At 61.5% G+C, this 112,568-nt stretch carries 109 protein-coding genes and 6 pseudogenes (2 of these 115 cut by a window edge); 59 read left to right on the forward strand and 56 right to left on the reverse strand.

Going from position 1 to position 112,568, the window contains the following annotated elements; genetic code table 11:
* Positions 1-1,404, forward strand: the end of a protein-coding gene (locus tag H620_RS0103070; RefSeq protein ID WP_023380870.1) for an NEL-type E3 ubiquitin ligase domain-containing protein. The gene continues 3,474 nt to the left of window position 1, outside the view; the window shows 1,404 of its 4,878 coding nt (coding positions 3,475-4,878); the start codon falls outside the window, past its left edge; it ends in the stop codon at positions 1,402-1,404.
* A 7-nt stretch (positions 1,405-1,411) separates the two neighbouring features.
* On the opposite strand, the gene H620_RS0103075 is transcribed toward H620_RS0103070, so the two are convergent.
* On the reverse strand, positions 1,412-3,916 hold the full coding sequence (locus H620_RS0103075; RefSeq protein WP_027906697.1) for a UvrD-helicase domain-containing protein: 2,505 nt from the start codon (positions 3,914-3,916) through the stop codon (positions 1,412-1,414).
* A gap of 175 nt (positions 3,917-4,091) precedes the next feature.
* On the opposite strand from H620_RS0103075, the gene H620_RS0103080 reads away from it, so the two are divergent.
* Positions 4,092-4,790, forward strand: coding sequence for a pirin family protein (locus tag H620_RS0103080; RefSeq protein ID WP_023380872.1), 699 nt, complete (start codon positions 4,092-4,094; stop codon positions 4,788-4,790).
* Between the two features lie 106 nt (positions 4,791-4,896).
* Here the strand turns inward: H620_RS0103080 and pgm are convergent, their stop codons facing one another.
* The 6 genes from pgm to H620_RS0103110 all read right to left on the reverse strand — a co-directional run bounded on the left by pgm (position 4,897) and on the right by H620_RS0103110 (position 14,836).
* The gene (gene pgm / locus H620_RS0103085) at positions 4,897-6,534 is read right to left on the reverse strand and encodes a phosphoglucomutase (alpha-D-glucose-1,6-bisphosphate-dependent) (RefSeq protein ID WP_023380873.1); all 1,638 of its coding nucleotides are present in this window, start codon (positions 6,532-6,534) and stop codon (positions 4,897-4,899) included.
* Between the two features lie 86 nt (positions 6,535-6,620).
* Positions 6,621-8,882, reverse strand: a complete 2,262-nt coding sequence (locus tag H620_RS0103090; RefSeq protein WP_027906698.1) for an ATP-dependent DNA helicase — start codon at positions 8,880-8,882, stop codon at positions 6,621-6,623.
* Positions 8,879-10,528, reverse strand: coding sequence for a VRR-NUC domain-containing protein (locus H620_RS0103095; RefSeq protein WP_027906699.1), 1,650 nt, complete (start codon positions 10,526-10,528; stop codon positions 8,879-8,881). Before H620_RS0103095 ends, H620_RS0103090 begins: the two co-directional genes overlap by 4 nt.
* Before the next feature lie 79 nt (positions 10,529-10,607).
* Positions 10,608-11,963 carry an aminotransferase class I/II-fold pyridoxal phosphate-dependent enzyme gene (locus H620_RS25465; protein ID WP_023380876.1) on the reverse strand — a complete coding sequence of 452 codons (1,356 nt, stop codon included), beginning with the start codon at positions 11,961-11,963 and terminating at the stop codon, positions 10,608-10,610.
* Positions 11,963-13,345, reverse strand: coding sequence for a hypothetical protein (locus H620_RS0103105; RefSeq protein ID WP_027906700.1), 1,383 nt, complete (start codon positions 13,343-13,345; stop codon positions 11,963-11,965). Before H620_RS0103105 ends, H620_RS25465 begins: the two co-directional genes overlap by 1 nt.
* Before the next feature lie 468 nt (positions 13,346-13,813).
* Entirely contained in the window at positions 13,814-14,836 is a 1,023-nt protein-coding gene (locus tag H620_RS0103110; protein WP_027906701.1) for a zinc-dependent alcohol dehydrogenase family protein, read from the reverse strand.
* Between the two features lie 205 nt (positions 14,837-15,041).
* Here H620_RS0103110 and H620_RS0103115 point away from each other — a divergent pair, with 205 nt between their 5' ends.
* The 10 genes and pseudogenes from H620_RS0103115 to H620_RS25470 all read left to right on the forward strand — a co-directional run.
* A complete protein-coding gene (locus H620_RS0103115; protein WP_023380879.1) occupies positions 15,042-15,956 on the forward strand; it encodes a LysR family transcriptional regulator in 915 nt (304 codons plus the stop codon).
* Positions 15,957-16,166: 210 nt separating this feature from the next.
* The gene (hxsD, locus tag H620_RS0103120) at positions 16,167-16,466 is read left to right on the forward strand and encodes a His-Xaa-Ser system protein HxsD (RefSeq protein ID WP_027906702.1); all 300 of its coding nucleotides are present in this window, start codon (positions 16,167-16,169) and stop codon (positions 16,464-16,466) included.
* Positions 16,463-17,950 carry a His-Xaa-Ser system radical SAM maturase HxsB gene (gene hxsB / locus H620_RS0103125; protein ID WP_023380881.1) on the forward strand — a complete coding sequence of 496 codons (1,488 nt, stop codon included), beginning with the start codon at positions 16,463-16,465 and terminating at the stop codon, positions 17,948-17,950. Before hxsD ends, hxsB begins: the two co-directional genes overlap by 4 nt.
* A 5-nt stretch (positions 17,951-17,955) precedes the next feature.
* Positions 17,956-19,185: a His-Xaa-Ser system radical SAM maturase HxsC gene (hxsC, locus tag H620_RS0103130; RefSeq protein ID WP_023380882.1), complete on the forward strand. Its 1,230-nt coding sequence runs from the start codon at positions 17,956-17,958 to the stop codon at positions 19,183-19,185.
* Positions 19,182-19,790, forward strand: a complete 609-nt coding sequence (hxsA, locus tag H620_RS0103135) for a His-Xaa-Ser repeat protein HxsA (RefSeq protein WP_023380883.1) — start codon at positions 19,182-19,184, stop codon at positions 19,788-19,790. The genes hxsC and hxsA overlap by 4 nt, the downstream gene beginning before the upstream one ends.
* 47 nt (positions 19,791-19,837) lie before the next feature.
* Positions 19,838-20,251 (forward strand): hypothetical protein, encoded by a 414-nt coding sequence (locus H620_RS0103140; RefSeq protein WP_023380884.1) that lies wholly within the window; start codon positions 19,838-19,840, stop codon positions 20,249-20,251.
* A 32-nt stretch (positions 20,252-20,283) separates the two neighbouring features.
* Complete coding sequence (locus H620_RS0103145) at positions 20,284-20,589, forward strand: hypothetical protein (RefSeq protein WP_023380885.1); 306 nt, start codon at positions 20,284-20,286, stop codon at positions 20,587-20,589.
* Positions 20,590-21,189: 600 nt separating this feature from the next.
* Positions 21,190-21,507 (forward strand): type II toxin-antitoxin system PrlF family antitoxin, encoded by a 318-nt coding sequence (locus H620_RS0103150; RefSeq protein ID WP_023380886.1) that lies wholly within the window; start codon positions 21,190-21,192, stop codon positions 21,505-21,507.
* Complete coding sequence (locus tag H620_RS0103155; RefSeq protein ID WP_023380887.1) at positions 21,507-21,968, forward strand: type II toxin-antitoxin system YhaV family toxin; 462 nt, start codon at positions 21,507-21,509, stop codon at positions 21,966-21,968. The genes H620_RS0103150 and H620_RS0103155 overlap by 1 nt, the downstream gene beginning before the upstream one ends.
* Positions 21,969-22,337: 369 nt before the next feature.
* A pseudogene (locus H620_RS25470) lies at positions 22,338-22,469 on the forward strand (AbrB/MazE/SpoVT family DNA-binding domain-containing protein); the annotation flags it as partial.
* Positions 22,470-22,777: 308 nt separating this feature from the next.
* Here the strand turns inward: H620_RS25470 and cynR are convergent.
* Complete coding sequence (gene cynR / locus H620_RS25475) at positions 22,778-23,725, reverse strand: transcriptional regulator CynR (RefSeq protein ID WP_023380890.1); 948 nt, start codon at positions 23,723-23,725, stop codon at positions 22,778-22,780.
* Between the two features lie 110 nt (positions 23,726-23,835).
* On the opposite strand from cynR, the gene H620_RS0103175 reads away from it, so the two are divergent.
* The 3 genes from H620_RS0103175 (at position 23,836) to H620_RS26205 (ending at position 25,319) form a co-directional block, all read left to right on the forward strand.
* Positions 23,836-24,495 carry a carbonic anhydrase gene (locus H620_RS0103175; RefSeq protein ID WP_023380891.1) on the forward strand — a complete coding sequence of 220 codons (660 nt, stop codon included), beginning with the start codon at positions 23,836-23,838 and terminating at the stop codon, positions 24,493-24,495.
* A 30-nt stretch (positions 24,496-24,525) separates the two neighbouring features.
* Positions 24,526-24,996, forward strand: a complete 471-nt coding sequence (cynS, locus tag H620_RS0103180; protein WP_023380892.1) for a cyanase — start codon at positions 24,526-24,528, stop codon at positions 24,994-24,996.
* A 65-nt stretch (positions 24,997-25,061) separates the two neighbouring features.
* The gene (locus H620_RS26205; protein ID WP_081669618.1) at positions 25,062-25,319 is read left to right on the forward strand and encodes a DUF2790 domain-containing protein; all 258 of its coding nucleotides are present in this window, start codon (positions 25,062-25,064) and stop codon (positions 25,317-25,319) included.
* Positions 25,320-25,435: 116 nt separating this feature from the next.
* Here H620_RS26205 and H620_RS0103190 read toward each other — a convergent pair whose 3' ends face one another.
* Positions 25,436-25,960: a hypothetical protein gene (locus H620_RS0103190; RefSeq protein WP_027906704.1), complete on the reverse strand. Its 525-nt coding sequence runs from the start codon at positions 25,958-25,960 to the stop codon at positions 25,436-25,438.
* Positions 25,961-26,174: 214 nt separating this feature from the next.
* Between H620_RS0103190 and H620_RS0103200 the strand changes: the two genes are divergently transcribed.
* Positions 26,175-26,639: a PA2171 family ribosome-binding persister protein gene (locus H620_RS0103200; protein WP_023380895.1), complete on the forward strand. Its 465-nt coding sequence runs from the start codon at positions 26,175-26,177 to the stop codon at positions 26,637-26,639.
* Between the two features lie 162 nt (positions 26,640-26,801).
* Entirely contained in the window at positions 26,802-27,152 is a 351-nt protein-coding gene (locus H620_RS0103205; RefSeq protein WP_023380896.1) for a hypothetical protein, read from the forward strand.
* A gap of 497 nt (positions 27,153-27,649) precedes the next feature.
* On the opposite strand, the gene H620_RS0103210 is transcribed toward H620_RS0103205, so the two are convergent.
* From H620_RS0103210 to H620_RS0103225, 4 genes are all read right to left on the reverse strand, one after another.
* Positions 27,650-28,903 (reverse strand): OprD family porin, encoded by a 1,254-nt coding sequence (locus H620_RS0103210; protein ID WP_027906705.1) that lies wholly within the window; start codon positions 28,901-28,903, stop codon positions 27,650-27,652.
* 59 nt (positions 28,904-28,962) lie between these two features.
* Positions 28,963-30,267 (reverse strand): CitMHS family transporter, encoded by a 1,305-nt coding sequence (locus tag H620_RS0103215; protein WP_023380898.1) that lies wholly within the window; start codon positions 30,265-30,267, stop codon positions 28,963-28,965.
* Between the two features lie 123 nt (positions 30,268-30,390).
* Complete coding sequence (gene dctA, locus H620_RS0103220; RefSeq protein WP_023380899.1) at positions 30,391-31,704, reverse strand: C4-dicarboxylate transporter DctA; 1,314 nt, start codon at positions 31,702-31,704, stop codon at positions 30,391-30,393.
* 63 nt (positions 31,705-31,767) lie between these two features.
* Entirely contained in the window at positions 31,768-32,847 is a 1,080-nt protein-coding gene (locus H620_RS0103225; protein ID WP_023380900.1) for a 4-oxalomesaconate tautomerase, read from the reverse strand.
* 147 nt (positions 32,848-32,994) lie between these two features.
* On the opposite strand from H620_RS0103225, the gene H620_RS0103230 reads away from it, so the two are divergent.
* A complete protein-coding gene (locus tag H620_RS0103230; RefSeq protein ID WP_023380901.1) occupies positions 32,995-33,888 on the forward strand; it encodes a LysR family transcriptional regulator in 894 nt (297 codons plus the stop codon).
* Between the two features lie 60 nt (positions 33,889-33,948).
* On the opposite strand, the gene tcuB is transcribed toward H620_RS0103230, so the two are convergent.
* From tcuB to pdxR, 4 genes are all read right to left on the reverse strand, one after another.
* Positions 33,949-35,130 (reverse strand): tricarballylate utilization 4Fe-4S protein TcuB, encoded by a 1,182-nt coding sequence (tcuB, locus tag H620_RS0103235; protein WP_023380902.1) that lies wholly within the window; start codon positions 35,128-35,130, stop codon positions 33,949-33,951.
* The gene (tcuA, locus tag H620_RS0103240; protein WP_023380903.1) at positions 35,111-36,565 is read right to left on the reverse strand and encodes an FAD-dependent tricarballylate dehydrogenase TcuA; all 1,455 of its coding nucleotides are present in this window, start codon (positions 36,563-36,565) and stop codon (positions 35,111-35,113) included. The genes tcuB and tcuA overlap by 20 nt, the downstream gene beginning before the upstream one ends.
* 148 nt (positions 36,566-36,713) lie before the next feature.
* Entirely contained in the window at positions 36,714-37,634 is a 921-nt protein-coding gene (locus H620_RS0103245; RefSeq protein ID WP_027906706.1) for a LysR family transcriptional regulator, read from the reverse strand.
* 298 nt (positions 37,635-37,932) lie between these two features.
* On the reverse strand, positions 37,933-39,447 hold the full coding sequence (gene pdxR / locus H620_RS0103250) for a MocR-like pyridoxine biosynthesis transcription factor PdxR (RefSeq protein ID WP_027906707.1): 1,515 nt from the start codon (positions 39,445-39,447) through the stop codon (positions 37,933-37,935).
* Positions 39,448-39,630: 183 nt separating this feature from the next.
* On the opposite strand from pdxR, the gene H620_RS0103255 reads away from it, so the two are divergent.
* Positions 39,631-40,080, forward strand: coding sequence for a carboxymuconolactone decarboxylase family protein (locus H620_RS0103255; protein ID WP_023380906.1), 450 nt, complete (start codon positions 39,631-39,633; stop codon positions 40,078-40,080).
* A 168-nt stretch (positions 40,081-40,248) separates the two neighbouring features.
* On the opposite strand, the gene H620_RS0103260 is transcribed toward H620_RS0103255, so the two are convergent.
* Positions 40,249-40,764 carry a cupin domain-containing protein gene (locus H620_RS0103260; protein WP_023380907.1) on the reverse strand — a complete coding sequence of 172 codons (516 nt, stop codon included), beginning with the start codon at positions 40,762-40,764 and terminating at the stop codon, positions 40,249-40,251.
* A 257-nt stretch (positions 40,765-41,021) separates the two neighbouring features.
* Between H620_RS0103260 and H620_RS27135 the strand changes: the two are divergent.
* Positions 41,022-41,195, forward strand: a pseudogene (locus H620_RS27135) (hypothetical protein); the annotation flags it as partial.
* A gap of 98 nt (positions 41,196-41,293) precedes the next feature.
* A pseudogene (locus H620_RS27685) lies at positions 41,294-41,377 on the forward strand (hypothetical protein); the annotation flags it as partial.
* A gap of 15 nt (positions 41,378-41,392) precedes the next feature.
* On the opposite strand, the gene xth reads toward H620_RS27685, so the two are convergent.
* Together xth and H620_RS0103285 are read right to left on the reverse strand one after the other, a co-directional pair.
* Positions 41,393-42,181, reverse strand: a complete 789-nt coding sequence (gene xth, locus H620_RS0103275) for an exodeoxyribonuclease III (protein WP_023380908.1) — start codon at positions 42,179-42,181, stop codon at positions 41,393-41,395.
* Positions 42,182-42,426: 245 nt separating this feature from the next.
* A complete protein-coding gene (locus tag H620_RS0103285; protein WP_027906708.1) occupies positions 42,427-43,326 on the reverse strand; it encodes a LysR family transcriptional regulator in 900 nt (299 codons plus the stop codon).
* A gap of 106 nt (positions 43,327-43,432) precedes the next feature.
* Between H620_RS0103285 and H620_RS0103290 the strand changes: the two genes are divergently transcribed.
* Positions 43,433-44,434 (forward strand): zinc-dependent alcohol dehydrogenase family protein, encoded by a 1,002-nt coding sequence (locus H620_RS0103290; protein WP_027906709.1) that lies wholly within the window; start codon positions 43,433-43,435, stop codon positions 44,432-44,434.
* A gap of 160 nt (positions 44,435-44,594) precedes the next feature.
* Here H620_RS0103290 and H620_RS0103295 read toward each other — a convergent pair whose 3' ends face one another.
* Together H620_RS0103295 and H620_RS0103300 are read right to left on the reverse strand one after the other, a co-directional pair.
* Positions 44,595-45,377, reverse strand: a complete 783-nt coding sequence (locus H620_RS0103295; RefSeq protein WP_027906710.1) for an SDR family oxidoreductase — start codon at positions 45,375-45,377, stop codon at positions 44,595-44,597.
* A complete protein-coding gene (locus tag H620_RS0103300) occupies positions 45,374-45,700 on the reverse strand; it encodes a nuclear transport factor 2 family protein (RefSeq protein ID WP_027906711.1) in 327 nt (108 codons plus the stop codon). Before H620_RS0103300 ends, H620_RS0103295 begins: the two co-directional genes overlap by 4 nt.
* A 244-nt stretch (positions 45,701-45,944) precedes the next feature.
* Between H620_RS0103300 and H620_RS0103305 the strand changes: the two genes are divergently transcribed.
* Positions 45,945-46,874 (forward strand): LysR family transcriptional regulator, encoded by a 930-nt coding sequence (locus tag H620_RS0103305; protein ID WP_023380913.1) that lies wholly within the window; start codon positions 45,945-45,947, stop codon positions 46,872-46,874.
* Between the two features lie 92 nt (positions 46,875-46,966).
* Here the strand turns inward: H620_RS0103305 and H620_RS27330 are convergent.
* Both H620_RS27330 and H620_RS0103310 read right to left on the reverse strand, forming a co-directional pair.
* A pseudogene (locus H620_RS27330) lies at positions 46,967-47,182 on the reverse strand (IS5/IS1182 family transposase); the annotation flags it as partial.
* Positions 47,183-47,400: 218 nt separating this feature from the next.
* Positions 47,401-47,859, reverse strand: coding sequence for a hypothetical protein (locus H620_RS0103310; protein WP_027906712.1), 459 nt, complete (start codon positions 47,857-47,859; stop codon positions 47,401-47,403).
* Between the two features lie 566 nt (positions 47,860-48,425).
* On the opposite strand from H620_RS0103310, the gene H620_RS0103315 reads away from it, so the two are divergent.
* Positions 48,426-48,629: a hypothetical protein gene (locus H620_RS0103315; RefSeq protein ID WP_023380915.1), complete on the forward strand. Its 204-nt coding sequence runs from the start codon at positions 48,426-48,428 to the stop codon at positions 48,627-48,629.
* 312 nt (positions 48,630-48,941) lie between these two features.
* On the opposite strand, the pseudogene H620_RS0103320 reads toward H620_RS0103315, so the two are convergent.
* Positions 48,942-49,328: pseudogene (locus H620_RS0103320) on the reverse strand (cupin domain-containing protein).
* 73 nt (positions 49,329-49,401) lie between these two features.
* On the reverse strand, positions 49,402-50,226 hold the full coding sequence (locus H620_RS0103325; RefSeq protein WP_027906713.1) for an AraC family transcriptional regulator: 825 nt from the start codon (positions 50,224-50,226) through the stop codon (positions 49,402-49,404).
* Between the two features lie 241 nt (positions 50,227-50,467).
* Here H620_RS0103325 and H620_RS0103330 point away from each other — a divergent pair, with 241 nt between their 5' ends.
* The 5 genes from H620_RS0103330 to H620_RS0103350 all read left to right on the forward strand — a co-directional run bounded on the left by H620_RS0103330 (position 50,468) and on the right by H620_RS0103350 (position 56,039).
* Positions 50,468-50,974: a sigma-70 family RNA polymerase sigma factor gene (locus H620_RS0103330; protein ID WP_023380918.1), complete on the forward strand. Its 507-nt coding sequence runs from the start codon at positions 50,468-50,470 to the stop codon at positions 50,972-50,974.
* Positions 50,971-51,969 (forward strand): FecR domain-containing protein, encoded by a 999-nt coding sequence (locus tag H620_RS0103335; protein ID WP_049818689.1) that lies wholly within the window; start codon positions 50,971-50,973, stop codon positions 51,967-51,969. Before H620_RS0103330 ends, H620_RS0103335 begins: the two co-directional genes overlap by 4 nt.
* 80 nt (positions 51,970-52,049) lie before the next feature.
* Entirely contained in the window at positions 52,050-54,458 is a 2,409-nt protein-coding gene (locus H620_RS0103340; protein ID WP_027906715.1) for a TonB-dependent siderophore receptor, read from the forward strand.
* Positions 54,459-54,810: 352 nt separating this feature from the next.
* Entirely contained in the window at positions 54,811-55,413 is a 603-nt protein-coding gene (locus H620_RS0103345; RefSeq protein WP_023380921.1) for an NAD(P)H-dependent oxidoreductase, read from the forward strand.
* Between the two features lie 2 nt (positions 55,414-55,415).
* Positions 55,416-56,039 carry a TetR/AcrR family transcriptional regulator gene (locus H620_RS0103350; RefSeq protein ID WP_027906716.1) on the forward strand — a complete coding sequence of 208 codons (624 nt, stop codon included), beginning with the start codon at positions 55,416-55,418 and terminating at the stop codon, positions 56,037-56,039.
* Between the two features lie 345 nt (positions 56,040-56,384).
* Here the strand turns inward: H620_RS0103350 and H620_RS0103355 are convergent, their stop codons facing one another.
* Both H620_RS0103355 and H620_RS0103360 read right to left on the reverse strand, forming a co-directional pair.
* Positions 56,385-57,176 (reverse strand): substrate-binding domain-containing protein, encoded by a 792-nt coding sequence (locus H620_RS0103355; protein ID WP_023380923.1) that lies wholly within the window; start codon positions 57,174-57,176, stop codon positions 56,385-56,387.
* 222 nt (positions 57,177-57,398) lie between these two features.
* Positions 57,399-58,205: an outer membrane protein OmpK gene (locus H620_RS0103360; RefSeq protein WP_023380924.1), complete on the reverse strand. Its 807-nt coding sequence runs from the start codon at positions 58,203-58,205 to the stop codon at positions 57,399-57,401.
* A 636-nt stretch (positions 58,206-58,841) separates the two neighbouring features.
* On the opposite strand from H620_RS0103360, the gene H620_RS0103365 reads away from it, so the two are divergent.
* The 6 genes from H620_RS0103365 (at position 58,842) to H620_RS0103390 (ending at position 65,045) form a co-directional block, all read left to right on the forward strand.
* Positions 58,842-59,861 carry an ABC transporter substrate-binding protein gene (locus H620_RS0103365; protein ID WP_027906718.1) on the forward strand — a complete coding sequence of 340 codons (1,020 nt, stop codon included), beginning with the start codon at positions 58,842-58,844 and terminating at the stop codon, positions 59,859-59,861.
* 41 nt (positions 59,862-59,902) lie between these two features.
* Positions 59,903-60,928: an aromatic ring-hydroxylating dioxygenase subunit alpha gene (locus H620_RS0103370; protein WP_023380926.1), complete on the forward strand. Its 1,026-nt coding sequence runs from the start codon at positions 59,903-59,905 to the stop codon at positions 60,926-60,928.
* Between the two features lie 66 nt (positions 60,929-60,994).
* The gene (locus H620_RS0103375; protein ID WP_027906719.1) at positions 60,995-61,843 is read left to right on the forward strand and encodes an ABC transporter ATP-binding protein; all 849 of its coding nucleotides are present in this window, start codon (positions 60,995-60,997) and stop codon (positions 61,841-61,843) included.
* Positions 61,844-61,853: 10 nt separating this feature from the next.
* Entirely contained in the window at positions 61,854-62,657 is an 804-nt protein-coding gene (locus H620_RS0103380; RefSeq protein WP_023380928.1) for an ABC transporter permease, read from the forward strand.
* 16 nt (positions 62,658-62,673) lie between these two features.
* A complete protein-coding gene (locus H620_RS0103385; RefSeq protein WP_023380929.1) occupies positions 62,674-64,104 on the forward strand; it encodes an amidohydrolase family protein in 1,431 nt (476 codons plus the stop codon).
* Positions 64,101-65,045, forward strand: coding sequence for a PDR/VanB family oxidoreductase (locus tag H620_RS0103390; RefSeq protein WP_027906720.1), 945 nt, complete (start codon positions 64,101-64,103; stop codon positions 65,043-65,045). Before H620_RS0103385 ends, H620_RS0103390 begins: the two co-directional genes overlap by 4 nt.
* Before the next feature lie 120 nt (positions 65,046-65,165).
* On the opposite strand, the gene H620_RS25480 is transcribed toward H620_RS0103390, so the two are convergent.
* Genes H620_RS25480 through H620_RS0103405 form a run of 3 tightly spaced genes read right to left on the reverse strand, consistent with a single transcriptional unit; the run spans position 65,166 to position 67,422 of the window.
* Entirely contained in the window at positions 65,166-65,522 is a 357-nt protein-coding gene (locus H620_RS25480; protein WP_049818690.1) for a hydroxyisourate hydrolase, read from the reverse strand.
* Entirely contained in the window at positions 65,519-66,025 is a 507-nt protein-coding gene (locus H620_RS0103400) for a nucleoside deaminase (protein WP_023380932.1), read from the reverse strand. The genes H620_RS25480 and H620_RS0103400 overlap by 4 nt, the downstream gene beginning before the upstream one ends.
* 59 nt (positions 66,026-66,084) lie before the next feature.
* Positions 66,085-67,422, reverse strand: a complete 1,338-nt coding sequence (locus tag H620_RS0103405; protein ID WP_027906721.1) for a nucleobase:cation symporter-2 family protein — start codon at positions 67,420-67,422, stop codon at positions 66,085-66,087.
* Positions 67,423-67,604: 182 nt separating this feature from the next.
* Here H620_RS0103405 and H620_RS0103410 point away from each other — a divergent pair, with 182 nt between their 5' ends.
* The gene (locus H620_RS0103410) at positions 67,605-68,519 is read left to right on the forward strand and encodes a LysR family transcriptional regulator (protein WP_023380934.1); all 915 of its coding nucleotides are present in this window, start codon (positions 67,605-67,607) and stop codon (positions 68,517-68,519) included.
* A gap of 201 nt (positions 68,520-68,720) precedes the next feature.
* Here the strand turns inward: H620_RS0103410 and H620_RS0103415 are convergent, their stop codons facing one another.
* The 3 genes from H620_RS0103415 to H620_RS0103425 form a co-directional block, all read right to left on the reverse strand.
* Positions 68,721-68,939, reverse strand: a complete 219-nt coding sequence (locus tag H620_RS0103415) for a hypothetical protein (protein ID WP_023380935.1) — start codon at positions 68,937-68,939, stop codon at positions 68,721-68,723.
* Positions 68,940-69,161: 222 nt separating this feature from the next.
* Positions 69,162-69,458, reverse strand: a complete 297-nt coding sequence (locus tag H620_RS0103420; RefSeq protein ID WP_023380936.1) for a DUF6555 family protein — start codon at positions 69,456-69,458, stop codon at positions 69,162-69,164.
* 74 nt (positions 69,459-69,532) lie between these two features.
* Positions 69,533-69,847 (reverse strand): hypothetical protein, encoded by a 315-nt coding sequence (locus H620_RS0103425; protein WP_027906722.1) that lies wholly within the window; start codon positions 69,845-69,847, stop codon positions 69,533-69,535.
* A gap of 305 nt (positions 69,848-70,152) precedes the next feature.
* Here H620_RS0103425 and H620_RS0103430 point away from each other — a divergent pair, with 305 nt between their 5' ends.
* Positions 70,153-71,274 carry a mechanosensitive ion channel family protein gene (locus H620_RS0103430; protein WP_023380938.1) on the forward strand — a complete coding sequence of 374 codons (1,122 nt, stop codon included), beginning with the start codon at positions 70,153-70,155 and terminating at the stop codon, positions 71,272-71,274.
* 51 nt (positions 71,275-71,325) lie between these two features.
* Here H620_RS0103430 and H620_RS0103435 read toward each other — a convergent pair whose 3' ends face one another.
* Positions 71,326-72,213, reverse strand: a complete 888-nt coding sequence (locus H620_RS0103435) for a MerR family transcriptional regulator (RefSeq protein ID WP_023380939.1) — start codon at positions 72,211-72,213, stop codon at positions 71,326-71,328.
* 147 nt (positions 72,214-72,360) lie between these two features.
* Here H620_RS0103435 and H620_RS0103440 point away from each other — a divergent pair, with 147 nt between their 5' ends.
* From H620_RS0103440 to H620_RS0103470, 7 genes are all read left to right on the forward strand, one after another.
* Complete coding sequence (locus tag H620_RS0103440) at positions 72,361-72,807, forward strand: PAS domain S-box protein (RefSeq protein WP_023380940.1); 447 nt, start codon at positions 72,361-72,363, stop codon at positions 72,805-72,807.
* Positions 72,808-72,913: 106 nt separating this feature from the next.
* Positions 72,914-73,336 (forward strand): nuclear transport factor 2 family protein, encoded by a 423-nt coding sequence (locus H620_RS0103445; protein ID WP_023380941.1) that lies wholly within the window; start codon positions 72,914-72,916, stop codon positions 73,334-73,336.
* Complete coding sequence (locus tag H620_RS0103450; protein ID WP_027906723.1) at positions 73,333-74,085, forward strand: SDR family NAD(P)-dependent oxidoreductase; 753 nt, start codon at positions 73,333-73,335, stop codon at positions 74,083-74,085. Before H620_RS0103445 ends, H620_RS0103450 begins: the two co-directional genes overlap by 4 nt.
* Positions 74,086-74,091: 6 nt before the next feature.
* Positions 74,092-75,339 carry an NAD(P)/FAD-dependent oxidoreductase gene (locus H620_RS0103455; RefSeq protein ID WP_023380943.1) on the forward strand — a complete coding sequence of 416 codons (1,248 nt, stop codon included), beginning with the start codon at positions 74,092-74,094 and terminating at the stop codon, positions 75,337-75,339.
* Positions 75,336-76,145 (forward strand): DUF1365 domain-containing protein, encoded by an 810-nt coding sequence (locus tag H620_RS0103460; protein WP_023380944.1) that lies wholly within the window; start codon positions 75,336-75,338, stop codon positions 76,143-76,145. The genes H620_RS0103455 and H620_RS0103460 overlap by 4 nt, the downstream gene beginning before the upstream one ends.
* The gene (locus H620_RS0103465) at positions 76,120-77,382 is read left to right on the forward strand and encodes an SAM-dependent methyltransferase (protein WP_023380945.1); all 1,263 of its coding nucleotides are present in this window, start codon (positions 76,120-76,122) and stop codon (positions 77,380-77,382) included. Before H620_RS0103460 ends, H620_RS0103465 begins: the two co-directional genes overlap by 26 nt.
* Positions 77,382-77,870, forward strand: a complete 489-nt coding sequence (locus H620_RS0103470; protein ID WP_027906724.1) for a DUF2878 domain-containing protein — start codon at positions 77,382-77,384, stop codon at positions 77,868-77,870. Before H620_RS0103465 ends, H620_RS0103470 begins: the two co-directional genes overlap by 1 nt.
* Here the strand turns inward: H620_RS0103470 and H620_RS27625 are convergent.
* The 4 genes and pseudogenes from H620_RS27625 to H620_RS0103485 form a co-directional block, all read right to left on the reverse strand.
* A pseudogene (locus H620_RS27625) lies at positions 77,868-77,990 on the reverse strand (DUF2256 domain-containing protein); the annotation flags it as partial. The gene H620_RS0103470 and the pseudogene H620_RS27625 sit on opposite strands and share 3 nt — an antisense overlap.
* Entirely contained in the window at positions 77,987-79,513 is a 1,527-nt protein-coding gene (locus H620_RS0103475; protein ID WP_027906725.1) for a cryptochrome/photolyase family protein, read from the reverse strand. The gene H620_RS0103475 and the pseudogene H620_RS27625, both read right to left, overlap by 4 nt.
* Before the next feature lie 42 nt (positions 79,514-79,555).
* Positions 79,556-80,104, reverse strand: coding sequence for a DUF3833 domain-containing protein (locus tag H620_RS0103480; RefSeq protein WP_374375051.1), 549 nt, complete (start codon positions 80,102-80,104; stop codon positions 79,556-79,558).
* Positions 80,101-80,640 carry a chalcone isomerase family protein gene (locus H620_RS0103485; protein ID WP_027906727.1) on the reverse strand — a complete coding sequence of 180 codons (540 nt, stop codon included), beginning with the start codon at positions 80,638-80,640 and terminating at the stop codon, positions 80,101-80,103. The genes H620_RS0103480 and H620_RS0103485 overlap by 4 nt, the downstream gene beginning before the upstream one ends.
* Before the next feature lie 195 nt (positions 80,641-80,835).
* Here H620_RS0103485 and H620_RS0103495 point away from each other — a divergent pair, with 195 nt between their 5' ends.
* From H620_RS0103495 to arsJ, 3 genes are all read left to right on the forward strand, one after another.
* Positions 80,836-81,192: a metalloregulator ArsR/SmtB family transcription factor gene (locus H620_RS0103495; RefSeq protein ID WP_027906728.1), complete on the forward strand. Its 357-nt coding sequence runs from the start codon at positions 80,836-80,838 to the stop codon at positions 81,190-81,192.
* Between the two features lie 130 nt (positions 81,193-81,322).
* Positions 81,323-82,327, forward strand: a complete 1,005-nt coding sequence (locus tag H620_RS0103500) for an ArsJ-associated glyceraldehyde-3-phosphate dehydrogenase (protein WP_027906729.1) — start codon at positions 81,323-81,325, stop codon at positions 82,325-82,327.
* Positions 82,328-82,336: 9 nt separating this feature from the next.
* Positions 82,337-83,569 carry an organoarsenical effux MFS transporter ArsJ gene (arsJ, locus tag H620_RS0103505; RefSeq protein WP_023380954.1) on the forward strand — a complete coding sequence of 411 codons (1,233 nt, stop codon included), beginning with the start codon at positions 82,337-82,339 and terminating at the stop codon, positions 83,567-83,569.
* A 45-nt stretch (positions 83,570-83,614) separates the two neighbouring features.
* Here the strand turns inward: arsJ and H620_RS0103510 are convergent, their stop codons facing one another.
* Complete coding sequence (locus H620_RS0103510) at positions 83,615-84,037, reverse strand: DUF6691 family protein (RefSeq protein ID WP_023380956.1); 423 nt, start codon at positions 84,035-84,037, stop codon at positions 83,615-83,617.
* A 1-nt stretch (position 84,038) separates the two neighbouring features.
* Positions 84,039-84,476: a YeeE/YedE family protein gene (locus H620_RS0103515; protein ID WP_023380958.1), complete on the reverse strand. Its 438-nt coding sequence runs from the start codon at positions 84,474-84,476 to the stop codon at positions 84,039-84,041.
* 240 nt (positions 84,477-84,716) lie between these two features.
* On the opposite strand from H620_RS0103515, the gene H620_RS0103520 reads away from it, so the two are divergent.
* Complete coding sequence (locus H620_RS0103520) at positions 84,717-86,135, forward strand: DUF2252 domain-containing protein (protein ID WP_049818691.1); 1,419 nt, start codon at positions 84,717-84,719, stop codon at positions 86,133-86,135.
* 138 nt (positions 86,136-86,273) lie between these two features.
* Positions 86,274-87,305 carry a hypothetical protein gene (locus tag H620_RS0103525; protein WP_023380961.1) on the forward strand — a complete coding sequence of 344 codons (1,032 nt, stop codon included), beginning with the start codon at positions 86,274-86,276 and terminating at the stop codon, positions 87,303-87,305.
* Here H620_RS0103525 and H620_RS0103530 read toward each other — a convergent pair.
* The 3 genes from H620_RS0103530 to H620_RS0103540 are packed head-to-tail and all read right to left on the reverse strand — an operon-like array spanning position 87,302 to position 90,793.
* Positions 87,302-88,216 (reverse strand): transporter substrate-binding domain-containing protein, encoded by a 915-nt coding sequence (locus H620_RS0103530; protein ID WP_023380963.1) that lies wholly within the window; start codon positions 88,214-88,216, stop codon positions 87,302-87,304. The two genes, H620_RS0103525 and H620_RS0103530, sit on opposite strands and share 4 nt — an antisense overlap.
* Complete coding sequence (gene potE, locus H620_RS0103535) at positions 88,213-89,544, reverse strand: putrescine-ornithine antiporter (RefSeq protein ID WP_023380964.1); 1,332 nt, start codon at positions 89,542-89,544, stop codon at positions 88,213-88,215. Before potE ends, H620_RS0103530 begins: the two co-directional genes overlap by 4 nt.
* A 55-nt stretch (positions 89,545-89,599) precedes the next feature.
* Positions 89,600-90,793: a cation:proton antiporter gene (locus H620_RS0103540; protein ID WP_027906732.1), complete on the reverse strand. Its 1,194-nt coding sequence runs from the start codon at positions 90,791-90,793 to the stop codon at positions 89,600-89,602.
* Between the two features lie 271 nt (positions 90,794-91,064).
* On the opposite strand from H620_RS0103540, the gene H620_RS0103545 reads away from it, so the two are divergent.
* Complete coding sequence (locus H620_RS0103545; protein WP_023380966.1) at positions 91,065-91,637, forward strand: phosphoribosyltransferase family protein; 573 nt, start codon at positions 91,065-91,067, stop codon at positions 91,635-91,637.
* 1 nt (position 91,638) lies between these two features.
* Here the strand turns inward: H620_RS0103545 and H620_RS0103550 are convergent, their stop codons facing one another.
* Positions 91,639-92,529 (reverse strand): universal stress protein, encoded by an 891-nt coding sequence (locus H620_RS0103550; protein WP_023380968.1) that lies wholly within the window; start codon positions 92,527-92,529, stop codon positions 91,639-91,641.
* Between the two features lie 68 nt (positions 92,530-92,597).
* Between H620_RS0103550 and H620_RS0103555 the strand changes: the two genes are divergently transcribed.
* The gene (locus tag H620_RS0103555; protein WP_027906733.1) at positions 92,598-93,587 is read left to right on the forward strand and encodes a universal stress protein; all 990 of its coding nucleotides are present in this window, start codon (positions 92,598-92,600) and stop codon (positions 93,585-93,587) included.
* Between the two features lie 55 nt (positions 93,588-93,642).
* Here H620_RS0103555 and H620_RS0103560 read toward each other — a convergent pair whose 3' ends face one another.
* A complete protein-coding gene (locus tag H620_RS0103560; protein WP_027906734.1) occupies positions 93,643-94,134 on the reverse strand; it encodes a BCAM0308 family protein in 492 nt (163 codons plus the stop codon).
* Positions 94,135-94,289: 155 nt separating this feature from the next.
* Between H620_RS0103560 and H620_RS0103565 the strand changes: the two genes are divergently transcribed.
* Positions 94,290-95,249, forward strand: a complete 960-nt coding sequence (locus H620_RS0103565) for a ribose-phosphate diphosphokinase (RefSeq protein ID WP_027906735.1) — start codon at positions 94,290-94,292, stop codon at positions 95,247-95,249.
* Between the two features lie 15 nt (positions 95,250-95,264).
* Here the strand turns inward: H620_RS0103565 and H620_RS0103570 are convergent, their stop codons facing one another.
* The 4 genes from H620_RS0103570 to H620_RS0103585 form a co-directional block, all read right to left on the reverse strand.
* Positions 95,265-96,155, reverse strand: coding sequence for a universal stress protein (locus H620_RS0103570; protein WP_023380973.1), 891 nt, complete (start codon positions 96,153-96,155; stop codon positions 95,265-95,267).
* Between the two features lie 28 nt (positions 96,156-96,183).
* Positions 96,184-97,803 carry a chaperonin GroEL gene (groL, locus tag H620_RS0103575; RefSeq protein WP_023380974.1) on the reverse strand — a complete coding sequence of 540 codons (1,620 nt, stop codon included), beginning with the start codon at positions 97,801-97,803 and terminating at the stop codon, positions 96,184-96,186.
* A 110-nt stretch (positions 97,804-97,913) separates the two neighbouring features.
* Positions 97,914-100,196 (reverse strand): heavy metal translocating P-type ATPase, encoded by a 2,283-nt coding sequence (locus tag H620_RS0103580; RefSeq protein ID WP_027906736.1) that lies wholly within the window; start codon positions 100,194-100,196, stop codon positions 97,914-97,916.
* Between the two features lie 5 nt (positions 100,197-100,201).
* The gene (locus H620_RS0103585; RefSeq protein ID WP_027906737.1) at positions 100,202-100,456 is read right to left on the reverse strand and encodes an Lpp/OprI family alanine-zipper lipoprotein; all 255 of its coding nucleotides are present in this window, start codon (positions 100,454-100,456) and stop codon (positions 100,202-100,204) included.
* A gap of 197 nt (positions 100,457-100,653) precedes the next feature.
* Between H620_RS0103585 and H620_RS0103590 the strand changes: the two genes are divergently transcribed.
* Genes H620_RS0103590 through H620_RS0103600 form a run of 3 tightly spaced genes read left to right on the forward strand, consistent with a single transcriptional unit; the run spans position 100,654 to position 103,623 of the window.
* The gene (locus tag H620_RS0103590) at positions 100,654-101,301 is read left to right on the forward strand and encodes a BON domain-containing protein (protein ID WP_023380977.1); all 648 of its coding nucleotides are present in this window, start codon (positions 100,654-100,656) and stop codon (positions 101,299-101,301) included.
* A 27-nt stretch (positions 101,302-101,328) separates the two neighbouring features.
* Entirely contained in the window at positions 101,329-103,170 is a 1,842-nt protein-coding gene (ftsH, locus tag H620_RS0103595; RefSeq protein ID WP_027906738.1) for an ATP-dependent zinc metalloprotease FtsH, read from the forward strand.
* A 27-nt stretch (positions 103,171-103,197) separates the two neighbouring features.
* A complete protein-coding gene (locus H620_RS0103600) occupies positions 103,198-103,623 on the forward strand; it encodes a potassium channel family protein (RefSeq protein ID WP_023380979.1) in 426 nt (141 codons plus the stop codon).
* Positions 103,624-103,630: 7 nt separating this feature from the next.
* Here H620_RS0103600 and H620_RS0103605 read toward each other — a convergent pair whose 3' ends face one another.
* The 3 genes from H620_RS0103605 to H620_RS0103615 form a co-directional block, all read right to left on the reverse strand.
* Positions 103,631-106,006 (reverse strand): phosphoketolase family protein, encoded by a 2,376-nt coding sequence (locus H620_RS0103605; RefSeq protein ID WP_023380980.1) that lies wholly within the window; start codon positions 106,004-106,006, stop codon positions 103,631-103,633.
* A 40-nt stretch (positions 106,007-106,046) separates the two neighbouring features.
* Positions 106,047-106,511, reverse strand: a complete 465-nt coding sequence (locus tag H620_RS0103610; protein ID WP_027906739.1) for a CBS domain-containing protein — start codon at positions 106,509-106,511, stop codon at positions 106,047-106,049.
* Between the two features lie 62 nt (positions 106,512-106,573).
* Positions 106,574-107,134: an Hsp20/alpha crystallin family protein gene (locus tag H620_RS0103615; protein WP_027906740.1), complete on the reverse strand. Its 561-nt coding sequence runs from the start codon at positions 107,132-107,134 to the stop codon at positions 106,574-106,576.
* A gap of 194 nt (positions 107,135-107,328) precedes the next feature.
* On the opposite strand from H620_RS0103615, the gene H620_RS0103620 reads away from it, so the two are divergent.
* Positions 107,329-108,060 (forward strand): ferredoxin reductase domain-containing protein, encoded by a 732-nt coding sequence (locus tag H620_RS0103620; protein ID WP_023380983.1) that lies wholly within the window; start codon positions 107,329-107,331, stop codon positions 108,058-108,060.
* Here the strand turns inward: H620_RS0103620 and fnr are convergent.
* Positions 108,035-108,766 carry a fumarate/nitrate reduction transcriptional regulator Fnr gene (gene fnr, locus H620_RS0103625; protein WP_049818693.1) on the reverse strand — a complete coding sequence of 244 codons (732 nt, stop codon included), beginning with the start codon at positions 108,764-108,766 and terminating at the stop codon, positions 108,035-108,037. The genes H620_RS0103620 and fnr overlap by 26 nt on opposite strands.
* A gap of 120 nt (positions 108,767-108,886) precedes the next feature.
* Entirely contained in the window at positions 108,887-109,300 is a 414-nt protein-coding gene (locus H620_RS27065; RefSeq protein WP_158664635.1) for a hypothetical protein, read from the reverse strand.
* Here H620_RS27065 and H620_RS27070 point away from each other — a divergent pair.
* The 3 genes from H620_RS27070 (at position 109,271) to H620_RS0103640 (ending at position 112,010) form a co-directional block, all read left to right on the forward strand.
* The gene (locus tag H620_RS27070) at positions 109,271-109,867 is read left to right on the forward strand and encodes a universal stress protein (protein ID WP_158664634.1); all 597 of its coding nucleotides are present in this window, start codon (positions 109,271-109,273) and stop codon (positions 109,865-109,867) included. The genes H620_RS27065 and H620_RS27070 overlap by 30 nt on opposite strands.
* A gap of 110 nt (positions 109,868-109,977) precedes the next feature.
* Entirely contained in the window at positions 109,978-110,547 is a 570-nt protein-coding gene (locus H620_RS0103635; protein WP_023380986.1) for a GNAT family N-acetyltransferase, read from the forward strand.
* Positions 110,548-110,642: 95 nt separating this feature from the next.
* Positions 110,643-112,010: an erythromycin esterase family protein gene (locus H620_RS0103640; protein ID WP_027906743.1), complete on the forward strand. Its 1,368-nt coding sequence runs from the start codon at positions 110,643-110,645 to the stop codon at positions 112,008-112,010.
* Between the two features lie 18 nt (positions 112,011-112,028).
* Here the strand turns inward: H620_RS0103640 and H620_RS0103645 are convergent, their stop codons facing one another.
* On the reverse strand, positions 112,029-112,568 hold the 3' portion of the coding sequence (locus H620_RS0103645; RefSeq protein WP_023380988.1) for a dienelactone hydrolase family protein. The gene runs 120 nt beyond the window's last position; 540 of the gene's 660 nt are visible here — the last part of the coding sequence; the start codon falls outside the window, past its right edge; its stop codon occupies positions 112,029-112,031.

Consider the following 112,568-nt stretch of genomic DNA (forward strand, 5'->3'; position numbering starts at 1 on the left):
CAGGACCTGGTGCATCTCAAGGTGCTTCGACTGAGTGGCAATCCACTGCAATTGGCCCCCGACCTGCGTTACATGGCGCGGCTGAGGCAACTCGACCTGGACCGCTGCGACCTCAGCCAATGGCCCAACGGGCTGTCCACCCTAATGCGCCAGCCGCAGTACCAACTGCGCATCCTGGACCTTTCCCACAATCGCATCGGTACAGTCCCCGATCTGTCCGACGTGTTACAGACACCCTTCGCCCGCGATGTTGCCGCCCGTGTCGAAGGACGCAGCTGGCTGTTCAATTTCAACCCGCTCGAAGGCCCAACGCGTACTCGCCTGGCGAACGGTGGTGTCAACGTGACCGAGCGTACGCCACGACAAGGGGATCGGGGGATATGGCGTGACCAGGCCAGCAGTCACCAGCAACGACTCTGGAGCGACCTGTTCGAACACGGCGGGAACCGCCATCTGCTCAACGCTTTGGAGCGTTTGGCGCAATCGGCAGAAGCTCGCCAGGACGCACAAGGCGTTGCGACGCGCGTGTGGGCCATGCTCGAGAAAGCCGGACAGGACACCGGGCTACGAGAGCGCCTTGAACAAGTCGCCCAGGACTACCCACCCACCTGTGGGGATGCCGGTGCCGATGCTTTCAGCGCTCTGGAGATCGAGGTGCTGGCCCACGAGACGGCGGGTCGGCTCGGTGATCGCTCGCAAACGCTGCTGCACCTTTACCACCGGTTGTTCCGGCGCAGCAGAGTCAATGAACTGGCCGACCGCATCAGTCTGCGAAGAACGCTACGCAAGCAGGCCCTGCAAGATGATGTCTTTGACGAAGACTTGCCGCCATACGATGAGCTGGACGAGCCTTTGGCCTATCCGGATCTGTACCTGCAAACCGGCCTGGTCGACGATATCGAGGTACGACTGGCCTTGCGTCAATCGCTGGCCGCGCGCCTGGACTTCCCCGAGCCGAGCCGGGGCATGCTGTACCGTGACACCGCCAGAATCACCCAAGGCATCATCGACAAAGTGGCTGCCGAGGTGGAACGGCTCGATCGTGACCACCAGGCTCGGGAGCGCTGGTTGATCGAGCAACCAGGTTGGGTCATGCACATTAAGACCCGCTATGCCGAGCAGTTCATCCTGCTCACCGATTTCTGGCGATCAGGCCATGACTACCTGTTCTACTGCCTGGATCGAAGCAATGAGCCTGTCACGCGCCTAGATACCTCGGTCACCACCGCTCTGGCGAAAGTCATGCCGGCCAGTCCCCTGGACGAACAGCACCATCTGCGCCGCGTGCAGCTCAACGACGGGCAGTTCAAGCAAGCCATGGATGCCCTGAACGCCGAGCAACAGCAGGTCGAACATGGCCTGTTGCTCAGCCTCACCCACCAGGTGGCAACCCTCGGCGGCTAGGTCGCGCTCACTGTCCGCGCAGGTCTTCGAAGAAGGCCTGCCGGCCATCCACCTGGCTGGACGCACGCGGCGCACTCGCCGCCTCGCCATTGGCAGCCTCGACATGCCAATAGCAGTGCCGGACCGCCCGCGTCACCGCTACGTAGGCCAAGCGCTGTACCTCTTCTTTCTGCGCGGTATCGAAAGGCTGGGCATCGCCTGAACGGCCCAATTCGGCCAGTCGATAGACCTGGTTCTTGTACGGCGAACTGGTCAGGTACTGGCAGTCGCCCAACATGAACACCGCATCGGCCTGCAGGCCCTTGGCGCTGTGATAGGTCAACTGACGCAGCCGACGCTGCTCGGCGGGCAGTGCCGCTTCGGCTTGCAGTACCGTTTGCAGGTGCTCACTCATCAAGGCCCGGTCACTGCCCTTGCGGTACAGCATCATCACCGACTCACCGCGCTGGTAGTGCTCGATCAAGGTTTGGCCCAGTGCCGCCTCGTCACGGTCGAACACCCGGACCGGCGAGCCCGGCAATTCCGCAGCCGGCCCCGCGGCACGCGCCTTCTTGCCCGCGATGGCCGGGGTCCCCTTGACCAGATGCTCGGCGGCGTCGATCACCTGCTGCTGGCAGCGGTAATTGTCGACCAGCATCACCCGGGTATTGGCCGGTGACGGGAAGGTCTTGGTGAACTCCATGAAGTACTTGGGCGAGCTGCCACGCCAGCCGTAGATCGACTGCCAGTCGTCCCCCACGCACAGCAACGACGAGTGCTGGGCATTACGCCCAGTATGCATGGCTGTGCCACGCCGGCGAATTTCAGCGAGGCTGGCCCGGAGCCAACTGACGATCTGTGGTGAAACGTCCTGGAACTCGTCGATCATCAAATGGGCCAACGGGCGCAGCAATGGGTCGGGCAACAGCTGCAGGTTCTCGGGATTGTTTTCACCAAACAGGGCGAACATGCGGTTGTAGCTCATCACCGGCGGCGACTGGGCGAGCAAATGCGCCTCCAGCGCCTTCCAGTACAATGCCAGCGCTTCGAAGAACAACCCATCACTGTCGCCTGCGGGGAAGCTCATCGCTGCGACCGCTCTGCCGACCTCAAGGCCAAGGTTCTCGATGAAACTTGCCGCGCCGACGAAGGCATCGAGCAGCGGCGCCGCTGCCAGTTCGCCCTTGACCTTGTACTCGAAACCCGGTCCCGACACCGCATCCCCCGCCAACGACGCCGCCAGGCGCCGGGCCATCGCGTAGTTGTCGAGCCAGATCAGCGGCTTGTCACAGTAGGCCTGCAATAGCGTGCGCTTGACCGCCCATTCCGCACGCACCGCAAGCTTGGCGCCGGGGCGTTGGTACTGAGCACTTTCCGAGGGGTCGAAGCCCAGCACCACCCAGGTATCTAGCCCTTCTAGACGCCCGTGGACATGGAAGCGACTGCCGCGAATGTCTACCGTCTCGCGGCACGGCTCGATGCCCCTGATCGGCCAGGCGCCCGCCGCGAACCACAGGTCCTCGATCACATCGCACAGCTCTTCGTCACGCTGGGCGGCCAGCTGGGTCACCTGCACACGCTTTTGCACGTCCGGGTGGTCCGGGTCCAGGGGCTTGAGCTGCAGGGCCTCGCGACGCAAGGTCGCGATGATCTGGGCAAAGCGCGGGCTTTGATCGAGCAGCTGGCTGTAGCACAGGTTCAGCTGCTGACGCTGGGCGTCGTTCAGACGTAGATCGAACGGATTACTGTCAGCCTCAGCCTCTTGGCCGGCCGGCATCTCGCTGCCCAGTGTCTCGAATGCCCGTACCTGGCCAAAACCCGGCAGGCTGCGGACCAGCGGCAGAATGCGCGAATGGAAGGTCCGCACCATTTCCCGGGCACGGGCAGGCGACAGATCGATCTGCCAGCGTGCGAAGACCTGCACCAGGCGCTTGATGAAATCCTTGCGTGACTCGCGGGTGAAGGTGACCACGGTCATCGCGTCAAGCTCGTAGCCCAGGTAATGGCGTAGCAGCAATATCCGCAGCACCAGCGAGGTAGACTTACCCGCGCCGGCCCCCGCCACCACGCAGGTGGACGGTGTGTCGCTGAAAATCAGCTTCCACTGCGCGGCGCTGGGCTGGGCCTCGGCAGGCAGGCGCTGGGCGACATCGGCCTTGAAGCGCTTTTTCAACTCGGCGCTCAGCGGCAGACGCCAATCATCGAACAGTTTGTCGTCCTGGCCGGGAACCGCAGGCGCATCGGGGCGAGTGTCGCGAATCACCAGTACCTGGCGCCCGGCTTCGTAACCTTCCAGCCGTCCACGCTCGAAACCTTCTCGCAGGCCGTCAGCGTGGCCGCTGCGTTGGCCAGTGGCGTGCCCCAGGAACCAGGAGTCGCGGTGTTGCGCTTGCAGACGGCTCAGGCCACGCCCAAGCAGGCGTGCGGCCAGGCGACGAAACCAAGGCAGCTGGGCTGGAGGGGTAAGGTCGGCGGGCGCCTGGGTTTGCTCGTGGGCCACGATCACTCCGTTGAAAATCGAATCAGCAGCCATGTTCGCTGCATCTAAGAAAAATCGCCAGCGAATCAGTGCATTAGGCGACAAAGCGGTCAAATGCCATCTGCAATTCAATCTATTTTATAGATTGTTTTAAGCCGATATTTACGCTTTTTTTCGATCTTTAACCCACGCATCATGGCGTCATTCCACCGAATCAAGGAGCACGACCATGCTGCAACTGCGACCGTTCGAAAGCCTTGGCCACGCCAATCATGGCTGGCTCGATGCCCACCACCATTTCTCCTTCGCCGAATACTACGACCCGGCGCGCATGCACTGGGGCAACCTGAGGGTCTGGAACGACGACTTGATCGCGGCCGGCAGCGGGTTTCCACCGCACCCGCACCGCGACATGGAAATCATCACCTACGTCCGTGAAGGCGCCATCACCCACCAGGACAGCCTTGGCAACAAGGGCCGTACCGAGGCGGGCGATGTCCAGGTGATGAGCGCCGGGACCGGCATCGTTCATAGCGAGTACAACCTGGAAGACGTCGACACGCGGATCTTCCAAATCTGGATAGTGCCTGAGCGGGTTGGCGATGCGCCGTCCTGGGGAACCCGTCCCTTCCCCAAAGGCGAACGCGGTGAGGGCTTCGTCACCCTGGCCAGTGGCCGTGCCGGCGACGAAGACAGCTTGCAGATTCGCACCGATGCAAGACTCGTGGCAGCCACCCTGCGTGCAGGGGAAAGTGCCGAGTACCGCCTCGATGCAGGGCGCCGCGGTTACCTGGTGCCAGCCAAAGGACTGGTGGAAATCAATGGACTGCGAGCCAAGGCCCGCGACGGGGTGGCGATCGAGCAGGAAGAACTGCTGCAGGTGACCGCGATCGAAGACAGCGAGATCGTGCTGGTCGATGTAGCTTGAGTGAAGGGAACAACCGCCAGCAAGCTGGCTCCTACATCGCAATTTCTGTAGGGGCCGGCTGGCTGGCGATTGGGCTGCACGACAGCCCCTGTTTTAACCGTTTCGATCAGGCAATCGCCGCATCCACCAACACCTGGGCTTCTTGCACCAGACGCTGCAAATGCGCTTCGTCGATGAAGCTCTCGGCGTAGATCTTGTAGATATCCTCGGTACCCGAGGGCCGCGCGGCGAACCAGCCGTTGGCGGTCATCACCTTCAGCCCGCCAATGGCCTGGCCGTTGCCCGGTGCATGGCTGAGGATCTGCACGATTGGCTCGCCGGCAAGTTCCGTCGATGTCACCTGCTCTGGCGCCAATTTGCTCAGCAAGGCTTTCTGCCGTGCATCGGCCTTCGCCTCGACACGCGTGGCATACGGTTTACCCAGTGCTTTGGTCAGGTCGGCATAGGCCTGGCTTGGGTTGCGTCCGGTACGGGCGGTCATTTCCGCCGCCAACAACGCCGGGATCAAACCATCCTTGTCAGTCGCCCAGACCGTGCCGTCCTTGCGCAGGAACGAGGCACCGGCACTTTCCTCACCGCCAAAGCCCAACGAGCCGTCGAACAGGCCCTGGGCAAAGAACTTGAAGCCGACCGGCACTTCGTACAATGCACGCCCCAGATGCTGGGTAACCCGGTCGATCAGGCCACTGGACACCACGGTCTTGCCCACGGCGGCATCGCTGCGCCATTGCGGGCGGTGGCGGTACAGATAGTCGATGGCCACTGCCAGGTAGTTGTTCGGTTGCAGCAGGCCGTCGGGCGTGACGATACCGTGACGGTCGTGGTCCGGGTCGCAGGCAAACGCCACATCGAACCGCTCGCGCAGACCAATCAGTCCCTGCATCGCGTATGGCGAAGAGGGGTCCATGCGAATCTGGCCGTCCCAGTCGACGGTCATGAAGCGGAACGTCGGGTCAACCTCGGTGTTCACTACTTCCAGGTTCAGTTGGTAACGCTCGGCGATCGCCGACCAGTAGCGCACCCCTGCTCCGCCCAGCGGATCGACGCCCAGGCGCAGGTTGGCGCCACGGATGACATCGAAGTCGATGACGTTCTCAAGGTCTGCGACATAGCTGGAGACATAATCGTGACGCTGGGTGGTCGCTGCCTGCAGCGCCTGGGCGTGGTCCACGCGCTTGACGCCGGCAAGGCCCGCCGCCAGCAGTTCGTTGGCCTTGGCCTCGATCCACTTGGTCACATCACTGTCGGCAGGGCCGCCATTGGGCGGGTTGTACTTGAAACCGCCGCTCTGGGGTGGGTTGTGCGAAGGCGTGATGACGATGCCGTCGGCCAGGCCCTGGGTGCGGCCGCGGTTGTAGCAGAGGATGGCATGGGACACCGCGGGCGTCGGGGTGTACTCATCGTCCTTGGACAGCATCACCTGCACGCCGTTGGCGGCCAGTACCTCCAGAGCGCTGGCCGCTGCCGGGGCAGACAAGGCATGGGTATCGGCACCGATGAACAGGGGGCCGTCGATGCCCTGCTCCTGACGGTACAGGCAGATGGCCTGGGTAATGGCCAGGACATGATGCTCGTTGAAGCTCAGTTCAAGCGAACTGCCCCGGTGCCCCGAGGTGCCGAAGGCCACGCGCTGGGCCGCCACGGCGGCGTCGGGACGGCCGGTGTAATAGGCGGTGAGCAGGCGGGGAATATCGACCAGCACGCTGGCCGGAGCCGGCTTGCCTGCCAAAGGACTGAGCGTCATGCAAAAACCTCGAGTTCAACGGATGTTGGTGTTGGAACACGCAGTGTACTGGGAGTTGCAATACTGCGCGATGGGCCCGCCGAGGATTATTCGCCAGCCATGTGCCACCATCCCGGAAACATCTGCTGGACCCGCGCCTGGGCAAAGCGCTCGTCGATCAGCACCAGCACGCCACGGTCCTGATCGCCTCGTATGACCCGACCAGCGGCCTGAATGACCTTGCGCACACCTGGGTACAGATAGGCGTAGTCGAATCCGGCGCCGAACTGGCGACCCAGTCGCAACTTGAACTGTTCGTTGACCGGGTTGACTTGCGGCAGACCGAGGGTCGCGACAAAGGCGCCGACCAGGCGCGTACCCGGCAAGTCGACCCCTTCACCGAAGGCGCCACCAAGGACCGCGAAGCCAACCCCCTGGCCGTCGGCGACAAAGCGGTCGAGAAACGCCTGACGCGCCTGTTCGTCCATGCCCGGCGACTGCAGCCACAATGGGATCGTCGGGTGGCGACGGGCGAGCACGTCGGCGACCTGTTGCAGGTATTCGAAGCTGCTGAAAAACGCCAGATAGTTGCCCGGCATCCGCTGATACTGCTCGGCGATCAGGGTGGCAATAGGCTCCAGCGAGGCGTGCCGTTGGTGGTAACGGGTGGACACTTCGCTGGCGATACGCACTTGCAGCTGTTCACCCCGAAATGGCGCCGCCACCTCAAGCCATGCGGTATCCGAGGGCATGCCCAGGAGGTCGGCATAGAAATGCCTGGGGCTGAGCGTGGCCGAGAACAGCGTCACGCTCCGGGCAGCCTGCATGCGCGGGCCCAGCAGCCGCGCCGGCGTGACATTGCGCAGGCACAGGGTGGCCAGGCGCCGATTGCGCTGACCGCTGCGCAAGCTGATATCGAACAGGAAGTGCTCATCGAACAGCTCGGCCACCCGATTGAACTGCAAGGCCTGGAAGAAGAACTGCAGCACCTGCGGGTCCACTTCACCATTGGACTGGTCCAGGCGTTCCTGGATGACCCCGATGCATCCCTGCAGGGCTCGCAGAAAAGCCTCTGGTAGTTTGTCGCTGGCCTGATACGGCGCCTGTTGGGCCTTGAACACGGCATTCCACTGCCGGTTCAGACGGTCCAGCGCGCTGCCAAGGCCCACTGGTTTACTCTGGCGCAGCGCAAGCAACTGGCCCTGGTCGAGACTGGCGCTGTACATGCCGCGGCCGCGCTCGATCAGGTTGTGGGCTTCGTCCACCAGCACCGCGACCCGCCACTGGTTGGCCTGGGTCAGGCTGAACAGCAACGCATGGGCATCGAAGTAGTAGTTGTAGTCGGCCACCACCACATCCACCCAACGGGCCATTTCCTGGCCCAGGTAGTACGGACACACCTGGTGGGCCAAAGCCACCTCGCGAAGCAGTTGCCGATCGAGCATCGGCAGGCGTGCTGCTGCCTCTCGCGCCGCCGGCAGGCGATCATAAAAGCCCTGGGCCAAGGGACAGGACTCGCCATGGCACGCTTTGTCGGGGTGCTCACAGGCTTTGTCGCGAGCGATCAACTCCAGGGTCCTCAACGCCGGCTGCGCCGAGGCATCGTCGATCTGTCGCAGGGCGTCGAGGGCCAGTGCCCGGCCTGGGGTCTTGGCCGTCAGGAAGAACAGTTTATCGAGCTGTTGCGGTGCCATGGCCTTGAGCAACGGGAACAGCGTACCCAGGGTCTTGCCGATCCCCGTGCTGGCCTGGGCCATCAGGCAACGGCCAGTGCTGACCGCCTTGTACAGGGTCTCGGCCAACTGGCGCTGGCCCTGGCGAAACTGCGGGTATGGAAAGCCCAATACCTGCAAACCCTGGTTGCGCTCGACCAGGCGCTGCTCCTGATATTGGGCCCAGGCGAGAAATCGCTGGCACTGGGTTTCGTAGAAGGTTTGCAATTGGCCAGCCTGGTAGCGCTCGCTGATCAGCGTCTGGCCATCGTTGTCGACGTCCAGATACACCAGCGCGACGTCGATTGACGCCAGCTGCCGGGCCTGACACAGCAGCCAGGCATATACCTTCGCCTGCGCCCAGTGCAGTTGCCGATGGTTGGCCGGCTGGCGCGCCAGATCGCCACGATAGGTCTTGATCTCCTCCAGCCGATTGCAACTGGGGTCGTAGCCATCGGCACGCCCGCGCACCTGCAAACCCCGATACTGGCCTTCAAGGGTGATTTCCGACTCATAGTCGGCCGCGCGCCGGGCCACCACTCGCCGATGCCCCTCGATGCCTTCCAGCGCCGTGGGCGATGGCGTGAAGCGCAGGTCTAGGTCACCGACCTTGGCACTGAACTCACAAAGCGCACGTACTGCTACCGAGTAGGTCACGGCGCCTCGCTCCAGCGAACATGACACACCGCCACCGGCAAGTCATGCTCGGCGCAGAATGCCAACCAGCGCAACTGGTTGTCCTGCAGGCGATCTCCCGGCCCTTTGACCTCGACCATCTGGTAACGGCCTTGCTCAGGCCAGAACTGAATCAAGTCGGGCATGCCCGCGCGGTTGTTGCGAATGTCCTGCAACAGCCGCGTGAAGCAGTGTTTCAGGTGGGCGGCTGGCAAGCAGTCCAGTGCCTGGTCCAGCAACGCCTCGCTCAACTGCCCCCAGAACACGAACGGCGACTGCAGGCCGTGCTTGGCGATGTAGCATTCACGCATGGCCTGGCGATAGCTACCATCGTCGAGCCTTGCCAGGCAGGCGTCGAACAGGGCGGCACGACGCTGCTGAAAGTCGCTGTCGTGCAGGTCTTGAGGCCCGCTCTGGAACGGGTTGAAAAAAGCCCCCGGCACCGGAGCGAATATCGCATCCCAGCACAAGAGGCCGAACAGGCTGTTGAACAGGGTGTTTTCCACGTAGTGGACCACTGCGCCCTGCCCGGCCAGATGTTGCCGCACCGCTTGCTCGACGCCCAGCGCTGCCAGCTCGCGGGGCAGCTCCAGTTCGAGCAGGGTCAAGGGCGCCGTACGGCTGCGTTTTTGCGCTGGACCACCGAGTTTGCGCACCAGCCTGGGCAACATGCGCTCAAGGGCCTGGACCTCAAGGGCGTTGGCCGGTGCGGCGGCCAACTGCTGGGCCATTTCAAGGGCTTGCGGCCACCGTTCACTGCGCTCCAGCACCCGCACCTGGCGGATCCGTGCCTGCGCATGGTTGCTTTGGGCGTACACCGCCAGGGCCTGGTCCCAATCGCCGAGGCGCTCGCACTGCTGGCCAAGGGCAAACAGCAAACGCGAACGGCGTCGTGCCAGCCAGGGGTTGTCACAACTCAGGCCTTGCAAGGTAGTGAGGATGGCCACCGGTGACTCGCCCTGCTCCAGGCCCTCGGCGCACCGATGCAGCGTCATCGCCAGATCGACCTCGGCCCGTTCACGCAAGGCGCGGGAGTCGTGGCTGAACGGCACCGTTTCGAAGCGCAGCAAGCCCAGGTCGGCGAGCACGAACTCTGACCAGTCCTGGTACAGGTTGCCGAAGAACAGCAGACGAATACGGTCGCACAGCACCTGCCGGCGCCACTGAACGATGCGCATGGGGGCATCGACGTACCATTCGGCCAACGGCCGGGGTTCGAGCGCCAATGGCTGCAGTTGCGCAAACATATCGCTTTTCGATGCTCTAGGCCGGGTCAACTGGCCCGCGAAACATGCCGCCAGCTCGTCCTTGCGCAGCAGGGCGAACAGGTGCTCCAGGCTCAGCGACGCAGGCTCAGCGACCCAACCGAGCGCTTGCAACGGCTGTAGCGCCAGCATGGGGTCACCGATTTCGGCGTAGTCCAGCCGGTCGCTGCGAAACAGCTCGCCCTTGCGCATGACCATGCGCACCATCAATGCCTGTGCTGGCACTTCCAGCTGGGCGAAGGCCTGGATGAACGCCAGCTCGTGCGTATCCAGCAAGTCGGCGTAACGTTGCTCGACCCACAGCAATACCTGACGAAAGTTATGCAGGTAGTAGAGCGGGTCGTCGACGGAATGGGCAATCACGAGTAGGGTCGGGCCACGGTCACAAAACACTGTTTATACATACAGATCATAGCGACTGGCAAGCGTGACGGATCAGCGGTCAGACCCGATCGGCCTCAGGCCAGCCAGCACAGGACTCCAGAACACGGGCCAAGCGCTGCAGTGCTTCTGCCAGCGCGTGTGGTTGATCAGCCAGCCAGGTCAGCGCGATGTGCTGGCGATACTGCCCCGAGGCGCTGTAGCGCTGCCCGGGCATGACCTGCAATACAGGCCCGGACAAGGCACCGAGCGGCTGCGACCGATGCAGGCGGACCCACAAGGTTCGCCCGCCTTCGGGCATCTTGAACGCCACCAACGCACCCAAGTGCCGCTCGACCAGTTCGCAGAGCAGTTCCATGCGCTGGCGCCATTGCCCTTGCAACAGCGCCAGATTGGCATCGACCTCGCCCTTGGCCAACAGTTGGGCGAGCGCCAACTGGCGCAGTGGCGCCAACAGGAAGCCCCGTTGCGCAATGGCCGGGCAGAGCAACGGGTTGCGGCATAGCACATAGGCATAGGGCGCCTCGGCCCCGACACTGGCCTCCAATGATCCGAGCACCATCAACCAGCACGGGTCGACCCAGTCGCGCAGGCGCGCAGCCGGCGGTGCATCGAAGCAGTGTTCGCTATCGAGATCGTTCTCCAGCAACCACACGGGATGCTGATCGAGCAACTGGGCGATGCGCCGTTGATCGTGCTGTGGCATCAGACGCCCCAGCGGCATCCCCAGGCAGGACGGCATCACCAACATGCGCACCGACTCGCGACCGAGCAAACACGACAAACGCTCCACATCCAGGCTGCCACAGTCGCGCAGAGGCACCTCCAGCACCTGCATGTCGCAACGTTGCAAAACCTGCAGCAGACGCCAGCAGCACGGTGAAGCGACCACTACCGTGGCACCTCGCAGCGACAATGTCTCCAGTACGGTCTCCAACAGCCCCTGCACATCGGAACCCAGGTGAACATCCTCACCGCACCAGTATTGCTGGGAGGACCGGGTGTAACGCTCGGCCAAGGCGTTACGCAGCCGTATGTCGCCGGTGTTCTCCCAGGTGGACGCCGCCCGCTCCCTTTGCCGGGCCAAGCGCCGCTCGTGAGCCAGCAGCACCCGCTCCAATGCCGGGTGTGCAGGCACGGCAGGCCGGCCAAGCGTCATTCCTTGTGACACCTGAACGCCCCGCTGCGGATCGGACTGTACGAAGTACCCCGACTTGGGCACGGACACCACACGCCCTTCATGTTCCAACAAGCTGTAGGCGCTTTGCACGGTAGCCAGCGACACACGTAGCCGCCTGGAGAGATCGCGTAACGAAGGCAAGCGCCGCTCTCCGCTTTGCTGGGCATCGGCGATCAGGGCTTGGAGATAGTGATACACCGTCTGGTAGGCGAACTCGCCCCGTGGCGATCGCACCATCAGGGGGATGCCTTGCACGGCGCTGGAGTCGAATGGGGCTGGCGGCGCAGCAACCGCAATTGCACGTCGCGCCGAGCCAGGGACGTCAGTATCTGCCTGGCTGAGGGCGGTATGCGCCCCTCGTAGATCGCCCTCATCTGCGCCAAGGTCAAGCCGCTGGTATTGACCAACCAGTCTTTGACCGGTTCAGGGCACGGCTTGCCCTGCAAGGCACGATGAAGGTACGGCAAGGCGACCAGCATGTCAGGCTGCCGGCATTGGAGGTAACGCTCCAGATCACGTCCGCGGTGGGCGAATGGGCTGAACAGCGCACAGGTAAGCTGCGCCTGGCTTATGCCATAGGTCTTCGCGAATCGGGCCTGCACCGCCTCATAAGGCCGTAACAGGGAAGACGCATTGGCCAGGCGCAATGACAATCTGGGGGTATCGGGATCGATGCACTGCGCACGCATCTCATGCAAATGCGTGATGGCCAGCGGATCGAGAAACGCTCCGAGCGGCTTGCCATCGAGGTTGGATTCAAAGCGGCACCCGAGCAGTTCATCCAGTGGGTCCGAACCAGGTTGTGACACGCACAGATCATCCACGGCGATGACCCTCAGCATTGCGGGCTCCGACGCCGGTAGCTCTGGATCGCGCGCCGGGTCCAAGGCTGTCCCGGCGACAGCATGCAAGGCACCCAGGCCATCAAGCACCTCAGCCAGGCACTGGGGCATGCCGCGCAGCCCTTGCTCACCTGCTTGGCGCAAGGTCCGCCGGGCCCAGGACAGGTAACGTCGCCGCTGACGCGCAGGCATGGCGGTAAGCACCACGTCCTCGCCTTTCTGCCCGGCCAGGGCCTGGCGCAAGGCATCGGCCAACTCCAGGTGCATACGACTGCCGAGCAGGGCTTCCGGGCGTGCATCGATCATGTGACCGAACAGCAAAAGGGCATTGCGGGCCAGTGTCCAACGCTCGGCCTTGGGCGTTGGGCGACGGCTGAATGGAACCACTTCACCGCCTTCGATCATCTGCAACTGCACCCGGACGTCATCGTGCATGAACAGAGTGTTGAACAAGCGCTCGTGGCTTTCCAGCTTGTGGTTGCCAAGCGCCGGCAGGCATACAACCAGCACCCGCAACCGGAACGTTTCCGGCGCGCGCAGGGCGATGGTCAACTGGGCGGCACGCAACAGGGTCAGCAGGCGGGCACTACCGCGGTCATTGCCCTGCACCACCAACAAACGCAGAGCCCCCATGTATTCCACGCCCCCAGCGGCCACCAGAAGACGCTGAACCAGTAATTGCAAAGATGCACGCTGCGCCTGCGACATGTTGCCCAACACACGCTCGAGCACCTGTTTGTAGATATAGTGCATCGCTTGGTCGTGAATAGCACTCATGCTGTCACCTCATCAACGTTATCCGTTCGCCCCGCATGCTGAGAAAATGCATCGACGATTAGAAATTGAAGAAATTTCCTACAACTTATGGAAACAAAGAAGTGACAGATCACTGTCGCCAAGCCATTGAAAAAAAGCCATATCCCTGATGAAGGAGCGCTACCGTGCACTGCTCACCGCCTGGCCAACCCTCGCTCATTCCACGCTCCTTGCGCCAAACTATCACTGCGCCATTATCGAGCGTTGTAAAGTGAATAAAAGATACAGAGAGGGGTAAAAAAACCATTCAGCCCGTGCGTGTACACACAATGCCCATGGCTGCCGGCCAGTTCAACGGCCAACACTTTCCAGAATATTTCCCAGACAATCGGCGCACCTAGAAAGTATGTAGGAAACTTCCTTCGACAACGCCATTAAATGCCCAAAAAAAACCCGGAACGTTGTCCGGGCTTTTCGTATCGCCATTTTTCAAGGCTGCAGCATGTCCAGCGCCACACGGCCGCCGCAAGGGCATTCATCCATCAGGCGATGGGCTTCGACCACTTCACTGAAGGGGTACACCTTGATGTTCAGCGGCTTTACCAACTGGTCCGCGGTGAACTGGTTGATGTCACGCAGCGCACGCTGCAGAGCCACCTGGTCCTGACTGATGCCCAGCTCAGGCTTGCCGGTGAAGTTGCCGATGCAGTGCACGTAGAACTGGATGTTCTTGCGGAACGCCGCGCAAGCCGGGAACGGCGTCTGGTTCCCCCCCTGCAGGCCGTACAGCACCAGGCTGCCACGTGGCGCCAGGACATCGCCCAGCAGCGACATCTGCGGCCCCCCCATGCCATCGAGCACCATGTCGACCCCGCGCCCATCGGTGTACTTGCCCACCTGCATGACCAAGTCCTGCTCCTCGGTGACGATCACCTTGTCGGCACCCAGGTCCAACAGGTATTCACGTTGATCAGGATCCTTGGTGGCGGCGAACACCTTCAGCCCCAGTGCCTTGCCCAATTGCACGAATGCAGGTCCGGCACAATGGCTGGCATCGGTGATCAAGGCGGTTTGCCCGGCCTTGGCCCGGGCCAGGTCGACATAGGCGAAGTAGGCGATCAACAACGGCGTGTAATGCACGCTGGCCTGGATAGGCGTAAGGATGTCCGGGTAACGGGTGATGGCCGTGCGCGGCAGGACAATCACATCGCCGTATACCGGATGCTCGTTGGCGCTGGTGGCAGGGAAGCTGGCAACACGATCGCCGACGGCGATGTCATCGACGCCCTCACCGACTGCAGTCACAACACCCGCCATCTCGTGGCCGATCCCGGCCGGCAAGCGCGCCTGGGACGGCGCAAGGTTCTGCCGCCAAAGCACGTCGTACCAGCTAACGCCGATTGCCTCGACGCGGATCTGCACCTCACCCACAGCAGGGGACGGTTCGGCCTGCTCTTCGCATCGGAGCACATCGGCCGCACCGAACTTGTGGAAACGGATCATGCGGGACATCGCATACCTCGCCTGTTTGAACCTCTATTACCACGGACTTTATCCGGGCTTTTGCCTTTAGACCATCAGTGGCTATTAATAGTCGACATGCCTGTCATTGATTGGGCACCCCACATTCCTGTGCATTGGCCCCCGGAAATCGGTGCAGGTTAACAGCCTTTGGCCTTAAGATTCACCCCTGCCCCACTTTAGGTGAAGCGCACCGATGAATCGAAACGACCTGCGTCGCGTAGACCTCAACCTGCTGATCGTGTTCGAAACGCTGATGCACGAGCGCAGCGTGACCCGTGCCGCCGAGAAACTGTTTCTCGGCCAGCCGGCGATCAGCGCCGCCCTTTCGCGCCTGCGCAACCTGTTCGACGACCCGCTGTTCGTCCGCACTGGCCGCAGCATGGAGCCTTCCGCACGCGCCCACGAAATCTTCGCGCTGCTGTCGCCGGCGCTGGACTCGATTTCCACCGCAGTCAGCCGCGCTGCCGAATTCGACCCGGCCACCAGCAATTCGGTTTTCCGCATCGGCCTGTCCGACGATGCCGAGTTCGCCTTGCTACCGCAATTGCTCAAGCGTATCCGCGCCGAAGCGCCGGGCATCGTCCTGGTAGTACGCCGGGTCAATTACCTGTTGATGCCGACGCTGCTGGCTTCGGGAGAGATCTCGGTAGGTGTGAGCTATACCAACGAGCTCCCCGCCAATGCCAAGCGCAAGGTCCTTCGCCGCAGCAAGCCCAAGCTGCTGCGAGCCGACAGCGTGCCTGGCAGCATCACCCTGGACGATTTCTGCGCACGCCCCCACGCGCTGGTTTCCTTCGCGGGGGATCTGTCGGGCTTCATCGACGAAGCGCTGGAGGAAGTGGGCCGCAAACGCCATGTGGTCCTGGCCGTTCCGCAGTTCAACGGGCTGGGAAGCTTGTTGGCGGGGACCGATATCGTCGCCACCGTGCCGGACTACACCGCCGATGCACTGACCGCCGCCGGCGGGCTCCGGGCCGAAGACCTGCCGCTGGACGTGCGCAGCTTTGAATTGCACATGGCCTGGCGTGGGGCGCAGGACAACGATCCGGCCGAGCGCTGGCTGCGGTCGCGGATTCAGATGTTCTTCGGGGACCCTGACAGTCTTTGAAGCCTTGGGGCAGACGGGCTGTTGATAAGGATGAATGGACTGAGGGAGATTTGTGCTCCGAGCACGCCCTCCTAGGTCATGGCTCAGTCACCGTGAGCATGTCGACCAATGCGCTGTACAAATGCAAGCAGATGTAAAAAAGGTGATGGCATAACGCCTCAGCAACCGGCAAAATCCACATGTCCCCAACGGATTTAAGGACCGGTTCCGATGACATGGCCAGTCACGCTGCAACTTGACAGCGCAGCCTACCCGCTCAGCGTAGTGCAACGCGCCGCTTACTCTCTGGCCGACACCGTGGCGATCCAGATCGGTATTGAAGCGGATCAGATAAGCCTCACGGTCCTTCCCGCTGCTGCAAGGCTGACGCTTGCTTCTGAGCAGGCTCACTCGCTGATCCTCCAGCATTTGAACGACTTCGCCCTACGCGACCATATCAATCGCGAAACAGCAGGGTTGCGCGAAGTCCTTGTCCGAGCCGCACTCTCTGGCTGTGGAATTGCCCAGTGACTCTCATTGCCACTGACGCTAAGCAGTACCGCTTGCTGCCTTTTCGATTCATGCGGATGAACAATGGAAACGACCGTGACATCTTGCTCACCGCCGATACCGGGGAGTATTTGCACGTGAACGATGTGCAACTACAAGCACTCAGTCACTTCGACGTTCAAGCAGGCACGCCTCTTTACAAGGATCTGCTGGCCCGCCACTTCATCTACGAACCGGGCCGCTACGACCCGCTTCCGGTAATGGCCGCTCAGTATCGCAGCCGCAAGGACTTCCTCTTCCAGGGCCCTGCACTGCACTTGTTCGTGGTTACACTGCGCTGTAACCACACCTGTCAGTACTGCCAAGTGTCGCGGGCCCCTCTGGGTGGATCCGGCCACGACCTGTCGGAAGCGGATGCACAGGCGGCGATCGATCGCCTGTTCGAATCGAACGCTCCCGCCCTGACTGTGGAGTTTCAGGGTGGCGAGCCGCTTCTGGCCTTCGAGCGAGTCCGCCAGATTGTCGAATGGATCGTTGAACGGAACGTGGTCGAACAACGGGATATCCAGTTCGTCATCACCACCACGCTGCACCACCTGACGGAAGAAATACTCGACTTCGCAGAACAACATCGCATCCAGTTTTCGACCTCGCTCGATGGGCCAGCGCCCCTGCACAATGCCAACCGCCCTACCCCGTCACGAGACTCCTACGAACGCACTGTAAAAGGCATCCAGTGGGTCCGTGAGCGCCTAGGCCATGATGCGGTTTCCGCACTGACCACGCTGACTTCAAGAAGCCTCGAACAACCTGAAGCGATCATCGATGAGTATGTAAACCAGAGCTTCTCCAGCATCTCGCTTCGGCCTCTGAGCCCTTATGGGTTTGCCACCAAGAGTGCCCATCGACTTGATTATCCTATTGAGCAGTACGTGGCCTTTTACAAGAAAGCACTGGCCTATTTGCTGCACATCAATCAACAGGGCGTATACCTCTCTGAGAGTTATACGAGTCTGTTGCTGAAGAATATCTTGACCCCTTTCTCCTCCGGCTATGTAGACCTGCGCTCCCCTGCTGGCGCTGGTACTGCCGCGCTGGTTTACAACTATGACGGTTACGTCTATCCCTCGGACGAAGCCCGAATGTTGCTGGAAATGGGTGAGGACGGCTTGAGGCTTGGCACCGTACAACAACCCTTGTCTGAATTGCTCGCATCGCCCGTTATGAATGCGTTGCTCGCCAGTGGTGTTGCAGAGGCGCTGCCTGGCTGCTCCGATTGCGCACTTGTCCCGTACTGTGGTGCTGACCCCATCGAACACTATGCCCGCCAAGCTGATCCGATCGGACACAGAGTGTTCAGCAACTTCTGCAAGAAGAACATGGGGCTGCTGAAGCATCTTTTCGGCCTGCTTTGCGATGGCAACGACAACGTGCAGAGGGTTCTGCTGTCTTGGTTGAACAGGCGCTCTTACAACGATGTCCGGTTCCCGGGTTACAGGGGCTGAAGGCGATGCTGCGCAAAGATACCCACTTCGAAATCCATCACCTGAATGAGCCGAAACTGCTCAAAGTCATCACTCTTGATGAGTTCATCGAACAAGGCCTGGCTGTTTGTGCCGGAAGCGCTGAGTTCGGTGATCTGCTGCTTTGGTTGCCAAACGAAGAACGGCTACGGAGCCCGCATCTGCTCTCGTTACCATTGGGTGGATTCCTGATACCGGAGCCATTGATCGGCGACTTCAACAGCGCGCGGCCACATCTGCACACCCCCAGAGATGCGGATGTCGTGCAGCCCGGCGATGTCATTGCCATCACACCAGGCAACACGTTGGTGCGAGTGCTCTATCGACGAGGCTCAGACAGCAACCTGCTGTTCATGACCGATCGTTGCAACAGTGTCTGTCTAATGTGCTCGCAGCCGCCCAAAGATATCGATGACCGTTGGCACATCGAAGAGAACCTACGGCTGATCGACCTGATGGACCCGGGCGAGGAAAGTCTGGGAGTCAGCGGCGGAGAACCAACGCTTTATCGCGACGGCCTGCTCGAAATCCTGGCCAAGTGCAAAGCCATTTTGCCGCAGAAATCCATTCATGTGCTCAGCAACGGGCGTCTGTTCCACGACACGAGCTGGATCGCAGCGCTCTCTGCAATCGGCCACCCTCAGCTGAGCTGGGGTATCCCGCTGTATGCCGACAATGCCGAGGATCATGACCATGTAGTACAGGCTCCAGGCGCGTTCAGCGAAACCCTGCAAGGTCTTTACAATCTGGCGCGCGCCAAGCAGATCATCGAGGTACGCGTGGTGCTCAATCGCCTGACTACGCCACGCTTGCCAGAGCTCGCCCACTACGTGTTCAGGAACTTGCCCTTCGTGCGGCATGTTGCGCTGATGGGTATCGAAAGCACCGGCCTGGCCAGGAAGAACTACGAAGAGCTGTGGATTGACCCGGTGGACTATCAAGAATCGTTAAGCCAGGCTGTGTATTTCCTGTTCAACCGCGGAGTGCCGGTTTCGATCTACAACTTGCCTCTGTGCCTAATCCCGGCACACCTTTCGCGCTTCGCTCGCCAGAGCATCTCGGACTGGAAGAATCTGTTCATCGATACCTGCCAGCAATGCGCTGCAGTGAAACATTGTTCTGGCTTCTTCAAATCGCATACCGACCGCTGGCAGAGCCGCGGCGTACAGCGACTATCGACAGAGGCGTTTAGCGCCTATGCAAGGAGTGCACAGTGAAATTGTTCGACCGCTGGAAAGTCCTGATTAGTGGGATCAGCTTGCTGCCAATGGCTGGTACCACCCTGGCCCAGGCGGGGCATCCGCCGCTCGCCGATGTGAACTGGCAACCCAACGATATGTTACAGCCCCCGGTATTTGCCGATACGCTCAATGCGCCAGACACTGTCAACATCTATGCGGCACATCGCTCGCACAGTTCGCACCGTTCCCACAGTTCGCACAGCTCTCATCACAGCGGCTCGGGTGGCTATAGCGCACCTCGCTATTACAGCCCACCCGCTACCAGCACCCGAAGCTATAGCGCGCCGAGTGCTTCGAGCGGCACGTCCAGCAGCAACAGCCTTTATCAGTCGTCTGGCACTACGAGCGGGACTAGCTCGAGCAATTCAAAGAGCCGTGCGACCAATGAGCAGAAAAGCAACCTGATAACCCGTGTGCAGACCGCGCTGATGGTGCGCCAGTATTACCAAGGCACCATCGATGGGGTGATGGGCAAGGCGACACGTGGTGCGTTGATGGCCTTTCAGATGGACAGTGGGCTGACCGTAAATGGCCGGATGGATACGCCATCGCTGAATGCGTTGGGTATCAAGATTCCATAAGCCGCTTCAGGGTTAAAGCGTCCATTCAGCAACGAAGGAGTTATCCAATGCAGCACATCATTCAAGTCGACCACACACTCTGGGCATTGATCAGCCGCCTGAAAGGCAAGGAACTGCAAACACCGTCGCGTAGCGCCCGTTTCCGTATTACGACCGTTGATGCAAATCGCGTTGTGATTGAGACCGGATCAGAAAACTCGCAGTTGGCGCTGACTCGAGCAGCTTTTCAGCAAACGCTGGCCTACCTCGCCAGTAACAATCATTTCGGCCAAGCACAAGCTGTGGAAATCAGCTCTAACCATACCTACGAAAAAGCCGGCCCACTTTGCCGGGCGGCCCGTTACAGAGCAGAGGGTAAACCGGGCCGTACCAACATCACCTACATTCTGCCGATTCTGGAGCAGTGCCAGGCAGTCGGCATCCGGTCCACCACCCCCAACAGCACTTGGCTGCTGCCCTGAACAGCTCCTGATATCTTTACAAGGACGCCAACATGTACGCCAAAATGGACACCTTCCGCCCCAGCAGTGCCGCGTCGTTTGATCAACCCTGCAAGGTTACGATCGACATCGAGTTTATCACCGTATCCTATGACGACGCGGGGCAGACCTGGCAATACCGAGGCCAAGCAAAAGGCCCGGGGCATTACGAACTGCAAGCAGAAGGCTTCGACGGCAGAGCAACGCTGCACTGCTTCGAAGGCTCGAATGTGCTGGAAGGCACTTGGGTCGAAGACGGCGTACGCGGCATGTGGCGAATTGTCTGCCAGCCGATTGATTCGTCATTCGTGCCCACATAAATAAACTGAACTCGTGGGGGTTTGATGGGCCGCCTAGGGGTCATCCACCTCAACTGGCAGAACAGGACGTACATCAAGGCGGCCAAGTATTGCTATCCGCATGGATTTTTTTGGCGTTCGTCTACAGCCTGCCGAAAATTACGATGTCATCGTGTCGACTATTCCGCCTTTCAAGGTTGCAATGACAACCATGGCAGACACGTCAAGCAATCCCCCGCGCTGATTCGGCTGCTCAGCAGCGCTGCTTCAGAGATTAAGCCTTACTCGATGCCGCGTTAGCTCTGGTTGCTGAGCCAGCAGGACGGCAGCTTAAGACATCAGTGGATGAGTAAAGGTGCATCAGTGGCTCTCCACCGATCCATTTCTTACAGGGGCATAGAAGAGCTTAAGCGGCGGGATCTGCATCTTCCAGCCCCTGAACCTCCAAAACCAAAAAAGCCGTCGATACAGATAAATGGCTTTAAAAAGACAATGGAGGAAAGACTTTGATCTGGTATGGACTACCAATAGGACCCTATTTGTTCCTGATCAGGAGAGACCAAGATTGACCATGTAAGGATTATTCCTTACAATTCATTCTGTACATCCGGGAGAACGCTCATGCCTGCCATCCATGAAATCGCCACATTGACCTCGAAGGGGCAGATCACACTGCCCAAATCCGTTCGCCAGCTTCTGGGCATTGACACTGGTGGCAAGATTGCATTTGACGTGCGCGGGGGTGAAATCGTGGTCAGCCGTGTAGAAACCACGCATGAAGACCCTGCCATCGGTGCGTTCCTGGGTTTGCTGGAGGCTGACATCCGAGGCGGCCGCAACCTCACCACTCTGCCGGTAGACTTGGCGCAAACCATGCTCGCCAACGCAAACCACTCGGTAAACCTGGACGAAGATATCGATGGTGAGGTCGCGATCTGATGCTGCGACATGGCTGGACACTGTTGTTCCATGAAGGTGTGATTTTACAGCTACGCAAATTGCAAGAAGCCGCCGCCCGGGCCGAGCAGAACGACCCGCAAGGTTTTGAAAGTAACGCCAACGTGAAGCTGTTTCGGGCATTGAGCCATCTGATCATGGAGGCTGTGCCTGCCGACCCGGGCCGTGATGAGTTCCGCCAAGGTAACACGCTGGGCACTGCCTACCGACATTGGCGCCGTGCAAAAATCGGCAGGCGCTTTCGGCTGTTCTTTCGCTACGACTCAAGATCCAAGGTCATCGTCTATGCATGGGTCAACGACGAAAACACCCTACGCTCCGCAGGCAGCAAATCCGATCCCTACGCCATATTCGAGAAGATGCTGGGCCGCGGCAACCCTCCTGATGACTGGGATGCGCTGACTGCTGCGACGCGTAGCGACTGGGACGAGCCCAAAGCATAAATTGCGCGAGTGGGTGAGGGATTGCACCTTTGAAACCGATCCCTCCTTGTTGCGTCCACTACAATCCACTCGTAGCTGCTGTTAAAAGGGGTAAATCTGCGGGTACAAATACAATTTCCCATTCATAACCATTTGATTTATATGAATGTCCAAATGTTCTTCGGGGACCCTGACAGTCTTTAGGGCTTCGCGCATGCTTGTTAGCTGATCATTTCTGCCTTTTCCTAGATCATGTCCCTGGAAGTGGTGTAACTCACCCTGTGGCGCTACTAAGCGTCCTCCCCGCCTGTGCTTGATCAGCAGAAAACCAAGATTGACCACGCAAGGATTATTCCTTACCACTCAATTAACAGATCCGGGAGAACGCTCATGCCTGCCATCCACGAAATCGCCACGTTGACCTCGAAGGGGCAGCTCACACTGCCCAAATCCGTTCGCCAGCTGTTGGGCATAGACACTGGAGGCAAGATCGCATTCGACGTACGCGGGGGTGAAATCGTGGCCGGCGCGGCAATCTTCCTGATGACTGGGATGCGCTGACTGCTGCGACGCGTAGCGACGGGGTCGAGTTCAAAGCATAAGTTGCGCAAATGGGTGAGGGTTTGCAGGTTCTGCGCCCGCCCCGCCCCCGGTGCGTCCACTGTAATCCACTCATAGCTGCTGTCAAAAGGGGTGCATCTGGGGGTACAAAACCAGTTCCCCATTCATAACCAATGGATTTCCATGAATGGCCAAATGCTCCTCCGCGACCCGGATAGTCTCCGAGACCCCGTCTGGAAAACACCCTGGAAGCCCTTGAACACGGGGTTTCATCCACCATTGAGCCCAGGATTGGGGCACGCGCGAGTTACCAATCCCTCATTGTTCATGCCCCCCTCCAGCCGCGTCGCCACTGCCATCGCCACCTCGATGAAAACCCGCACTGCGGCACTCTGATAGGCCCCCTTGCGACGCACCAGCGCAGCGGTGCGCTGTAAGCGCACTGGCTCGAGCGCGATGGCCACCAAACCCTCATGGGCCAGTGCAATGTTGGCGGGAAGCAAGGTCGACAGTGTGGTCCGACGGACGATCTCGATGACCGCGCTGATGGTGTTGGCCTCCATCCGTACCTGCGGCTGAATGACGTGTTGCTGGCAGAATCGGTCGATCTGCTCACGAGTAGCGAACTCCGGACTGAGCAGCACCAGCGACTGCGCGCTCAGTGCCTCCAGCCCGATGGAACGCGCCGTGGCCAGCGAGTGCCGCTCGTTGACCACCAGCGCCAGCGTCTCGACCAGCAGCGGACGGGCTTCGACATCGTGGGCCTGTACGTCCTCGAACGCGATCCCCACATCCAGCAGATCCGCGAGCAGCAGCTCCTCCATGCGCTCCTGGGAGAGTTCACGTACGTCCAAGGTGATAGACGGGTAACGGCTGTGAAAGGCTTCGACCAAGGGGCCCACGAGGTAGGTGGTGAAGGTTGGCGTGACCGCCACCCGCAGCGAACCCCGGCTGAGGTCGCTGACATCGTGTATGGCGCGCTTGGCCTCCTGCAGCTCTTGAGCTGCCCGGCGTGCATAGCGCAGGTAGACCTCACCCGCATCGGTCAGCCGCGTCGTACGCCCCGACCGGTCGAACAGCTGTGCGCCAAGGCTTTCCTCCAACTGCCTGACCTGCTGCGACAGGGCCGGCTGGGATACATGCAAGGCCGCCGCGGCCCGCGTGAAGCTCAGATGCTCCGCCACGGCGAGGAAGTACTGGATGTGTCGGGCAAGCATGACCACTCACATAAGATTATCTGATCCATTCGATAATAAATGAGACTTTTACCTTATGCCATCTGCTCCGTAACCTTTGCCTCACACACCGCGAGACCGAGGCAACAGCCATGAAAGACATCATTGATGGGTTCCTGAAGTTCCAGCGAAACGCCTTCCCGCAGCGGGTCAAATTGTTCAAGGACCTGGCCACCCAGCAAAACCCACGAGCGCTGTTCATCTCCTGCTCCGACAGCCGTCTGGTGCCGGAACTGGTGACCCAGCGTGAGCCAGGCGACCTCTTCGTCATCCGCAATGCCGGCAATATCGTGCCGTCCTACGGACCTGAACCAGGCGGTGTATCCGCCTCGGTCGAGTATGCGGTGGCGGCGCTCAAGGTCGCGGACATCGTGATCTGTGGCCACTCTGACTGCGGCGCCATGACCGCCATCGCCACCTGCAAATGCCTGGACCACATGCCCGCCGTCGCCGGTTGGCTGCGCTATGCCGACTCCGCCCGGGTGGTCAATGAAGCCCGTCACCATGAAGACCAGCACGGCAAGGTCAGGGCCATGGTGCGTGAAAACGTCATCGCGCAACTGGCCAACATCCAAACCCATCCGTCGGTCCGCCTCGCCCTCGAAGAGGGCCGCGTCACCCTGCACGGCTGGATCTACGACATCGAGAGCGGCCGTATCGACGCATTCGATGGCAGCACCGGCAAATTCGTGCCCCTCGCGGATAACCCGCAGGTACACGCTGTTTCCCATCCACCCAAGCACGTTGCCTGAATACGGCTATCCACCCTAGGAGAAAACGCCATGATCCAGACCCAAGCCACCCAAAGTGTTCGCCAGGCCCTGACCGAAGTCATCCTTATGGCCAAGGCCCGCAAAGACCTGTCGTATGCCCAGATCACCGAGGGCACCGGCCTGTCCGAAGCGTTCGTCACCGCCGCGCTACTGGGCCAGCACCCGCTGCCCGCCAGCGCAGCGCAAGTGGTCGGCGACAAGCTCGGCCTTGACGCCGATGGCATTGCCCTGTTGCAGACCATACCGGTGCGCGGCTGCATGGAACGCGGTGTACCCACCGACCCTACCATCTACCGCTTCTACGAGATGCTCCAGGTCTACGGCACCACACTCAAGGCGTTGGTACACGAGAAGTTCGGTGACGGCATCATCAGCGCCATCAACTTCAAGCTGGACGTCAAGAAGGTCGAAGATCCGGAAGGCGGCTCCCGCGCGGTGATCACGCTCGATGGCAAGTACCTGCCGACCAAACCGTTCTAATTCCACGGTAAACGGCCCGACGCCGGGCGGCGTCTGGGCCCCTCCTCCAGGACAGGTAAACATCGATGAAAGCATTACTGACTCTGCTTCTTTGCGGCCTTTGCTCCCTGGCGATGGCAGAGGAGCCGTCGGCCGACACCGGGCATATCCCAGTCGAGCCATACAGCTATTCCCACCCCCTGGATATTGCCCGGGTCGTCTCCCTCAGCAGTGTCCCAGATGTCTGCGAAGTCGTGCCCGCGCGCATGACTTATGACGACTCCCATGGCCATCGACACATTGTTGAGTACCGCGTCTTGGGCAATGGGTGCTCCAACAACTGATGCACAACTGATCGCGGCTCTCGCTGACAACTTCCGTCAGTTGCAGCGCCAGCCCCTCTTCCCCGCGCTGACCTGCTGGAGAAAGTCAGCGATACCGGCGGAGCAAAAAAATCGTCTCATGCCAACTGGATGAATACCGCATAGGCGCCGAGGATCACCCAGAACACCAGAAATATCCATGGCGTGCGCAGAGAGAACAACAGCGACTTACGGTGCCCGACCTGTAAAGTTTCCGCCTCGCTGAACAGCGGCGATTCGTCATAGGCCAGACCCATCAATGGCTCGCTGCGCAGCAGATTGCTCTGTTTCAATTGCCAGTGTTCGATGATCTTGTAGGCCGCGCGAATACCCGGCCAGGCATTGAGCGAGCTCAATACGCCCAGCAGGGCGAGAAATGGAGGGACGAGCAAGGTGAACATCTCGCCCCAGCTTTGGTTGAGGTTGCCCATCGACGATACGAAGGCGATCACCAGAAACGACTGGGCGGCAAGATAGGCGTCAGTGCGGTTGGCGAGAATGCTGGTCTCGTATTGGATTTCGCAACGATAGAAATCCAACCGTTCCTTGGGTGACCCGAACATGCGGGCGTTGTGCTCACTGATTTCGTGTTCAGGAGTGGTCGGGGTGATGATTCGCGGCACGCGCTGGCTCCTGGGCATTGACCGTTCGTGTCCGGTAGATGCGGCTGAAGCAACAAAGATTCAGTGCAATCGAGTCAGGTCATCGACGACGAACCCATACCGCAGCCAGTACACCCAATAGCCGGTGCGCTGATCATCCGCATTGAACCTTGCCGCTTGCGCCCTGCTCCACTGCTGGCAGCCGTAACTTTTCCCAGCCGTGAAGAGGTGCCCCATGAACGCAATCGAATTGTTGATCCAAGACCATCAACTGGTGAAGAAACTGCTTGAAGAGTTGTCCTCGACGACCGAGCGCGCGGTGAAGAAGCGTGCCGAACTGCTTGCGCGGATCAAGCAGGAGGTCAGCATCCATACGACCCTCGAGGAGCAGATCCTGTACCCGGCGATCAAGCAGGCAGGCGGCAAGGAAGAAGCAAAGATGTACTACGAAGCCAAGGAGGAGCACCGCACCGTCGACTCATTGGTCCTCCCCGACCTGTTGCAGACCGACACCGGCACGGTTGAATTCGCCGGTCGGGTAAAGGTGATGAAGGAATTGCTGGAGCATCATATCGAGGAAGAGGAAAGCGACCTCTTCCCGACAGCCCGAAAGCTGCTGGGCAAGACGGCGCTGGAAGAAATGGGCCAGGCCATGGAGGCGCAGAAAAAACTACTCAAGGGCGAGCTACGCGCCGCCTGATAAAGCAACCTGCGCGCCTCCCCGGCGCGCAGGTTTGACCGTCGGGGAAGCCCCAAGGAAGACGCGATGGCCCAATGGCGTCCGTCCGTCGATCTCGATGCACCCTTGCCCAAGCCAGCAGGACCAACAGAAGGTGAACATACCCAAAAAAGGACCATCACCATGAACGTCATGAAGCCCCATTCACTGATGCTCGCGCTGTACCTGGGCGCCTGCCCACCCTGGGCCCTTGCTGCCCCTGACAGCCAAGATCAACCGCGCACGCACAGCCAGGACCACAGGCAAATGGACGACCGGGGACGAGCCACAGGGTCCGGCACCCCTGCGGATGGCATGGGCACCGGGTCGGGTGGAACCGACAGTAATGACACCGACCGCACTGGCGGCGACGGCACCACCCACGACTCAAGCCAGGGGTCTGGCACCGATGGTTCTAGAAGCAATGACACAGGGACTGACAAAGATAACGGCGCAGGTTCCGGCAGCGGCGGTACGGGTGGTAACGGTGGCTAAAGAATCGCCATGACGACCCAGGCATTGCAGCGGCCAAGCGGTGATTCGAGCCAAGAGCGCTTCTACGGTACTGTTCTCCATCATCTTGTGCCCGTACATTGGCGCCACGGCGCCAACTGCGTTGTCGTGCCGCCTGTGCAGCTGCTTGCGATTGCGCCTCCCCACCAGCGCCGGCATTGCCGGTGAATACACAGGCATCACTCCGCCGCTCAGGAGTTCACCCCAGCACGCTAACGGGGTTAGGTCGACCTGACCATCGATAGCTCGCTCTGGATTGGCGCAGCACTGGGCGCGATGGGCGCAGTGGTCCTTGGCCTTGGTACTCACCGACGTTGTGGGGTGTCGCAGCCGACCGGCGCTCGCTCAAGCACATCGCCCCGGCCGCTTCGCAGGTCAGCGACAATTGAGCGGTGCCGCGCCGGCGGTGGGTTTTTCCTGGGGCTGAACCAATGACTGGGCGAGCAAGCGCATCGGTTGAGCAGGCTCGCCCCACCGCATCACCAAAGCGCAATATCGTAGGTCAGGTAAATCCGATTACTGTCGCGACCGCGCGAGAAATCAGAACGGTAGACATAGTTGCGCAGTTTCACGCCCAACCCTTTGATAGGCCCGGATTGCACCACGTAGGCAAGCTCTACGTCTCGCTCCCATTCGCTGATCCCTGCGTCAGCGGAGCGACCATTGTCGCCGCTCAGGTAGCGTGCCATGAAGGTGAGGCCCGGGATACCGGCCGCCGCAAAGTTGTAGGCATAGCTCGCCATCCAGGTTTTCTCTTCCTCCTCGATGAACTTGCCAATACCAACGTTACTGAACGAGTAGACCGTCGCACCGCTGATGTACGGCAATCCCGCGTCGCCATCGAGGACCTGGTACCCGGCACCAACGGTATGCCCGCTGTGGGCGTAGGAAACCTGACCGCTGAACATGTCGTTGTCGATCTTGCCACCGTAGGCGGCCCCGCTGTCGCGGCTCTTGAAATAGCGCAGGTCGGTGGTGAACACACCGCCGGCCAACGGCAGGTCGTGTACCAGCCCGGCATAGTCCTGGCGGTAGAAGTCCTCGAGCTGCCCATGGAAATAGCTCACGCGCAGCTGCTTGCTGATGGCGTAGTCGGCACCTGCGAAGCTGAAATCGCCAGACTCGTCGCCACCATAGCCATCGAGGTACAGGCCTGTACTGTCGGAGGAGTCGCGCTGCTTGAAGCGGTCCAGGTGGCCGGCAGTCAGGGTCAGGCCGTCGATGTCGTTGCTGGTCAGTTGCGTGCCCTGGTAGGTCTGCGGCAGCAACCGCGCGTCGTTATAGACCAGCACCGGCGTCTTGGGCAGCAAGGTGCCATGCTTGACCACGGTCTGGCCCAGGCGCGCCTTGGCGGTCACACCGGCACTGGCGAACTCGTCGGCGGCGCGACCATCGTCATGCACCGGCAGCAAGCCCGTACCGCTGCGTCCGCGCCCCGAATCGAGCCGTACACCGACAAGCCCCAGGGCATCGAGCCCCAGGCCGAGCGGGCCTTGAGTGAACCCTGATTGGTAGTCGAGCAGGAACCCCTGCGCCCATTCCACCCGCTCGCTCTTGGCGTTCGCGGCAGCACGGGCGCTCATGCCCTGATCGTCGCGGAAGTTTTCGTTGAAATAGACGTTGCGCAGCTGCAGTTTGAGCTTGCTGTCGTCGATGAATCCGGAAGCGCCGGCAACAGGCAGCCAGCCGCAGAGCAGGCCACAGGTGGCCCCACGGAAAACAGCTCGGGACATGATCGGTACTCTTTTGTTGTTCTTGGATAGAGTTGGGCGCCACGGGCGCCCGGTGCAGATCAGACGAAGAAGGACAAGGCTCCGGTGAGCAATGCCAGCGCGGTGATGACCAACGACGTCAGCACCGCCCATTTCACGGTGGCTTTCTGGAAGTCGCCGATATCGCGATCGACCATGCCCACCAACAGCAGGGTCGAGGCCACCAATGGGCTCATCAGGTGCACCGGCTGCCCCAGCACCGAGGCGCGGGCAATTTCAACCGGGTCGATGCCATAGGCCGCAGCCGCGTTGGCAAGGATCGGCACCACGCCGAAGTAGTAGGCGTCGTTGGACAGCACGAAGGTCAACGGCATGCTGGTCACCGCCACCACCAGCGGGAACCAGTGGCTCCAGGCCTCGGGAATCCAGTCGACCAGGGTCTGCGCCAGGGCATCGACCATCTTGGTACCGGAGAAGATGCCAGCGAAGATCCCCGCGGCGAAAACCAGCAGGACCACGGTCATGGCGTTGCCTGAGTGGGCGAGGATGCGCTCTTTCTGAAGTTCCAGCTGCGGATAGTTGATCATCAGCGCCGCAACGAAACCGATCATGAACAGCAGCGCGGAATGCATGACGCCCAACACCAGGGCGGTCATCACCGCAATCACCAGCGCCAGGTTCACATACGCCAGCCGAGGACGCTTGTGCGGGTTGTCGCCGAGGATTTCCTTGATATAGCAGTTGCCACCACCGGACTCCAGGGCAATGTTGCCGATCCGGCGACGCTCGGCACGACCGAGCAGGTAGGCGGTGAACACCACCCAGACAGCGCCACCGATCACGGTCGGCAGCATTGGAATGAAGTATTCGGTCGCATCCAGTCCGAGCGCAGCGATGGCTCGAGTAGCCGGGCCTCCCCAAGGGCTCATGCCACTCATGATGCTCAACGACAGCATCGACACCGTGGCCAGGATCATCGGATTCATGCCAATGCGCTTGTACAACGGCAGCATTGCCGCGCAGGTGATCATGTAAGTGGTGGTGCCGTCGCCATCGAGTGCTACCAGCAACGACAACAGCGCGGTACCAATGGCGATCTTGATCGGGTCGCCATTGACGCGCTTGAGAATCTTGCGGATCAGCGGGTCGAAAAGACCGGCATCGATCATCAGGCCGAAGAACAGAATCGCGAACAGCAACAGTGCTGCCGATGGCGCCACCATCTTCAAGCCATCGAGCATCATCTTGCCCAGTTCGGGGGCAAAGCCACCGATCACCGCGAAAACGATGGGTACCACGGTGAGCGCAACGATCGGCGACAGGCGTTTACTCATGATCAGGTAGGTGAAGGTCACCACCATGATCAGGCCCAGGAGTGCGAGCATGGTTTTTTCTCTTGTTTTTATTCTATTGCGGCCATCGCCAAGGCAGACGGCCCCCTACCCCACTCGACATCACTGGGATGTTGAGTGGGATTCTAAGTCAACGATGGGAAGTGGAAGCGACTTTCAGCCGTGACGCCGAGGCTCGGCAGACCATTCGACCTCTTCGGCTCCCGTTTCTGCCTGCGCTACCGGAACGCCATTCAGGCGGCGCAGCAGGGTTTCCCGTTCACAGGCGTTTTCCGACAACGAGATGACCACGGTCGCCACGGCGTTACTTGCCAGGCTGGTCAGCGCGCGCGCTTCCGACATGAAGCGGTCGATGCCGATCAGTAAGGCCAAGCCGGCCAGCGGGATGTCGTGGATGACCGTCAGGGTCGAGGCCAGCGCCACGAAACCACTGCCGGTCACACCCGCAGCGCCCTTGGACGACAACAGCATGATTGCCAGCATCGTCACCGTCTGACCCAGGGTCAGGTCGATGTTGCAGGCCTGGGCGATGAACACCGCCGCCAGCGACAGGTAGATGGCGGTGCCGTCGAGGTTGAAGGAATAGCCGGTTGGCAACACCAGCCCCACCACACCCTTCTTACAGCCAAGTTTCTCCAGTTTCTCCAGCATGCGCGGCAGAACGGGCTCGGTGGACGATGTGCCGAGCACCACCAGGAACTCCTCCCGGAAGTATCGCAGCAGCTTCCACAGGCTGAAGCCATGCGCACGGCAGATACCACCGAGCACCACCAGCACGAAGAACGCGCACGCGATGTACAGCGTCCCGACCAGCTTGGCCAATGCCCCAAGGGACGTCACCCCGTACTGTCCGACGGTGAACGCCAGCGCACCGAAGGCGCCGACCGGGGCAAAGCGCATCAGGTAGCCGAAGATGCGAAAGACCATGGTCGAGACGGACTCCAGCACATCGAGCACCGGCTTGCCCTTCTCGCCCATCGATGACAGGGCGAAACCGCTGAGCACCGCAATGAACAGCACCGGCAGCACTTCACCCTTGTTGAATGCACCGATGAAGGTGTCAGGGATGATGTGCATGAAGAAATCGACCACGCTGAGCTTCGCCGCAGAGGCGGCGTACTGGCCAAGCCCCTCGGTGCTGAGCGTGGCGGGGTCGATGTTCATGCCGACACCTGGGCGCAACAGATGCACCGCTGCCAGGCCGATCACCAGGCTGACGACAGTCAGTACCAGGAACAGCAGCAACGTCTTGCTCATCAACCGCCCCAGGGAGCGCTTGTCGGTCATGCCGGCAATACCGGTGACGATGGTGCAGAAAACCACGGGGGCGATCATCATCTTGATCAGCTTGATGAACGCATCACCCAGTGGTTTGAGCGCAACGGCCTGTTGCGCCCAGAAGTGGCCGACCACCACGCCCAGCAGGACGGCGCAGAGGATCTGGAAATACAGTGACTTCGCGAGTTTCATGAGGCATCACCCATTGTTGAAATTGTGCGGATGTGCTGGTTGCCGATGTGATCGGCCTGTTGCCTACCCTGCCAGCCTGCGCAAGGTTGGGGCGTAGACGAAACCTGAGAACAGCCGGCGGGCGGTTCGTACCACAGAGGCCTGGAGCGTCTTGCCGTCGGCACCGCTGCGCGAGAGCGCCACGTCGATGCCACCGCTCGGATGTTCCAGACGGACTTCTTCCAAGTGCTGGGCTTGCTCGCCGAGCATGTCCATGATCACGGTGCCTGGGCTGACGCAGGCAGTCGCCAAGCCAATAGCACCGGTGATGGCCAAGGCCCGGTGGCAGTTATGAGGCATGAAGTAACGCACCTGGAGCGTGCCGTCATGACGCGGCGGAGAAACCAGGACAGGCTTCGGGATCACCATGCCGCTGACATCGCCCAGCCCCATCGCCTTGCCGGCCTTCAGGCGCAGGGCCTCCAGCCGTTGCAGCAGGCGGGTATCGGCATCCAGCTGCGCCGGGGTCTCTGAACCGGTCATGCCCAATTCGCTGGCATGGACGATCATCATCGGCATGGCCATGTCGATGCAGGTGACCGGTACACCGTCGATCACATCCTGGGCCTGGCCAGTGGGGAACAGTTTACCTGTCTTGCTACCGACCGCATCGAGGAAGGTCAGGTGCACCGGGGCGGCAGTCCCTGGTACGCCGTCGATTGCCGTGCGGCCTTCGTATCGCACGATGCCACCTGGTGTTTCCACCAGCGAGTTGACGAAGGTGTTGGTGTTGAGGTTGCGGATGCGAACCAAGGTCTTGCCATCCTGAGGCTTGACCAGGCCTTGCTCGATGGCGAACGGGCCAACGGCGCAGAGCATGTTGCCGCAGTTGGGCGCGGTATCGACCCGGCGCTGGGCAACCATGACCTGAACGAAGAGGTAGTCGACGTCTGCGTCGGCATGCAGCGAAGGGCTGATGATCGCCACCTTGCTGGTTTGCGGGCTACCACCACCGATACCGTCGATTTCCAGTTCGTGCCCGGAACCCATCAGGTTGATCAGCAATTCGTCGCGTTCGACCACATTGGCAGGAAGATCCCATGCGTGGAAAAAAGGCCCCTTGGAGGTGCCACCGCGCATGAGTACGCAAGGAATTCGTTGCATGATTTCGCACTCTTGTTGATCAATGGACATCATTGATGTTGTGGACACAAGATTGACAGGGATGGATAAATCAATCCAATGCAAATATCGTAGGCATTATTGCGAATCGTGGATTAATTCACCGCTAAGGCCGGGGAGCGAAATCAGATGGAATATGAGCTGCAAGATATACGATCGTTCGTGAAAATCGCCGAACTTGGCAGTTTCCATGAGGCTGCGGAAGCGCTGCATTTGTCGCAGCCGGCCCTGAGTCGGCGGATAAAGAAACTCGAGGAAGGCTTGGGCACCTCGCTGCTCGAACGCACCACCCGTCGCGTCAGCCTCACCAGTGTCGGGCGGGACTTCCTGCCCAAGGCCAGACGCTTGCTCGATGACTTCGAGGACTCGATCCTGAGCATTCGCGAACTGGCCGAACGACAGACCGGCCAGGTAACCCTCGCCTGCATTCCGACCGCAGCGTTCTACTTCCTGCCTTCGGTGATCCGCGACTACAACGAGCAATACCCGAAGATCCGCATTCGCTTGCTGGACCTTAGCGCCAATGATGGGCTCGAGGCCGTGCTGCGGGGTGAGGCTGACTTCGGCATCAACATGATGAGTGGCCAGCACCCGGACATCGAATTCGTCTCCCTGGTGCAGGAACACTTCGTCCTGGCCTGCCGCCGGGACCATAAGCTGGCGACCCGCGACGCCGTCACCTGGACGGAACTTGCCGACTACCGCCTGATAGGCGTTGGCCGCCTGAGCGGCAATCGGATGCTGCTGGACCATGCGCTTTCCGGGCTCAACCTGCGGCCCAAGTGGTTCTATGAGGTCCAGCACCTGTCCACCTCGCTGGGCATGGTCGAGGCCGGGCTGGGGGTGTCGGCCATGCCCAGCCTGGCGATGCCCAGCGCCGACCACCCGACGCTGGTCAGCGTGCCGCTGATCGAACCCCAGGTGACCCGCACCCTGGGCCTGGTCTATCGCCGAGGGGCGTCGCTGTCGCCCGCAGCGGAGAAATTCGTGTCGATCCTGCTGGACAAGTGGCCTAACCGTTGAGCGAGAGGACTTGCCTGTGGTTTGGCGCAACGCAGGGCGAATGCCAGATGCGATCATGGCTCATTCCCCTCCCAGGCCCAGCGTGTTGGGTCGGCGTTTCTCGATCGCGAACTTGAGCAATGCCGCGCTGCGGAACAGGCCATGGGCGAACTTGCCGTAGGGCAACGTGATGAACAGCGCCATGACCGTACCCAGGTGAATCGCCAGCACGATCGCCATCGCAGCCGTGTCACGCAGGCCCAACAACGCCAGGCCCGTGGCGCTGACCAGCAGCAGAAGCAAGATGAACGCCCGGTCCATGGGACGCTGGGCGACATCGCCCTGCTCCGGCGCCCTGCGAAGGTTGAGCGCCAGCAGCCCGGCTGGCCCGACGATCAACCCAAGACCGCCCAACGTGCCGAGCAACACCGGTGCACTCAACAGGGGGTATGGCGCCTGGTAGCCCAACAGGTAGTGATACCCGGTGGCAACCACTGTGGCGGCGAAACACAGCATGAAGCCGTAGAAGGTGAAGTGATGGAAACGTCGCCGCCACAGTGTGTAGCGATCGTCGGCGTTGTTGCAGCCCTGGCCATGCCCTCCATCGAGATACTTGAGGGTCAATGCCGCACTCGATGCCTCCACCACAGCCCCTTTGACTGGTTGCGCCTGCGCCTCGGCCGGCGAGACCGAACGCCAGAAACGGCGTACCGCGACCGCCAGCGCCAGACTCGCCGCAGCGAAGACACCGCCGAACATCAGCGCCAGGGTGTTATGCGGGAAAACTGCATAGAAATTCCCCGCCAACCGACCGGGCAACAGCGTGCCGTTGGCGCACAAGGTCAACAGCAAGAACAACGACAGTGCCACTGCCAAAGCACTGGCGACGAAGATGCCGTTGTGTCGATACAAGCGTCCGAACAGGGCCGGCCAGGCGTACTCGGCGTAGGTTTGCCCACGCACCTTCGCCATAGCCTGCGGCACGTTGACGGCAAATTCGTGGGGTTGAGCGTACTGGCAAGCATGCAGGCACGCGCCGCAGTTGTGGCACAGGTTGGCCAGGTAGTGGATATCTGCCTTGCCGAACTCAAGCCTGCGGGTCATGGCCGGGAACACCGCGCAGAAGCCCTCGCAGTAACGGCAGGCGTTGCAAATGCGCATTTGCCGGTCGACTTCTTGCTCCTCGACGTTCAACACCGGGATCAAATCGAATGCGGGCTGGGCGGTATCAGGCTGGAATGGTTCAGGCAGTTGCGCGGTCATGGCGTTTCTCTTTTTCTGGATGTTCGTAGCCTGCCGCAGCAGCGGCGCTGGTCCCGGCGATGCGCCCGAAGGCGGTACCGATGGACATGCCGACACCGGCGGTGTAGCCCTTGCCCAGCACATTGCCCGCCATCATCTCGCCGGCAACAAACAGGTTCGGGCTGGGATTCCCATCGAAATGAACGGCGGCCGTTTCATCGGTGCGCAGCCCCAGGTAGGTGAAGGTCACACCCGGTCGCAGCGGGTAACCGTAGTACGGAGGTGTATCGATCGGGCGCGCCCAGTGGCTTTTCACAGGCGCCAGGCCTACGGTGTGACAGTCGTCCAGCTGCGTGTGATCGAAGGTACCCACCTGACAGGCATGGTTGTAGGCGCGCACGGTTTCGACGAAGGCTTGGACAGGCAAGCCAAGCAGGCCCGCCAACGCCTCAAGGCTGTCGGCGGTAGCGCCCGGAAACACCGGCGGCATGAATCGACCCAGGGCTTTCTGGTCGATGATCGAGAAACCCACCTGCCCAGGCTGATGGGCCACCAGACGCCCCCAGATGGCATAGCGCTTGGGCCAGAAATCCTCACCTTCATCGTAGAAGCGCTGCCCGTCGCGGTTGACCACCACGCCCAGCGACACACAATCGATGCGGGTGCAGATCCCGCCGTCGTAGAGAGGCGCACGGGCGTCGATCGCTACCATGTGTGCCTGCGTCGGGTCGCCAATCTTGTCTGCGCCCTGTTCGATCAGGCGGCGTAACAGAACCCCGTCGTTGAAACGCGTGCCGCGAATCAGGAAATTGTCCGAGGGCCACTCCCCTCGCGGGTTCTGCCCCCAGGCCTCGCGCAACCACTGACGGTTGGACTCGAACCCCCCGGCTGCAAGCACACAACTGCGCGCCTCGATGCGCTCGGCAGGAAGGTGCCGGCCCTGGACCTCACGCGCCGGCACATGGGCTGCAACGAAGGATCCCTCTTGCAGTTCAATGTCGGCGACAGGCGTGTCGTAACGTACCTGCACCCCAAGGTTCTCGGCGCTGCGATAGTAGGCATTGATCAGCGCCTTGCCGCCGCCCATGAAAAAGGCGTTGGTTCGTGCGGTATGCAGCGCACCAGATAACGAGGGCTGAAAGTGCACGCCATGACGGCGCATCCACCCGCGGCAATTGGAGGAGGCACGGATCACCAGGCGCGCGAGCTTTTCGTCGGTCTGGCCACCGGTGACCTTCAGCAGGTCCTGCCAGAACTCTTCTTCCGGATACGCGTCGACCAGTACGTCCTGCGGGGCATCATGCATGCACCGCAAGTTACGCGTGTGTTGGGAATTGCCACCCCGCCAGGCGCGGGGGGCAGCCTCAAGCAGCAGTACGCTGGCTCCGGCTTCCCGCGCCATCAGCGCGGCACAGAGGGCGGCATTGCCCCCTCCAATGACTAGCACATCGATCATTTCGCCTCCAAGTCACGAAGCGCCGAATGTTCGGCTGCTCCTCGTGACCAGGGACTCTAATGAGTACCCAGAGGGTCCGAAACGCGATTAGCGGGGGGAGGCATTCAGTTTTTCTAAAGGCTACGGATGGCAATGCCGGGAGACTGAGTCAAAGCAACTGCGCTCCGGGCCATCGGTCCTGCTCCACCAACTCCCGAGAAACCTCCTGCAGCACGATCCGTGTCGCCAAGGCGGCCGGCGAGAGCTCGTCATCGGTCAGGCTGACGATCAGGTTCCGGCGCTGCGCCTGTGCTTCGTCAATGGCGAACACCCGCAAGCCTGCGTGATGCGCCCGTGCGACGGTCGCCCCGGGCTGGATGGTGGCGGCATGCCCTGCACAGACGCAATCCATCAACAGCGACAGGCCATCGACTTCCATGACGATCGAGGGTTCCAGCCCGGCCCGTTCGAAGATCGAGCGCAGCGTGGTGCGCAGGCCGTGCTGTGTGCTGGGCATCACCAAAGGCAGCGAGGCGATCTGTTGCAGGGTCAGGGCCTCGCCCCAGTTGGCATCGACCAGCGCGGCGGGAACCAGGACGAACAACCGCTCGTTGAGTAGCGGCCGGACCTCCAGCCTAGGCCCCGGCTCTGCCTGGAACAGCACAGCAAGGTCAAGGTGCCTGGCGTTGAGTTGGTTCATCAGGTAGCCCGACAGCATCTCCACCAGGTGCAGACGGATATCGGGATAGCGTTCGCGCATCCTGTCGATCAACGCCAGACCAAGAATGGATGCAGTAGTCGGTGCCAATCCGACACTGGCATAACCGCTCATACGGCCGCTTTTCGCGGCTAGGACAGCATGATCCGCCTGCCGTAGCGCCAGCCGTGCATGGTATTCGAAGGCCAGGCCCGCTGCCGTCGGCGAGACACCGGTACTAGACCGCGTCAACAACCGAGTACTCACTTCGCTTTCCAGCTTCGACAGTTGCTGGCTCAAGGCAGAAGCGCCAACCCCAAGCTCAAGCGCAGCACGGCCAAGGCTGCCGCACTCCAATACACTGAGGAAATAGCGAAGTTGACGTAATTCCATGTGGGTCTCTTTCAGCGATATGGGTCTGGCCCCATGGTAAAGGCAAAAGTGCAATGGCCAAGGTGCGAAAGCCTCAGCGCAACCCGGTGGCCTCAAACGACTCTACACGTCACTGCACGAAAACCCGCACCCGGGCGCTCAAAAGGCGATTGGGGGAATAGACCATAGAGATCGGATTGGACTCAAGCGACCAGCACGCCAGCAACCGAACCCGTGCGTCAGACTCGAAATGCGGTTCGACCATGCCCGCTTCGCGGGTCAAGCCGCTCCCAAAGTGGCCTGGACGCACACTGGCGTATCAGAGCAACAGCCTGTGGTTCTGCAGTGCCTTCCTGACCGCCAACGCTGCTTCAAACAGGGACCGTTCCTCATAAGGCGCGAATCCCAGCAAAAAACCTGCAGACACCGGCGCTTGGAAAAATGGCGAAAGTGGCAGTACATCAACGTTGGCTTCTTCGATTCGACGACCCGCTTCAGACTCGCTACCGACCAGCAATGAGCAAGCGATGTCCAGGCCAGCACGAATCTCCGGCACCTCGATCAAACCCTGCCAGTGTGCTTGAGCTGCGCAGTTGAGCGCCTCAGCACGCAGCGAATAGCGTTTGCGCATGCGTCTGACATGCCGTTCGAAATGCCCTTGATCGAAAAATGCCGCCAGCACCGCCTGACTCAGGCTATTAGGGTGTCGTGAGGTCAACGCTACCGCGCGGGTAAAGACATCGACCAGATGTGTAGGGAGCGCCAGATACGCCAGGCGAGCGGACGGGAACAGCAGTTTGCTGAATGTGCCGGCGAGGATTACCGACTCATCGGCACCCGCCATGGCGCGCAATGCTGGAATGGGCTTGGCAATGAATCGATACTCGCTGTCGTAGTCATCTTCAATGATATAGGCCCCAGAAGCGCTCGCCCAACGCAGCAATGCAAGCCTCCTGGCGGGAGACAGTTCATGGCCGGTGGGCATTTGCCGCGAGGGCGTCACATAAGCGAGCTTAGCCTTGGGGGCGGCCTGAATACCATCCTCGACCCGCATACCCTGTTGATCCACCGGGACGCCCACGACCTCACAACCTGCCACCGCCATAAGCTGACGTACCCCCGGGTAACCCGGGTCCTCCATCCAGACGCTCTCCCCTGGCGGAACCAATAAGCGCAAACATAGATCGATCCCCTGTTGCACGCTACTGAGCACCACGATCTGGTCAGCCGAAATATGCACGCCTCGAGCGCAGCCCAGATAGTCGGCGATGGCGTGACGCAAACTCGGCAACCCGGCGGCATCATAATCGAGCAGCGCTTCCAGTTTGGAACTGCGCATCTGCTGGATATGCAGCTTGCGCCAAAGGTCTATCGGGAATGACCGAACGTCACTACGCATCGGGAAGAAAGGACGAAGTCCAGGCGCGACCTTGCGCCTGGCGAATGCCGGCGTGGCAGTCTGCAGCCGCTCGACCCATTCCGTGCTTGGGGGAATCCGCCGCACCGGGATTTGCGCTCCACCGCCTCGCTGGCGGGGAAACACCCGTTGTTTGGCATCAGGCAGCTCCAAGCACACACGGGTGCCACTGCCTGTTCGGCTGACCGCATAGCCCTCAGACAAAAGCTGCTGATACGCTGCCTGTACCGTTCCGCGTGCGACGCCTAGTCGTGCAGCCAGCGTCCGACTTCCCGGGAGCTTGCTTCCTGCAGCCAGACGCCCGGCAAGCATTGCCTCGCGCAACTCCAGATACAGCCACTCCTGAAGATTGACGCCCGCAGTTGACCTTCCCGAGGGTAGCGCTATCGCACCGAACAGGGTCGCATCGGATGGCATGGGCACCTCAAAAGTGGATCAGTGAATTAGAGTCCAAGTGGATCAATACTATAGTCCGCTTCATGACCACAATTGAACCCTACCCAAGCTTCTCGCGCTGTGTGCGAACCGGGCCAGGGAATCCCGCAAATGACGCCCCGCATGTCGCGCGCTCACCACCGTCCCGAAGAAAGGAAACAACCCATGAGTCGCCTCAATTGGTTTCAAGCTTCGCCTGGCGCAGCCAAGTCCCTTGGAGGTCTGCATCATTTCGTGACCACGGCTACGAATCTGCCGGCCCCCCTCATCCATCTGGTGTTTCTCAGAGTGTCCCAGATCAATGGATGCGCCCACTGCATTGATCTGCATTCACGGGATCTGATCAAAGAAGGTATGTCGGTGGACAAGCTGGTGTTAGTACCGGTATGGCATGAAGCGCAGGACTTGTTCACGGATCTGGAACGCTCGGCTCTGGCCTGGGCAGAGGAAGTCACACGGGTTAGCGAGACCCATGTGTCGGACGAAGCATACGCAGCGGCCTCGGCGATGTTTGCAGAGAAGGACCTCGTTGACCTGACGGCGGCCATTGCCGCCATGAATGCTTTCAACCGTATGGGAGTCAGCTTCCGGTTACGGCCTGCTGCCGAGGCTTGATCCCGAGGTTCATGAAGAAGGCAAAAAAAGGCCCGCGCTAGAACGGGCCGAAGACCTGATTGGGAACGTCGAACGAACGTTACATCTGTTCTGATGAGCGCCCCCGGCAAAGGTTTTTCAGCGATACGGATCACACCGACGAACGGCAACCTCCGCCACGTGCCAGCCTCAGCGCCAATGGGTCATCGGCGCGCCTGTGACGGGGTCCTGCACGGGGCCTGGTACGACAGCGATGCGCGCAATTGCCTGAGCGTAGGTGTGGGCATCAGGCCGCTGGATGTCGTAGTCCTCCTGCCCGCGGGGATAGGCCCCGACCACCAGGAAGTCTTCGCTGCACTCGACGCAGCGATGGCCCGTCCCGGCCGGCAACACCAGCACATCGCCAACCCTCACGCTCAGCGTCTGACCCGCTTCGCCACCGAGGGTCACCTGGGCGCGGCCCGCGGCGACGCCCAATACCTCATGGGCATTGGGATGAAAGTGGTGATAGTCGAATATCCCGGCGCGCCAGAGCGGCGTCCAGCCATGGCCGGCGAACAATGCCTCGAACGCACTGGCATTGTCATTATCAGGGTCGAGCTGCAAGCGATAGCACAACACGGGGAAACGGTTGTTGGGCGTTACCCCGTCGTCTTCGAAGTGCAGGGTCTGCAGCGCGCCACTGCTGGTGTCGATGTCATTCATCTGTGCCCCGTCCCGATCAGGTTGTCGATGTGCCTGGGAACCCCTCGCCCGAGATGAGGTTCCGGTTAGCCGACCGACGTGAACGCCGTTGAAACTTTACCGGCGCGTGCCAAGTCCAGACCCCTATCGAGGACAGACCGGGAGAAGACAATGAGCGGCACGGTAGGCCACTTTCTGGTGGAGCGCTTGTATCAGTGGGGGGTACGGCGCATCTTCGGCTACCCCGGCGATGGCATCAATGGCATGTTCGGTGCACTGTGCTGATCGAATTCAAGACCGACCCCAACGTGCCGCCGCTACCGCCGCATATCAAGCTGGAACAGGCGAAGCAGTTCGCCAGCACCCTGCTCAAGGGCGCCCCGAACCAGGCTGGGGTCATCGTGCAGACCGCCAAGCAGGTACTCAGCTCGGTACTGCCCGGCAAGAAATAACCCACCGTGAGGACCTGCCATGAGTGCCATTTCCCTAAAGGGAGCGAAAACGCACCGCCCGCAGCCAGATCCTCGGGGCGTGGTGTGGGGCGTGGCCATTGGTCGGCGTTGCTGTGGCGGTGGCCAATGCGGTCTACCACGCCACTGGCAAACGCGTCAGGGAGTTTCCGATCACCCTCGACAACTCCTGTAACCCACTACCTGCGCCCGCCCAGTTCGATCCAGGCGGGCGCGTGGTCGCTGGCCTTGACCTGGTTGCGTACCCAGGCATCGACCCCCGCCCGTTTCAGGTAAGGTGCAAGTTCGGGGTTGAGCAACAAATGGTCGAGGCGTAACCCGGCATTGCGCGCCCAGTGATTGCGAAAGTAATCCCAGAAGGTGTAAACGCGTTCATCGGGATGCAGGTGGCGAATGGCATCGACCCAGCCCACCTCCAGCAGTTGCTGATAGCAGGCGCGGGACTCGGGCTGCAGCAGTGCATCCTTCTGCCATGAGCGCGGGTCGTAGATGTCCAGGTCGGTAGGCACCACGTTGAAGTCGCCCGCCAGCACCGTTGGATGGCCGTTGCCGTGCAGACCCTTGGCGTGCTCGATCAGGCACTCGAACCAGCGCAGCTTGTAGTCGAACTTGGGCCCCGGCTGCGGGTTGCCGTTTGGCAGGTACAGGCAGGCGACCAGCACCCCGTGAACGGCTGCCTCGAGGTAACGGCTCTGCGGGTCATCCTCCATACCCGGCAAGCCCCGGCGCACTTCCAGCGGCTCGCTGTCACGCGCCAGGATGGCTACGCCATTCCACGACGGCTGCCCCTGATAGAGGCAGCCATAGCCTGCCATTTCCAGGTCATGGCGCGGGAATTGCTGATCGGTTGCCTTGAGCTCCTGCAGGCAGGCAATGTCCGGCTGCTCGCGCTCCAGCCAGTTCAGCAGGGCCGGCAGGCGGCTGCGAATGCCGTTGATGTTGAAGGTTGCGATCTTCAGCGTTTTCATGCGTCAGGGGCGCTCCCTGGGGCCTGCACGAAGTTTCCAGCGCATGCACACGGGCCGGGACGGCCCGCGTCTTGAGCGCCAGGTCTGTAGCGACATGATGGCAGGCTTTGCTGGACAGCGCACCGCCGAGGGGGCGCCGAATAGACTCCAGTTGCCCCAGGACAGGATGGCCAGGTTGGTCGATGCTCATCTGCCGTGAGGTGGGCGCACGCCGACCGCGTACATCACGCATGACAGGTGCGGGTCTATGCCCTACCTGGGAGAACGTGCAGGTGCTCGCGCAGAAAATCGATGAACGCCATCGCCCGCGCCGAATGACGCCGCTCACGACTGAACACCGCACTGACTGGCAGCGCGGTGGCCTTGTAACGGTCGAGCACACTTTGCACGCGGCCTCGTTCAACGTCTGCAGCGAAAAGCCATTGTGGAGAGAGGGAGATGCCCAAGCCGCAGAGGACCATTTCACGAATGGCCTCGCTGCTGTTGCTGGTGACGTTACCGGTGATGGCGATCTCGAACTCGTGCGCCCCGCGCGTGAAGCGCCAGCGGTCGTAATGCTCCAGCAAGGTGAAACCGATGCAATTGTGACCTGCCAGTTCACTCGGCTCCAGGGGCACACCGCAGCGTTCTAGATAAATAGGCGAGGCGTATACCCGTCGCGTGGTTGTGCCTAATGATACCGCCACCAGGCCCTCGGTCTTCACCACTCCAATTCGGATCGCCAGGTCTATGTTTTCCATGAGCAGGTCTTCGTTGTGATCGCTCAGCCGCAGGTCAATTCGCACATCGGGATAGCGCTGCAGAAACGTCCCGATCAGAGGCGCGATGCATAATCGCCCGTAACTGACCGGTGCGGCGACGCGCAGGGGGCCTGCGACCTGCTCCTGGCCACTGGCAAAGCTGCGCGTGGCGCTTTCGACTTGCCCGAGAATTTCCTGGCAGTGGCTGTAGAAACGTTGCCCCTGGTCGGTTAGCGCGAGGTGTCGGGTGCTGCGGGCGAACACTGGCCCGCCCAGGTACTGCTCCAGAGCGCGGATCTGCTTGCTGACGGCGGGCTGGCCCATGTTCAGTTCCCGAGCCACTGCCGAAAAAGACCCACGCTCCACGACCCTCACGAAGACGCGCATGCTGTCGAACAGGTCCATGCCACCAGCCCTCTCTTGGGAATGAGTCATATGCAAATTTAGCTTCTTATCGGAATGGCTCGAAAGGAGCAACTTGTATGCATCCACTCAAACAGAGGTTTCCGTCATGAGTCAGACCATGCTTGCCGCTATCGCCGAGTCCGCCCACGCTCCACTGGTCGTACGGCGCATTGCTCGTCCAGTTCCCGGTAAGGGGCAGATCCTCGTCAAGGTGCACGCCGCCGGGGTCAACCCGCTCGATACCAAGATCGCCAACGGTGCTGGGGCACACGCCCGTCAGCCGCTGCCGGCGGTGCTCGGCCTGGATTTGGCCGGCACGGTCGTCGAGCTCGGCGAGGCGGTAGAAGGCTTCACGCTCGGCCAGGAGGTCTTCGGCATGGCCGGTGGGATCGGCGGGACCCAGGGCACCATGGCCGAATACATCGCCGTGGATGCCCGGCTGATCGCACCCAAACCGCACGCTCTGGACATGTGCGAGGCGGCCGCCTTGCCTTTGGTGTTCATCACCGCCTGGGAAGGTTTGGTGGATCGCGCCAATGTCCGCGCAGGCCAGCAGGTGCTGATTCACGGCGGCGCCGGTGGAGTCGGCCAAATGGCCATCCAGCTGGCCAAGGCGCGTGGGGCCAAAGTCTACGCCACCGGATCGGCCGCCAGCCTCGACTTCATACGCGCCCTGGGAGCCACGGCGATCGACTACCAGGCCCAGCACGTAGCGTCCTATGTGGCGCAACATACGGCCGGGGAAGGTTTCGACATCGTCTATGACACCGTGGGCGGTAGCACGCTGGATGCATCGTTCGAGGCCGTGAAGCCCTATACCGGGCACGTGCTGAGCTGCCTCGGTTGGGGCCAGCACAGTCTTGCGCCGCTATCGTTCAGAAGCGCCACCTATTCGGGCGTGTTCACCCTGACTCCGTTGCTTACGGGCAAGGGCCGCGAACACCACGGAGCAATCCTGCACGAGGCGGCTGAGCTGGCAGATGCCGGGCAACTGAGGATCCGGGTGGATCGGCAACGGTTCGCACTGGACGAGGTCAACGACGCCTTCCGCCAGGTTGCTGAAGGCCGAGCCAAGGGCAAGACGATAATCCAGTTGCCGAGCGAATAGAGTCGAGACGATTGGAAGCCAAAGTACCCGACCAGCATTTGCCGAGCGGGACCGAAGGCAGTCTGTGGGCAAGGGCAGCTAACGGCCCAAGCAGTAAACAATTTCGGGGATGCGGCGAGCCTTGAGGGCTCGCCGTCGTCCCGTTGATTGCAGCCGTCGATTACAGCGTTGAGATGGTACCGCCGTCGATACGGTGCTCGGATCCTGAGATCGAGGCGGCACGGGGGGACGCGAGGAAGACGATCAAATCGGCAACCTCTTGAGGTTCGGCCGGCCTGCCCAGTGGGATTCCGCCAATCGACTCCATGACAATTCGTTTGCCTCCTTCGTAGTCCGTTCCTGCCTGGGCAGCCAACCGCTCTGCCAGCCTTACGGACGCCTCGGTCTCAATCCACCCAGGCGCGACGCTCAGCACACGAACCCCCTTTGGCGTCACTTCCCTTGCAAGGGATTTGCTGTAGGTGGTGAGCGCTGCCTTGGCGGCGGCGTAGGCGGTGGTGGATTCAGGCACAGGCATCATGCGCTGAATCGAGCTCACATGGATGATAACGCCTGAGCCCTGGGCAAGCATGGACGGCAATAGCGCGCGATCCAGGCGTACGGCAGGCATCAGATTGAGGTTCAGCTCTGCTAGCCACTGCTCGTCACTGATGGCGGCAAAGCCACCACCTGGAGTGCTTGAACCACCAACCACGTTAATCACGATATCGACCCCGCCCCAGCTCTGCAGCACGGTCTGCGCGACGTGAGCCACGCCTTGTGCCGTCGTCAGATCGGCACCGATATAGGTGACGCCATCCACCGGTCGTGCCGACACGTCGCGCGCCGACGTTGCGACTCTGGCACCAGCCTCCACGAGGGTCTGCACGACTGCAGCGCCAAGGCCCATCGTGCCGCCAGTGACGACTGTGCGCAAACCCTTGAGTTGAAGGTCGAAGCTCATGCCGTTATTTCCAGCGATGCGATCAGGCCGCGTTCAAGACGAAAGCGGTACGACAGAACGATCGGGCTGCCAGGGAACTTGCCAGTGACGTTGGCGCGCACCAGTTGGAGTCCGTCCTGGCGCTCAATGGCAAAGGGCACGCTCGTCGCGCTGTACTTGGCCGAGGCCTCGGCCATGAATGCCTGGATGGCGTTGATACCCGTGTAGGTGTGACCGTCGTCCTTCATGACGGCTTGCGTATCGAAGCAATGTGCCAAAGCTTCAGGGTCGTGTTCGGCAGCGAAGTACGCAGCAATCGGATCAGGTAGGGTCAAGGTATGCATGTTGTTGGCTCCATGGGGTCAGTGACAGCCTTAGGCTCTGTACGAAAAGCCTTGAAACTCGGTGATGCTGCGCTGAAAACAGCCTCGGAATGCTCATTTACAACCGTAAACTCCGCTTCCTCGGCTGTTTTCGCCTTGCCTGACCTTCGTCTCAATACTTTTTGTACAGCCCCTAGGATGCGTACCGGACAGCATTAATTGAATGCTCTAGAATCCGAATGGACTATGTAGAAGCGAATGCATAATGCGTGGATCCGAATTTGCTGAGCTAAAAGCCTTTGTGGCCATCGTGGAGCGTCAAAGCTTCGCGCGGGCCGCCGATCATCTGGGCTTATCGCCCTCTGCACTCAGCCAGACCATTCGACAGCTCGAACGTCGCATCGGCGCACGCCTGCTCAATCGCACGACCCGAAGCGTCGCGCCATCGACGAGTGGCGAGCTGCTCTACAGGCGTGTCGCCCCCTTGTTTCGAGAGATAGCTGTTGCCGTCGCCGAAGCCAGTGAGGCCACAGGCCAGATAAGCGGCACGCTGCGTATCAATACGCTGGGGATCGCCGCGAGAACCCTCATTGCGCCCCGGCTGGCACGCTTCCATCAGGCACACCCTGACGTGGTGCTCGATATCGTGGTCGACGACGCACTGGCCGATATCGTTCTTGGCCGTTTTGACGCGGGCATCCGTGTAGGTGGCCGGCTTGAGAAAGACATGGTGGCCGTCCGCCTGACGCCAGACCTGAACATGGTCGCCGTGGCGTCTCCGGACTACCTCGCACGTCGAGGCATCCCTCAGTCACCTGCTGAGTTGCAGGATCATGCATGCATCAACTGGCGGCTGCAGATGGACGGTAGGCCCTATCGCTGGGAGTTCCAGGAACGGGGACAGCCGCTGGAAGTGGCGGTCGACGGCCCCGTCGTCACCAATCACCCTGACATCGGCATCGCTGCCGCCCTGCATGGGCTCGGCATCGCCTATCATTTCGAGAAAGAAGACGTGGGCGAGCTGTTGGCCCAGGGACGGCTGATCCAAGTCCTTGCTGACTGGTCGATTTCACGTCCAGGGCTGTTCCTCTATTACCCGAATAGGCAACACCGGCCAGCCGCCCTAGGAGCGTTCATAGACTGCCTATTGGATCGCAAACCGTTCGATCAGGCCCATTCCGAAACCCATCGATGATAAGCGCGAGGCAGGGGTAGCGGGAAACATGACATTGAGCCCCTCGAAACAACAGCGGACGCGACGGTAGCGTTTGAGTGCTTGTCCTGCGCCATCCCATCTTCCTTCGAAGAATGCCTGCAGGTCAGTAGCTGATCTGCAGGGCATCGGTATTCATCCGATGCAGCGATGTAGATGAAGCCCTGCTTGCTCAGCTGCGCTCGGCCATTTCCAACATTGGTGACTTTATGGGCAGTGATCAGAATGTGTGTGTCATCGACTGCTGTTTGTACGTTGTGGCCAACCGTGCCTCGGCCACTCGTGGCCATTTAGCGGCGATCAAAACGTTAGACAATCGCAGGTGTCTTCACACAGCCTGGCCTCAATTGGTGCCCTTCATACCGAGTAGCCATGGGACAATGTAGTTGAAAAAGTCGGATTATCAGCCCGTCAGAACTTGGCGCTATGTGACAAGTCTTGAGGCGAAGGTCAGGCGAGGCTGTTCTCAACGCAGCCTCACCGAGCATCAAGGCTTTTCGTACAGAGCCTAAGGCATAAACTGCTTTGATGCGCTGGCAATGCGTTGGTACTTACGCTGCTGCCGCTTAATGCTGCGGATATCCAGAAAAAATATTTCTGCGCTACGCCACAGCAGCATCCACGCGGTGACTGTAACGACTCCCACAGGGATGGTGCCTTCAATCCCCAGAGCTGTGCCTGCCAGCACCAAGGCAAGCGCCAAGCCTAAGAGTGTCAGCGCTACCAGCCGTTGGACGCGAATATCCCCTCTGAGTTGCTCCCTCTTTTCCGCAAAGGTATTGCTGATGGCGTGCTGCAGGCGTTCTCGCTCGTCTTCTGGGCAACGAATGTGTAGGCACAGATCGGGATGGTACCAAGCACTGTCTGATAAGTAGTCGGTCAGCTCCGGGCTTAACTTGGGGTTTTCCGGCAAGGCAAATGGATTGAGGTAATCTTGGGTGATCGTGAGATCGATTATTTTAGTCATAACGAAACTCTACCGGGTTGAGCTATGAACGGAGATTTTAGTGCTCGAGGTAAAGCTAGTCGCAAGACAACTGCTCTGCCCGATAGGCCGTTGCGCGCTCAGTTGCAGAAGCGGATTCATCCGGGATCTGTGAGGGACATCAGAAAGTGACCGGCTCAGGCGGGGATAAGGGCCTGGGGCAGCGGGTGGCCGATCTCGATCAGTAATGACTAGGGTCTGTCTGAAAAGTCTTGGGACGAAGGTCAGGCAAGGCGAAAACAGCCTAGGAAGCGGAGTTTACGGGTTGAAAATGAGCATTCCGAGGCTGTTTTCGACGCAGCATCACCGAGTTTCAAGGCTTTTCGTACAAAGCCTAGCTGCTTTTGGCTGATCTCTGCCCTTCATGAATGGCAGCTTCGGGCCGAAAGCAGCCGGTCGTGAGTGACTGCTTTCGACCCATAGCTGCCCTTCGCGGAGGGCAGCAATCGGCCAGAAGCTGCCCATCCGCTCTTCGAATGCTACGCTCTGCGGTATCCGAATGACCCTTTACTACTTCTACAACCGTTGCGTGTTTGTTGGAGATCTACATGGAAACCATCGCACGGGCATTGATCCTTGCCTGCAAACATATTGACGACCGGCATAATGTCGAAAACGATGATGACGTAGCGGCGCTTGAGGCAATTGCTGCTGAACTGAACGACGCATCTAACGCGGAAATAAATTGCTTGATTGAGACGGCGAAAAAGCTTGAAGTGGAAACCTGGCCTGAAGAAATGGGAATTATCTAACACTGCGTATTCGATAGGTCATGAACTACAGCTTTTGGACGAGAGCGGTCCATGTCGGAGGTCTGCTTTGGGTCGAATGCAGCCGGTCGTGGGTGACCGCTTTCGACCCAAAGCGGGCATCGAATCTGGACTCTTTATCCAGTATCGGCCTCATCGCTTGGTAGCCGGCTCCGGACCGAAATGCGCCACCTTCCTGGTCTATGCCCCACCGGTCGGATCTGCGCTTGCAGACCATGGGGCATGAAACGGCCCCCTCTCGATAGGTGTTCGCTTCACGCCCTGATGAGGCTAGCCACTACTGTCGATGTCGACTCAGATCCAGACGTCATTCAGCGCTGTTCGCTCCCCGACTTCATGACCAGTATTCAACACGCCTCGCGGCTCAATCATCATAAGTGCTGTTTCCGTTTCTGCCGCTGTTCTGTGCTCTACACCACGTGGTACGACATACGGTTAGCCCGGCTTCACATGAACGCAGCCCTCGGGGAGATCGATGCGCAAGAGACCTTCGAGCACTAGAAAAGCTTCATCAGTTTCTGGGTGTGAATGCCAGATAAATTCACCTTCGATGCGTACCACCTTAAATTGGTAGTCGTTCATTTCCGCGACGACCCTTGGGCTCCATTGCTGCTCGATCAGAGAAGCTTTTTGAGTCAGGTTTACAGGCGGTGATGCCGATTGCTGATGCATGCTGGACATAGCTGATCCTCTCTAATTTGGAGTGACCAGCCTATCGAGCGGAAAGCGCGCTGTTCTTGTACGATCCTGCAACTTAGCGAACAGTGCGTAAGCGTTCCAGCCAACGCAGAGGCGGCACGCCGTAGGTGCGAGTGAAATGCCGGGTCATGTGGCTCTGATCATGAAAGCCTGAGGCAAGGGCGGCATCGACCAGTGAGAAGCCATCCAGAATCAGTCTGCGGAAAGAATCCAGGCGCCTAAGCGTGACAAAACGGTATGGGCTGGTGCCGTAAAGGGCCCGAAAGTCTCGCGACAAGCTCCATTGCTCACGTCCACTCGCCTGTTCGAGCATCTCCAGCGTGATGTCCACGTGAAGGTGCTCCAGGATGAACTCCCTGGCGCGCCCGGCAGAGCGGTAATCCAGACGTTTGCGACCACGCGGCTTGCCGCCGACTGCACGAAGCGCCATTGCCAAGTCATAAACGGCGTCCTGTTCCTCTAGTGTTTCCAGTGGATGATCGAGTGCCTGCACGAAAGCCTCGCTGGCGTGGTACAAGCGCGGGTCGCAGGATAGTCCGCCAGCAATGAAAGGCAACGGTTCTCCCCCGAGAACGTTCTGTATCAGCGACGGGTCGATGTAGGCCATCCGATAGCGAAAACCCACATCCGTGCCAGCCATGCCGTCATGCACTTCGTCGGGGTGCAGCACAAGTGTGTTGCCTGGCACGCCGTGGCACAGCGCTCCCTTGTAGTGAAAGCTCTGAACGCCGGCAAGAGTACGGCCTATCGAATATGTATCGTGACGATGCAGGTCGTAGCCATGGCCGCCAAACCACGCTTCGATGCGCTCCACACTGCCAGGTGTAGTGCTGCGTATGACCCAATCAGAGGTGGATGACGGGATTGCTTTTCGCTCCATGGGTATGCTCACCGCTAGTGCGCCATCTTGAATGTAAATAGCCCATCCTATTTCAGGATTACGCGAGCACCCAATCCATTTCCGTTCAATGTCCGCAATGGGTCGTTTGCTGGTCTGAAAGCGTATAGCGACAGTGAAGGTATGACCGTCGCTATACGATCCTAAGCAGACATTCTGCGTTCTTGTCGGCAGCCCAATAGTCACATATGATACTACGTCTCATTTGCATCGACTCAAACTCATGGCATCCGTCGACAATGCTCAGCTCACGGCTCTTTACGAACAGCAACACCGCTGGCTGCGTCGCTGGCTGTATCGGCAATTGAGCTGCTCACACCGCGCCGCTGATTTGATGCAGGACACCTTCATGCGCCTGTTGCTCAGCAAAGAGGCGTTGGAAGTCCGACAGCCTCGATCGTTTCTGGCGAAGGTTGCACGCAGTGTCCTGTCAAACCACTACCGCCGCACACGCCTGGAAAAAGCCTATCTGGATGCAATTCAGACGGATGACGAAAACGTGCTGCCGGATCTGGCTACCCAATTGATTATTTTCGAGACGCTGGTTCGACTCGACGAAGCACTCTGTAAGTTGGATGTCGCCGTCAAAAAGGCATTCCTCTGGTCGCAACTGGATGGGCTCAGCCATGGGGAAATTGCCGAGCGGCTGGGTATTTCAATCGCTACCGTCAAACGCCACATCATCAAGGCAGGTGCGCAGTGCATGCTGGTCACGGAAGCGCTGGGATGACGATCACCGAAAACGCCTTTACCCCAGAACCCGCGCCATCACCGAAAATGTGCGAGGCGGCGATGGCGTGGTGGCTCGATATGCAGGAAGCTCACTTTGATTCACCCGCACAGGCCGCCTTCATGGCATGGCGTAGTGAACACCCCTTGCATGAGCTGGCCTGGGAAAGGGCCTTGGCCCTGGCTGCGCAGCTAGACTCAATACGTACCCAGGGCGATCCAAACCTTGCCCGACAGGCCCTGTTGCTTTCTTCTCAGGAAGGGTTGAGCAGACGACGGGCTATCAAGGGCCTGGCCCTGCTGCTTACCACAGGCGCGGGTGCATGGTTGGCCGGAGGCAGCGAAGTGGTTTCGCGCTTGAGCGCCGATTACGTCACGGGCGTTGGAGAGCAGCGACGCGTCGCGCTGAACGCTAATCTGTCGTTTGATCTCAATACCCACAGCGCGATAAATGTTCGTCATACAGATCATCGCTGGCACCTTCGATTACTCAGCGGCGAGATCCTGGTCGACACGGTTTTGAACCAGGCACTCTCCATCGAAGCCCCTCAGATCCGCGCGCAGGCGTCCTCGGCGCGCTTCACGGTACGCCAATTTGAGAATGGCTCGACTCAGTTGGCGGTCTATCGTGGCTCGCTTCAGGTAAAACCGGCAAAAGCGAGCACGTGGACTCCCTTGCAGGCCGGGCAACTGGCTCGTTTCGGGCCGCTCGGGCTGCTCGATCAGGATGCACTGCAAGCAAACGCTCCGGCCTGGGCAAAAGGCATGATCGTCGCCAACGGCCAACCGCTCCAGGCTTTCCTGGATGAACTGGGTCGTTATCGTCATGGGCATCTCGGGTGCGACCCCGCATTGGCCAACCTGCGTGTATGGGGATCCTACCCGCTGGCAGACAGTGATCGAATCATCGATGCCATTGCCCAGACACTGAAACTGGATGTCCAGCGTTTCACTCGCCTATGGGTCAACTTGCGCGCCTTGCCAGCAACCGTTTGAACTATTTTCGTCTTCGATGAGCCGTTTTGATTTCTGGCGAGACTTATAGGCCAAACATCAAAAACATCGGGGAACTTCACATGCATCACCGCAGTATTTCGTCGTGCTACGCAACCCCGCTCGCCAGCACCCTGGGTTGCGCCGCGGCGGTTCTGATTGCCAGTTCATCGGCAGTGTGGGCAGCCGCCGATAGCAGCGTGCAACACTACGAAATCCCCGCGGCGCCACTGGGCACTGCGCTCAGTCACCTGGGCCAGCAAGCCCATTTGTTGTTGTCGTTTCCCAATGAATTGATTGCCGGACAAACCAGCCCTGGCTTGAAGGGTGATTACACGGTCGACGGTGCGTTACAGGCGCTGCTTGAGGGCAGCCAGCTCATAGCGGTGCGCCAGCCGGATGGGCGATACACCCTCCAGCGAGCGCCGGCCTCTAACGTGCTGGAGCTTCAAAGCATTTCAATTTCGGGCAAAGCGCCCGGGTCGACTACAGAAGGTACCGGGCTCTACACCACCTACTCATCCAGCAGTTCGACCCGTCTGAACCTGACCCCCAAAGAGACCCCGCAGTCGCTGACCGTCATGACCCGCCAGCGCCTGGATGACCAGCGCCTTACCAATCTAAGCGATACCCTCGATGCCACACCGGGCATCATCGTGTTGCGCGACGGGCTGGGTGCCGAATCCGATGGTTACTTCTCACGCGGCTTCGAGGTTCAGAACTTTGAAATCGATGGTGTGCCCACCGTCAAGCGCATGGACAATTACACCCAGAGCATGGCCATGTATGACCGGGTGGAGGTGGTGCGCGGTGCTACCGGCCTGATCAGCGGCCTGGGCAGCCCTTCAGCGACGATCAACCTGATCCGCAAGCGTCCGACCTCCGAGGCTCAGGCCAGCGTCACCGCAGAAGCGGGTAACTGGGACCGCTACGGAACTGGCTTTGATGTATCTGGCCCGCTGACCGAAACCGGCAACGTACGCGGTCGTCTGGTCGCCGATTTCAAGACAGAGCAGTCATGGGTAGACCGCTACAAACAGGACTCGCAGCTGATCTACGGCATTACCGAGTTCGACCTGACTGAAGACACCCTGCTGACGATGGGCTTCAGTTACCAACGCACAGACGTTGACTCGCCCATGCGCTCCGGCCTGCCGACCCGCTTCACCGACGGGTCTCGCACCAACCTCAAACGCTCACTCAATTCGGCTCAAACGTGGTCTTACAACGACCATGAGCAAACCAGTTTTTTCACCTCGATCGAACAGCAGTTCGCCAATGGCTGGAGCGGAAAGATCGAGCTGACCCACTCCGAAAACAAGTTTGATGAAGTCTTCAACTACGTCAACGGCAGCCTCAACCCGGACGGAAGCGGCACCACACAGTTGCCCGTGCGCTTCTCCGGCATCCCCCGCCAGAACAACATCGATGCCTACCTGACCGGCCCGTTCAGTCTGTTGGGCCGCGAGCATGAATTGATCGCCGGCGTGACCTTGTCCAACTACTACGAGGACGTGCCAAGCTACGGCGGCTGGAAATACGACTATTCCGGCTCTCCGGCTGGCGCAATCGATAACCTGTTGAACTGGAACGGCGGCTCGGTCAAACCGGAATTCGACGTCACTGGCAAATCCACTGCCGACGAAACTCAATACGCCGCTTATCTCGCCACGCGCCTGCACGCCACCGACGATCTCAGTGTCTTGCTGGGTAGCCGCGTGATCGATTGGCATCGCGACACCGAGGATAAACCCTACAACGCCGAGCAAACCAAGACCAAGGAGTCGGAAACCGGCGTGTACATCCCGTATGCTGGCGTGGTGTATGACGTCAACGATACGTGGTCGCTGTATGCCAGTTATACGAAAATCTTCAACCCACAATCGTCCTGGGTTCGCGACATCGACAACAAACCTCTGGATCCGATGGAGGGCACCGGATATGAAGTCGGCGTCAAGGGAAGCCACTTCGACGGCAAGCTGAACTCCAGCGTCGCGCTGTTCAAGATCGAGCAGGACAACCTGGCAATCTGGATCGATACTCCAGGCGGTAACACGTACAAGTCGGAACAGGGAACCACTACCAAAGGCGCTGAATTCACCCTGGACGGAGAGCTGGCCGAAGGCTGGCAGGCATCTGCCGGTTATGCCTATGCGGTCAGCACCGACGCTGACGACCAGCGTATCGTTACCACCCTGCCTCGCCACAGTCTCAAGACTTTCACCCGCTATCGCCTGCCGGGGATTCTGGACAAGCTCACCCTTGGCGGCGGTGTGAACTGGCAGAGCAAAACCGGTGCCGACCTGCACACCTTCACCCAGGGTAGCTATGCCGTCACCAACCTCCTGGCTCGCTACGACTTCAACCAGCATCTAAGTGCGTCAGTCAATCTGAACAACGTGTTCGACCGTGAATACCTCAGCTATGCCGGCGACCACGGTATGTACGGTGCTCCAAGAAACATCATGACGGGTTTCAAGTACAACTTCTGACGTTCGCGCGCTTCGTGCTGGGCGATGGGTCGATAGCAACGACCGCCTTACAGGCCGAGCATGGCATGCCTGCCAAGTTGGGTAAAAATGCCGGAGAGTGCGCAATGGACGGTGGGAGAGCAGGTTCGCCCACGAAGCAGGCCGCGCGGTGAATGGCGAGGGCTTCGCCCGTGTTTGCGGGTGAACCCGTTCCTACAAAGATTACTGCCGACCTCACAGACCTCTGCAGTATGAAAAATTCACGGAGTAGCATACCGAACTGGAAAAGCTACTATCAGTAGGTTACCTTTAGTAGCTAAAGCGCGGTCGCTTCTACATCGAGGACCACGCGTCCTCTGTCGGAGAACCGATCATGCACAGTTTAATCGTCGTCGCCCATCCCGATCCGCGTTCTTTGACCCATGCCATCGCCCAGCACATCGTCCACGGCATCACGGCCTCTAACCCACACAACAGCGCAGAGTTTGCCGATCTCGTCGCCGAGGGCTTCGACCCGCGTTTCAACCTGGCGGACCAAGCGCTATTTCACAAGCAGGCAGAGCCACCCGCCGACGTTGCTGCCGAACAAGAACGACTGGACCGTGCAGACGCTTTGGTCTTGGTCTACCCAGTCCATTGGTGGTCCTTCCCTGCCCTGCTCAAGGGTTGGATCGACCGCGTCTTCTCCCAGGGTTGGGCCTACGACGACAGCGACGGTAAGGTTGTGAAGAAGCTCAAGCGCCTTAACGTTCACCTGGTAGCCATTGGCGGCGCCGATGAAGGTACCTATACGCGGCACGGCTACACATCCGCCATGAAGACCCAGATCGAGCACGGCATTTTTGATTACTGCGGCGCACAGGTGCACAGTTCAAGCGTACTGCTTCCTTCGGAAAAGGGTTATCCGCAGGCTCATCTGGAAACAGCACAGGCCATCGGTGCCGGTATCTTCGCTTCACACACGCAGGGGCGTTGAGCATGACAACGCCAAGTGACGCACCTTCCCGTCGACGCCTGCCCAGAGCTGCACGCGCCCGCCAGTTGCTGGAAACATCCTGGATGCTGATCGCCGAAGAGGGCACGGATGCTCTGACCCTAGGTCGCCTGGCCGAAGCGGCGGGCGTAACCAAGCCGGTGGTCTACGACCACTTCGGTACCCGCGAAGGCCTGCTGGCTGCACTGTACGAAGACTATGACGCTCGCCAAACCGCCCTCTTCGACGCCGCGATCGCGGCGGCTGAGTCCACCTTGCAGGATAAAGCGACTGCCTTCGCCAGCGCCTATGTCGATTGCGTGATGACCCAGGGGCGGGAGATTCAGGGTGTGCTGGCAGCCCTGAGCGGTTCACCGGAATTGGCCATGTTGAAACGTCAGTATCAAAAGGCCCTGATCACGAAGTGCCTCGGGATTTTTGCACCTTTCGCCCAGCCTGCTGGTATTTCCAACGCCTACCTCTGGGGCATGTTGGGGGCGGCCGATGCATTATCGGATGCAGCCGTGGCAGGAGACATCACTCAGGCCCAGGCGAAGGAAGAACTACGACAAACGCTACTGGGCGGCATTGAGCGCAACACGCCGCAGAGTAGGCGACCGACCGAGTAGGTGTCATGACGATGCGGGCCGGTAACCGTCTCCTGCCAATCAGCTTACTGCCCGAGGTGCCACTGCGTATGACCCAGTGGGCGGTGCTTGAGAGGGTGCTCTGCTCCCAGGAGTGATCTTTCTGCTACTGCGCCACCTTGCCGGGCAATCCCGTTCCCCAGACTCCATCGCTTTGCGCGTTCAGGCGATCAATCCCAGTGGCAGGCCTTTCAAGGTGGCGGTCGCCCGGGTCGAGCATTCCAGGAAGGACCCGAGCGCACCTAGCGGCAGATCACATCATCTGCAGCAAACCGTCGAACCGCACTAATCGCGCACGCTACATGAAACCAGGCATCGCCCCTGGTTTCAGCCGGCGTTGTGAATCAATGGCTTCAGGCCGCTGTCCTCGATCGCCGCGTCCGCTTGTGGCGAGGCCAGGTAGTCCAGTAGTGCCTGGGCCGCGGCATGGTGCGGGCTCTTGCTGACGATGGCGCCCGAATACATTGTCATTTTCTGCGCCTGGGCCGGGATCAGGCCAACGATGTCGATGCCCTTCACGGGCTTGAGTTCGCTCAGTTGTTGGAAACCGATCTGCGCTTGGCCACGGGCAACCACGGCCCCGACCGGCTCGGCAGGGATCATGTGGGCTTTGGCATCGAACGCTGTGCCCAATTGCATGCGCGGGAAAAGAGTCTTGGAAAGGTACACGCCGCTTGCACTGTCGGAATAGGCAACCGACTTGCTGTCGAGCAGAGCCGTACGCAAGCCCTGCAGGGTGCTGATGTCCGGCTTCGGTTCGCCTTTGCGCACGGCCATGGCAATGAAAGACTTGCCCAGGTCGACTCGGCTGGCCTTGTCCGCCTGGCCGTGGTCGACCAACTTATCGAGCGCCGATCCGACCATGAGCACGACGTCTGCCGGCTCGCCGCGAGCCAGTCGGTTCGGCACGGCTTGCGGGGTCTCGCCCATCGACGGAGCAGCCACGACGTTGAGCTTGACGCCGAATTTCTTTTCATACGCGGGGGCCACTTCGCGGATAGCGCCCATGATTCCGCCAGAACTGAGCACCGTCAGAGCCTCCCCCGAGGGCGCCGCGTCAGCCGCCGAGCAGGCGAACGTGGCCATCAACAGGACAGTGCAAGACAGCATCCGAAACATTGTGGGTTCTCCGCAAATTCATGAAAAACAGAACCTTACCGAAGTGCGGAGACAGCCATGGTTAATCAGTCGTTAAGAATGTTTCATATCCCAAGCCGTACGGGCGATGCGAACGTGAGTCGGCGCGCCGTCATCCTCGGCCACAGCGTTACCGATGCGCCGCCCGGACGGCGCTCGGTGCTCAGGGACATGCACAGGACGGCACTGGACCGACCCTGCTCTTCAGAAATGAACCTTGAGCAATGCGCTCAGCGCATTCTGGTCGGTTGCAAAGCCGTGACTGTCCTCGATCCCATACTTGTCCGACCAGTAATCCCACTCTACCCCCACGTAGAACTGCTTCGGGTTGTGCCCTAACGCCTTGCCAAGGTCGTACTTGATCTGCGGATTGAAGTGGAAACTCTTGGCTACATAGTCCGACGTGCCCTTGCGGCCAACGTCGTTCACATACCATTCCAGGTAACCATCGAACAGGATGTCCGACCGCCCCAACGGAAGGGTCATCGCCCAGGTCGGGTTGATCTGCCACTGCCCCGATGCCTTGCCGGTGATGCCGTCGGGCTTGCGATAGTAGGTGTTGAGCGAAAAGCGGTCGAATCCAGGCAGCAACAGGTCCACCGCTGGCCCCAACAGGTACCGGCGAATACGCCCCTCCCCGCGCTCGTAGGTGGCGGCAATCAGCACATCCTTGATCACGCCGTAACGCAGGTTCTGCCCGCTGACCTTGCCCAGCGACAAGCGCGGAGAAAACTCGCCATAGTAGGTATACCCATCACTGCCGGATAAACCGTTCGACCACTTGTTGTCGACGAACAGAAACACATCCCCCCAGCTCCAGCCGCTGGCATGTTCGAAGGTGACGGTCTGCTGGATGTCATTGCCGGTGCCATCGACCTTGTAGTTATGGCCGTAGAGATAACTGAGGCTGTTGTCGCTCCACATCAACGGGCCAGCCTGGGCGCTGGCGCTCGCCAGGGCGCAGACGGGCAGGAAGCTGTGGAAGAACCAGGCAAATGGGCTGAGTTTCATGGGCATCCCTTGGGTTGAGGTCGGTGAAATTCACCCGCAAGGGACAGGCGGACAGACCTCGTCTCTGGCCACGGAGCAAACCGTGGCGCCACCCCTGCCGGGTGTGCGGCGTGATGCCGCCAGAGCAATGTCCCATGCCATTTCCAGGCACTGACCGCTTCTACTCCCATGATCCCTAGCAGGGTACGTGCCAGCTGATCGAATACAGTAATACGCATGGATTGTGAGCAATAAATCCGACAAATGAATACTCACCAGTCACGATATTGCGCACTCAAATAGCGCTGGCGCAGGCCTCGCTGCACCGTATCGATCCACTGCCCTGACCTCGCAACGCCCCGGCCAGGCTCCGCCAGCCCTGTTTCAGCGGCTCTCAGGAACTGGCACGCTTCTGGCTTCGTGTACGGTCGAGTAGAAGCGGTCAGTGCCGGTGGACGGCATGGGGCATTGCTCTTGCGCCTTTGATCAGGCGTACATCCGAGTGGATGTTTGCACGCGGCCAATCGGCCATGGGCAAGAGAACAATGTCAGCCGAGAACACTCTCCCTGCTCCTGCCGCGTTGTTTCTCCACTCGGTCTTCTCGTTGAGGTGCCCACAGGCACCCTGCGGATTTCGAATCGAGGTGGAGAACAATCATGAAAAACCGCTTTGGCTTGACTCAACCGCTGCGCTCGCTGGCGGCAGCGCTCAGCGTGATGCTGGCGGGCACGTCCCTGGCCGTGGCCAACGACAAGGTCGTGCTGCTCACCTCCTGGTACGCCCAGGCCGAACAGGGTGGCTTCTACCAGGCCCTGGCCGAGCGTCTGTACGAGAAGGAAGGCCTGGATGTGACCATCCGCATGGGTGGCCCGCAGGTCAATGGCATGCAGTTGCTGGTCAGCAAACAGGCCGACTTCATCGTCAACTACGACCTGCAGATCCTCAAAAGCGTGGAACAAGGCCTCCCAGTGGTTGCGGTAGCCGCCCCCTTTCAGGGCGACCCACAGGGCCTGATGACCCACGCTGACATCCAAGGCCTCGACGCGCTGAAGAACAAGCAGGTGCTGGTGTCTACCTCCGGCCAGCAAACCTGGTGGCCGTGGCTCAAGGGCAAGTACCAGCTCCAGGACAACCAGGCGCGCCCCTATACCTTCAACCTGCAGCCGTTCCTCGCCGGCCCGGATACCACCCAGCAGGCCTACGCCAGCTCGGAGTTGTTCCAGGCAATCAAAGCCGGCCAGCAGCCGAATTTCTTCCTGTTCGCCGACGCAGGCTACCCACCCTACGGTTCCACCTTGGCCACCCGCCAGGACATCATCGATGAACATCCGCAGCGCGTCGCGGGGTTCGTCCGAGCCTCGCTCGAGGGCTGGAAGCGCTACCTGGAAAACCCCGCCGCCGGCAATGCGCTGATCAAGCGCGATAACCCCAACATGACTGACGAACTGCTGGCCTGGGGCCTCTCGACCCTCAAGCAACACCAATTGCTGACCCGCGGCGATGCCGCGACCCAAGGCATCGGCACCATGAGCGACGCCCGCTGGCAGGCCACCCGCGATTTCATGGTCGAGGCCGGCCTGCTCGGCGCCGCCGCACCGTGGCAGCAAGCCTACACCACTCGCTTCGTGGGCGACCTGAAGGTGCTGCCCGACGCGCCCCAGGCCGCTAGCCGCTGAACGAATAACGACAACTTCAAGCCGTGTGAGGAAACTGGATCATGTTGGTCACCAAACAACCTGTATTGCGTCGCTTCTGGTACGCCCTGCTGCCCCTGACCGCCCTGGACGACGGGCCAAAGCCGTTCACCCTGCTCGGTGAAGCCCTGGTCCTGTGGAAACGCCCCGACGGCACGCCGGTGGCGATGCGCGACCGTTGCTGCCACCGCACCGCCAAACTGTCCAAAGGCTTTGTCAGCGAGGCCGGCAACATCGCCTGCGGCTACCACGGCTGGGAATATGACTGCACCGGCGCCTGCGTGAAGATCCCGCAGAACCCGACCGGCGCGATTCCACCCGGTGCGGCGGTCGAGACCTTCCACTGCCAGGCGCGATACGGCTATGCCTGGGTGGCACTGGACGATCCGCTGCAGCCGATCCCCGACTTCCCCGAGGACGGTGCCCCTGGCTATCGCCGAATCTTCCAATTCTACGAAGAGTGGAAAACCAGCCCGCTGCGGGTCATGGAAAACTCTTTCGACAATTCGCACTTCTCCTTCGTGCACAAGGCCAACTTCGGCCTGTTCGACCAACCGCAACCGGCCAGCTACGAATTTCGCGAGACCGACTACGGCTTCGAGGCCGAAACACGCGTCCCGATTCGCAACCCAGAAGAAAGCTTCGCCATCACCGGAACCCGTGCGCCGATCACCGAGCGCCATCTGATCAACCGTTACTACCTGCCGTTCTCGCGCCGCTTCGGCTGCATGTACCCCGATAGCGGCATTCACCACATCATCTACAACTGCGCCACACCCATCGACGATGGCCGCCTGATGCTCGTGCAATGGCTGTACCGCAACGACAGCGAAGAACAGTGCTCGACCCAGGCGCTCATCGACTGGGATGCGGCGATCACCGCCGAGGACCGCGACATCCTCGAAGCCACCGACCCCGACGCCTGTGTCGATACCCGTCGGCGCGTCGAGCTGCACATGCCCTCGGACAAGCCTGGCCTGGTGATCCGCCGGCAACTGCTGGGGCTGCTCGAAGCCCATGGCGAAAGCGAAGTGTTCGCCAGCCACTGACTACCTGTTCGACGCCCCGGTGCGCCGGGGCATACGCAACCGCTCAATGTCCCACGGGAGAGCGCCATGTTGATGCAGACCTTATCCGAAGCCAACGCCCGGCTGCAGGCCCCCATCGGTGCCGACGCCGTGAGCGCCGACACCCCGCTGTTCGCCAATCAGGTCGAGAAGACCTACAGCAATGGCACCCATGCCCTGAGCCGAGTCAAGCTGGCGATCCAGCGCGGCGAGTTCGTGTCGTTGCTGGGCCCCTCAGGCTGCGGCAAAAGCACCTTGTTGAAGATGTTCGCCGGACTGGAACAGCCCTCCGCCGGCCACGTGCGCTGGTGGGGCAAAGAGGCCCCCGACAGCGACAGCCGCGGCACTGGCCGCCGCCTGGCAATGGTGTTCCAGGAAGCGACCTTGATGCCCTGGGCCAAGGTGCAGGACAACGTGCGCCTGCCCCTGGACCTGGCCGGCGTGCCGCGGGCCGACAGCCAGGCCAAGGTGCAGGCCGCACTTGAACGGGTAGGCCTGGGCGCGTTCGGCGAGGTTTATCCGCGGGAACTCTCAGGCGGCATGCAGATGCGCGCATCGATCGCCCGGGCGCTGGCCACCGAACCCAACCTGCTGCTGATGGACGAGCCGTTCGGCGCCCTGGACGAGTTCACCCGCAACAAGCTCGACAGCGACCTGCGCCAACTCTGGGCCGAGCGCGACCTGACGGTGGTGTTCGTCACCCACAGCATCTTCGAGGCGGTGTACCTGTCGTCGCGTGTCGTGGTGATGGGCGCCCGCCCCGGTCGGGTGATCGCCGATGTCGCCATCGACGGGCCACGGGAGCGCGACGAAGCCTACCGCACTTCCCCCGCCTTCATCGCCCAGTGTGCCCACCTGTCCCAGCTGCTGGCCAAGGCCAACGGCGAGCCTTCCTGAGAGCCCCGACATGAGCCGAACCTCTACGCCCTGGCTACACAACCCAGCCCTGTTGCGCATCGCCTCACCATTGGTGGTCGGCGCCGCGTTGCTCGCACTCTGGCAACTGGCGTGCATCGCCTGGCAGGTACCGGTGTACCTGGTGCCCTCACCCGCCGATATTGGTCGCACGCTGATCGCCGACGGCCCGATGCTGCTGGGTGCACTGTGGATGACCTTGAAGATCACCTTCCTGTCGTTTGCCCTCGCGGTGGTCATCGGCACCCTGGCAGCCTTCCTGTTCGTGCAGAGCCGCGTCGTGGAAGCCAGCCTGTTCCCCTACGCCATCCTGCTGCAGGTCACGCCAGTGGTTGCCATCGCACCACTGATCATCATCTGGTGCAGCGACACCACCCTGGCACTGGTGATCTGCGCCACGTTGGTCGCGGTGTTTCCGATCATCGCTAACACGGTCCTGGGACTGCGCAGCGTCAACCCGGGGCTGCTGAACCTGTTTCGGCTCAATCGCGCCAGCCGCTGGCAGGTGCTGCTGCGTCTGCGTATTCCCAGCGCGTTGCCATGCTTCTTCGCCGGCTTGCGGATTGCCAGCGGGCTGGCGTTGATCGGTGCAGTGGTGGCCGAATTCGTTGCCGGCACAGGGGGGACGGGCGCCGGGCTGGCGTACCAGATCCTGCAAGCGGGCTTTCAGCTGAACATCCCGAGGCTGTTCGCCGCCTTGGTGTTGATCGCGCTGACCGGCGTCGCGCTGTTCAGCCTGATGGCCGTGCTGGCTCGCCTGAGCCTTCGCCATTGGCACGAAAGTGAATTGGGCTAAGCCTATGGAGACCCACATGAAGCATTCAGACAGCTGGCTGATCCGCAACGCCAGCGCCATTCTCACCGGCCTGCGTGGCGTGCCAGCGCGTCATGCCGGGCCGGACATCCGCATCAGCCAAGGGCGTATCGCAGCCATCGGCACACTGCGGCCGGAGACAGGCGAACCCGTGCTCGACGCTACCGATTGCGTCGTCTATCCCGGCTGGGTGAATACCCACCACCACCTGTTCCAGTCGCTGCTCAAGGGTATTCCGGCAGGGATCGACCAAAGCCTTGGGGCGTGGTTGGGCGCGGTCCCGTATCGCTACCGCGGGCTGTTCGATGAGCACAGCTTCCGCCTGGCCGCACGTATCGGCCTGGTTGAACTGGCTCGCTCCGGCTGCAGTACGGTTGCCGACCACCATTACCTTTACCTGCCAGGCATGGGCTTCGATAGCGCACAGATCCTGTTCGAGGAAGCACAGCAGCTTGGCCTGCGCTTCGTGCTGTGCCGCGGCGGCGCGACCCAGGTGCGCCAGGCCGAAGGCCCGGCAAGTGCGGGGCCGGAGACCCTGGAGCAGTACCTGGATGACGTCGAGCGGTTGGTACGCACCTACCACGACCACGCCGCCGACGCCTGGCGCCGGGTCGTAATGGCGCCCACCAGCCCACCTTATTCGATGCCACCCGAGCACCTGCGTGAAACCGCCCGCGCCGCCCGCAAGCTGGGCATCCGCCTGCACAGCCACTTGAGCGAAACGGTGGAGTACCAGAACGAAGTCCAGCGTCGCCATCAGCTCTCACCGGTTGCCTTCTGCGCAGAACACGAATGGCTGGGGCCGGATGTGTGGTTCGCCCACCTGGTCAAGCTCAGCGCCGAGGAAATCCGGCTGTTGGGCGCGACCGGAACCGGCGTTGCCCATTGCCCCCAGAGCAACGGCCGGCTGGGCAGCGGCATTGCCGACATCGTCGCCATGGAAGCTGCTGGCATGGCGATCTCGATCGGTGTGGACGGGGCGGCCTCCAACGAAGCCTGCGACATGATCAGCGAAACCCACGCCGCCTGGCTTATGCAGCGGGCCAAGGGCGGCGAGCGGGCCTTGCCTGGTTACGCGGGCGGCACGCTGGAGGGTGGTGCCCATGTCGCCTGTGTGGAAGACGTGGTGCGCTGGGGCACGGCCGGCGGCGCCCAGGTGTTGGGGCTGGATGCGCTGGGCACGCTGGAAGTCGGCATGGCGGCGGACCTCGCCTTGTACCGGCTCGACCAGCCACGCTACTTTGGCTTGCATGACCTCGGAATCGCGCCAGTGGTCGGCGGCGGGCGACCGACGTTGCGGGCGTTGCTGGTCGGCGGCCAGCTGCGGGTGGAGAACGACGCCATCCCTGGCCTGGACCTTGCCGAACTGGGCTGCCAGGCCCGCGAGGCCGTGGTGCGCCTGCAACGGGCGGCGGGAGTACGCGCATGAACTGGACGTCCCTGCAAGTACGTGCCTTGCGCCTGGAAGCCGACGATGTGCTGGGTGTCGAACTGGGCACACCGGGCGGCGGCGCCCTGCCCTTCAGTTGGGCCGCCGGCGCCCACGTCGACCTGCGTCTGGGCAACGGCGTGGTGCGCCAATACTCCGTGGCCAGCCTGCCCGATGAGGGGCATCTGTACCTGGGCATCAAGCGTGAACCCACTTCACGGGGCGGTTCGAAATGGCTGCATGAGCACCTGCGCCTGGGTGCAAGAATAGAGGTAAGCGCGCCGCGCAACCTGTTTTCCCTGCAACCTGGCAACGGCCCGGTGACGCTGCTGGCGGCGGGCATCGGCATCACGCCGCTGCTGCCCATGTACCGGCAATGCCAGGCACAGGGGCGTGCGGTGCGGCTGCTGTATTTCACCCGGCACTTGCACCAGGCGCCCCTTCTCCAGCACCTGGGTCCACACGTCGAGGTGTTCAGAGGCTTGCGCGCGGCGCAGATCCGTGACTGCCTGCATGAGCAACTGCCCGACTGGCAACATCAAGCCAGCGTGTACTGCTGCGGGCCTGCGGGGTTCATGGAAAGCGTCGAGCAGATCGCCCTGGCTCGCGGCTGGCCGGCTTCGGCGCTGCACCGCGAGCACTTCAGGCCGGCTGAGCCACTCGATCAAGCCGGCGCCAGCAGTGTGCTGGTTCTGCAGCGCAGTGGGCGTGAAGTCCAAGTGCACGCGGGCGAAAGCCTGGTCCAGGCTGCCGCGAGAGTTGGGGTGGCGCTGCCCATCTCATGCGGCATGGGTATTTGCGGTGCTTGCGTGTGCCGGGTCATCGAGGGCGAACCGCAACACCGTGACGAATGCCTCAGCGAGGCACAGCGCAACAGCGGTGAATGGATCGCGCCATGTGTCTCGGTCGCGCGGGGTCCGCACCTGGTGCTGGACGCCTGAGGCCGGGCAACCAGTGCCCGATAACCTGACATCCAACGGGTTGGCGAGGTTACAGGGGCGGGCGCACCCGCAATGCTCGATCGCCAACCCTGCCAGGCTTAAGCTTGGCAGCGATGCAGCTCAAGCGCCTCCACGAAAACAGCTGACACCCCAGGCGGTGATCTTGAAAGGCAGGTGATAGTGCGCCTGCGCCTGCGCCTCGCCGATGCCGAAGCGATACACCAACTCGTCCAGGAAGGGTATGGCGGGCAATTCGGTGCCGAGCTGGCGATAGAACTGCGCCACCTGCAGGCGCAGTTCGTAGACGCCGACGCCAAATCGCTCGTTCAGCGCAGCCAGAGCCGGCCACTGGCCGCGGGCGTCGATAATGCCTTCGGCAAACGCCGCCTCGCCAACTGCCCCGATGCTCACCCGCAGCCCATGCGCGGCGCGCCCGCTGGCGATGTCGACGACATGCACGGAAACGCCGCCGTTCATGACCAGAACCCTTGGTGAGCTCGCGCCGCCTCATCCTCCAGCACTGGCCCATGCACCTTCACGATGCGCTGACCACGGGCGAACACTTCGCGGCATGGCAACGAGAACGTAGGGTTTTCCGGGTGGGCGCCGGTCAAACCCAGCAGGGCATGCTCCGACAACGCATAGACTACCCTGCCGATACCGGTCCAATACACCGCCCCGGCGCACATGCAGCAGGGCTCGGCGCTGGTGTATAGCGTGCAGGACGCGAGTTGCTCAGGTGTCAGCAGCTTGGCTGCCTGCGCGGCCGCCACGAGCTCGGCATGCTGGGTCGGATCGCCCTCGGGGGGCATGGAATTGTTGCCAGCGCTGGCGATGATGCGGCCCTGGGCATCGGCGACGAGTGCGGCGAATGGATGTCGGCCATCCCTGCGCGATTGCTCGGACAGGCTGATCGACTGGCGCAGCAGGTCAAGGTCCAGCTCGGACAGGTCGGTGGCATGGGGGGTGGACAGCGTCATGGCGGTTGCTCCCTGAGAGGCAGTTGAAAGCGCGCCGACGGGCGCGCGTGAAGAAAGGCTCACTTGGCCAGTTTGGAGTCGATGGCGTCCTGAGTGCTTGTCTCGGCTTCACGATTGAGCAGCAGGTTGAGCACAATGGCACTGACTGCGGCGAGGAAGATGCCGCTCTCCAGCACCAGTTTCAGCGGACCGCTGACATGCTCGAACAGCGCCGGCATTGACATCGGCAATACGCCAATGCTGACCGATACCGCCACCACCAGGCCGTTGCGAGTCCCCTCGAAGCGCACCCGCGACAGTTCCTGGATCCCCGCCACGGTGGTCATGCCAAACATCACGATGGCGCAGCCACCGAGCACGGGTGTCGGCACGCTGGCGATCAGAGCACCCAGCTTGGGAAACAGCCCCATCAACACCATGATGGCGCCTGCGGCAGCGACCACGTAACGGCTCTTGACGCCAGAAAGCGCAATCAGGCCAGTGTTCTGGGTAAACGCGTTGTAGGGGAAGCTGTTGAACAACCCGCCCAGCATGGTCGACAAACCATCGGCACGAAACGCGTTGCCCAGGGTTCGCGGGTCGGCAGGCTTGCCGGTCAGCTTGCCGATGGCCAGGCAGTTACCGGTGGTCTCGGCCATGATCACCAGCATGGCCAGGAACATGATCAGCACCGGCGTCAACGAGAACTGCGGAACACCGAACGCCATTGGCGCACTGAGCTCGAACCACGCCGCCGCCCCCACCCGGCTGAAGTCGGTCATGCCGCATGCCGCCGCCGCCAAGCTGCCGACGATCAGCCCCAGCAGCACGCTGAGATTGCCGATGAAACCGCGAAAGCGGGCATGGATCACCAGGGTTATCGCCACCGTCGCCAGGCCCAGCAACAAGTTGGCCGGTGCGCCGAAATCCGGGGCACCTGGCTGACCTCCCCCGAGCCAGATCGCTGCCGCAGGCATCAGCGAGATGCCAATGACCGTGATGAGGCTGCCGATCACCACCGGCGGGAAGAAACGCAGCAGGCGGCTGAACAGCGGTGCTATGGCCATCGTGAGTGCACCGGCGGCGATCACCGCACCGAACACATGGGGTAGACCGAATTCCTTACCGATCATGATCATCGGTGCCAAGGCGATGAACGAGCAGCCCTGGATCAGCGGCAAGCGCGCACCGAAGCACCTCAGGCCGAGGGTCTGGAGCAAGGTCGCGATTCCCGAGGTGAGTAGGTTGGCATTGATCAACGTGACCACCTGGGCATGGCTCAGTCCCAGGGCGCTACCGAGAATCAATGGTACGGCGACGGCACCGGCGTACATCACCAGCACATGCTGCAGGCCGAAGGTGAACAGCTCCCGTAGAGGCAGTACTTCGTCCACGGGGTGGATCAGAGATTGGCTCATGTTGTGACGCTCCTGAAGTGCGGCTCTTTTTATTGTTGAAGGCGCCCGGAGTGACATGCAGCACAGGAAAGCATGGCAGCTGTCGCCGATGTCGACGGGGAGCATCCTGTTAATTCAACGATGGAGCAAATGATTAACCATCGCTAATATCGATGGTTGGACCGTTTGGGAAGGATCAGGCGATGCGCTTTTCACTGGAACAACTTCAGGTGTTCGTCAGCGCCGTGCAGGCAGGCTCATTTTCTGCCGCGGCGCGGCGACTGGGGCGCACGCAATCGACGGTCAGTGCGGCGATCAGCAACCTGGAAACCGACCTTGGCGTGCAGCTGTTCGACCGCTCCAGCCGCATTCCTGGTCTGACACCCGCCGGCCACAAGCTGCTGCTGCGGGCCGAAGGCATCCTCGAACGCTGCTATGCCCTGGAGGGCAGCGCCGACAGCCTGGCCGGCCAGGTCGAAGCGGCACTGACATTAGCCATCGAAGTCCCGTATGGCCCACTGATACCGCCGTTCAAGGGCTTCGACGCAGCGTTCCCCTTCGTCGATCTGCTGATCCGCCACCCGCTGCACGGCGATGTCAGCGAGATGATCCTCACCGGCGAAGCTGACCTTGGGGTGACATTCGCCCAGCCCGACTACCCGCCTGAGCTTGCCTTCCAGCAGTTGGGCAAGCTAATCATGACCCACGTCTGCCATCACCAGTTCGCCCTGGCGCGACAATCACCGGTCAGTTTCGCCGACCTCAACGCCCATCGCCGGCTGGCCTTCTTTGCCCATGCCGACAAACTGCCCAGCAGCGAGTATCTGCGTGCGGGCCAGCTATGGCGTGCGGAGAGCTACCTGGCACTGGTCGAGATGGTCTGCGCAGGGCTGGGCTGGGCGACCCTGCCGCGCCTGCTGGTGCAGCGCGAATTGGAGAGCGGCCAATTGGTGGAGTTGCAACTGGAAGCCTACCCACACACCGACTGGCTGGTGGGGGTGGACCTGCTGTGGCATCGCAGCCGCCAAGCGGGGCCGGCGGCGAGCTACCTGCGCGAGCGCCTGCAGCACAGCAAGGTGTTCGAGCTGGATCGACTTGGGCGGGCAACGACTTTATAGAAGCGTGTCCGTGGGGTGGCGGCGGAAATCGCCTGCCGCTGAAGGCCAGGCGCTCAGTGCCCGCAACAGCGTCTGCACGAGCTGAGGTGAAGCCCCGATACGTCCCGCAACCGGGTATGCCACCTGGAGAACGCTGTCGCGTGGAGAACCTGGAACGGGGGCAACGGTTCATCGACGGGCACGACGCTGCTGGCGAACGGTCTATCCACTGCGCCGCTCGCCCGCGCAGGCGTGAGGCTTGATCATCAAGGTGAAACTGCCGGTCAACTTGGCACGCAGTTCCTTGGGCATGAAATAGGCGAAGTGGACGAGCCAGGTGCCATCACCCAGCAGATATGATTCTCCCCGGTAGTGTTGGACTTGTGATTCGCTGATGTCGATCAAGGTCGCAACTTCCTGGTTGGTGGGCTCGTTGGGCATGGTTGAAGCTCCTCCTCTGACTCACGCTGATGGCCCTGCATGAACAGCTGAGTATCATACCTTCGTATTCGTTCAAAGGTTTTAGGCTCTGTGCGAAAAGCCCTGATACCGGGTGATGCTGCGTTGGACCAGCCTCGGAATACTCATTTACAACCCGTAAAGGGGTTGCAACAAAAAAGCCAGGGCAAATCGCCCTGGCTCATCGTGCCCGTCTGCAAGGCTTCACGTGTCGGCAGTGCCGCTATTAGAGAACTTCTTCATATCGATAAGCGGCGCGACGAACTCCGGACCTTGCCCCGATACCCACCACCGTACGTTGGCGATACCGTACCGCTCGGCCATGGGCCGGCTGACCTTCTTGATCCTGTGCTGGCCAAACCTGGGGATGATGCCAACCCCCGCATCGCAGCTCGCCCAGTGCCAGGCCTGAGCATTGTCCATACGCTCCTGGCGGATGATGAACGTGCGAAACTCCCCGTGAAGCTCATATTCGATCACATACAACTGCTGTCCTGCCATTGGACTCTCCTCCTTCGATTCAAGCCAATGGAGCGAGTCGAGGCAGAAAAGATTCAGTTAATTTGACCGATTGGTCACTGTTGTTGGCCAAGCGAACCGCCAGCGGCCTCGGCCCTGACTGCATCACCTGCGACCGCGACTCGCCTGGCATATCCCACGCCCCATACCAATGCCCGGCTCATGGTTTCTCCGGGGCGTCGGCTGTAGACCCGCTCGCGCACCACCGAGCCATCGCGTCGATAGACACCAATGAACAACTGCGTTTCTCCCGTGCGTGACAGACGCGTCTGCACTTCCAGACAGGTGCCATCGTCGAGGGTCTCCTCATGGGCCTGATGATGCAGGATCGGGTCACACCACTGTCGATAGGTCTCGCCTCTGTGCTTCATCTGCTGGCCCTCGCCGCTGTTGTCGTCGGTAGATCCTCTGATCGGCGCTGCCGATCGAAAAAAATCGACGCCGTCGGACAACCGGCCAGGCCTCTACAAAACGACTGACGCTGTACAACCACCGGTCATCGGCCGTGCGCGAATGAGCCACCCCCTCTGCGTCCCGCCCGTCCTTCCCACTGAACGCGCCGAAACATTCGGCGCTATCGCTCGGTTGATGAAATCCAATCGACCTGTGGCGTCGGCCGGACGTCCAAGACAAGGAATTGCACACCTATCGATGGCAACCAGGAGGCGAGCCGCTGATGAACGATCGCATCATTGCACTGTTCACCGACACCACCGTATTCGGTATTTCCATTCTCAACGTGTTGTTGGCGCTGACCACCACCCTCGTGACCTTCCTGGTCGCCCGTGCGGCGATCAGCTTCCTGCTGCACCGGGTCCGGCGCTGGTCAATGCACGATGGTGCCTTGAGCCAAGTGCTGGCCAAGGTGCTGGCTGGCACCAGCAATTTCCTGCTGTTCCTTGCCTCCTTGCTTGTAGGCTTGAGCCTGCTCGACCTGCCCGAGCGCTGGCTCAGCCGGGTCAGCAGCCTGTGGTTCGTGGTCGCCGCCCTGCAGATTGGCCTGTGGGCCAACCGCGCCATAAGCCTAGGCCTTAGCCGCTACTTCGCACGCCACAGGGCCGATGGCCTGAACCAGGGCAGCGCCTTGGCCACGCTCTCGGCCTGGGGCGCGCGGGTGTTACTGTGGTCGGTGGTGTTGCTGGCGATGCTGTCGAACCTGGGCGTGAACATCACTGCCTTCGTTGCCAGCCTGGGTGTGGGCGGGATCGCGGTGGCGCTGGCCGTGCAGAACATCCTCGGCGACCTGTTCGCCTCGCTGTCGATCGCCGTGGACAAGCCGTTCGAAGTCGGCGACTTCATCGTCATCGGCCCGCTGGCGGGCACCGTGGAGCATGTCGGTCTTAAAACCACGCGTATCCGCAGCCTTGGCGGCGAGCAGATCGTCATGGCAAACGCCAGCATGATCAGCAGCACCATCCAGAACTACAAGCGGTTGCAGGAACGCCGCATCGTGTTCGAATTCGGCCTTTCCTACGACACACCCACCGAGGCGGTGAAGAAGGCGCCGGGCATCGTCGAAGAAGCGATCAAGGCGCAGGATCAGGTGCGTTTCGACCGTGCTCACCTGCGCGGTTTCGGCAAGGAGGCGTTGGAGTTCGAGTGCGTGTATATCGTCAAGGACCCAGGCTACAACCTGTACATGGATATCCAGCAAGCGATCAATTTCCGTCTACTGGAACGCTTCTCCCGGATCGGCGCCACATTCGCCGTTCCGGTACGGGCAATCAAGGTCACCGCCTTGCCAGAGGCCAACGTTGAGTCTGCAGGGCGCGAAGGCCGTGGCTTCAGAGGAGCCTGAATGCACAAGCCCCAGGGAAGGCGTCGCCAGCCAAGGCGTCTTCCCTCTCCGTCACAGGTCCAGCGCACCGCTGAGCAGCGCTTCCAGGACACCCGCCACATTGCTCTGACGCTCGTTCAGCAGGCACAGCGGAATACCCTGCAAAACCCCCAGGGAATCGTCCAGGCCCTCGCCCACCACCGCCAACGGGCAAGCGACGTCCATCTGCAACGACCGCAGGCGCCTGGCCAGCACAGGGGTAACAGGCTCCCGTACGGCAATCACCACCGCCGCGGGCTGGATCGCCGCGCACAGCAGGGCCAGTTCTTCGAGGGGTTGGCCACGACCGAGCACCTCGATGCGCTGGCGCTCGCCACTGAGCAGCAAACCGGTACTAAGCAACTCAAGCTCGGCATGGTCCTCCAAACCAGCCAGCAGGACCCGAGGGGCATCGGGCTGATTCATCTGCAGGCGCAGGAGTAACCTGGCGCGCAGGAAGGTATCGAGGAAAAGCCACTGGCTGCGCTCCCCGAAACCACTACCGGATGCCAGACCACGCCAGACCGGCATCAGCACGTCATGCATCACGCTGGCCTTGGGAAAGAGCGTGAACAACTGGCCATGGATACCTTCCAGCGCCTGGCTATCGAATGTTTTGGTTGCGCGCACAACGGCCGTACGCCATTCATCGAAGGCATCGTCGCGCACAAGGCTGGTCTTGCTTTGCCCCGCGAGCATTTCGCCAACCTTGCTGATCGGCAGGCCATTGGCGGTCCAGCGCAGGATGTCGCGGATTCGCTGCACGTCCGTGGCAGTGTACAACCGGTGGCCGCCATCGGTACGTTGTGGGCGGATCAGGCCATGGCGCCGCTCCCAGGCACGCAAGGTAACGGGGTTGATGCCGGTCATGGTGACCACATCGCGCATGGGAAAAAGATCAGGTGGGGTGGCTTCAGTCATCGTGGGGCATCCGTGAGATAACACATTCTAAACCCCTGCACATCTTCTTGGGCGAGCATCATTGAGTCATCATTCGACGAACCGCACCGAAGCTCTCGACAGTAGAGCTACGCTGCGCATACTGAATATGAATCCGTGGGTGGCTAAATGATCAACGCAAAACTCCTGCAACTGATGGTCGAGCATTCCAACGATGGCATCGTCGTCGCCGAACAGGAAGGCGACGACAGCATCCTTATCTACGTCAACCCCGCTTTCGAACGCCTCACAGGCTATTGCGCCGCCGATATCCTTTATCAGGACTGTCGCTTCCTCCAAGGCCAGGACCACGACCAGGCAGGGCTCGTTGCCATCCGCCAGGCCATCGCCCAAGGGCAGCCCTGCCGTCAGGTGCTGCGCAACTACCGCAAGGATGGCAGCTTGTTCTGGAACGAACTGTCCATCACGCCGGTGCATAACGAGGCGGACCAGTTGACCTACTACATCGGGATCCAGCACGACGTCACGGCACGAATGGAAGCCCAGCAAAGGATCCGGGAACTGGAAGCGCAAGTCGCTGAATTGCAGGGCAAATTGGGCGAGCTCGAAGCTTGATACAAAAAAAGCTGTACAAGGCCGTTGACTTGTACAATTTTAGACGTAGTCTTCAGCTATACCTGTACAAGATTCATTATCTGTACAGGCCTGCCTGGAGACTCGCATGTCCGCCTACCTGCAGCAATTCGCGCAACGCTTCGCGCGGCTCGACGCGCACAATATCGATGCGCTGGTAAACCTGTACAACGAAGAGGTCACTTTTCGCGACCCCCTGCATCAGATTCAGGGTCTTGAGGCACTGAAGGCCTACTTCTCCCAGCTTTACGCCAACGCGCATGACATCCGCTATACCTTCACAGGCGCCGATGAGGTAGGGCCTGGTCAAGGCTATTTGCGTTGGACCTTGCAGTTCCGCCACCCTCGCCTGTCCGGCGGACGGCCGATCACCTTGCAAGGTTGCAGCTACCTGCAATGGCAGGACCGGGTGCATCTGCATCAGGACTTCTTCGACGCAGGAGCCCTGCTCTACGAGCATGTTCCGGTCATGGGCGGCGCTATCCGCTGGCTCAAAGGCAGGTTGGCATGAGCCGTTGCTGGCTGACCGGCGCGAGCAGCGGGATCGGCGCCGAACTTGCGCGATGCCTGCTCGAACAGGGGCACCAAGTGGCACTCGGCAGCCGTCATGCCGAGCGGCTGTCACCCCTTGCCGAACAGTTTCCTGGCCAAGTGCTGCTGGCCATCGGCGACCTCGACGACCCACGCCAGGTAGCCCAGGTCGCCGCCTGCATCGAGCAGGCCTGGGGTGGCCTGGACATGGTCATCCTCAACGCAGGTACCTGCGAATACCTGGAGCCCGGCCGATACGACCCGCAGCTGGTCGAACGCGTGATCCGCACCAACTTCCTCGCGCTGAACCATTGTCTGGCAGCCGCCCTGCCCTTGCTGCGCGCTGGGGAGCGCCCGCACCTGGTGGTGATGGGCAGTTCGGTTACCTGGCTGGCCTTGCCTCGGGCGGGAGCTTATGGCGCATCCAAGGCGGCTGTACGCTACTTGGTGGAATCGCAACGCATCGACCTGGCGCGCGAGGGTATCGACGTGACCTTGGTGAGTCCGGGGTTCGTCGACACGCCGCTGACCCGCCGCAACGACTTCCCCATGCCCCAGATCTGGCCAGCCCAGCGCGCCGCCAGCCATATCGCCAAGCGCCTGCCCCAGCGCCCGCTGGAGATCAATTTCCCCGGCCTATTCACCTTTGTCCTGCGCCTGCTCGGTGCTTTGCCTGCGCGTCTGCGCCTGGCGATTGGCCGACGCCTGGCACGCCATGAACAGGAATGATGCCCCATGCGCATAGCGATCATCGGCAGCGGTATCGCAGGTTTGACCTGCGCCTACCTGTTGTCGCGCAAACACGAAGTGACAGTGTTCGAGGCCGAGCAATGGATCGGCGGGCACACCCATACCCTGGATGTGGACTGGCAGGGCCAACGCTATGCCATCGACACCGGCTTCATCGTCTTCAACGACTGGACCTACCCCCATTTCATACGCCTGCTCGGTCAGCTCGGGGTCGCGTCGCAACCAACGCAGATGAGCTTTTCGGTCCATGACCCGCTCACTGGCCTGGAATACAACGGTCACGACCTCGATACCCTGTTCGCCCAACGCAGAAACCTGTGGTCGCCGGGCTTCTGGGGGATGCTGCGCGACATCCTGCGCTTCAACCGGCAGGCACTGGCCGACCTGGACAACCAGCGCATCGATGCCTCCACCACCCTGGGCAGCTACCTCACGACCCATGGCTATGGGCAACGCTTCATCGAACACTACATCGTACCGATGGGGTCGGCCATCTGGTCGATGTCCCGCGCCGACATGCTCGACTTCCCGCTGCGGTTCTTCGTGCGGTTCTGTCGCAACCATGGCCTGCTGTCGGTCAACGATCGCCCGCAATGGCGGGTCATCCAGGGCGGCTCGCGTAGCTACATCGAGCCGCTGTGCCGACCGTTCGCCGATCGTATTCGCCTTGGCACCAAGGTCCACCGGGTCAGCCGCGACGAGGGGGGGGTGAGCGTTTTCACCAGCGCCGGCACCGAACGCTTCGAAAGCGTGGTGTTTGCCTGCCACAGCGACCAGGCCCTCGGGCTGCTGGAAGCACCCAGCGCCCAAGAGCGCGCCGTGCTAGGCGCCATAGGGTACGCCGAGAACGACGTGGTGCTGCACACCGACATCCGCCTGTTGCCGCGCCGCAGGAAAGCCTGGGCCAGTTGGAACTACCGCTTGGGCGGCGCCGAGCATGCCCCGGCCGCGGTCACCTACAACATGAACATTCTTCAGGGTATCCAGGCGCCGGCGACCTTCTGCGTCAGTCTCAACCAAACCGCACTCATAGACCCGGCACACATCATCGCCCGCCTGCGTTACGCCCACCCACAATACAGCCTGGCCGCCTCCACCGCGCAGGCAAGGCAGGAACAGATACAAGGCCATCTGCACAGTTACTTCTGCGGTGCCTATTGGGGCAATGGTTTTCATGAAGACGGCGTGGTGAGCGCGCTGCAGGTGGCGCGCCACTTTGGAGAGCAGCTGTGAACAGCAGCCTTTGCCTGGGCTGGCTCAGCCACCGCCGCCTGGCGCCACGCCCCCACGCGTTCCGTTACCGGGTAGGCATGTTCTTGCTGGACCTGGACGAACAAGCCGCATGGCTGGGGCTGTCGCGCTGGATCGGACGCTGGCGCCTGGCCCCTCTGAGCTGGCGCGACACCGACTACCTGCCCGCCCTGACCCGCCAAGGTACACCGCTAGCCGAAGCTGCCCGCACATTGGTCGGTCAGGCCACCGGCCGCACACCCACTGGACACGTCCAACTGCTGACGCAATTGCGTTGCTGGGGGCTGTCGTTCAATCCGGTGAGTTTCTACTTCTGCCATGACCACGACGGGCAGCTGGCGGCGATCCTGCTGGAAGTCCGCAACACTCCCTGGCGCGAGCGCTACCACTATGTGCTGCCGGTAGAGGGCAACCTGGCGACGTCCTTCACCCTGGCCAAGGCCTTCCATGTGTCGCCGTTCATGCCGTTGAACATGGACTACCGCCTGCACTTTCGCCTGGCGGCGACGCAAGTACGCATTCACATGCAGAACTGGCAGGACGGCCAGAAAGTCTTCGATGCCGATCTCGCCCTGCAGCTTCAGCCCCTGGATAGGCGCGCACTGCGGAGGTACATCCTGACCTTCCCCTGGATGAGCTTGCGCACCGTCTCGGCCATCTACTGGCAGGCGCTGCGCCTTCTACTCAAACGCACGCCCATCCATGACCACACCGAACGCCAGGGCGACCTGGTACTCGGCCAACCCTGCGAGGACCCCAACCATGCCCAACCCCACTCTGAGCGTTAGCAAGTCCGCAGGCCTGGCGCCCTTGCTCGGCACATTGGCACGTAACGCCCTGCTCGCCCAATTGGGCAAGTTACGCCACGGCCACCTGCGGCTGCTCAGCCATGGGCGGCAGTGGAACTTTGGCGATGCCGCCAGCCCGTTGCAGGCCGAGGTGGAGATTCTCGATGACGCAGCCTGGGGCATGATCGCCGGGAATGGCTCGATTGGCGCCGGCGAGGCGTATATCCATGGCTACTGGCGCAGCCCGGACCTTGCGCGGGTGACCCGCCTGTTCGTGGCCAACCTCGACGTACTGGACGCCCTGGAAGGTGGCCTGGCACGTCTTGGCCGACCAGCCCTGCGCCTGCTGCACCGGTTGAACCGCAACAGCCGGCGCGGTGCCCGGCGCAACATCCTGGCCCACTACGATCTGGGCAACGCACTGTTCGAGCAGTTGCTGGACCCGACCATGATGTATTCCGCGGCCAAGTTCGAGCATCCAGGGCAAACCCTGGAACAGGCGCAACTGAACAAGCTGGAGCGCATCTGCCAGAAGCTCGAACTCAGCCCGAACGACCACCTGCTGGAAATCGGCTGCGGTTGGGGCAGCCTGGCCATCCATGCCGCAACCCGCTACGGCTGCCGAGTCACCACCACCACGCTGTCGCAAGCGCAGTACAGCTATACCTTGCAGCGGGTCCGGGACCTTGGCCTGGAGCAGCGCGTGACCGTACTGCAAGACGACTACCGCGACCTGGTCGGCAGCTACGACAAGCTGGTGTCCATCGAAATGATCGAGGCCGTGGGCCACCGCTACCTACCGACCTACTTCCGCCAGTGCGCCGCCCTGCTCAAGCCCGACGGGCTGATGCTGCTGCAGGCCATCACCATCCGTGACCAGCGCTATGCCCAGGCGCGGCGCTCTGTGGACTTCATCCAACGCTACATCTTCCCCGGTGGCGCCCTGCCGTCGCTGAGCGTGATGCTCGACACCGCCAGCCGGCAGACCGCGCTCAACCTCGTGCATCTGGAAGATTTCGGTGTGGACTATGCACGCACGCTGGAGCATTGGCGCGACAACCTGCGCCAGTCACGCACCACGCTGGCCGCGCTGGGATACGACGACACGTTCCAGCGCTTGTGGGAGTTCTACCTGTGCTATTGCCAGGGCGGTTTCGAAGAGCGTGCAATCGGTGTATCACAATTGCTGTGGGCAGCCCCCTTGGCCCGGCGTGCGCCGTTGCCAGCACAGCCATGATGCCCAGCGCCTGGCTGGTGGCCAACGCCCTATGGTTGCAGGCCGGCTGGTGGCTTTGCGTGCTCGGCGCAAAATACCCGTGGCTGTTGCTACTGGTGCCGATCGGGCTGGCCGTGCACCTGTACCTGTGCGCGGACCTTGCCGCCGAGACCAAGGCGTTGTGGCGGGTCACACTGGCCGGCTGCGTCATGGACAGTCTGCTGGGATCGTTGGGCGTTTTCGATTTCGGCACCTGGCCACTGCCCCTGTGGCTGGGGCTTTTGTGGCTGGTGCTGGCCAGCGGCTTGCGCCACAGCTTGGCCTGGGCTGGCAGCCCATTCTGGCGTGGCGCACTGCTGGGTGCTCTGGGCGGCCCGGCGGCTTACCTGGGCGGTGCCGGGCTGGCTGATGTGGCGCTACCCTTGGGGTCACTGCCCACCGCGCTGTTGCTGGCCCCGATCTGGGCGCTGGCCTTCCCCCTGCTGGTGCGCATCGCCGCGTGGCGCTGACCTTCGGCAGCGCTGCGAGCAGTACCGCACCTGGTCCCAACACCGCGCCCAGCGCTTGCGCCAATCGAATGGGCGACCACACACCACGCAAACCTTGCTCGGCAATAAACCCTTCTTCATAGCGCCTCCCCGGCATCCAGCCGTGCCAACAACTCCTGGCCACGCTCCCACACCGCTTGGCGACGCGCCGGTGACATGTTGTCGAGGCTTCCATAGACCAGGCGCAGGCGCGGATTGGCAGATAGCTGGGCACGATGCCGAATCAGAAAATGCCAGTACAGCGCATTGAACGGGCAGGCATTCTCCTCCGTGACCTGCCCGACCTTGTAGCTGCAGGCCTGGCAATGGTTGGACATCCGCTGGATGTATCGACCACTCGCGCAATAGGGTTTGGAGCCCAGATAGCCGCCATCGGCGTGCATCACCATGCCCAAGGTATTGGGCAGCTCGACCCAATCGAACGCATCGATATACACCGCCAGGTACCACTGGCAAATGGCGTCTGGTGCGATGCCGGCCAACAGAGCGAAATTGCCAGTGACCATCAGCCGCTGGATATGGTGCGCGTAGCCAAGCCGCAGGGTCTGCCCAATGGCCTGCGCCATGCAGCGCATGCGCGTATCCCCGGTCCAGTAGAACGTCGGCAGCGCGCGATCGTTGCCCAGGTGGTTCAGCCCAGCATACTCGGGCATGCGCAACCAGTAGATGCCCCGCACGTATTCGCGCCAGCCGATCAACTGACGAATGAAGCCCTCAGCGGCATTGAGCGGTACCTGGCCGCTGCGCCAGGCGTGGTCGACATCCGCGCACAACTGCCGGACATCCAGCAGCCCGACATTCAGGGCCGCACTGATGCGTGCATGGAACAGGTACGGTTCGAATTCGGCCATGGCGTCCTGGTAATCGCCGAATGCCGCCAGGCCAAAGTCGAGAAAATGCTGCCAGAGCTGCTGGGCCTGACCATGGGTCACGGGGTAATCGAAACCGTCCATGGCACCGTAATGATCATTGAAACGCTGCCGGACCAAGTCCACCACCGTTTGGGTGATCGCATCCTGGTCGAACTGCGCCGGAATCGGCCCGCGCAGGCCTCGCGGCAAGGATTTGCGATTGTCGGCATCGAAGTTCCACGAGCCGCCTGCCGGACTGCCGTCGGGCTCCAACAGCAGGCCACAACGCTTGCGCATGCCTCGGTAGAAATGCTCCATGCGCAGTTGCGTGCGCCCTTGCGCCCAGCGCGCAAATGCCTCGCGCGAGCACAAGAAGCGGGTATCGCGATGCCACACCAGCGGCAGCCCGGCATCGCGCAGCGCCTGTTCCAGACGCCACTCGCCGCATTCGGTCAGGTGAATTTCGCTCGCACCGAGCACCTTGCACCAGCGCCGCAGCTCGCCGGCGATGCTGCCGCTGTTGCCTTCGGCATCCAGCTCGACGTAATGCACCTGCCACCCACGCTCGCGCAGGGCCTGGGCGAAATGACGCATGGCGCTGAAGATGAACATGATCTTGTGCGGATGATGCGGCACATAGCGGGCCTCCCCCTGGACTTCGGCCATGAGGACGGCGTCCTGGGTCGGGTCCAGCGCCGCCAGGCTCGCCAGGTCGAATGACAGCTGGTCACCGAGCACCAGGCCGAGACGCATTGCGTTGGTCACCATTGGCTGGCCATGGTCAGAGGCCCTTATTCAGTTGCAGGGAGCGCCTTCCGGCAGACGGCGGAAGAACAAGGTGATCTGCCCGAGTTCCACGCCCAGTTTGCTCATGCGCGAGCGATTGATCAGGGTGTCGTCGTCCATCAGGTACATCCAGTCGTCCAGGTCGACCTCCCAGTGCCGCCCGTCCACGGGCAGATCCAGCTGGTAGCGCCAGCGCAGCGCATTGCCCGCCACCTCGCCGCGGGCCTCGCCAATCACGTCCGCCGCGGTTCCGCGCCAGCGGCCAGGGCCGTCTGGCACGAGGGTCCAGACGCGCCGTTGACGCGTGCCATCGCTGTAAAGAAAACGCTCGTCGAGGATCAGCCGCTCACCGTCCCGCCGGCTGGCGATGCACACGTGAAAACGCTTGACCACTTCCCCGGAGCGCTTCTGGAACATGCCCCAGGCCTGCACCGGCTGCGAGAAGAAACTCGCCAGGTCTAATTTCGGCTGCTCCGAGGCGTAGCGCTCGACGCCAACATTGCCACAGCTACCCAATAAAACGCAGGCCGCCAACACCAGTGCCCTGTACATGCTCATGCTCCTTCGTCGTCGCTAACCTGCCCCAGCAAGCGCAGGCGCAGTCGAGGGTCTCTGGCCCGAGGGTCGAGCCATATCGCAAAGAACGCCCGCGCAAAGGCCGGGTCGGCGATTTCCCGGTGGAGCGTGCCGTCGACATAGAAGCGGCATCCCTCACCCGGCAAGTACAAACCGGTGATGCGCATTCCAGGGCGCACATCCACGAATGCCGTTTGAATCAGCTCGGCCCATGCAGCGATTTGCTCCGGCGTCACGGCCCCCGTGTTCAGTCGGCGAATCTCATCCATGCTGGCCTGGACCAGAGTTTCGCGGGAAATCGGTCGGTGGTAGAGCAGCTCCAGCGCAAAGGGCTGTCGCCAATCCTGTACAGGTCCGTTGGTCCAAAGCCTGGCGCTGTAGACACGCAACCCGAACCAGGTGAACTCACCGCTGCCCAGTCGCTGTGCCGTGGGCAGCGCTGTCCGCCAGTCGGCTGCTGCCGCTTGCAGGCAGATCAACAGGAACCACAGGCAGGTCCAACGCGCAGCGTGCGTCATGCTGACCTCCAGCTCACTCAATCCTGTACAAGAAGATACATTTGTACAACTTTATGAAGGGGATGTACAGCTTCTGACGAAACCTGCCCTCACGTCCGACTTGCAATACATCCGGAAAATCGTATATTCGGAAAATCATATACGCTCAGTGCACCCCTGCGGGCTGGCAGTGAAACCCAGCCACCGAGACACGCCATGACTGACCCGCTGTCACCCCTCCAGGTTTTCAAATGCCTCGCCGATGAGAATCGCATCCGGATGATGCTGCTGATCGCCCGCGAGCAAGAGCTCTGCGTCTGTGAGCTGACCTGCGCACTGGAACAAAGCCAACCCAAGGTTTCCCGCCATCTGGCGCAACTGCGCACCTGTGACCTGCTGGAGGACCGCCGGCAAGGCCAATGGGTCTATTACCGCCTGCATCCAGCGCTGCCCGCCTGGGTGCGAGAGGTACTGGCAATCACCCTCGAGGCCAATCGCGAATGGCTGAGTCGCACTGCCGATCGGCTGGACGCCATGGGGGATCGCCCACGGCGCGTCGCCACCTGCTGCTGATGCCATCGGATGGAAGAACCTCCTTCGCCTTCACCCTGAACAAGACCGACGTCCGCTGCATCGGTCATCGAGCGGCCATTGCCCCCCTACCCCTATGAGCGCTCTCTGAGCACAACCTGAGTACAACGACATGGCAATCAAAGTAGGCATCAACGGATTCGGACGTATCGGCCGCCTGGCGCTGCGCGCATCCTGGGAATGGCCAGAGTTCGAATTCGTCCGGATCAACGACCCAGCCGGCGACGCCAAGACACACGCCCATCTGGTCAACTTCGACTCGGTCCACGGCCGCTGGCACCGCGAAGCCAGCGCAGACGGCGACTCGGTGGTAATCGATGGCAAGCGCATCAAGGTCAGCGCGAACAAAACCCTTGCAGAAACCGACTGGTCCGACTGCGACCTGGTGATCGAGGCCAGCGGCAAGATGAAGTCGGTGGCCGTGCTCCAGGCCTATCTGGATCAGGGCGTCAAACGCGTGGTGGTGTGTGCGCCAGTCAAGGAAAAGGGCGCGCTTAACGTGGTGATGGGTGTCAACCAGCACGTGTTCGACCCGGCCCTGCACCGCATCGTCACCGCTGCTTCCTGCACCACCAATTGCCTGGCTCCGGTGGTCCAGGTAATTCATCAGCACCTGGGCATCCGCCACGGTTCGATCACCACCATCCACGACCTGACCAATACCCAAAGCATCCTCGATACGCCACACAAGGACTTGCGTCGCGCCCGGGCCTCAGGCATGAGCCTGATCCCCACCACCACCGGCTCGGCCACTGCGATCGCGGAAATCTTCCCTGAGCTGCGCGGCAAGCTCAATGGTCACGCCGTGCGTGTCCCGCTGGCCAATGCCTCGCTGACCGACTGTGTGTTCGAGGTTCAACGCGCGACCACCGCCGAAGAGGTCAATGCCCTGCTCAAAGCGGCTGCCGAAGGTGCGTTGAAGGGCATCCTGGGCTATGAAGAACGGCCATTGGTGTCCATCGACTACCGCACCGATCCACGCTCCTCGATCATCGACGCGCTGTCCACGCTGGTGGTCAACGGTACCCAGGTGAAGATCTACGCCTGGTACGACAACGAATGGGGCTATGCCAACCGTGCAGCAGAACTGGCCCGACTCGTCGGCATGGCGGAGTAGACAACGATCATGAAGGCGTTGTCAGCCCTGTCCGGGGACGTGCGTCAATACCTGCTGGTGACCGGCAATTACTGGGCCTTCACGCTCACCGACGGCGCGTTACGCATGCTGGTGGTCCTGCACTTCCATGCACTGGGCTATACGCCGCTGCAGATCGCGGCGTTGTTCCTGTTCTATGAAGTGTTCGGCGTGATCACCAACCTGACGGGGGGCTATCTTGGCGCACGCCTGGGGCTCAATCGCACCATGAACATCGGCCTGGGCATGCAAGTCGTGGCCTTGATGATGCTGACGGTCCCGGCGGCCGGGCTGACGGTGCCCTGGGTGATGGCTGCCCAGGCGCTGTCTGGCATCGCCAAGGACCTCAACAAGATGAGCGCCAAAAGTTCGATCAAGCTGTTGGTGCCGGACAGCCAGCAAGGCACCCTCTACCAGTGGGTGGCCATCCTCACCGGCTCGAAGAACGCGCTCAAAGGCGTGGGCTTCTTCCTCGGCGGAGCGCTGCTCGCGCTGCTTGGTTTCACCCACGCGGTGCTGTCCATGGCGGCCGTGTTGGCAGCGGTTTGGATCGGCAGTTTGCTCCTGCTGAAAAAAGACCTTGGCAAGGCCAAGGCCAAACCGAAGTTCCGCGACATGCTGTCCAAGAGCCGGGCGATCAACATCCTCTCGGCTGCACGGCTGTTCCTGTTCGGGGCCCGCGACGTGTGGTTCGTGGTGGCGTTGCCGGTCTATCTGAGCGCCACTTTCGGCTGGGACTTCTGGATGGTCGGCGGTTTTCTGGCCGCCTGGGTCATCGGCTACGGCATCGTCCAGTCGTTCGCCCCTTACCTCACCGGCAAGAAGCAAGGCCATGTGCCCGACGGCCGAGCCGCCTTCACCTGGGCCATCGCCCTGGCCGGGCTGCCCCTGCTCATGGCACTGGGCCTCACAGCCGGTGGCTCGGCCCAGATCGTGCTACTGGGCGGGCTGATGTTGTTCGGCGTGCTGTTCGCGGTGAACTCATCGCTGCACAGCTATTTGATCGTGAGCTATGCCAAGGAGGATGGCGTTTCCCTGGACGTGGGCTTCTACTACATGTCCAACGCCCTGGGACGGCTGATGGGCACGCTGCTTTCGGGTTGGGTATTCCAGGCCTATGGCCTGGAGGCCTGCTTGTGGGTTTCCAGCGTTTTCGTCCTGGCTGCGGCACTCATCTCGGTCGGATTGCCAAGGCACGGCAACCGGGTACGACAGCACGACTGAGCGGCGCCGAACAGCGCAGGCTGTGGGGCCTGCGCTGTTCGGGTTCTACCGACGGGCGCGAATCGCTTCGATGCCATTGAACACCAGCATGCCCAGCAACATGGCTGCCACGAACAGCCAGGCCTGCCAATAACCACCCGGCAACAGCACCAGCGCAGGGCCCGGGCATACGCCAGCCAGCCCCCAACCAATGCCGAACAGCAGGCTTCCGCCTACCAGGCGACGGTCGATGTCACGCCGGGTGGGCAACTGCATCGTGCCCCCCAACAGCGCCACCGACTGTCGGCGCGCCCAGGCCATCGGCACCAACGCTGCGCCAATGGCACCGACCATGACCAATGCAAGCGAAGGATCCCACTGCCCGGCCAGGTCGAGAAATCCAAGCACCTTGGCGGGATTCGCCATGCCGGACAGCAACAAGCCCAACCCGAACAGCAACCCTGCGATGAAACCAGTGATCCGCGTCATGTCACACGCCCGCCAGAAGATGCCGAGCGACGAACACGGTGGCGAACCCGGCCGCCATGAAGCACAGCGTCGCCACTGCCGAACGGGGTGACAGCCGCGACAGGCCACACACCCCGTGACCGCTGGTGCAGCCGCCGCCGTAGCGAGTGCCCAGGCCGACCAGCAGCCCTGCGACCATGAGAACCCAGGGTGCACGGGTGAACTCCACGGCGGGAAGCGACACGAACACCTGCCACAGCAGCGGTGCAGCGATGATGCCCAGCAGGAACGCAGCTTTGTCGCCACGCCCCTCCCCTGACCGCTGCAACATCGAAGCCAGCAACCCACTGATACCGGCTATCCGCCCGTTGGCTGCAGCGAACAGCCCTGCGGCCAGACCAATCAGCACGCCTCCTCCGAGCGCCGACCATGGCGTGAAGGCATTCATGTCAACAAGCATCGCAACGCTCCAACTCAAGAGAAAGGGGTGGGCATGCCCTTATTCTAGCCCTGGGCCAGCAGGGTTGAAATCCGAGTCTGCGGCAGCCCGCCGTGGCTTGGGGATAGGTGAATTACTGCTACGCTTTTCAGAGGCTGGCCGGTAATCCTCGTTGCTGCATTGCCAGTTCAGCACCGATGAGTTCCATTGTCGTTCGGGCCCACCCTTTGCGCATGACCTTTGCTCAACAAAGGTGCCGACATGGCTGACTTCAAGAAGCATTCGACCAAGCGGTTGTCCAAGGTGAAAGACGACATCCGTGAAGAAAAGAATTTCCATTCGCGCAAGGAGAGACTGGAGGCCGGTAAACGTCTGCGAGACGTCGTTCCGCGGGCGGCTCATGCAACGTGGAAATCCAAGCCCAGGCAGCGTGATCCCGTCGGTTTGCTCGAACTGTCCAACCGTGACCGCCATCCGGCACTGGTGCCTGTCCGTTATGGGCGAATGCTGCGCAGCCCATTCACCTTCTTGCGTGGCTCGGCCGGCCTGATGGCACGCGACCTCGCCACGCTGCCTTGTACCGGCGTACACGTCCAAGCCTGCGGCGATTGCCACCTGCTCAACTTTGGCTTGTTCGCCACCCCCGAACGTAACCTGATCTTCGATATCAACGACTTCGACGAGACACTTCCCGCGCCGTGGGAATGGGACATCAAACGGTTGGCAGTCAGCTTTGCCGTCGCCGCCCAAGACAATCGGCTGAACGACAAAGAGGCCGGACAATTGGCCATGGCCTGCGTGGAGGCCTACCGCAAGCGCATGCGTGAATTGTCGGATATGAGCCCGCTTGACGTCTGGTACGACCGCCTGGACGCTCAGGCCATCATCGACATGGCCCCCAACGAGAAATACCGCAAGGCGCGCGAAGCATTGATGGCCAGGGCCAGAACGCGGATCGGGGACTACCTGTATCCCCAGATCAGCGATGAAGTGGGCGGTAGGCGACGCCTGGTCGACCAGCCTCCGATCCTGTTCCATATCCAAGAAGCCGGTTTCGCCAAGCGCGTGAAGCTTGCACTTGAGGATTACCGCCGTTCATTGCTACCCGAGCGCAGAGTGCTCTACGACCGCTATCGCCTGGAGGACTTCGCAGTGAAAGCCGTGGGCATTGGCAGCGTGGGCACGTTCTGCTTCGTCGGCTTGTTCTTTTCGGCCGAAAACCATCCGCTGCTGCTGCAATTCAAGGAAGCCTGCCCGTCCGTGCTGGCGCCCTATGCCGGCAAAAGCGAGTTTGCCAATCAAGGTCAGCGAGTGGTTACCGGCCAGCGCCTTTCGCAATCCGCCAGCGACATTTTTCTGGGCTGGACCGAAAGCACCAAGGGCCGGCAGTTTTTCGTCCGACAGCTACGCGATATGAAGATGTCATTGCCAGTGGAAGGTGCGACCTTCGAGCAGATGAACATGTATGCGCAGGTGTGTGGCATGACGTTGGCGCGGGCGCATGCCAAGTCAGGGGACGCAGCGCTGATCAGTGGGTATCTCGGCAAGTCGGACGCCTTCGATCAAGCCCTTGGCAAGTTCGCACTGGCTTATGCCAAGCAAAATGCCATGGACTACGCGGCGCTGGTCAATGCCGAGAAAAAGGGCAGGATCAAGGCACTTCGCGAGGAAGACGATTGAGCACTGCCATGGCCTATGCCATGGGGGGTGACCTAACTGCATTCATCTGGATTCAAGAAGATGCATGACCCTCGTTTTCCCCCAGCGCGTTCAAGATCGTCTGGTTTCCACGGGGCCGTTCTCGTCGCGACCATACTGATGCTGACCGCCTGTTCAACCCTCGGTCCCTCCACCATCGAGCGCGACAGAAGCGATTACGCGACCGTCATAGCCACGACCTGGAAAGAACAGACCCTGTTGAACATCGTCAAGTTGCGTTACGCCGATGCCCCCGTCTATTTGGAGGTGTCATCGGTGATCAGTTCCACGGCCATCCAAAGTCAGGTGAACCTCAGCGCCAGTTGGTTCAGCGGTTCGCCCGCTGAGGGTAACAACCAGACCTTGGGCGCTTCAGGCCTCTACACAGATCGCCCTACCATCAGCTACACACCGTTGTCCGGCGAACGCTTCTCCCGTTACCTGCTCACGCCCCTTTCGCCAGCGGCTATATTCTCGCTCGTCCAGGCGGGCTATCCGGTCGATCGTGTGCTGCACCTGACCACGCGTGCCGCAAACGGCTTGTACAACAGGTCAACCTCCCCGTCTCGGCTGCGTGCAGCAGACCCAGAGTTCTATGCGGTGCTGGATGCGCTTCGGCGGATTCAGCGTTCGGAAAAGCTGGGCATGCGAATCAGCCAACGTGCCGGGACTGACAGTGAACTGCTGCTGATCGCCGACACCCGGTCGGAAATCGTCGAAACCGATCGCCGACTGGTGCGCCAGTCGCTGCACCTTCGACCCGACGCGGAGATACTGAAACTCACCTTCGGCTCGGTGCAGAGGGACGATACCGAGGTGGCCTTGCTGACACGTTCGATGTCGGAGATCTTCTCGGAGATCGCCGCCACCATCGAAGCCCCGCCCATCCATGTGCAAGAGGGTCGGGCAAACCCCGAACCCGCCCTTCCCAAGGTTTCCAACGAATGGGACACGCCACTGGTGCGTATCCATTCAAGCGAGCGAAAGCCAGACAATGCCTATGCCGCCGTGCACTACCGCGATCACTGGTTCTGGATAGACGATCGCGACCTGAAGTCCAAGTCCGAGTTCCTCTTCATTCTCGTGCTCTTGTCCCTCGCCGAAACTGGCGTAGCCCCGGAAACACCGGTCATCACGATCCCCGCCAACTAGTCAGGCAGCGGATACAGGCTTTGCAGCAAACGATCCTGCGCGGACAGGGGACCTAGATGGCGAACGAACAGGGCCTCGCCTTGTGGGCCCGAAAGTGCCTGGCTCAAGGCGGTATCCACCAACAAACGAAAATCGTCGTCTCCTCTTGGCATCGACAACGCCACCCGGCTCATGACGAACAAGTGATCCGGAACCCACAGCTGGTCGCGCTCAGCTTGCCGGGCCTGATAGGCCAGCAGGACCACCCTGTCTCCCAGGAGCGCGTCGACCTTGCGGTCGACCACCCGCTGCACCCCTTCCGCGTACGTCGACACTTCCTGGAGCGTGGATTGCAAACCAAGCTGGCGGATCCGCTCATGGGCCCAGCGACTGCTCAAGGTGCCACGCAGGACGGCAAAGCTGTGCTTGCTCAACCCCGCGTTGATCGTCGCGCGCCAGCGCGGGCTGGTGTCCTGCGCGCCACCGCTGAGGGGGCCGAGCAAGGTATTCGGTGCATCACGCCTGACCAGAGCCGCAAGGCCGGAAGTAAAGACCGCGATGGAAAAGTCCAAGGTGCCCCTTCTGGATAGGGTTTCCACCATCGGTGTACAGAGCAGGTCGACCTGCCCGTCACCCACGGTGCGAACAGCCTCCGGCTCTGCCAGGGAGCGCCAGCGTACCTGCAAGCCCGCGAGCCCGGGCGACTCCCGAAGGCGTGCGACGACTGCCTGGCAAAGGTCGATGGAGTACCCCTCCGGTGCCTGTTCGCTGCCAGATGAGAAGGGAGCGAACCCCTCCACGAATCCGAGATTGAGCACCTGCCCTTGCCTTAACCTGCTCAATACGTCCGCAGCGGCGACAGTGCTGTCTGCTACCGCGCACAACAGCAAACTGGCAAGACACCAACCGGTCGCTTTCAATGAACGCTTCATGGCGCACCTCCGATCATGTCCAACGCCTTGACGAAACGCTTGGCAATGAAACCGAACAGCAGGTAGCCCAGCGCCATGATCAGAGCGGCACCGAATACGGCTTCCAGGCCCGAGGCGTACAGTGCGTAGAAGCAATAGCACACCGCGACCACCATGACCGCGCTGTTACGGCGAAAAATGGCTGCCTGAACCTGGGCCTTGTACATGATCACCAACAGCCCGGTCAGCGAGGTGATGTAGGGAATGATGTTGGTCACGGCAGCCAGGTTGACCAGTTTGCTGAACTGGGCGCTGGCATTGGGCGAGAGCGTCGACAGGGCAATGAGGCTCTGCAGCACGGCGCAGGTCAGCATGCCTATCAATGGCACACCACGTGCCGTGGTGCGCGTGAACAGCGTTGGGAAAAGCCCCTGCCCGGCAGTCACTCTGGCGGTTTCAGCCAAGGTGAATTGCCAGCCGAGCAACGAACCCACACAGGCGATTACCGCCAAGGCCATGATGACATTGCCGACAGCGTCATTGAACATCTGCGCATAGACCAGGGCGAAGGGCGCGCTGGCGTTTGCAAGTTCCGGGTTCGGCACGATGCCCTGGATGACACTGGTCGAAAGAATGTAGATCACCGCTGCGCCAAGGGTGCCGAGCAAGCACGCCAGAGGCACATTGCGCTTGGGGTTTTCCACCGCGTCGGAGTTCTGCGCAGCCGATTCCATGCCCAGGAACGCCCACAAGGTCAGCGGAATACTGTTGGTAATGGCCTGGGCGACCGGCATTTGACCCGGGTTCCAGGCATCCTGGAAGGTCGCGGGGCTGAACCAGTGCCACCCGATCAGGCTTAAACCGGCAACCGGGACGATGACGCCCCACACGCTGACAGCGCCAATACGACCGGTAACTTCGGCTCCCCCCAGGTTGGACAAGGTGGTAAACCAGATCAACGTCACCGCTCCAACCAATAGCGGCCCACCACCAGTTCCAAGCCAGGGAATGAAAGGCGTGAGGTAGCCAACGGCAGAAATGGCGATGGCTACATTGCCAATCATCAGCGACAGGAAGTAAAGGTAGGAGCACAGAAAGAAAGCAGACTTGCCATGGGCTTGTTCACTGTAGGCAGACATGCCGCCCGATTGCGTGCAGTAGATGCCGCATTGGGCGAAACAGTAGGCGATAGCCATCGAGCCGATGGCCGTAATCACCCAGGACAGCAGCGAGACGGCGCCGATCTGCGCCATGCTTGCCGGCAGCATGATGATGCCCGAACCCATCATATTCACAGTGACCAGCGTCGTCAGTCCGACCAGGCCCATTTTCTTTGCTTTATCACGCATGGCTGCCACCTCCGCGAAAGCTTGTCGAAGAACCGATCGCTCATGTGCCACGCCTTCACTTTCGAGCCCTGCGCCCCAACCGCCGGGCACCGGGTGCAGCGCTTATGCCATGCAATATCACGCTGAGCACGACGCAAGCGATGGTCGTGGCGATGATCGTGCTGCCCTCTTGCAGCGGCGCATCGAGTACCAGCACGGCGAAGACGATAGACGCTAGACCACGCGGTCCGAACCAGCCAATGAACAGACGGCTCTCGGCAGCCAGCTCGCTGCCGGCCAGGCTCACCCAGACAGGCACCATGCGCACCAGCGACAGGCTCAGCAGTGCATAGAACCATACCGAGGGCGACAGGATTTGCGAGGCCTTGGGCGCTACGTAGGCACCGAACACCACCCAGGTCAGCAGCGAAAGCGCTTCACCGCAGGATTCGCCGGTCTTAAGCAGCGGCTGCGTTTCCCGATTGAACAGGTAACCGGTCAACACACCTGCACAGAACGCTGCGATAAAGCCGCTACCGCCCATTGCCTGGGCGCTGGCGAAGCTCAGCAACGCCAGGGCGGGCATCACCAGTTGTTGCCAAGAGTCCATTTGCAGGCAGCGGCGTTGGGAAAGACGCAGCAGCCCTCCCACCACCAGCGCCAGCACTGCCCCCGTCAGTACGCCAATGCCCAACTCCTCCAGCAAGAAGTATCCCGCCAGGGCAAAGGGCATCGTCGAGCGACTTTCCATCAGCAATGCCAGCAGCAAGAGCAGAACCGGCACGCAGATGCCGTCATTCAGTCCGCTTTCGACGTTCAGGCTTTCACGCACATTGGCCGGCACCAGGGGGTTACTCACCACTGCCTTGCCAAGGGCGGCATCGGTGGGCGCCAGGATCGTCGACAACAGGGCCATTTCCAGCCAGGGCATGCGTGGAAACATCAGCCACGCAGCAAGCCAACCGGCGACCAGGGTCAGCGGCAAGCCAATCGTCAGCAGACGCAGCGGCAGGCTACGGTGAAGGCGCAATTGAGCCAGATCAGCTTGGGCAGCATCGCTGAACAGTACGATCGCCAGGGTAAGCTCGGCCAGCAGCCGAAGATCATGACGATCCAGGGAAAGGTTCAGCACCCCAAGCCCAGCGGGGCCTGCCACCAGCCCCGCCAGCAAGAACAACAGGGGGCCATTGATAGGTTTGGATTCGAGCGCGCCGGCCAGGTTGGCGTACAGCACCAGCAAGGCAGCCAGGACAGCCAGATTCTGATACATGACAACCCACCGTGATCGCCACGACTGTATGAATACGCTACCACTGCGTTCGTGGCGCGACGATCCAAAAGGCGGCGCAAGTTATCCTAGGTCAACAGTTGAGGTAATAAACCTGCAAGACTCCTGTGCATCAGGTGGTACCTGCCCCAAGGCCCTCGCCAGCGACCGCGGGGATCATCGTGGAAATGACCTGTGCTTGGCTTTTATCAAGTCGAGCAGGTGGCAGCGGTATAGGTTGCCAATGACCCTTGGCCGACCACGGAAAACAATCATGAACCGCCCCGCCCCCTCACGCGCTCGCCTGTATGACGAACAAGACCTCGACAGCGTGCTGCGTAGCATGGCGCAGCAGGCCCTGGCGTTCATGACTGCCCAACCCACGGTGCTGGTGGGGATTCAACGCCGAGGGGAGCCTTTGGCGCGCCGCCTGCAACTGCACTTGCACCGACTGACCGGGGCGGCGCCATTGCCACTCTACCCGATCAAGGTCAAGCGCTACGCCGACGACCTCAGCATCCTGCATGCCTATACGCAGCTTACCGAGAACCCTGAGTTGGCCAAACTGGATCTGGCCGATACCACCTTGCTGGTGGTCGATGACGTGCTGTACGAAGGGCACTCCCTGCTGCGTACCTGCGCCTACCTGGCTGAGCTTGGCGCGCGACGGGTATTCAGCGCGGTGCTCGTTGACCGTCACGTCTGTCACCAACCCGTGCATGCGCAGATCGTGGGTATACACCTGCAGGTCGCCGAGCAGGACATCGTCGAATGTCATGTGCCACCTTTCGAGGCGGATTTCAGCGTGGAAGTGGTTCGCCACGGCCGAGCTGGCGACACCGCCTGAATCAATCCGCGGACGCGGACCGGACCGTCAGAAGGCTGCACGGCGCATGGTTGAGGAGCCGTTCGGTGGTGTCGCCGATCAGCTTGGCCCAGCGCCTGGGCTGCACCACGCCGACCACCACCACGTCGATCTTCAGCGTGGCGACCAGAGACTGGATCACGCGCAGCGGCGCACCTTCGATGAAGTAGCGCTGCGCATGGACAATGCCATGGATATCGGCCAGCTCATCGAACGGTGCCTGGAGCGACTCGCGCACTTGCTCCGCCCAGGGCGCTGCAAGGTCGGGATTGGCCAGCATGGCCATGGGCAGGTCGTACGCCGACAGCAAATGGACCTGGCCGTTGCATGCGCTACCCAGTTGTCGACCTGCCTCCACCAGCGCATGGTTCAGCGCTTGCTGCGCAAGGTCCGCCTTGGCCACATCCACGGCGACCAATATGCGCGCGGGCATGGCCGGGGCCTCGGCAGGCACCAGCTGCAAAGGCACCTGACACGTATGCAGCAACGCACGGTCAACCGAGTACTTGTCGATCAGGCCACGTACCGGACTGGCGGAAAGCCCCTTGATCACCAAGTCAGGCGCACAACGCGCGATGCATGCCGGTAGGAGGTCACCCGCCGTGGCGGTTTCCAGCGCTTCGAAGGTGATGTGCAACCCTGTGGGCGCCTGCTCATCGAGCAATGCCTTGAGCCCGGAAGCGAAATGCGCGAATGCGGCTGACGGTTGGGCAGCTTGCCGCCCTTGATCGGGCACGCCACATTCGGCAGGCGTATGGATGCCCAGTACATGCAGCGAGGCACCTGACGCTTGAGCCAATGCCAGGGCCCGACGCAGCGCTGCATCGACCTGGACCTGGGTCATGACCAGAAGCATCCGACGGTACAGGCTCATCAGCCACCTCCTGGCGCGAATGGGGGTGCCGCACCGCTGTCATTATCGAAGCTGGCGGTCAGCCAATCTTGATAAATATCAAGGCCATCAAGCCCCACTGCGTCACCCTTGACCTGAACCGGTGGGCCTTCATCGAGGCTGCCATCGCCGTGGAGGCCATCATGAATGCTTACTCGCGACTGCTACTGATCTGCCATCCAGACCTGCACCCCTCGCCTGCCCTGACGCGTGCCCAGGCGCTGGCCAGCACGACTGGCGCCACCTTGCACCTGGTGGTGCTCAGTCAACTCCCCTCACGTCTGGCCACCCTGGACCAAGTGCTGCGCGCCAATGCCCGCAAGCAGGACGCCGAGCACCGCAAGGCTTGGCTGGCCGACCAGGTGAAGGCGCTGGGCGAACTGGGCATCAGCGCCTACGCCGAGACACTGGACGATGAAGACCCGCTCAAGGACTTGATCCGGCTGGCCCAGTTGCACCGGGTAGAGATGGTGATCAAGGACATCAAGCACGAAACCGCCTTGAGCCGTGCACTGCTCACGCCTTTGGACTGGCAACTGCTGCGCCGTTGCCCGATCCCGCTGCACTTGGTGGCCCAGGCGCAGACCAACTTGCCAGCGCGCATACTTGTCGCCGTCGATCTGGTCGAGCACGACCCTGTGATCGACAAGCTCAACGACCACATCCTGCAATCGGCACAGGCCCTGGCACAGCGATGCAAGGCGCAACTGCATCTGCTGCAGGCCTATGAACCCAGTGCAAGCTTCGTTGCCTATGCCGCCGCCCCCGTCGCCTGGACTGACAAATTGGTCGAGGAAATGTCGGGTCGTGCGCGCGAGCGCATGGCAGCGTTCGGCGGCCGCTACGGCATCAAGCCAGATCATCTGCACCTGGTGAGAGGCGCTGCCCGTAACGTGGTCAGCGAATACGCCAACCAGCATGGCTTCGATGTGGTGGTGATGGGCACGCTGTACCATGAGGGGGTGAGCAAGGTGGTCGGAAGTACCACCGAGCAAACCCTGTACAAGGTTCACTCCAGCATTCTGGCGATCCACGGTTGAACGATCGCTCGCCTGGTTTCACCTCCTCCCTGGAGTGAAACCAGGCCAGGCGACCTCAGTCTCGATGCCAATCGACACTCAAGTACACATCGCTGTCGCTATAGCGGTAGCTGCACGCGCCATCGTAGGCGGCCTTCAGTTCATGACCAATGCGGTTGGCCAGGTGCGTGCCAGTGGTGGTTGCCACCAGTTGGCCCTGCTGGTAGTCGATCGCGATCAAGCGCTCAAGAACATGCGTCTGCCTTTCCTGTTGCTCCACGTTGTGCATGAGTTTGCGAATCTCCTCTTCATGCGCTGCCAGAAAACGGCCCGACACCCGCACTTGTCCGGCAGCGGCACGGTCTTCGATGCGCCGGCATGCCGGGCAGACGATCGACTCAACCGGCCCAGGCCCCTTCGCCCCATGGGCGTGCCACTCGCCTCCATGGTAGGCAGCGCCACATTGCGGACAACGCGCACTGCCAGCAGGACGATGCGCCGTGGCATAGGGGTCGAACGGATGCGGCTTGAACAGTTTGTCCTTGTGGCTTTTCTGGTATTTGTCCATTGGCGTACTCTCCGTGCAGGGTGTAGGGGGCGCAGGCCATTGCATGCTCTGACATGCCCAGTGTCCGCCCGCTGGCTATGCTCGACTTGATAATCGTCAAACCGCGCAGTGGCATGCCGCTTATGTTGCTGTGAACGACCTCTGGAGCGCAGGGCATGAATGACACACCACCGTTACTGTTCGCCTTGCAACGCAGCCAGGCCTATGGTCATGCCGTGGCGCAACGATTGGGCTGGAAGCTGTCTGCGCATGAAGAGCGCGACTACGAGGATGGAGAACACAAATGCTGGCCTGCCGAGTCGGTCGACGGTCGATCGGTCATCGTCTTCCATTCGCTCTTTGGTGACGCGCACCACAGCGCGCACGACAAGCTGTGCCGCTTGCTGTTCTTCTGTGGTGCGCTCAAGGACGCCGGTGCCCGCCAGGTGACAGCCGTCACGCCTTACCTGTGTTATGGCCGCAAGGACCGCAAGGTGGAGTTTCAGGACGCGACCATTACCCGCCATGTAGCCCGGCTGATGGAAAGCTGCGGCATCGACCGCGTGGTCGCGCTGGACGTACACAACCCCAGCGCCTTCGACAACGCCTACCGAATCCCGAGCTGGAACCTGCAATGCACCCAGCTATTCGCCCAACACCTGGCCCCGCTGCTCGGAGAAGAGGCTGTCACGGTCGTCTCGCCGGATATCGGTGGTATCAAACGCGCCGAGCAGTTTCGCCAGGTCCTGGCGGACCTGCTGGCGCGCCCGGTTTCGGTGGCCATGATGGAAAAGCATCGCCAGCCGACGGGCCTGAGCGGCGAACATCTGGTTGGCAATGTGGCAGGCAGCACCGTCATCGTGTTCGACGACCTGATCAGCACGGGGCAGACGCTGCTCCGCGCTGCCCACGCCTGCCGGCAGGCCGGCGCCACCCGCATACTGGCCGCAGCCACCCATGGCCTGTTCACCACAGGTGGCGAGCTGTTCGACAGCTGTGCGTTCGAACGAGTACTGGTGACCGACAGCATCTCGCCCTTTCGCCTACCCGTGCGATGTCTGGAACAGCTGGATATCGTCGATACCAGCGCCCTGGTTGCCGAGTTGCTTGCCTGCCGCCGGGGCTTGGACGCATGACTCCGGCGCCGGGCCTTACACCGCCAGGATATTGCAGGGAATCTGGTACAACACATGCTCCGTGGTGCTGCCGAACAGTCGGTCCAGTCCCCGGGCGAGCGGCCTGCCCATGACGATCACGTCCACCGGATGGGTTTCGACGTATTCGCTCAGCACCGCGACCGGGCGGCCCAGTATGAAGTGCCTGCGCTCGGCCGGAGCGCCATAGCGGTCAGCCACCGCCTTGAAATCCTCCTCCAGTGCCTGGCGCAGGGACTCGCCGACGTCGCCAATGGCCCAGGCGCCATATCCCATGTCGCCCATGTAGGCCATGGTCAGGTCGCACGCGAACAGCAGGTCCAGTTGCGCGCCGGTCTGCAACGCGAGCGCATTGGCCTGCTGGACGATGCTGTCATTGCGCGCCTGGCCCTCGGGCGATGGATCGGCCACGTCTACCGCCGCGACGATCTGGCGAGGCAAGGCCGGTCTGGCTGCGCCCAATAGGTAGACCGGGATCGGGCAATGCCGCAGCAACTGCCAGTCCAATGGGGTAAAGAAGGCCCGCTTGAGCACCGGTTCGCGCTCGACCTGCTTGAGCAGTACATCCGGCTGCATCTCCAGGGCATGTTCGAGAATATCCGCCTGCAGATCGCTGCTCCAGGCGACTTCCGTCGTCACTTGCACACCCGATGCCCGCAGCACCTGGGCCTGCGCTTCGAGCTGCGCCTGCTGGGATTGCAGGTAAGCCTGCCGCTCGCTCTGATGGTCACCTGTCTCCAGGAACCTGAGCTTGTCCAGCGATTCCAGCAAACCCACGATGTGCAGGCTGGCCGAACTTGACCTGGCCAGGGCGGCCGCCTGTTCCAAGGCACAGGACTGGCGCAATGCAGGGCGCAGGATCAGCAACAGGCGTTGATAGTGGCTCATGGTAGCCTCCGACGATCGGTTCGCCTGATCACTCAGGCAATGGGGGTTGCATCAAAGGTGCTGTCTTTTCCGGGATATCGGTCATGGTTGCCTCGGTCAGCAGCAGGATGCTGGCGACTGAGACTGCGTTCTCGAGGGCGATGCGTACCACTTTGGTGGGGTCGATGATGCCGGCCTCGTACAGGTCGACGTAGGTGTTGGCCGCCGCGTCGAACCCGATGCTGCCCGTTTCGGCGAGCATGCGTGCCACCACCACGCCCGCGTCCACCGCGGAATTTTCGGCAATCATCCGCGCTGGGGCCTCCAGCGCACGGCGCAGTATCTGCAAACCGGTGCGTATATCACCTTCGCTGCCCGCCTCTTCAGCGAGCAACGCAGGCACCGCCTTGAGCAAAGCCAGGCCACCGCCAGGCACCATGCCTTCGGCGATGGCCGCGCGGGTGGCGGCCAGGGCATCATCCAACGCGTCCTTGCGCGCTTTCATCTCCGCTTCGGACGGTGCCCCGACGCGGATCACTGCCACACCGCCCGCAAGCCTGGCCAGGCGTTCATGCAGTTTTTCCCGGTCGTAATCGCTGGTGCTGGCCTCGATCTGGGCGCGGATCTGCGCAACGCGGGTAGCCACCGCTTGCTGGGTGCCCTTGCCACCGATCAACGCCGTACTGTCTTTCAACACCACCGCACGGTGCACCTGGCCGAGCTGGGACAACTGCAACTGATCGAGATTGATGCCAAGCTCCGCCGACACCAGGGTCGCCCCCGTGAGCACCGCGATGTCCTGGAGCATTTCCTTGCGCCGGTCGCCATACCCAGGAGCCTTCACGGCCACCGCTCGCAGCACGCCGCGGATCTGGTTGACCACCAGCGTGGTCAAGGCCTCGCCGTCGATGTCTTCGGCGATCACCACCAGCGGCTGACCGCTTTTCGCCACTTGTTCCAGCAGGGGCAGCAGATCGTTGAGTGCGCCGATCTTGTGATCGCACAGCAAGACACAAGCATCGGTCAGCTCGACCTGCATCTTCTCGGTGTCGGTGACGAAGTAAGGCGACACATAGCCCCGGTCGAAGCGCATGCCATCCATGATTTCGACCACGGTTTCGGTGGTCTTGGATTCCTCCACGCTGACCACGCCTTCCACGCCGACCTTCTCCAGGGCATCCGCGACCAACTGGCCAATCAACGGGTCGTTGTGCGCCGATAACGTCGCCACCTGGGCTTTTTCCTTGGCAGTGCTGACCTGGCGTGACTGCGCCAGCAGCGATGTCATGACCAACGCCAGCCCTCTGTCCAGGCCTCGCTTGAGGTCGATGGCGCTGGCCCCGGCCACCACGTTGCGCACGCCGTCGGCCAGGATCGCGTGGGCGAGCACTGTCGCGGTACTGGTGCCATCCCCCACCGCTTCACCGGTGCGTTCGGCCGCCTGGCGCAGCATCTGGGCGCCAAGATTTTCCTCCGGGTCCTGCAGATCGACCCGTTTGGCGATGGTGACTCCATCGTTGCAGACGGTCGGTTTACCCCAACTGCTCTGCATCAGCACCGATTTCGATTTGGGCCCTAGCGTTACGCGCACGGCATCGGCGAGCTGGGTGGCGCCACTGAGAATTTTCTCCCGCGCTGCAGAGCGGAACAGCATTTTGCTGTGGGGCATGGTATTGCCTCCCGTGTAGGCCAGGGCATGAAACAGCTGCTGCCAGCATCCCGCTCCACCACATTGGGTGCTTGATTTTTATCAACCCTACAAGGCGCTGAACGCTGCGCTCAGCGTTGATCCAGGTACCGGTAAAGGGCCTCTTCCTGGTCGAAGTGCAACTTTGCCAAGGTGTCCAGGCGTATCAGCTGGTGCTGGATGTCATCTGCGCTCGGGCTCGCTGCCGCCTGACTGAAATCGTGGTTCATGCAGGACAGAAGATGGATGAGGCGGAAAATTTCCCGGTGGGTATGGCTCATCGCCGACAACGGGTCTTCGCCGGGCATGAAGCGGCTCAGCAGCGGGTACAGACGACGCTCGTCATCGCGCTCGTGGCGCTCCAGAAGGTCATGCAGCCCGGTGACCAGCCTGCCGAGGTCAGCCCGCGCCTGCTCGATGGGACGCTTGGCGAAGTCGCAGGCCATCTGGCTCAGTTCCGTCAGCAACCCGTCGAGTTGCCGATGCTCGTCCTGCAACCGATCCAGGTCCTCGACGGCAAGCCCGCTGCGTTGCCTGGCCGTCAAGGGGCCTAGCGCACGCAAGGCGTTGACGATGATCAACAGGTCGATACCTTCCTGCAACACCGCCCCCAGCAATGCCGGCAGGTAGCCGGCGGCTGCAACCACCATCGCCAGCAACGACAGGCTCATCCCCACCCATACTCCCTGCCGGGCGATGTACACGGCATGCCGGGCGATATCCAGGGCCTCGACCAAGCGATCGAGCCGATCGACCAGCAACACCACACCGGCCGCCTGGGCGGAGGCCGTCACGCCAGAAGCCCCCATGGCAACCCCGACATCGGCCGCCGCCAATGCCGGTGCGTCGTTGATGCCGTCGCCGACCATCAGCGAGGGGGCCGTACGGCAGCCCTCCTGCACCAGGCGAATTTTGTCTTCTGGCGAGAGCCCTGAGCGAAGCTCGTCGATACCCGCCGCCAGCGCGACCATTTCCGCGGTTTCCGGGCGGTCACCGGTGAGCATGACCACCTTGTCGATCCCTCGCGCCCGCAGGCGTCGCAGTGTCTGGGGGGTTTCCCGGCGCAGGTCATCGGCCAGCCGCAGTACCGCTTTCAACTCACCGTCAACCGCCACGAAACTGCCGCTGTTGGCCAGGTAGTCCAGTTGCTGCAAACGCTCCTGTGCCCAGTGCCCATCGTCCTTCTCCTGCTGCACATAGGCCAGGGCACCCAAGCGTACAGCCTTGCCGTGCACAACCCCGGCGAGCCCCTGGCCGGGGCTTTCCTCCACCTGCTGGGCGGCGGTCAGCGTCACGTTGCGCAATCGGGCAGCATGAACAATGGCCTGGGCAATCGGATGGGTCGATGACTGGGCCAACGAAGCGGCCAGCTGCAGCATCTGCAAGGGCGCGCCCTGCCCCCTCACCTCGATCGACTGCAACTGGGCATGGCCACTGGTCAAGGTCCCGGTCTTGTCGAGGAACACCTGGCGCACGCCGGCGAGGGCTTCGAGCACCTCGCCGTCACGCACCAGTATGTTGCGCCGTGCAGCCCTCGAAATGCCTGAAATGATGGCAATCGGCACAGCCAGTATCAGCGGGCAAGGCGTGGCGACCACCAGCACGGCGAGCACCCGCTGCACATCGCCACTGGCCCACCACGCCAGCGCAGCCATCAGCAATGTCAACGGGATCAGCGCCAGTGCGTAGCGGTCGGCCAGGCGCACGAACGGTGCCCGTGACTGACGTGCCGCTTCGGCCAGTCGCACGATGCCCGCGTAAGTGCTTTGCGCTGCGGTACGGGTGGCCAGCAAGAGCAGCGGCGCGCCTGTGTTGGTCACGCCGCTGGCCACCGGCTCACCGGCATGGCGGGTGACGGGCAACGATTCGCCGGTCAGCGCAGCTTCGTCCAGAGTCGCCTGCTCAGACTGCAAGTACCCGTCCACTGGCACGATTTCGCCCAGGCGCACCAGGACGCGGTGGCCAGCGCGGACTGCGTCGACCGGCACCTCACGCAAGCCCTCCTGCTCCTGAATCCAGGCCCGCTGTGGCGCCCGGTCGATCAGTGCGCGCAATTCGCGCTCGGCGTGACGCAGGCTGAGCGTCTCCAAGGCACGCCCCGTGGCCAGCATCAGCGCAACCACGGCGCCCACCAGCATTTGCTCCAGGGCCAGGGCCGCGCCAATCGACATCAGTGCGATCAGGTCGATGCCCGCCTCACGCCTGGCCAGGCGCTGGACCATTTCCACCGCCAGCACCACTGCCATGAGCGCGCTGCCGCCGGCCCAGATCAACGCCGCCCAAACCGGCTGTTGCGCGGCATAGACCAGCCCGCCCAACAGCAGGGACAGGACGCAGACCAGCAACAGGCTTGGGTCCAGCCATCGACGTGACATGGCCGTTACTTGCGTTTGGCCTGCTGGAGCAACTGCTGGACCTGTTCCTGGGCCTGTGTCGCTCTGCGCAACGCCTCGTTGGCGGTCTGCTCGACCATATCGATGCGGTAGCACACCTGGTCGGCCCGCAAGCGCGCGGTCGCCGCGTTGTTCTCGGCCGACTCCAGCCGTGCGTCGTATTGCTCAGCGTGCCATGGCGTGCATCCCGAAACCAATACCAGAAGCAGGCTGGACAAGCCGGCAAGCAGATAGCGTTGCATGGTGGTGCCCTCGCGCATGCTCAAGACACCCCTAGTATCGGCACCGGCACTCACCGCAGCCTGACATTTATCAATCTCGCCAGGCGTACGGTAGCGCGCCGGTTTTGACCTTTGTCAATCGCGTGGTACCGCTGGAGGGTAGAAACATGGGCTGAGGGCATCTCGGCCCACCTTTCCAATGGATAGCGGAGACCATCATGAACGACCTTGATTTGCGCGACCTGGTGCTTGAAGAGTTGGCGTTTCAACCTGACATCAATGCCGCCAGCATCGGTGTGACGGTGCAGGATGGCGTGGTCACACTGTCCGGCCACGTCAGCAGTTATGCCCAGAAGATCAGTGCCGAGCGCACCGTCAAAGCCATGAAAGGCGTGCGTGGGCTGGCCGAGGAAATCGAAGTCCGACTGAACAAGCTCGAAGGTACTGCCGACGATACCATTGCCAGCCGCGCCCTGAAGATCATCGCCTGGAGCTCGGATGCCAATGTCGAGGGCATCAAGGTCACCGTTCACAAAGGCACGGTGACCTTGGAAGGCGAACTGGACTGGCAATACCAGAAGGAAGTGATCGAGCAAGCGGTTTGGCGTCTGTCGGGCGTGGTCGGCGTGCACAATCGCATCACCTTGAAGGCGCGGGCCAATGCCAGCGATATCCGCCATCGCATCGAACAGGCCCTCAAGCGCAGCGCAGAGATCCAGGCCGAGGGCATCCGCATTACCGTCAACGGCGGTGTGGTCCGGCTGGAAGGCAAGGTGCACTTGCTTCGTGAACGGGAAGTGGTCGAGCGCGCTGCCTGGGCAGTGCCTGGCGTAAGCAAGGTTGAAGACTACCTGTTGATCGCCTAGCCCGGCGGCCCACCAGGAGAGACGGTCATGAACAAAGATCAGCCCTGGACGCTGTACCTGCTGGCAATCGGCCTGGCCGTGCTCGCCGCCATCCAGTTCGGCCTGTTCAACCGAGCGGCCGTTCAGACCATCTCCTATAGCCAGTTCCTGCAATTGCTCGAACAGCAAAAGGTCAGTGAGCTGCGGATCGAACATGACCGCATCCTGGGCACATTGCAGGAACCGATCGCCGGGCGTTCGGTGTTCTCCACGGTGCGGGTCGACCCGCAGTTGAGCGAGCAATTGAGCCGTACGGGCGTTACCTTCACTGGGGTAGCCGAGGACAGCAACCTGGCGAGCCTGGTGGGTTGGCTGATGCCGCTGATGATGATGCTGGCGCTGTGGTTCTTCCTGTTTCGTGGCGTGACCGACAAACAGGGGTTGGGCGGGTTGATGAGCGTGGGCAAATCACGTGCGCGCGTCTATGTCGAGCGCGATACCAAGGTCACCTTCGCCGATGTGGCGGGCATAGACGACGTCAAGGGCGAGCTCACCGAAGTGGTGTCCTTTCTCAAGAACCAGGCGTTCTATGCCCGCCTGGGGGCGCATGTGCCCAAGGGCACGTTGCTGGTCGGCCCCCCTGGCACCGGCAAGACCCTGGTCGCCAAGGCCATCGCCGGAGAGGCGGCGGTACCGTTTTTCTCGATCTCCGGGTCGGAGTTCGTCGAGATGTTCGTCGGCGTGGGCGCGGCGCGGGTGCGCGACCTGTTCGACCAGGCCCGGCGCGCAGCGCCCTGCATCATCTTCATCGACGAACTGGACGCCCTGGGCAAGATGCGTGGTATCGGCAGCCTGGGCGGCAACGACGAGAAGGAACAGACCCTCAATCAACTGCTGGCCGAGCTCGATGGCTTCGATCCACGCGAAGGTGTCGTGCTGCTGGCAGCGACCAATCGCCCTGAGATACTGGACCCGGCGCTGCTGCGCGCCGGACGCTTCGACCGGCAGATCCTGATCGACCGCCCCGACCGCAAGGGCCGCCTGGCGATCCTTAAGGTGCACCTGCACAAGATCGTCTACAAGAACGACCTGGACTTGGAACGCATTGCCGAGATCACCCCTGGCCTGACCGGCGCCGACCTGGCCAACCTGGTGAACGAAGCCGCCATCGTCGCCACCCGGCGCGCCAGCCAATGGGTTGAGCTGCAGGACTTCACCGCTGCCGTCGAACGCTTGGTGGCAGGCGTGGAGCGCAAGGGCAACGTGCTGCGCGACGATGAACGCCAGGTTGTGGCGTACCATGAAATGGGCCACGCACTCGCGGCAAGCAGCCTGCCGGCGATGGACCCGGTGCACAAAGTGTCGATCATCCCCAGAGCCGCTGGCTCGCTGGGGTTCACGCTGCAACGGCCGACCGATGACCGCTACCTGATCAGCGCGCAGATGCTGCGCGACCGGATCGTCGTACTGATGGCCGGGCGGGCCGCCGAAAGCCTGGTATTCGGCCAGGTGTCCACCGGAGCCGCTGACGACTTGGGACGCGCCACCGACATCGCCCGCCAGCTGATCACCCGCTTCGGCATGAGCACGGAGCTGGGCCAGGCAGTGCTGGAGCGGCAGCAGGCCAGCTACCTGGGCGAATCGTTGTTGCGCCAGGAGCGCAAGGACTACTCGGAGCAGACCGCAAGGGAAATCGACCTGGGTATTCGCGGCTTGCTGGAGGAAGCCTACGCCCGTGCCCGGACGTTGCTCGAACAGCGACGTTCCGACCTGGACGCTGGGGCACGCCTGTTATTGGCCAAGGAAACCATCACCCCGGAAGAATTCCCCGCGCTGCTGCCCCTGGCCAAGGAGCCTGCCACCTATAATCTGGTCGATGCGGCCAAATGACAGACCGATCCAATCCGAGTGCCGACCATGCTCACCGTCACATTGATCAACATGCTGGTGGTGATCCTGGTGGTGATCATCCACTACGAATGCCTGCTTCGCCTGAACGACTGGCTACCGCGGCTGAAGCTGTGGAGCCGGTTCCGGATCGTCGCTGGCGTGTTTGGCGCGCTGCTGGCCCATGCCTTGGAGGTCTGGTGTTTCGCCCTGGTGTATTACCTGATGGCCCACGCCGAGGGCTGGGGCACGCTCAGTGGCAACTTCGACGGCAGCTTGCTCGATTGCGTGTACTTTTCCTTTACCACCTACACCACGATAGGCTTTGGCGACATCGCCCCTACCGGTCATCTCAAGTACCTCACCGGCCTGCAAGCGTTGACAGGCCTGGTGCTGATCACCTGGACCGCGTCGTTCCTGTTCCTCGAAATGCAGAAATACTGGAAAGCCAAATAGCGCCGGTTCAGGCGTCTGGGTGCGGTGTCCAGTGCCATTGCGCAACCTCAGGCATGTCTTCGCCATGCTCGATCAGGTACAGCTTGTGCTTTTCCATGGTCGACCAGTAGCGGGTTCGCGCCCGCTCCACCTGCGCTTGCAGGCGAGGCACGCGTTCGAACACATCCAGCACCAGCTGGTAGCGGTCGAGGTTGTTGATGACCGCCATGTCGAACGGCGTGGTGGTCGCCCCTTCCTCACGAAAGCCATGCACATGGAAACGCTGCGGGTTGGCACGCTTGTAGATGAGGCGGTGAACCAGGGCCGGGTAACCATGGAAGGCGAAGATCACCGGCTGCTCTTCGGTGAACAGCGCATTGAAGTCACTGTCGGGCAAGCCGTGCGGATGCTGTAGCGGTGATTGCAGTGCCATCAGGTCGACCACGTTCACCACCCTGACCCGCAGGTCGGCGACGTCGTCACGAAGCAGGGTTACCGCCGCCAGCACTTCCAGCGTCGGCACATCGCCTGCGCAGGCGAGGACCACCTCCGGCAGGTCATCGTCATGGCTGGCCCATGCCCAACGCCCGATGCCAGCCTGGCAGTGCAGGTTCGCCGCCTGCCCATCCAGCCACTGCCACTCCAGTTGCTTGCCGGCAACGATCACATTGATGTAGCCACGGCTGCGCAGGCAATGGTCAGCCACGGACAGCAGGCAGTTGGCGTCCGGGGGCAGGTAGATACGCGCAAGATCGGCCTTTTTGTTCGCCAGAAGGTCCAGCAGACCTGGGTCCTGGTGCGAAAAGCCGTTGTGGTCCTGACGCCAGACATGCGAGGTCAGCAGGATGTTCAACGAAGCGATCGGCTTGCGCCACGGCACTTCGGCGGCTGTCTTGAGCCATTTTGCATGCTGGTTGATCATCGAATCGACGATGTGGATGAACGCTTCATAACACGAAAACAAGCCGTGGCGGCCGGTCAGCAGGTAACCCTCCAGCCAACCTTCGCATATCTGCTCGCTGAGAATCTCCATCACCCTGCCATCTGGACCGAGGTGGTCATCCTCGGCACCGTGGGGGTCCAGCCAGACCTTGCAGGTCGCCTCGAATACCGCATCCAGCCGGTTGGAAGCCGTCTCGTCAGGGCCGAACAGGCGAAAATCGCGGGACACCAGGCTGTTCTTGATCACGTCGCGCAAGTAGCTGCCCAGAACCCGGGTCGCCTCTGCGCGTACGCGTCCAGGCCCGTCCATCTTCACGCTGTAGTCGCTGAAGCGCGGAAGGTCCAGCGCTCGCAACAGCAGCCCGCCATTAGCATGTGGGTTCGCGCTCATGCGCCGCCGCCCGGTCGGGACCAGCGCGGCCAGTTCCGGCAACAACGCGCCCTGGGCATCGAACAATTCATGCGGCCGGTAGCTTTCCAGCCATTGCTGCAACTGCTGCAAGTGCAGTGGCTTGCGAAGGTCTCCCAGGGGCAGTTGATGGGAGCGCCAGGTTCCCTCTACCCGCTGCCCATCGACGAACGTCGGCCCCGTCCAGCCTTTTGGGGTGCGCAAGACCAGCACCGGCCACAATGGCCGGTCGATGGCTTGGCCCGCCTCGGTGTGCCGGGCAAGCCGCTGGATCTGGCAGATTTTCTCGTAGATCACATCCAGCGTCCTGGCCAACGCCCGATGCACCTCCATCGGTTCGTCGCCCTCGACGAAATAAGGATCATAACCGTAGCCATACATGAGGCTGGTCAACTCGTCCTCGCTGATCCGCGACAGCACCGTCGGGTTGGCGATCTTGTAGCCATTGAGGTGCAGGATCGGCAGTACCGCACCGTCGCGCGCGGGATTGAGGAATTTGTTGCAATGCCAGCTCGCCGCCAGCGCTCCGGTTTCCGCCTCGCCGTCGCCGATGACGCAGGCCACGATCAGCTGCGGATTGTCCAGGGCTGCGCCATAGGCATGGACCAAGGCATAGCCCAGCTCGCCACCTTCGTGCAGAGAACCCGGAACATGCGGGCCGACATGGCTGCCAATGCCGTACGGCCAGGAAAACTGACGAAACAACCGCGCCATTCCCTGCGCGTTACGTTCTATCGCAGGGTTCAGCTCGGTGTAGGTGCCATCCAGGTACGCCTGGGCAACCATGGCCGGGCCGCCATGGCCAGGGCCGGCGACGAACAACATGTTCAGGTCGTAATGGCGGATCAGCCGGTTCAGATGGGTGTAGATCAGGTTGAGCCCTGGCGACGTGCCCCAGTGCCCCAGCAACCGAGGCTTGATGTCGGTCAGCTTCAGCGGCGTGGCCAGCAAGGGATTGCCCTGCAGGTAGATCTGGCCAACGGTAAGGTAGTTCGCGGCCCGCCAGTAGGCATCCAGCCATTCCAGTTCCTCGGTGCCTGGAAAATCGTTCATTGATCGCCCCCTCTGTCGATGGCGCGCACGCGCATGGGGTTCAGATGTCCCCGGCGCGGATATCTTCTTCCCGCCGGCTCTGCTGACGGATCAGCAACGTCAGCTCGTGCAGGTGGTCGGCCAACAGCCCCACCAAGTCGTCCGCGGTGACGATTCCGACCAGTAGGCCAAAGTCATCGACCACCGGGATCCGCCTGATGTTGGCTCGCCGCATGTTCAGAATCACATCGAACAGGTCTTCGTTCTGGTTCGCGGTGATCAATGGACGTGGCAGCACGTCGATGGCCTGCAGGTCTTCCTGGTCAGGAGGGTTGAGGGCGATGATCCTCAGCGCAAGGTCACGGTCGGTGATCAGGCCGATGGGCCGGCAACGGTCGCGGTCGACAGGCTCGGCCAGCACCAGGTCCCCGACGTGGTACCGGCTCATCATCCGCGCCGCGGCGTAGATGGAAATGCTGGGGGGCGCTGTGACCACATCCCGGTTGCAGTATTTGCCAATGGACATGATGTTCTACCTTTTGGAATGCGAAGGCGGAGCGTCCCTGCTCCTGAAATCGGTCGGGTCAATCACTTGCTGCTTTTGATAGGAATCACTTTTTCAGGGTGAATCGCTTCGGCGCGCTTGGGCAGGTGCACCAGCAGTACGCCCTTGGCAAACTGGGCATTGATCTTTTCAGCGTCGACTTCACGGGGCAGTTGGAAGACCCGCTCGAAGCTGCCGTAATGCCGCTCCGACAGGTGGTACTCCTTACGCTTTTCGTCGACCTCTTCCTGCTTCTCGCCGCGAATCACCACATTGCCATTGACCAGCTTGATCTCGATGTCCTTGTCGTCCACACCTGGCAGTTCGGCACTGATGCGAAACTCATCGGCCAGTTCGCTGATATCCATTGCCGGCATGCCATGGGCGAACAGCTCACGGCGCCAGAACGGCTCGACATCGAATGGGGTGTGGCTGAACGGCATGCGCAATGGCCGGCGCCCGAAATCGTCGAACAGGCTGTCGATCTGGCGCCGCAGCTGCTGGAACGGCCGCCACAGGTCCGACGGCTCGGTGCCGGGTGGAGAAGCCTTGGCAGGTTGGGTGGCTGCGGGAGTTACAGGTACTTTCTTGGCTGCTTCGGACATGGCGACCTCCTCGAATGAGTAATGCCTCCCAGGGAGACACCTCGATCGTGCGCGGGCAGGCAACCCCGCGCTTGACCTTTATCAATCAGCGCGCTGCTGCCATCGCTTATCGGTTTGATCCTGATCAAAGTCCCGTTCTGGCGGACGCCTAGCTTGAAAACAGTGCGGTCCATCCAGACACTATCGAGGCGACTATGGAGCGGGACGACGGCAAGCGTGTCCGCTTGCTCGAAACCTTCCCTGGCCCGGGTATTCAACAATGCCTGCGCCTGGCACAGTGCAGCCCGCAATTCACCGAGGCGATGCCAGGCCAGTATTGCCTGCTGGCCAATCGCACCGAGCGCTGGCCATGCAGCTACGTCAGCCTGCCCGGAGTGGATGGACGGTTCGTGGTGACTACCCACGGTGCGCACCCGCTGGGGCAGCCAGGCGAGCTGCTGGGGTATTCAGGCCCGTTGGGCAGCGGCTGGCCAGTGCCCTTGCAGAGTGCGCGCCTGCTGGCGATCACACGGGGCGAAGGGATATTGGCGCTATTGTGCATGCTCGATGAGGTCCGCTGCTGGCTGCCTTGGGTACAGGTGCGCTTGCTACACGAGGGCTTGGCGCTGGAGCACCTGCCCGCTGAATGCCGGCCATGGCTTCGCGCGCAAACGACGGCGCCGCGCGACCCCTCAAGCGGATGGATGCAACTGACACAGCAACTGCAAGCATTCAGGCCAGACACGGTCTACTGCTGCGCGCCGCCCCAGGTGGCTCGACAAGCAGCACGCCTGTGTTGGCAAAAGGGGATATCGCCACAGCGCATCTGGCTGCGGACCGACCATATGCCTCGGCCAACCTGGGGGGATCACTGTCCACTGGGAGGGCCGGTCCAGCGCTATGACAGGGTCCTGGCTGCGCTCAAGTGGGTTCCTCCAGCCGGCTGAGGTTCAGCAGGCTTTGCAAGTCGACCAGCCGAACTTCCCGCCCGACGCATTTCACGAACCCTGCCTGGGTGAAACGGCTGAACAGCCTACTGACGGTTTCCAGGGTAAGGTCCAGGTAGTTGGCGATATCGCCACGGGACATCGGCAGGTTGAAGACGTCTGCGCGCAGGCCGCGTTCGTGATAACGCGCCGACATGCCGAGCAGGAATATCGAAAGCCGCTGTTCGGCTCGGCCGTGGCAGCAGCGCAAGTGCTCATCCTTGCCCTGAATCCCCATGCTCAGCATATGCAACAGCTGGTAACGCAAGCCTGGGATCTGCCCCGACAGGTCGACCAGCTGATCCAGCCTGATGGAACACACCAGCGAAACCTCCAGCGCCAGGGCATAGCTTCGATAATGCCTTGCACCAATGGCGTCCAGCCCCAGCATCTCCCCCGGCAGGACGAAACCGGTAATCCGCTCGTTGCCCTCGGTATCGAGCAGGAAACTCTTGATCGCCCCTGAGCGTAGGGCGAACACGTGCTCCATCGGCTCATCGGCCTTGAACAGATACTCGCCCCTCTTCAACGGGCGGTTACGGCGCACGATTCGCTCCAGCTTGTCCACTTCGTCGGCACTGAGGCTGGCGGGCAGGCAAAGCCGGCTCAACGAACACGCAAGGCACTTCACATGGGGCCTTGCCCCCATATCCAGTGAGCCTGACATGACCAGGCCTCCGCTAATGTGCATGGGGGGTATTAATACAAATTAGCTGGTTCCCCCGGCCTTTTCGCGCCCTCCGACCAAGGGTCACGCCGTCCTGCTCAAGGCTTGATGAAGATCAAGTCAGGTCTGCGCGCTGCTCTCATGCTCGACTGTCGGCAGGTTGCAAGCAGCCAGTGCGGCTCGATCGATGCTCAGTCCAGACAGAAGGCCCCATTTATGAAAATCAATCACTTGCTTTTGATCGCCCCTTGCGATGATCGATACAGCCCGGCGGTTGAGCAAAGCGCCGAATTGGCAATGGCCTTGGACGCCAGTGTTTCGCTTGCCGCGCTGCGTGCCCCATCCCTTGGCGGGCAGAAACCGTCCGTCGAGTCGTACCTGAAACAGCGGGCCTCCCATCTTGCGTCCAGGGGCCTTCGTGTCAGTCCTGATATCACGGTACTCAAACCCACGGCAAACGGCGTCGCGGCGCAAGTCACGCGCTGTGGCGCGGACCTGGTGGTCATGGACCATGCCGCCGACGAGGCGGCGCATCAGGCCAACCTGGACCTGCAACTGCTGGAAAAAGCTCCCTGCCCGGTGCTGTTCGCTCGCGAACAGGTGGCGCCCAACCTGGAGAAGCTGTTCGTCGCCGCGCCAGCAAGCTGCGAAGACCTCGACGAACGGGCATTGAATGCCCACGTCATCGAGGTAGCCAAGGCCGTATGCCAGGCCCGCAAAGGCAAGATGCACCTGTTTTCGGTCTACGACCAGGCGGCGCTGCTGCGCCATAGCGAGCACTACAGCCTGGCAGAAATCCCAAGGTACGAAACCTTGGCCGCCACGTTCAAGGCATTTGCTGGGCAGCTTGGGATACCGACGCTTCACCATCACCTGATCGTCGGCTCTTGCGCCCATACCCTCTGCGCCTATGCCAATCGGTGCGAATACGACCTGGTGGTGATCGCCAATGCCTATAACCTGCGCCAGCACGAGACACTGCGCTATTTGCTGAGCCACCTCACCTGCAGCCTTTTGGTGGTCAACGCACCGAACAGGGCAATGCAGCCAGCGACCCAAGCCTGGGCGAGCCTTGACGATCCGCTGTTGTTCCCTGCCTGACAGGTGACACCCGCTGGAGGGCAGGCAATTGACAACTATCAAGTCCGCGCAGGGCCAAGCGTCGAAACTGAAGCTCCATTGTCCATTCCCGACACACGAGGATTATTGCCATGGCTCCTACAGAACCCTCCCGCCAATACACCGCGCCCTCGTTTCCCAAGCCTGCGGGCGAGCATTGGATCGAAGCCCTCGACAATGGCACCCATGTGCTGATCAGACCGCTGCAAGCCAAGGACCGGGAGCGCGAGAGGGCCTTCATCGAACGGCTGTCACCGCAGTCGCGGCATTTTCGCTTCCTGTGCCAGATCAAGGAGCCCGGTGAGGCAATGCTCGACCAGTTGATGGCGGTCGACCAGGACCGCCAAGCGGCCTACGTCGCCCTCGCCCATGTGGACGGCGAGCTGCAAGAGGTGGGCATTTCCCGTTACGCCGCCATTGCCGGCAAGGATGAATGCGAATGCGCCGTGACCGTGCTCGACAGCTGGCAGCACCATGGTCTGGGTCGACTCTTGCTCAAGCACCTGACCGATCATGCCCGGGCCAAGGGCCTACGACAGATGTATTCGATCGACTCGGCCGCCAACCAGGCGATGCGTGACCTGGCCAAGGCGGCAGGATTCACCACCAGCACCGACCCGGATGACCCGACCCAGGTCATCCATCGCCTGAACCTGACCTGAAGCGTCGTTGCGCCAGCGCCTGGGGTGGCCACAGCGCTGCCCCACCCGCTCTTCGCCCCACGACCTGCGGCCACATCCGCACGAGGAGGGTATCCATGAACGGTAACTCGCGCAAACTGATGGAAATGCTCTACGGCAAGCAATACCAGGTCGACAGCGCGGAGATCGCCCCCCTGCTGCATCAATTCGCCGAACCCTTGCCCGACCTCGAGTCCCCCGCCTTCGCCGCGCTATTCGATCGCTACGCCGACGCCCGTGTGGTGATGCTGGGCGAGGCAAGCCATGGCACCAGCGAGTTCTATCGCGCCCGTGCAGCCATTACCCGGCGGCTGATCGAACAGCACGGCTTCAACATCGTGGCCGTCGAAGCCGACTGGCCGGATGCAGGGCACGTTGACCAGTACGTGCGGGGCTTGGCTCATTCGGCATGGAAGCGCCATATATTCAGCCGTTTCCCAACCTGGATGTGGCGCAACAGCGAGGTCAAGGCATTCGCCCACTGGCTGCATGGGCATAATCGCCTGCTCGCCGTCGACCGCCGCGTGGAGTTTCGCGGCCTGGACGTCTACAGCCTGCGCAACTCCATTCACGAAGTGCTGGCCTTTTTGGACCGGACAGATCCGCACCTGGCCCGCGAAGCGCGCCGACGGTATGGTTGCCTGACGCCCTGGCAGGATGACCCGACACTGTATGGCCACTTCGTCGAACGGGGTGGCGTCATGCCCTGCGAGCAGCCTGTGGTCGAACAACTGAATGTGATGCTGGCCGATCAGCTGTCGGGCCTGATCCGCAATGATGAAGCGTTTTTCAATGCCACCCAGAACGCACGCGTGATCATCGCCGCAGAACAATACTATCGGGCGATCTACCGAGGCTCGACTGCCTCGTGGAACCTGCGCGACCGGCACATGTTCGATACCCTGCGCGCACTGCTGGAACATCGCGGGCCACACGCCAAAGCCGTGGTCTGGGCACACAACTCTCACATCGGCAACGCCGATGCCACGGAAATGGGCTGGAAAGGCCAATTCAACATCGGCCAACTGTGCCGCCACGCGTTTGGCCGGGACGCCGTGCTGATCGGCATGGCCACCGACCGCGGACAAGTGGCCGCCGCCAGTGACTGGGATGGCGACATGCTGATCAAGGACATCCGTCCTTCGCGGTCGGACAGTTGGGAGCACCAGTTCCGCCTGGCAGGCGTACCGGCTTCCTTGACCGACTGGCGAGACCCACAGCGCAAGGAGCTTCGTCGCATCTTGTCAATGCCACTGCTCGAACGCGCGATCGGCGTCATCTACCGACCGGAGAGCGAACGGCTGAGCCATTACTTCGAAGCAGTGCTGGCCGAGCAATTCGACGCCCTGCTTTGGATCGAACAGACCCAACCGGTTGACGCCCTGCCTCTGCCGAAACAACAACACCTTGAACCGGAGGACGAAACCTATCCGTTCGGCGTCTGAACATCCGGCCTGCAAGGCTCAAGGGGATGGGGCTTGCAGGTGGGTGACGAACCAGTCACCCGCCAGAACGGCGACTTCGGTCAGGGTGCCAGGCTCTTCGAACAGGTGCGAAGCACCTGCTACTACCTCCAAGCGATGCTCGCAAAGCAGCATCCGACTGGCCTGACGATTGAGTTCCAGGACCTGAACGTCCCTGCCACCAACGATCTGCAGGGTCGGGGCTTGTACCCGCTTGAGCGCTTCGCCTGCCAGATCGGTGCGCCCTCCCCGGCTGACCACTGCCGCCACCACCTCCGGGCGCTCGGCCGCCGCACACAAAGCCGCCGCTGCACCCGTACTGGCGCCGAACACGCCAATGCGCAAGCTAGCAAGGTCGGGGTCCTGGCCAACCCAATCGATGACATCCGTAAGCCGCTTCGCCAGCAGCGGAATATCAAAGCGCAGCGCGGCGGTCTGGTTGTCCAGTCGCTGCTCCTGCTCGGTCAAAAGGTCAAACAGCAACGAGCCGAGGCCGCGACTGGCGAGCACGTCCGCCACATACTGGTTTCTGGCGCTCAG

The organism is Pseudomonas taiwanensis DSM 21245 (genome assembly GCF_000425785.1).
GTDB classification, from domain to species: Bacteria; Pseudomonadota; Gammaproteobacteria; order Pseudomonadales; family Pseudomonadaceae; genus Aquipseudomonas; species Aquipseudomonas taiwanensis.

Coding starts and splice junctions, on each gene's coding strand:
- H620_RS0103525 (WP_023380961.1), top strand. CDS start 86,274: ATGCTGACCGCCTGTTCAACCCTCGGTCCCTCCACCATCGAGCGCGAC.
- H620_RS0103430 (WP_023380938.1), top strand. CDS start 70,153: ATGAACGATCGCATCATTGCACTGTTCACCGACACCACCGTATTCGGT.
- H620_RS0103455 (WP_023380943.1), top strand. CDS start 74,092: ATGCGCATAGCGATCATCGGCAGCGGTATCGCAGGTTTGACCTGCGCC.
- H620_RS0103405 (WP_027906721.1), bottom strand. CDS start 67,422: ATGAGCCAATCTCTGATCCACCCCGTGGACGAAGTACTGCCTCTACGG.
- H620_RS25465 (WP_023380876.1), bottom strand. CDS start 11,963: ATGGTGCGATCGCCACGGGGCGAGTTCGCCTACCAGACGGTGTATCAC.
- arsJ (WP_023380954.1), top strand. CDS start 82,337: ATGAAGGCGTTGTCAGCCCTGTCCGGGGACGTGCGTCAATACCTGCTG.
- H620_RS0103495 (WP_027906728.1), top strand. CDS start 80,836: ATGACTGACCCGCTGTCACCCCTCCAGGTTTTCAAATGCCTCGCCGAT.
- hxsC (WP_023380882.1), top strand. CDS start 17,956: ATGCTGCGCAAAGATACCCACTTCGAAATCCATCACCTGAATGAGCCG.
- H620_RS0103545 (WP_023380966.1), top strand. CDS start 91,065: ATGAACCGCCCCGCCCCCTCACGCGCTCGCCTGTATGACGAACAAGAC.
- H620_RS0103075 (WP_027906697.1), bottom strand. CDS start 3,916: ATGGCTGCTGATTCGATTTTCAACGGAGTGATCGTGGCCCACGAGCAA.
- H620_RS0103640 (WP_027906743.1), top strand. CDS start 110,643: ATGAACGGTAACTCGCGCAAACTGATGGAAATGCTCTACGGCAAGCAA.
- H620_RS0103340 (WP_027906715.1), top strand. CDS start 52,050: ATGCATCACCGCAGTATTTCGTCGTGCTACGCAACCCCGCTCGCCAGC.
- H620_RS0103440 (WP_023380940.1), top strand. CDS start 72,361: ATGATCAACGCAAAACTCCTGCAACTGATGGTCGAGCATTCCAACGAT.
- H620_RS0103475 (WP_027906725.1), bottom strand. CDS start 79,513: ATGCGTCTCGGCCTGGTGCTCGGTGACCAGCTGTCATTCGACCTGGCG.
- H620_RS0103540 (WP_027906732.1), bottom strand. CDS start 90,793: ATGTATCAGAATCTGGCTGTCCTGGCTGCCTTGCTGGTGCTGTACGCC.
- H620_RS0103255 (WP_023380906.1), top strand. CDS start 39,631: ATGAGTCGCCTCAATTGGTTTCAAGCTTCGCCTGGCGCAGCCAAGTCC.
- H620_RS0103205 (WP_023380896.1), top strand. CDS start 26,802: ATGAACGTCATGAAGCCCCATTCACTGATGCTCGCGCTGTACCTGGGC.
- H620_RS0103300 (WP_027906711.1), bottom strand. CDS start 45,700: ATGCATACCTTGACCCTACCTGATCCGATTGCTGCGTACTTCGCTGCC.
- H620_RS0103620 (WP_023380983.1), top strand. CDS start 107,329: ATGGAGCGGGACGACGGCAAGCGTGTCCGCTTGCTCGAAACCTTCCCT.
- H620_RS0103580 (WP_027906736.1), bottom strand. CDS start 100,196: ATGTCACGTCGATGGCTGGACCCAAGCCTGTTGCTGGTCTGCGTCCTG.
- groL (WP_023380974.1), bottom strand. CDS start 97,803: ATGCCCCACAGCAAAATGCTGTTCCGCTCTGCAGCGCGGGAGAAAATT.
- H620_RS0103295 (WP_027906710.1), bottom strand. CDS start 45,377: ATGAGCTTCGACCTTCAACTCAAGGGTTTGCGCACAGTCGTCACTGGC.
- H620_RS0103360 (WP_023380924.1), bottom strand. CDS start 58,205: ATGAAACTCAGCCCATTTGCCTGGTTCTTCCACAGCTTCCTGCCCGTC.
- H620_RS0103315 (WP_023380915.1), top strand. CDS start 48,426: ATGGAAACCATCGCACGGGCATTGATCCTTGCCTGCAAACATATTGAC.
- H620_RS0103465 (WP_023380945.1), top strand. CDS start 76,120: ATGCCCAACCCCACTCTGAGCGTTAGCAAGTCCGCAGGCCTGGCGCCC.
- H620_RS0103420 (WP_023380936.1), bottom strand. CDS start 69,458: ATGGCAGGACAGCAGTTGTATGTGATCGAATATGAGCTTCACGGGGAG.
- H620_RS0103365 (WP_027906718.1), top strand. CDS start 58,842: ATGAAAAACCGCTTTGGCTTGACTCAACCGCTGCGCTCGCTGGCGGCA.
- tcuA (WP_023380903.1), bottom strand. CDS start 36,565: ATGATCGATGTGCTAGTCATTGGAGGGGGCAATGCCGCCCTCTGTGCC.
- H620_RS0103260 (WP_023380907.1), bottom strand. CDS start 40,764: ATGAATGACATCGACACCAGCAGTGGCGCGCTGCAGACCCTGCACTTC.
- pgm (WP_023380873.1), bottom strand. CDS start 6,534: ATGACGCTCAGTCCTTTGGCAGGCAAGCCGGCTCCGGCCAGCGTGCTG.
- H620_RS0103305 (WP_023380913.1), top strand. CDS start 45,945: ATGCGTGGATCCGAATTTGCTGAGCTAAAAGCCTTTGTGGCCATCGTG.
- H620_RS0103115 (WP_023380879.1), top strand. CDS start 15,042: ATGAATCGAAACGACCTGCGTCGCGTAGACCTCAACCTGCTGATCGTG.
- H620_RS0103470 (WP_027906724.1), top strand. CDS start 77,382: ATGCCCAGCGCCTGGCTGGTGGCCAACGCCCTATGGTTGCAGGCCGGC.
- H620_RS0103385 (WP_023380929.1), top strand. CDS start 62,674: ATGAAGCATTCAGACAGCTGGCTGATCCGCAACGCCAGCGCCATTCTC.
- H620_RS0103210 (WP_027906705.1), bottom strand. CDS start 28,903: ATGTCCCGAGCTGTTTTCCGTGGGGCCACCTGTGGCCTGCTCTGCGGC.
- dctA (WP_023380899.1), bottom strand. CDS start 31,704: ATGAAACTCGCGAAGTCACTGTATTTCCAGATCCTCTGCGCCGTCCTG.
- H620_RS0103215 (WP_023380898.1), bottom strand. CDS start 30,267: ATGCTCGCACTCCTGGGCCTGATCATGGTGGTGACCTTCACCTACCTG.
- H620_RS0103590 (WP_023380977.1), top strand. CDS start 100,654: ATGAACGACCTTGATTTGCGCGACCTGGTGCTTGAAGAGTTGGCGTTT.
- H620_RS0103550 (WP_023380968.1), bottom strand. CDS start 92,529: ATGAGCCTGTACCGTCGGATGCTTCTGGTCATGACCCAGGTCCAGGTC.
- H620_RS0103410 (WP_023380934.1), top strand. CDS start 67,605: ATGCGCTTTTCACTGGAACAACTTCAGGTGTTCGTCAGCGCCGTGCAG.
- H620_RS26205 (WP_081669618.1), top strand. CDS start 25,062: ATGAAAGCATTACTGACTCTGCTTCTTTGCGGCCTTTGCTCCCTGGCG.
- H620_RS0103515 (WP_023380958.1), bottom strand. CDS start 84,476: ATGCTTGTTGACATGAATGCCTTCACGCCATGGTCGGCGCTCGGAGGA.
- cynS (WP_023380892.1), top strand. CDS start 24,526: ATGATCCAGACCCAAGCCACCCAAAGTGTTCGCCAGGCCCTGACCGAA.
- H620_RS0103605 (WP_023380980.1), bottom strand. CDS start 106,006: ATGAACGATTTTCCAGGCACCGAGGAACTGGAATGGCTGGATGCCTAC.
- H620_RS0103560 (WP_027906734.1), bottom strand. CDS start 94,134: ATGGACAAATACCAGAAAAGCCACAAGGACAAACTGTTCAAGCCGCAT.
- H620_RS0103080 (WP_023380872.1), top strand. CDS start 4,092: ATGCTGCAACTGCGACCGTTCGAAAGCCTTGGCCACGCCAATCATGGC.
- xth (WP_023380908.1), bottom strand. CDS start 42,181: ATGAAAACGCTGAAGATCGCAACCTTCAACATCAACGGCATTCGCAGC.
- H620_RS0103350 (WP_027906716.1), top strand. CDS start 55,416: ATGACAACGCCAAGTGACGCACCTTCCCGTCGACGCCTGCCCAGAGCT.
- pdxR (WP_027906707.1), bottom strand. CDS start 39,447: ATGCCATCCGATGCGACCCTGTTCGGTGCGATAGCGCTACCCTCGGGA.
- H620_RS0103610 (WP_027906739.1), bottom strand. CDS start 106,511: ATGTCCATTGGCAAATACTGCAACCGGGATGTGGTCACAGCGCCCCCC.
- potE (WP_023380964.1), bottom strand. CDS start 89,544: ATGCGTGATAAAGCAAAGAAAATGGGCCTGGTCGGACTGACGACGCTG.
- H620_RS0103450 (WP_027906723.1), top strand. CDS start 73,333: ATGAGCCGTTGCTGGCTGACCGGCGCGAGCAGCGGGATCGGCGCCGAA.
- H620_RS0103335 (WP_049818689.1), top strand. CDS start 50,971: ATGACGATCACCGAAAACGCCTTTACCCCAGAACCCGCGCCATCACCG.
- H620_RS0103400 (WP_023380932.1), bottom strand. CDS start 66,025: ATGACGCTGTCCACCCCCCATGCCACCGACCTGTCCGAGCTGGACCTT.
- H620_RS27065 (WP_158664635.1), bottom strand. CDS start 109,300: ATGCGCCGCCTCGTCGGCGGCATGGTCCATGACCACCAGGTCCGCGCC.
- H620_RS0103635 (WP_023380986.1), top strand. CDS start 109,978: ATGGCTCCTACAGAACCCTCCCGCCAATACACCGCGCCCTCGTTTCCC.
- H620_RS0103110 (WP_027906701.1), bottom strand. CDS start 14,836: ATGTCCCGCATGATCCGTTTCCACAAGTTCGGTGCGGCCGATGTGCTC.
- H620_RS0103600 (WP_023380979.1), top strand. CDS start 103,198: ATGCTCACCGTCACATTGATCAACATGCTGGTGGTGATCCTGGTGGTG.
- H620_RS0103530 (WP_023380963.1), bottom strand. CDS start 88,216: ATGAAGCGTTCATTGAAAGCGACCGGTTGGTGTCTTGCCAGTTTGCTG.
- ftsH (WP_027906738.1), top strand. CDS start 101,329: ATGAACAAAGATCAGCCCTGGACGCTGTACCTGCTGGCAATCGGCCTG.
- H620_RS0103105 (WP_027906700.1), bottom strand. CDS start 13,345: ATGAGTGCTATTCACGACCAAGCGATGCACTATATCTACAAACAGGTG.
- H620_RS27070 (WP_158664634.1), top strand. CDS start 109,271: ATGGACCATGCCGCCGACGAGGCGGCGCATCAGGCCAACCTGGACCTG.
- H620_RS0103200 (WP_023380895.1), top strand. CDS start 26,175: ATGAACGCAATCGAATTGTTGATCCAAGACCATCAACTGGTGAAGAAA.
- H620_RS0103140 (WP_023380884.1), top strand. CDS start 19,838: ATGCAGCACATCATTCAAGTCGACCACACACTCTGGGCATTGATCAGC.
- H620_RS25480 (WP_049818690.1), bottom strand. CDS start 65,522: ATGAACGGCGGCGTTTCCGTGCATGTCGTCGACATCGCCAGCGGGCGC.
- H620_RS0103290 (WP_027906709.1), top strand. CDS start 43,433: ATGAGTCAGACCATGCTTGCCGCTATCGCCGAGTCCGCCCACGCTCCA.
- H620_RS0103445 (WP_023380941.1), top strand. CDS start 72,914: ATGTCCGCCTACCTGCAGCAATTCGCGCAACGCTTCGCGCGGCTCGAC.
- H620_RS0103345 (WP_023380921.1), top strand. CDS start 54,811: ATGCACAGTTTAATCGTCGTCGCCCATCCCGATCCGCGTTCTTTGACC.
- H620_RS0103510 (WP_023380956.1), bottom strand. CDS start 84,037: ATGACGCGGATCACTGGTTTCATCGCAGGGTTGCTGTTCGGGTTGGGC.
- H620_RS0103500 (WP_027906729.1), top strand. CDS start 81,323: ATGGCAATCAAAGTAGGCATCAACGGATTCGGACGTATCGGCCGCCTG.
- tcuB (WP_023380902.1), bottom strand. CDS start 35,130: ATGACCGCGCAACTGCCTGAACCATTCCAGCCTGATACCGCCCAGCCC.
- H620_RS0103380 (WP_023380928.1), top strand. CDS start 61,854: ATGAGCCGAACCTCTACGCCCTGGCTACACAACCCAGCCCTGTTGCGC.
- H620_RS0103485 (WP_027906727.1), bottom strand. CDS start 80,640: ATGACGCACGCTGCGCGTTGGACCTGCCTGTGGTTCCTGTTGATCTGC.
- H620_RS0103150 (WP_023380886.1), top strand. CDS start 21,190: ATGCCTGCCATCCATGAAATCGCCACATTGACCTCGAAGGGGCAGATC.
- cynR (WP_023380890.1), bottom strand. CDS start 23,725: ATGCTTGCCCGACACATCCAGTACTTCCTCGCCGTGGCGGAGCATCTG.
- H620_RS0103325 (WP_027906713.1), bottom strand. CDS start 50,226: ATGGAGCGAAAAGCAATCCCGTCATCCACCTCTGATTGGGTCATACGC.
- H620_RS0103435 (WP_023380939.1), bottom strand. CDS start 72,213: ATGACTGAAGCCACCCCACCTGATCTTTTTCCCATGCGCGATGTGGTC.
- hxsD (WP_027906702.1), top strand. CDS start 16,167: ATGACATGGCCAGTCACGCTGCAACTTGACAGCGCAGCCTACCCGCTC.
- fnr (WP_049818693.1), bottom strand. CDS start 108,766: ATGTCAGGCTCACTGGATATGGGGGCAAGGCCCCATGTGAAGTGCCTT.
- H620_RS0103415 (WP_023380935.1), bottom strand. CDS start 68,939: ATGCCCAACGAGCCCACCAACCAGGAAGTTGCGACCTTGATCGACATC.
- H620_RS0103230 (WP_023380901.1), top strand. CDS start 32,995: ATGGAATATGAGCTGCAAGATATACGATCGTTCGTGAAAATCGCCGAA.
- H620_RS0103370 (WP_023380926.1), top strand. CDS start 59,903: ATGTTGGTCACCAAACAACCTGTATTGCGTCGCTTCTGGTACGCCCTG.
- H620_RS0103145 (WP_023380885.1), top strand. CDS start 20,284: ATGTACGCCAAAATGGACACCTTCCGCCCCAGCAGTGCCGCGTCGTTT.
- H620_RS0103480 (WP_374375051.1), bottom strand. CDS start 80,104: ATGAGCATGTACAGGGCACTGGTGTTGGCGGCCTGCGTTTTATTGGGT.
- H620_RS0103155 (WP_023380887.1), top strand. CDS start 21,507: ATGCTGCGACATGGCTGGACACTGTTGTTCCATGAAGGTGTGATTTTA.
- H620_RS0103285 (WP_027906708.1), bottom strand. CDS start 43,326: ATGGACCTGTTCGACAGCATGCGCGTCTTCGTGAGGGTCGTGGAGCGT.
- H620_RS0103225 (WP_023380900.1), bottom strand. CDS start 32,847: ATGCAACGAATTCCTTGCGTACTCATGCGCGGTGGCACCTCCAAGGGG.
- H620_RS0103565 (WP_027906735.1), top strand. CDS start 94,290: ATGAATGACACACCACCGTTACTGTTCGCCTTGCAACGCAGCCAGGCC.
- H620_RS0103570 (WP_023380973.1), bottom strand. CDS start 96,155: ATGAGCCACTATCAACGCCTGTTGCTGATCCTGCGCCCTGCATTGCGC.
- H620_RS0103330 (WP_023380918.1), top strand. CDS start 50,468: ATGGCATCCGTCGACAATGCTCAGCTCACGGCTCTTTACGAACAGCAA.
- H620_RS0103615 (WP_027906740.1), bottom strand. CDS start 107,134: ATGTCCGAAGCAGCCAAGAAAGTACCTGTAACTCCCGCAGCCACCCAA.
- H620_RS0103375 (WP_027906719.1), top strand. CDS start 60,995: ATGTTGATGCAGACCTTATCCGAAGCCAACGCCCGGCTGCAGGCCCCC.
- H620_RS0103310 (WP_027906712.1), bottom strand. CDS start 47,859: ATGACTAAAATAATCGATCTCACGATCACCCAAGATTACCTCAATCCA.
- H620_RS0103175 (WP_023380891.1), top strand. CDS start 23,836: ATGAAAGACATCATTGATGGGTTCCTGAAGTTCCAGCGAAACGCCTTC.
- H620_RS0103355 (WP_023380923.1), bottom strand. CDS start 57,176: ATGTTTCGGATGCTGTCTTGCACTGTCCTGTTGATGGCCACGTTCGCC.
- H620_RS0103585 (WP_027906737.1), bottom strand. CDS start 100,456: ATGCAACGCTATCTGCTTGCCGGCTTGTCCAGCCTGCTTCTGGTATTG.
- H620_RS0103245 (WP_027906706.1), bottom strand. CDS start 37,634: ATGGAATTACGTCAACTTCGCTATTTCCTCAGTGTATTGGAGTGCGGC.
- H620_RS0103425 (WP_027906722.1), bottom strand. CDS start 69,847: ATGAAGCACAGAGGCGAGACCTATCGACAGTGGTGTGACCCGATCCTG.
- H620_RS0103520 (WP_049818691.1), top strand. CDS start 84,717: ATGGCTGACTTCAAGAAGCATTCGACCAAGCGGTTGTCCAAGGTGAAA.
- H620_RS0103390 (WP_027906720.1), top strand. CDS start 64,101: ATGAACTGGACGTCCCTGCAAGTACGTGCCTTGCGCCTGGAAGCCGAC.